At 63.6% G+C, this 115,343-nt stretch carries 96 protein-coding genes, 2 tRNA genes and 5 pseudogenes (2 of these 103 cut by a window edge); 37 read left to right on the plus strand and 66 right to left on the minus strand.

What is annotated here, in order from left to right; genetic code table 11:
• From AC1RWI_RS01835 to AC1RWI_RS01850, 4 genes are all read left to right on the plus strand, one after another.
• Positions 1–1,294 carry the 3' portion of an acetyl-CoA hydrolase/transferase family protein gene (locus AC1RWI_RS01835; protein ID WP_082055096.1) on the plus strand. The gene continues 8 nt to the left of window position 1, outside the view, so the window shows 1,294 of its 1,302 coding nt (coding positions 9–1,302); its start codon lies beyond the left edge, outside the window; the stop codon is at positions 1,292–1,294.
• 48 nt (positions 1,295–1,342) lie between these two features.
• Positions 1,343–2,551 (plus strand): acetyl-CoA C-acetyltransferase, encoded by a 1,209-nt coding sequence (locus tag AC1RWI_RS01840; RefSeq protein WP_492864204.1) that lies wholly within the window; start codon positions 1,343–1,345, stop codon positions 2,549–2,551.
• Positions 2,552–2,649: 98 nt separating this feature from the next.
• Entirely contained in the window at positions 2,650–3,807 is a 1,158-nt protein-coding gene (locus AC1RWI_RS01845; protein ID WP_043353917.1) for an acyl-CoA dehydrogenase family protein, read from the plus strand.
• Between the two features lie 160 nt (positions 3,808–3,967).
• Positions 3,968–5,500: a class I adenylate-forming enzyme family protein gene (locus AC1RWI_RS01850; RefSeq protein ID WP_492864206.1), complete on the plus strand. Its 1,533-nt coding sequence runs from the start codon at positions 3,968–3,970 to the stop codon at positions 5,498–5,500.
• A gap of 25 nt (positions 5,501–5,525) precedes the next feature.
• Here AC1RWI_RS01850 and AC1RWI_RS01855 read toward each other — a convergent pair whose 3' ends face one another.
• Positions 5,526–6,428: a LysR family transcriptional regulator gene (locus AC1RWI_RS01855; protein ID WP_492864208.1), complete on the minus strand. Its 903-nt coding sequence runs from the start codon at positions 6,426–6,428 to the stop codon at positions 5,526–5,528.
• 245 nt (positions 6,429–6,673) lie between these two features.
• Here AC1RWI_RS01855 and AC1RWI_RS01860 point away from each other — a divergent pair, with 245 nt between their 5' ends.
• Positions 6,674–7,321 carry a TetR/AcrR family transcriptional regulator gene (locus tag AC1RWI_RS01860; protein ID WP_492864210.1) on the plus strand — a complete coding sequence of 216 codons (648 nt, stop codon included), beginning with the start codon at positions 6,674–6,676 and terminating at the stop codon, positions 7,319–7,321.
• A 94-nt stretch (positions 7,322–7,415) separates the two neighbouring features.
• On the opposite strand, the gene AC1RWI_RS01865 is transcribed toward AC1RWI_RS01860, so the two are convergent.
• From AC1RWI_RS01865 to AC1RWI_RS01890, 6 genes and pseudogenes are all read right to left on the minus strand, one after another.
• Positions 7,416–8,381, minus strand: coding sequence for a tripartite tricarboxylate transporter substrate binding protein (locus AC1RWI_RS01865; protein WP_492864212.1), 966 nt, complete (start codon positions 8,379–8,381; stop codon positions 7,416–7,418).
• A 38-nt stretch (positions 8,382–8,419) separates the two neighbouring features.
• Positions 8,420–9,664 (minus strand): CaiB/BaiF CoA transferase family protein, encoded by a 1,245-nt coding sequence (locus AC1RWI_RS01870; protein WP_043353910.1) that lies wholly within the window; start codon positions 9,662–9,664, stop codon positions 8,420–8,422.
• A gap of 229 nt (positions 9,665–9,893) precedes the next feature.
• A complete protein-coding gene (locus AC1RWI_RS01875) occupies positions 9,894–11,078 on the minus strand; it encodes a CaiB/BaiF CoA transferase family protein (protein WP_492864214.1) in 1,185 nt (394 codons plus the stop codon).
• Positions 11,079–11,248: 170 nt separating this feature from the next.
• Entirely contained in the window at positions 11,249–11,821 is a 573-nt protein-coding gene (locus AC1RWI_RS01880; protein WP_492864216.1) for an AraC family transcriptional regulator, read from the minus strand.
• A gap of 221 nt (positions 11,822–12,042) precedes the next feature.
• Positions 12,043–12,228, minus strand: a pseudogene (locus tag AC1RWI_RS01885) (helix-turn-helix domain-containing protein); the annotation flags it as partial.
• Between the two features lie 2 nt (positions 12,229–12,230).
• Entirely contained in the window at positions 12,231–13,787 is a 1,557-nt protein-coding gene (locus AC1RWI_RS01890) for an MFS transporter (RefSeq protein ID WP_052494947.1), read from the minus strand.
• A gap of 615 nt (positions 13,788–14,402) precedes the next feature.
• On the opposite strand from AC1RWI_RS01890, the gene AC1RWI_RS01895 reads away from it, so the two are divergent.
• From AC1RWI_RS01895 to AC1RWI_RS01910, 4 genes are all read left to right on the plus strand, one after another.
• Entirely contained in the window at positions 14,403–15,320 is a 918-nt protein-coding gene (locus AC1RWI_RS01895; RefSeq protein ID WP_043353904.1) for an alpha/beta hydrolase, read from the plus strand.
• Positions 15,321–15,422: 102 nt separating this feature from the next.
• Positions 15,423–16,358, plus strand: coding sequence for an alpha/beta hydrolase (locus tag AC1RWI_RS01900; RefSeq protein WP_043353902.1), 936 nt, complete (start codon positions 15,423–15,425; stop codon positions 16,356–16,358).
• A gap of 95 nt (positions 16,359–16,453) precedes the next feature.
• Positions 16,454–17,092, plus strand: a complete 639-nt coding sequence (locus tag AC1RWI_RS01905; RefSeq protein ID WP_492864219.1) for an SDR family oxidoreductase — start codon at positions 16,454–16,456, stop codon at positions 17,090–17,092.
• A gap of 23 nt (positions 17,093–17,115) precedes the next feature.
• Positions 17,116–17,265, plus strand: coding sequence for a hypothetical protein (locus tag AC1RWI_RS01910; protein ID WP_158408310.1), 150 nt, complete (start codon positions 17,116–17,118; stop codon positions 17,263–17,265).
• An 89-nt stretch (positions 17,266–17,354) separates the two neighbouring features.
• Here AC1RWI_RS01910 and AC1RWI_RS01915 read toward each other — a convergent pair whose 3' ends face one another.
• The 8 genes from AC1RWI_RS01915 to AC1RWI_RS01950 all read right to left on the minus strand — a co-directional run bounded on the left by AC1RWI_RS01915 (position 17,355) and on the right by AC1RWI_RS01950 (position 25,983).
• Entirely contained in the window at positions 17,355–18,185 is an 831-nt protein-coding gene (locus tag AC1RWI_RS01915) for an enoyl-CoA hydratase/isomerase family protein (protein WP_043353899.1), read from the minus strand.
• Positions 18,186–18,273: 88 nt separating this feature from the next.
• Entirely contained in the window at positions 18,274–20,214 is a 1,941-nt protein-coding gene (locus tag AC1RWI_RS01920) for an AMP-binding protein (RefSeq protein ID WP_492864222.1), read from the minus strand.
• A gap of 334 nt (positions 20,215–20,548) precedes the next feature.
• Complete coding sequence (locus tag AC1RWI_RS01925; protein ID WP_492864224.1) at positions 20,549–21,328, minus strand: IclR family transcriptional regulator; 780 nt, start codon at positions 21,326–21,328, stop codon at positions 20,549–20,551.
• Positions 21,329–21,366: 38 nt separating this feature from the next.
• Positions 21,367–21,606: a hypothetical protein gene (locus tag AC1RWI_RS01930; RefSeq protein ID WP_492864226.1), complete on the minus strand. Its 240-nt coding sequence runs from the start codon at positions 21,604–21,606 to the stop codon at positions 21,367–21,369.
• Between the two features lie 28 nt (positions 21,607–21,634).
• A complete protein-coding gene (locus AC1RWI_RS01935; protein ID WP_492864228.1) occupies positions 21,635–22,381 on the minus strand; it encodes an IclR family transcriptional regulator in 747 nt (248 codons plus the stop codon).
• A 509-nt stretch (positions 22,382–22,890) separates the two neighbouring features.
• Positions 22,891–24,054, minus strand: a complete 1,164-nt coding sequence (locus tag AC1RWI_RS01940; protein WP_492864230.1) for a porin — start codon at positions 24,052–24,054, stop codon at positions 22,891–22,893.
• Positions 24,055–24,906: 852 nt separating this feature from the next.
• Entirely contained in the window at positions 24,907–25,125 is a 219-nt protein-coding gene (locus tag AC1RWI_RS01945) for a CoA transferase (RefSeq protein ID WP_492864232.1), read from the minus strand.
• A gap of 417 nt (positions 25,126–25,542) precedes the next feature.
• Complete coding sequence (locus AC1RWI_RS01950; RefSeq protein WP_492864349.1) at positions 25,543–25,983, minus strand: helix-turn-helix domain-containing protein; 441 nt, start codon at positions 25,981–25,983, stop codon at positions 25,543–25,545.
• A gap of 683 nt (positions 25,984–26,666) precedes the next feature.
• Here AC1RWI_RS01950 and AC1RWI_RS01955 point away from each other — a divergent pair.
• From AC1RWI_RS01955 to AC1RWI_RS01980, 6 genes are all read left to right on the plus strand, one after another.
• On the plus strand, positions 26,667–27,995 hold the full coding sequence (locus AC1RWI_RS01955) for an MFS transporter (protein WP_043353891.1): 1,329 nt from the start codon (positions 26,667–26,669) through the stop codon (positions 27,993–27,995).
• A 32-nt stretch (positions 27,996–28,027) separates the two neighbouring features.
• Complete coding sequence (locus AC1RWI_RS01960) at positions 28,028–28,948, plus strand: alpha/beta hydrolase (protein ID WP_492864234.1); 921 nt, start codon at positions 28,028–28,030, stop codon at positions 28,946–28,948.
• Entirely contained in the window at positions 28,948–30,003 is a 1,056-nt protein-coding gene (locus tag AC1RWI_RS01965; protein WP_492864236.1) for a zinc-dependent alcohol dehydrogenase family protein, read from the plus strand. Before AC1RWI_RS01960 ends, AC1RWI_RS01965 begins: the two co-directional genes overlap by 1 nt.
• A 51-nt stretch (positions 30,004–30,054) precedes the next feature.
• Positions 30,055–31,515, plus strand: a complete 1,461-nt coding sequence (locus AC1RWI_RS01970) for an aldehyde dehydrogenase (RefSeq protein WP_492864238.1) — start codon at positions 30,055–30,057, stop codon at positions 31,513–31,515.
• A 145-nt stretch (positions 31,516–31,660) separates the two neighbouring features.
• Complete coding sequence (locus AC1RWI_RS01975) at positions 31,661–32,923, plus strand: CaiB/BaiF CoA transferase family protein (protein ID WP_236702181.1); 1,263 nt, start codon at positions 31,661–31,663, stop codon at positions 32,921–32,923.
• Positions 32,924–32,957: 34 nt separating this feature from the next.
• The gene (locus AC1RWI_RS01980; protein ID WP_043353882.1) at positions 32,958–33,758 is read left to right on the plus strand and encodes an SDR family NAD(P)-dependent oxidoreductase; all 801 of its coding nucleotides are present in this window, start codon (positions 32,958–32,960) and stop codon (positions 33,756–33,758) included.
• 35 nt (positions 33,759–33,793) lie between these two features.
• Here the strand turns inward: AC1RWI_RS01980 and AC1RWI_RS01985 are convergent, their stop codons facing one another.
• The 10 genes from AC1RWI_RS01985 to AC1RWI_RS02030 all read right to left on the minus strand — a co-directional run bounded on the left by AC1RWI_RS01985 (position 33,794) and on the right by AC1RWI_RS02030 (position 44,155).
• A complete protein-coding gene (locus tag AC1RWI_RS01985; protein WP_043353879.1) occupies positions 33,794–34,948 on the minus strand; it encodes a CaiB/BaiF CoA transferase family protein in 1,155 nt (384 codons plus the stop codon).
• Between the two features lie 129 nt (positions 34,949–35,077).
• On the minus strand, positions 35,078–36,283 hold the full coding sequence (locus AC1RWI_RS01990; RefSeq protein WP_492864241.1) for a CaiB/BaiF CoA transferase family protein: 1,206 nt from the start codon (positions 36,281–36,283) through the stop codon (positions 35,078–35,080).
• A gap of 6 nt (positions 36,284–36,289) precedes the next feature.
• Positions 36,290–37,309 carry a Bug family tripartite tricarboxylate transporter substrate binding protein gene (locus tag AC1RWI_RS01995; RefSeq protein ID WP_043353873.1) on the minus strand — a complete coding sequence of 340 codons (1,020 nt, stop codon included), beginning with the start codon at positions 37,307–37,309 and terminating at the stop codon, positions 36,290–36,292.
• Positions 37,310–37,368: 59 nt separating this feature from the next.
• Positions 37,369–37,776 carry a Zn-ribbon domain-containing OB-fold protein gene (locus AC1RWI_RS02000; RefSeq protein WP_043353869.1) on the minus strand — a complete coding sequence of 136 codons (408 nt, stop codon included), beginning with the start codon at positions 37,774–37,776 and terminating at the stop codon, positions 37,369–37,371.
• A 13-nt stretch (positions 37,777–37,789) separates the two neighbouring features.
• Positions 37,790–39,004, minus strand: a complete 1,215-nt coding sequence (locus AC1RWI_RS02005; RefSeq protein ID WP_043357848.1) for a thiolase family protein — start codon at positions 39,002–39,004, stop codon at positions 37,790–37,792.
• 10 nt (positions 39,005–39,014) lie between these two features.
• Positions 39,015–39,530, minus strand: coding sequence for a MaoC family dehydratase (locus tag AC1RWI_RS02010; protein WP_043353866.1), 516 nt, complete (start codon positions 39,528–39,530; stop codon positions 39,015–39,017).
• Positions 39,531–39,558: 28 nt separating this feature from the next.
• On the minus strand, positions 39,559–40,707 hold the full coding sequence (locus AC1RWI_RS02015; RefSeq protein ID WP_043353863.1) for an acyl-CoA dehydrogenase family protein: 1,149 nt from the start codon (positions 40,705–40,707) through the stop codon (positions 39,559–39,561).
• Positions 40,708–40,881: 174 nt separating this feature from the next.
• Positions 40,882–41,823: a LysR family transcriptional regulator gene (locus AC1RWI_RS02020; RefSeq protein WP_043353862.1), complete on the minus strand. Its 942-nt coding sequence runs from the start codon at positions 41,821–41,823 to the stop codon at positions 40,882–40,884.
• A 689-nt stretch (positions 41,824–42,512) separates the two neighbouring features.
• Complete coding sequence (locus AC1RWI_RS02025) at positions 42,513–43,160, minus strand: SDR family oxidoreductase (RefSeq protein ID WP_492864245.1); 648 nt, start codon at positions 43,158–43,160, stop codon at positions 42,513–42,515.
• Between the two features lie 74 nt (positions 43,161–43,234).
• Positions 43,235–44,155, minus strand: a complete 921-nt coding sequence (locus AC1RWI_RS02030) for an alpha/beta hydrolase (RefSeq protein WP_492864247.1) — start codon at positions 44,153–44,155, stop codon at positions 43,235–43,237.
• Positions 44,156–44,315: 160 nt separating this feature from the next.
• Here AC1RWI_RS02030 and AC1RWI_RS02035 point away from each other — a divergent pair, with 160 nt between their 5' ends.
• The 4 genes and pseudogenes from AC1RWI_RS02035 to AC1RWI_RS02050 all read left to right on the plus strand — a co-directional run.
• A complete protein-coding gene (locus AC1RWI_RS02035) occupies positions 44,316–45,266 on the plus strand; it encodes a LysR family transcriptional regulator (protein ID WP_043353853.1) in 951 nt (316 codons plus the stop codon).
• Between the two features lie 142 nt (positions 45,267–45,408).
• Complete coding sequence (locus AC1RWI_RS02040) at positions 45,409–46,569, plus strand: NADH-dependent flavin oxidoreductase (protein WP_043353850.1); 1,161 nt, start codon at positions 45,409–45,411, stop codon at positions 46,567–46,569.
• A gap of 25 nt (positions 46,570–46,594) precedes the next feature.
• The gene (locus AC1RWI_RS02045) at positions 46,595–47,338 is read left to right on the plus strand and encodes an aminotransferase class V-fold PLP-dependent enzyme (protein WP_492864250.1); all 744 of its coding nucleotides are present in this window, start codon (positions 46,595–46,597) and stop codon (positions 47,336–47,338) included.
• A 154-nt stretch (positions 47,339–47,492) separates the two neighbouring features.
• A pseudogene (locus tag AC1RWI_RS02050) lies at positions 47,493–47,714 on the plus strand (tyrosine-type recombinase/integrase); the annotation flags it as partial.
• 263 nt (positions 47,715–47,977) lie between these two features.
• On the opposite strand, the gene AC1RWI_RS02055 reads toward AC1RWI_RS02050, so the two are convergent.
• Together AC1RWI_RS02055 and AC1RWI_RS02060 are read right to left on the minus strand one after the other, a co-directional pair.
• Positions 47,978–48,331, minus strand: coding sequence for a GMC oxidoreductase (locus tag AC1RWI_RS02055; RefSeq protein ID WP_492864351.1), 354 nt, complete (start codon positions 48,329–48,331; stop codon positions 47,978–47,980).
• A 172-nt stretch (positions 48,332–48,503) separates the two neighbouring features.
• On the minus strand, positions 48,504–51,926 hold the full coding sequence (locus tag AC1RWI_RS02060; RefSeq protein WP_492864252.1) for an adenylate/guanylate cyclase domain-containing protein: 3,423 nt from the start codon (positions 51,924–51,926) through the stop codon (positions 48,504–48,506).
• 143 nt (positions 51,927–52,069) lie between these two features.
• Between AC1RWI_RS02060 and AC1RWI_RS02065 the strand changes: the two genes are divergently transcribed.
• Positions 52,070–52,411 carry a hypothetical protein gene (locus AC1RWI_RS02065; RefSeq protein ID WP_492864254.1) on the plus strand — a complete coding sequence of 114 codons (342 nt, stop codon included), beginning with the start codon at positions 52,070–52,072 and terminating at the stop codon, positions 52,409–52,411.
• Between the two features lie 251 nt (positions 52,412–52,662).
• Here the strand turns inward: AC1RWI_RS02065 and AC1RWI_RS02070 are convergent, their stop codons facing one another.
• Positions 52,663–53,304, minus strand: a complete 642-nt coding sequence (locus AC1RWI_RS02070; protein WP_492864256.1) for a TetR/AcrR family transcriptional regulator — start codon at positions 53,302–53,304, stop codon at positions 52,663–52,665.
• Between the two features lie 99 nt (positions 53,305–53,403).
• On the opposite strand from AC1RWI_RS02070, the gene AC1RWI_RS02075 reads away from it, so the two are divergent.
• A complete protein-coding gene (locus AC1RWI_RS02075; RefSeq protein ID WP_043353840.1) occupies positions 53,404–54,099 on the plus strand; it encodes a DAPG hydrolase family protein in 696 nt (231 codons plus the stop codon).
• Between the two features lie 929 nt (positions 54,100–55,028).
• On the plus strand, positions 55,029–56,120 hold the full coding sequence (locus tag AC1RWI_RS02080) for a porin (protein ID WP_043357845.1): 1,092 nt from the start codon (positions 55,029–55,031) through the stop codon (positions 56,118–56,120).
• Between the two features lie 438 nt (positions 56,121–56,558).
• Here AC1RWI_RS02080 and AC1RWI_RS02085 read toward each other — a convergent pair whose 3' ends face one another.
• From AC1RWI_RS02085 to AC1RWI_RS02095, 3 genes are all read right to left on the minus strand, one after another.
• Positions 56,559–56,993, minus strand: coding sequence for a YybH family protein (locus tag AC1RWI_RS02085; protein ID WP_043353838.1), 435 nt, complete (start codon positions 56,991–56,993; stop codon positions 56,559–56,561).
• Between the two features lie 471 nt (positions 56,994–57,464).
• Positions 57,465–58,091, minus strand: a complete 627-nt coding sequence (locus tag AC1RWI_RS02090) for a hypothetical protein (RefSeq protein ID WP_043353836.1) — start codon at positions 58,089–58,091, stop codon at positions 57,465–57,467.
• Positions 58,092–58,292: 201 nt separating this feature from the next.
• Complete coding sequence (locus tag AC1RWI_RS02095) at positions 58,293–58,634, minus strand: hypothetical protein (RefSeq protein WP_492864259.1); 342 nt, start codon at positions 58,632–58,634, stop codon at positions 58,293–58,295.
• Between the two features lie 469 nt (positions 58,635–59,103).
• On the opposite strand from AC1RWI_RS02095, the gene AC1RWI_RS02100 reads away from it, so the two are divergent.
• From AC1RWI_RS02100 to AC1RWI_RS02130, 7 genes and pseudogenes are all read left to right on the plus strand, one after another.
• Entirely contained in the window at positions 59,104–60,630 is a 1,527-nt protein-coding gene (locus AC1RWI_RS02100; RefSeq protein ID WP_492864261.1) for a flavin-containing monooxygenase, read from the plus strand.
• Positions 60,631–60,632: 2 nt separating this feature from the next.
• Entirely contained in the window at positions 60,633–61,589 is a 957-nt protein-coding gene (locus AC1RWI_RS02105; RefSeq protein WP_043353831.1) for an alpha/beta fold hydrolase, read from the plus strand.
• A 108-nt stretch (positions 61,590–61,697) separates the two neighbouring features.
• Positions 61,698–63,119, plus strand: coding sequence for a coniferyl aldehyde dehydrogenase (locus tag AC1RWI_RS02110; protein ID WP_043353829.1), 1,422 nt, complete (start codon positions 61,698–61,700; stop codon positions 63,117–63,119).
• A gap of 30 nt (positions 63,120–63,149) precedes the next feature.
• On the plus strand, positions 63,150–64,832 hold the full coding sequence (locus tag AC1RWI_RS02115) for a GMC family oxidoreductase (protein WP_492864263.1): 1,683 nt from the start codon (positions 63,150–63,152) through the stop codon (positions 64,830–64,832).
• A gap of 23 nt (positions 64,833–64,855) precedes the next feature.
• Entirely contained in the window at positions 64,856–65,572 is a 717-nt protein-coding gene (locus AC1RWI_RS02120; RefSeq protein WP_492864265.1) for a hypothetical protein, read from the plus strand.
• A 62-nt stretch (positions 65,573–65,634) separates the two neighbouring features.
• Positions 65,635–65,913, plus strand: a pseudogene (locus tag AC1RWI_RS02125) (AMP-binding enzyme); the annotation flags it as partial.
• A 41-nt stretch (positions 65,914–65,954) separates the two neighbouring features.
• The gene (locus AC1RWI_RS02130) at positions 65,955–66,227 is read left to right on the plus strand and encodes a hypothetical protein (protein ID WP_492864267.1); all 273 of its coding nucleotides are present in this window, start codon (positions 65,955–65,957) and stop codon (positions 66,225–66,227) included.
• 39 nt (positions 66,228–66,266) lie between these two features.
• On the opposite strand, the gene AC1RWI_RS02135 is transcribed toward AC1RWI_RS02130, so the two are convergent.
• Both AC1RWI_RS02135 and AC1RWI_RS02140 read right to left on the minus strand, forming a co-directional pair.
• The gene (locus AC1RWI_RS02135) at positions 66,267–66,818 is read right to left on the minus strand and encodes a hypothetical protein (RefSeq protein ID WP_492864269.1); all 552 of its coding nucleotides are present in this window, start codon (positions 66,816–66,818) and stop codon (positions 66,267–66,269) included.
• A gap of 42 nt (positions 66,819–66,860) precedes the next feature.
• Positions 66,861–68,273 carry an efflux transporter outer membrane subunit gene (locus tag AC1RWI_RS02140; protein WP_492864271.1) on the minus strand — a complete coding sequence of 471 codons (1,413 nt, stop codon included), beginning with the start codon at positions 68,271–68,273 and terminating at the stop codon, positions 66,861–66,863.
• Between the two features lie 80 nt (positions 68,274–68,353).
• Between AC1RWI_RS02140 and AC1RWI_RS02145 the strand changes: the two genes are divergently transcribed.
• The 3 genes from AC1RWI_RS02145 to AC1RWI_RS02155 are packed head-to-tail and all read left to right on the plus strand — an operon-like array spanning position 68,354 to position 73,194.
• Positions 68,354–68,911 (plus strand): TetR/AcrR family transcriptional regulator, encoded by a 558-nt coding sequence (locus tag AC1RWI_RS02145; RefSeq protein ID WP_043353821.1) that lies wholly within the window; start codon positions 68,354–68,356, stop codon positions 68,909–68,911.
• Between the two features lie 36 nt (positions 68,912–68,947).
• Positions 68,948–70,090 (plus strand): efflux RND transporter periplasmic adaptor subunit, encoded by a 1,143-nt coding sequence (locus tag AC1RWI_RS02150; protein ID WP_492864273.1) that lies wholly within the window; start codon positions 68,948–68,950, stop codon positions 70,088–70,090.
• Positions 70,087–73,194: an efflux RND transporter permease subunit gene (locus tag AC1RWI_RS02155; RefSeq protein ID WP_492864275.1), complete on the plus strand. Its 3,108-nt coding sequence runs from the start codon at positions 70,087–70,089 to the stop codon at positions 73,192–73,194. Before AC1RWI_RS02150 ends, AC1RWI_RS02155 begins: the two co-directional genes overlap by 4 nt.
• Positions 73,195–73,399: 205 nt before the next feature.
• On the opposite strand, the gene AC1RWI_RS02160 is transcribed toward AC1RWI_RS02155, so the two are convergent.
• From AC1RWI_RS02160 to AC1RWI_RS02210, 11 genes are all read right to left on the minus strand, one after another.
• Positions 73,400–74,101, minus strand: coding sequence for a TetR/AcrR family transcriptional regulator (locus AC1RWI_RS02160; protein ID WP_492864277.1), 702 nt, complete (start codon positions 74,099–74,101; stop codon positions 73,400–73,402).
• Between the two features lie 73 nt (positions 74,102–74,174).
• Positions 74,175–74,864: a hypothetical protein gene (locus AC1RWI_RS02165; RefSeq protein ID WP_492864279.1), complete on the minus strand. Its 690-nt coding sequence runs from the start codon at positions 74,862–74,864 to the stop codon at positions 74,175–74,177.
• 245 nt (positions 74,865–75,109) lie between these two features.
• On the minus strand, positions 75,110–75,790 hold the full coding sequence (locus tag AC1RWI_RS02170; RefSeq protein ID WP_492864281.1) for a c-type cytochrome: 681 nt from the start codon (positions 75,788–75,790) through the stop codon (positions 75,110–75,112).
• The gene (locus tag AC1RWI_RS02175) at positions 75,790–77,286 is read right to left on the minus strand and encodes a flavin monoamine oxidase family protein (RefSeq protein WP_492864283.1); all 1,497 of its coding nucleotides are present in this window, start codon (positions 77,284–77,286) and stop codon (positions 75,790–75,792) included. Before AC1RWI_RS02175 ends, AC1RWI_RS02170 begins: the two co-directional genes overlap by 1 nt.
• A gap of 34 nt (positions 77,287–77,320) precedes the next feature.
• Entirely contained in the window at positions 77,321–78,010 is a 690-nt protein-coding gene (locus tag AC1RWI_RS02180; protein ID WP_082055092.1) for a c-type cytochrome, read from the minus strand.
• Positions 78,007–79,503, minus strand: coding sequence for a flavin monoamine oxidase family protein (locus AC1RWI_RS02185; RefSeq protein WP_492864285.1), 1,497 nt, complete (start codon positions 79,501–79,503; stop codon positions 78,007–78,009). The genes AC1RWI_RS02180 and AC1RWI_RS02185 overlap by 4 nt, the downstream gene beginning before the upstream one ends.
• A 35-nt stretch (positions 79,504–79,538) precedes the next feature.
• Entirely contained in the window at positions 79,539–80,222 is a 684-nt protein-coding gene (locus AC1RWI_RS02190; RefSeq protein ID WP_052494937.1) for a c-type cytochrome, read from the minus strand.
• Positions 80,219–81,715 (minus strand): flavin monoamine oxidase family protein, encoded by a 1,497-nt coding sequence (locus AC1RWI_RS02195; RefSeq protein ID WP_492864353.1) that lies wholly within the window; start codon positions 81,713–81,715, stop codon positions 80,219–80,221. The genes AC1RWI_RS02190 and AC1RWI_RS02195 overlap by 4 nt, the downstream gene beginning before the upstream one ends.
• 196 nt (positions 81,716–81,911) lie before the next feature.
• Positions 81,912–82,790 (minus strand): phytanoyl-CoA dioxygenase family protein, encoded by an 879-nt coding sequence (locus AC1RWI_RS02200; protein WP_492864287.1) that lies wholly within the window; start codon positions 82,788–82,790, stop codon positions 81,912–81,914.
• The gene (locus AC1RWI_RS02205; RefSeq protein WP_492864289.1) at positions 82,715–82,972 is read right to left on the minus strand and encodes an SDR family oxidoreductase; all 258 of its coding nucleotides are present in this window, start codon (positions 82,970–82,972) and stop codon (positions 82,715–82,717) included. The genes AC1RWI_RS02200 and AC1RWI_RS02205 overlap by 76 nt, the downstream gene beginning before the upstream one ends.
• Positions 82,973–82,987: 15 nt before the next feature.
• Positions 82,988–84,478: an NAD(P)/FAD-dependent oxidoreductase gene (locus AC1RWI_RS02210; protein ID WP_492864291.1), complete on the minus strand. Its 1,491-nt coding sequence runs from the start codon at positions 84,476–84,478 to the stop codon at positions 82,988–82,990.
• A gap of 698 nt (positions 84,479–85,176) precedes the next feature.
• Here AC1RWI_RS02210 and AC1RWI_RS02215 point away from each other — a divergent pair.
• On the plus strand, positions 85,177–86,610 hold the full coding sequence (locus AC1RWI_RS02215; protein WP_492864292.1) for a TetR/AcrR family transcriptional regulator: 1,434 nt from the start codon (positions 85,177–85,179) through the stop codon (positions 86,608–86,610).
• 333 nt (positions 86,611–86,943) lie between these two features.
• Here AC1RWI_RS02215 and AC1RWI_RS02220 read toward each other — a convergent pair whose 3' ends face one another.
• The 10 genes from AC1RWI_RS02220 to AC1RWI_RS02265 all read right to left on the minus strand — a co-directional run bounded on the left by AC1RWI_RS02220 (position 86,944) and on the right by AC1RWI_RS02265 (position 101,046).
• Positions 86,944–87,774 carry a phytanoyl-CoA dioxygenase family protein gene (locus AC1RWI_RS02220; protein WP_043353799.1) on the minus strand — a complete coding sequence of 277 codons (831 nt, stop codon included), beginning with the start codon at positions 87,772–87,774 and terminating at the stop codon, positions 86,944–86,946.
• Between the two features lie 57 nt (positions 87,775–87,831).
• Complete coding sequence (locus AC1RWI_RS02225; protein ID WP_043353798.1) at positions 87,832–88,803, minus strand: WD40/YVTN/BNR-like repeat-containing protein; 972 nt, start codon at positions 88,801–88,803, stop codon at positions 87,832–87,834.
• A gap of 13 nt (positions 88,804–88,816) precedes the next feature.
• A complete protein-coding gene (locus AC1RWI_RS02230; protein ID WP_492864295.1) occupies positions 88,817–91,177 on the minus strand; it encodes an efflux RND transporter permease subunit in 2,361 nt (786 codons plus the stop codon).
• Positions 91,178–91,240: 63 nt separating this feature from the next.
• Positions 91,241–93,076 (minus strand): DUF1302 domain-containing protein, encoded by a 1,836-nt coding sequence (locus AC1RWI_RS02235; protein WP_492864297.1) that lies wholly within the window; start codon positions 93,074–93,076, stop codon positions 91,241–91,243.
• Between the two features lie 77 nt (positions 93,077–93,153).
• Positions 93,154–94,521 (minus strand): DUF1329 domain-containing protein, encoded by a 1,368-nt coding sequence (locus AC1RWI_RS02240; protein WP_492864299.1) that lies wholly within the window; start codon positions 94,519–94,521, stop codon positions 93,154–93,156.
• Between the two features lie 56 nt (positions 94,522–94,577).
• Positions 94,578–94,991: a RidA family protein gene (locus AC1RWI_RS02245; protein ID WP_043353792.1), complete on the minus strand. Its 414-nt coding sequence runs from the start codon at positions 94,989–94,991 to the stop codon at positions 94,578–94,580.
• Positions 94,992–95,705: 714 nt separating this feature from the next.
• Positions 95,706–96,527 (minus strand): alpha/beta hydrolase, encoded by an 822-nt coding sequence (locus tag AC1RWI_RS02250; RefSeq protein WP_492864301.1) that lies wholly within the window; start codon positions 96,525–96,527, stop codon positions 95,706–95,708.
• A 169-nt stretch (positions 96,528–96,696) separates the two neighbouring features.
• Positions 96,697–98,160, minus strand: coding sequence for a flavin-containing monooxygenase (locus tag AC1RWI_RS02255; protein WP_492864303.1), 1,464 nt, complete (start codon positions 98,158–98,160; stop codon positions 96,697–96,699).
• A gap of 196 nt (positions 98,161–98,356) precedes the next feature.
• On the minus strand, positions 98,357–99,526 hold the full coding sequence (locus AC1RWI_RS02260) for an iron-containing alcohol dehydrogenase (protein WP_492864355.1): 1,170 nt from the start codon (positions 99,524–99,526) through the stop codon (positions 98,357–98,359).
• Between the two features lie 35 nt (positions 99,527–99,561).
• Complete coding sequence (locus tag AC1RWI_RS02265) at positions 99,562–101,046, minus strand: NAD-dependent succinate-semialdehyde dehydrogenase (protein ID WP_043353786.1); 1,485 nt, start codon at positions 101,044–101,046, stop codon at positions 99,562–99,564.
• Positions 101,047–101,863: 817 nt separating this feature from the next.
• Here AC1RWI_RS02265 and AC1RWI_RS02270 point away from each other — a divergent pair.
• Positions 101,864–102,136 (plus strand): annotated as a pseudogene (locus tag AC1RWI_RS02270) (IS110 family transposase); the annotation flags it as partial.
• A 19-nt stretch (positions 102,137–102,155) separates the two neighbouring features.
• Here the strand turns inward: AC1RWI_RS02270 and AC1RWI_RS02275 are convergent.
• On the minus strand, positions 102,156–102,326 hold the full coding sequence (locus tag AC1RWI_RS02275) for a hypothetical protein (RefSeq protein ID WP_236702269.1): 171 nt from the start codon (positions 102,324–102,326) through the stop codon (positions 102,156–102,158).
• A gap of 404 nt (positions 102,327–102,730) precedes the next feature.
• Here AC1RWI_RS02275 and AC1RWI_RS02280 point away from each other — a divergent pair, with 404 nt between their 5' ends.
• The gene (locus AC1RWI_RS02280; RefSeq protein WP_492864305.1) at positions 102,731–104,401 is read left to right on the plus strand and encodes an MFS transporter; all 1,671 of its coding nucleotides are present in this window, start codon (positions 102,731–102,733) and stop codon (positions 104,399–104,401) included.
• Between the two features lie 560 nt (positions 104,402–104,961).
• Positions 104,962–105,396, plus strand: a pseudogene (locus tag AC1RWI_RS02285) (putative Ig domain-containing protein); the annotation flags it as partial.
• Between the two features lie 189 nt (positions 105,397–105,585).
• Here AC1RWI_RS02285 and AC1RWI_RS02290 read toward each other — a convergent pair.
• From AC1RWI_RS02290 to paaA, 9 genes are all read right to left on the minus strand, one after another.
• Positions 105,586–105,661 (minus strand) — tRNA-Gly (locus AC1RWI_RS02290).
• A gap of 5 nt (positions 105,662–105,666) precedes the next feature.
• Positions 105,667–105,742 (minus strand) — tRNA-Asn (locus tag AC1RWI_RS02295).
• Between the two features lie 140 nt (positions 105,743–105,882).
• Positions 105,883–107,208: a phenylacetate--CoA ligase PaaK gene (paaK, locus tag AC1RWI_RS02300; protein WP_492864307.1), complete on the minus strand. Its 1,326-nt coding sequence runs from the start codon at positions 107,206–107,208 to the stop codon at positions 105,883–105,885.
• 170 nt (positions 107,209–107,378) lie between these two features.
• Positions 107,379–109,061, minus strand: coding sequence for a phenylacetic acid degradation protein PaaN (gene paaN, locus AC1RWI_RS02305; RefSeq protein WP_043353529.1), 1,683 nt, complete (start codon positions 109,059–109,061; stop codon positions 107,379–107,381).
• Positions 109,062–109,127: 66 nt separating this feature from the next.
• Entirely contained in the window at positions 109,128–110,216 is a 1,089-nt protein-coding gene (paaE, locus tag AC1RWI_RS02310; RefSeq protein ID WP_492864309.1) for a 1,2-phenylacetyl-CoA epoxidase subunit PaaE, read from the minus strand.
• 26 nt (positions 110,217–110,242) lie between these two features.
• Entirely contained in the window at positions 110,243–110,800 is a 558-nt protein-coding gene (gene paaD / locus AC1RWI_RS02315) for a 1,2-phenylacetyl-CoA epoxidase subunit PaaD (RefSeq protein WP_492864311.1), read from the minus strand.
• Positions 110,801–110,806: 6 nt separating this feature from the next.
• A complete protein-coding gene (gene paaC, locus AC1RWI_RS02320) occupies positions 110,807–111,607 on the minus strand; it encodes a 1,2-phenylacetyl-CoA epoxidase subunit PaaC (RefSeq protein ID WP_492864313.1) in 801 nt (266 codons plus the stop codon).
• 15 nt (positions 111,608–111,622) lie between these two features.
• A complete protein-coding gene (paaB, locus tag AC1RWI_RS02325) occupies positions 111,623–111,907 on the minus strand; it encodes a 1,2-phenylacetyl-CoA epoxidase subunit PaaB (RefSeq protein ID WP_006156041.1) in 285 nt (94 codons plus the stop codon).
• 13 nt (positions 111,908–111,920) lie between these two features.
• On the minus strand, positions 111,921–112,925 hold the full coding sequence (gene paaA / locus AC1RWI_RS02330) for a 1,2-phenylacetyl-CoA epoxidase subunit PaaA (protein ID WP_043353524.1): 1,005 nt from the start codon (positions 112,923–112,925) through the stop codon (positions 111,921–111,923).
• Between the two features lie 243 nt (positions 112,926–113,168).
• On the opposite strand from paaA, the gene AC1RWI_RS02335 reads away from it, so the two are divergent.
• Complete coding sequence (locus tag AC1RWI_RS02335) at positions 113,169–114,068, plus strand: hypothetical protein (RefSeq protein WP_492864315.1); 900 nt, start codon at positions 113,169–113,171, stop codon at positions 114,066–114,068.
• Positions 114,069–114,274: 206 nt separating this feature from the next.
• Here AC1RWI_RS02335 and AC1RWI_RS02340 read toward each other — a convergent pair whose 3' ends face one another.
• Together AC1RWI_RS02340 and AC1RWI_RS02345 are read right to left on the minus strand one after the other, a co-directional pair.
• Positions 114,275–114,598 carry a hypothetical protein gene (locus AC1RWI_RS02340; RefSeq protein ID WP_043353520.1) on the minus strand — a complete coding sequence of 108 codons (324 nt, stop codon included), beginning with the start codon at positions 114,596–114,598 and terminating at the stop codon, positions 114,275–114,277.
• A 216-nt stretch (positions 114,599–114,814) separates the two neighbouring features.
• Positions 114,815–115,343, minus strand: the 3' portion of a protein-coding gene (locus AC1RWI_RS02345; protein ID WP_492864317.1) for an enoyl-CoA hydratase. It continues 275 nt past the right edge of the window; only the last 529 of its 804 coding nucleotides appear in the window; its start codon lies beyond the right edge, outside the window; it ends in the stop codon at positions 114,815–114,817.

Here is a 115,343-nt window from a genome sequence, read left to right on the forward strand (position 1 = left end):
GAATTCCCTCGCCGCCGGGCTGCAGGCGCTGCTGCGCCCCGGCGACCACATCTGGTGGGGCCAGGCCACCGCCGAGCCGCTGACCCTGACGCGCGCACTGGTCAAGCATCGCCACGCGCTTGCCCGGCACGGGCGGCTCAGCGTCTTTGTCGGCATCGGCCAGTCCGACACGCTGCAGCCGGCTCAGGCCGACGTGCTCGACTTCTTCGGCTACGCCGCCAGCGGCCCGCACCGTGCTCTGGCCAGGGCCGGCGTGCTCGACATCGTACCCAGCCACTATTCGCACCTGCCCGGGCTGATACGGCAGGGTACGCTGCGTGCCGACGTGGTACTGGTGCAGGTGTCGCCGCCCGACAAGGAAGGCCGCTACAGCATGGGGCTGGTGCATGAGTACATTCCCGCCGCGCTGGACCGGGCCCGCGTGATCATCGCCGAGGTGAACCCGGAGGTGCCGTGGACCTATGGCAGCCGCCATCTGACCGTGGACGAGATCGACCTGCTGGTCGATGCCGCGCATGCGCCGATCAGCCTGGAGCGCAGCGCCCCCGGCCCGGCGGAACTGGCGATCGCCGGCCACATCGCCGGCTGGGTCGAGGATGGCGCCACCCTGCAGATGGGCATCGGCAACCTGCCCGAGGCCGTGGTGGCGGCGCTGCACGACCGTCGCGACCTGGGCCTGCACAGCGGCGCGGTCGGCGACGGCATTGCGGCGCTGGCCGAAGCCGGCGTGCTGACCAATGCGCGCAAGAACATCGATACGGGCGTTGGCATCGGCGGCATCCTGATGGGCAGCGAGCGCCTGCGGCGCTGGGCGCACCGGAATCCGCAGCTGCAACTGCGCGAAACCAGCTATACCCATCACCCCGAGGTGCTCGCCAGCATCCACAAGCTGACCGCCATCAACTCCGCCATCGAGGTCGATCTGACCGGCCAGGTGAACGCCGAAGTCGCCGCCGGCGTCTATGTCGGCGCCGTTGGCGGTGCCGTGGATTTCTTGCGTGGCGCGGCGCGCAGCCGCGGCGGCCTGCCCATCGTTGCCCTGCCGGCGACCGCCAAGGACGCAAGCCGCATCGTGGCGCAGCTGTCCGGCCCGGTAAGCACGCCCCGCTCCGATGCCGGCCTGATCGTCACCGAGCACGGCGTGGCCGACTTGCGCGGGCAGACGCTGTCGCAGCGCGTGCGCCGCATGCTGGACATCGCCGCCCCCGAACACCGCGAGGACCTGGAGCGCCAGGCCCACGCCCTGCTGTGCCAGTGCGGCGCCGCTTTCGTGGCCGTTGCGGGCACTGCCTGACCGACTGCCATCTTCATCTACCCAAGAGAGATTTCCAAGGAGACTTCCATGCGCCGAGCCGCTATTGTCACTCCCCTCCGTACCCCCGTCGGGACCTTCGGCGGCAGCCTGCGCCCCGTGTCCGTCGAGGAACTGGCCGCCACCACCGTGCGTGCCGTCGTGCAACGCAGCGGCATCGACCCCGCGCGTATCGACGACGTGGTCTTTGCCCAGTCCTACGCCAGCAGCGAGGTGCCTTGCGTAGGCCGCTGGGCCGCGCTGCAGGCCGGCCTGCCGGTAGAGGTGCCGGGCATGCAGCTGGACCGCCGTTGCGGCGGCGGCCTCCAGGCCATCGTCACGGCCTCGATGATGGTGCAGAGCGGTGCCGCCGACGTGGTGATCGCCGGCGGCGTCGAGAGCATGAGCAATATCGAGTACTACACCACCGACATGCGCTGGGGCTCGCGCTCGGGCAACGTGAAGTTCTACGACCGCCTCGACCGCGGCCGCGAGCGCTCGCAGCCGGTCGAGCGCTTCGGCAAGATTTCCGGGATGATCGAGACCGCCGAGAACCTGGCCCGCGACTATGGTATTACCCGCGAGCAGGCCGATGCCTTCTCTGTGCGCAGCCACGAACGCGCTGCGGCCGCATGGGAATCCGGCCGCTTCGATGCCGAAATCGTTCCAGTGCAGGTGCCGCAGCGCAAGGGCGATCCGGTGACGTTCGCGCGCGATGAAGGCTTGCGCCCCGGCACCACAATGGAAAGCCTGGGCAAGCTGCGCGCGCTGATGCCGAACGGCACCGTCACCGCCGGCAACGCCAGCCAGCAGAACGATGCCTCGGCCGCCTGCCTGATCGTGGCCGAGGACAAGCTGGCCGAACTGGGCCTGACCCCGATGGCGTCGCTGGTCGGCTGGGCTGCGGCAGGCTGCGAGCCGTCCCATATGGGCATCGGCCCGGTGCCCGCGGTGAAGAAACTGCTCAAGCGCCTGAACCTGAAGCTCGACCAGATGGACCTCGTGGAACTGAACGAAGCCTTTGCCTGCCAGGTGCTGGCAGTACTCAAGGGCTGGGACTGGAACGACCAGGACGCGATCGAGCAAAAGCTCAATGTGAACGGCTCGGGCATCTCGCTGGGCCACCCGATCGGCGCCACGGGCGTGCGCATCCTGGCCACGCTGCTGCACGAACTGCAGCGCCGCGGCGGCCGCTATGGACTGGAGACCATGTGCATCGGCGGCGGCCAGGGCATTGCCGCGGTCTTTGAACGCTACTGAAGCGACCCCATTACGCCTGGCCAAGGCACGGCCCTGTTCACAGAGTGACGAAGACGGCCGGTCTGCGCCTGCCGTCCCGCCATCTAGGAAGACCTGAAATGATCCGTGATAACGACACCCTCGAAGCCCTGCTTGACAGCGTACGCCGCTTTGTGCGCGAACGCCTGGTGCCCGCCGAGGCACTGGTAGCCGAAACCGATGAGATCCCGCAGGACATCGTGCAGGACATGCGCGACATGGGCCTGTTCGGCATGACCATCCCCGAGCGCTTCGGCGGCCTGGAACTGACCATGGAAGAGGAAGTGCGCGTGGTCATGGAGTTGTGCCAGACCTCGCCGGCGTTCCGCTCGCTGCTGGGCACCACCGTGGGCATCGGCTCGCAGGGCATCCTCATGGATGGCACTCCCGAACAGCAGGCCGCCTGGCTGCCGCGCCTGGCCACCGGCGAGATCCTGGCCTCGTTTGCGCTGACCGAACCCGATGCCGGCTCGGACGCCGGCTCGCTGCGCACTAGCGCAATCAAGGATGGCGACCACTATGTGGTCAACGGCACCAAGCGCTTTATCACCAACGCGCCGCAAGCCGGCATGTTTACGCTGATGGCGCGTACCAATCCTGACATCAAGGGATCGGCCGGGGTTTCGGCATTCATCGTCGACGCCAAGACGCCGGGCATCAGCTTCGGCAAGCGCGACGTGAAGATGGGCCAGAAAGGCGCGCACACCTGCGACGTCATCTTCGAGAACGTGCGCGTGCCCGCAGCTAACCTGATCGGCCTGAAGGAAGGCCAGGGCTTCAAGACCGCGATGAAGGTGCTGGACAAGGGGCGCCTGCACATCGCCGCCGTCAGCGTCGGCGTGGCCAGGCGCGTGCTGCGCGACGCCCTGAACTATGCGCTGGAGCGCAAGCAGTTCGGCCAGCCCATCAGCGAGTTCCAGCTGATCCAGGCCATGCTGGCCGACAGCCAGGCCGAACTCTATGCGGCCGAATGCATGGTGATCGACGCCGCTCGCCGTCGCGACGAGGGCCGGAACGTTTCCACCGAAGCCTCGTGCTGCAAGATGTTCGCCACGGAGATGGTGGGCCGCGTGGCGGATCGCGCAGTACAGATTCTCGGCGGTTCCGGCTACATCTCCGAATACGGCATCGAGCGTTTCTACCGCGACGTGCGCCTGTTCCGCCTTTACGAGGGGACCACGCAGATCCAGCAGATCATCATTGCCCGCAACATGATCCGCGAGGCGCGCGACGCCTGAAGGTCGCCCGTAGCCGGCCCGGAGCAACGGGACGCCTCGCGTGTCAGGCGTGGTGTACCGCCGGGATTGCACCCCACTTCCGGCGCACATCCACTGGCGTCGTTCTGCTTGCGCTACGCCCTGCGGAACGGCTTTCCACCCGCACAAGGATTTCCGCCAGATGCCACCGGACCGAGAACCTGCACAACGGATCAGCGAAATCCCGCGCCACTGGGCCATCCAGGCACCCGGGCATGTGGCGGTCTTCGAGGATGGCCGCACCACCACTTTCTCGCAGCTGTGGGCGGGTATCGAGGATGCGCAGCGCTATCTGCAGGCGCAGGGCGTCGGCACCGGCGACCGGGTGCTGATCGCGGCCGAGAACTGCCTGGCCGTGATCACACTAGTGTTCGCCTTGTCGGAACTGGGGGCGTGGCCAGTCGTCGTCAATGCCCGCATGACAGAACGGGAAATCGAGGTGATCCGGGCGCACTGCCGGCCACGCCTGATGTTGTTCACCCACGCTGCGTCGCCGGATGCGTTGCGGCACGGCGTGCGCTATCGGGCCCGGGAGATTGCCCCGGCCGGTCTGGGCCCGCTGATGGCGAGCGCCGTCGACGAAACCAGCGAGCGCGAGCCTGAAGCACTCGCGCGCGATGTCGCCGCGCTGATCTATACCTCCGGCACGACGGGGCAGCCCAAGGGCGCGATGGTCACGCACCGGGGCCTGCTGCACTTTTCGCGCGTCACGGTCGATTCCCGCCGCATGCAGGCCGACGACTGCGCCTACGCGGTCATGCCCATGTCGCATGTCTTCGGGCTGGGGACGCTGCTGCTATCGACGTTACATGCCGGCGCCAGCCTGTACCTGTGCGCGCGCTTCAATGCGGCGGATGTCACCGCGGCAATCCGACAGGGTGCAATCACGCTGCTACAGGGCGTACCGATGATGTTCAGCCGTATCGTCGCCCACGTGCGTGCGAGCGACTTGCCGTTGCTGCCCTCGCCGCGGCTGCGCTATCTCTACACGGGCGGCGGGCCGCTCGATCCGACGCTCAAGCAAGAGGTCGAGACGATGTTCGGCCAACCGCTGCACCATGGCTACGGGATGACCGAGTATGCGGGTTCGCTGTTCGTGACACGCATGGACCGGCCGCGCACCGATTGCTCGGCGGGCGAGATCGTCGAAGGCGCGGAGCTGCAGGTGGTCGGGCCGAACGGCAAGCCGGTGCCGGAGGGTGAACCGGGCGAGCTATGGGTAAGAGGTCCCGGTGTCATGCGCGGCTACTACCATGCACCGGACCTGACCGCGGACGCCTTGCTCCCCGGCGGCTGGCTCAACACCGGCGATATCGGCCGGCTGGGTCCCGACGGCGCGTTGTTCATCGTCGGCCGCACCGGGGAGCTGATCATCCGCTCCGGCTTCAACGTCTACCCGAATGAAGTCGAATCGGTCATCAACACGCATCCGTCCGTACGCCGGTCTGCCGTGGTCGGGCAGCCCGCCGCGGACGGCAACGAGGAAGTGGTCGCCTTTGTTGAAATCAAGGATGGAGAGAGGTTCGATGCGGGGGCTCTGCACGCCTACCTGATCAATCGCCTGTCGCCATACAAGCGCCCCGGAAAGATCCTGCGCGTGACCGCGATTCCGACGACGGCCAGCGGCAAGCTGCTCAAGCACCAGCTCCGGCAGATGGTCGCCGCGCAGAAGTAGCAGAATCAGGGTTTCGTGGGCGCCTTCAGTCCTGGCGACCGAGGCCATCCTCGACCAGAAGGTCCACCAGCTTGCGCGCAAACAGCGGCAATGCGCCGAGATCCGCAACGCATATCTGCAGCTTGCGCTCAGCCCATTCATCGTTGAGCTGGACGATCCGCAGCGCCATCGTACTTGCATGGCGGCGGGCGGTGGTTTCCGGCAGCACGCCAACACCGAGATTCGCCTCGATCATCCGGCAGGCTGTCTCGAAGTTGCTGACCTGGACGCGCCAGCGCAACGCGCGCTGCAAATCCGCCGCCGCCCGCTTGAGGAAATTGTGGATCGCACTCGCTTCCGGCAAGCCGATGAAGTCGTAATCCAGCGTATCGACGAAATCCACGCTGCTGCGCTCGGCCAGCGGATGGCTCAGCGCAGCGGCTAGTACCAGGCGGTCGTTCCGGTATGGCATGACTTCGAGCCCTTCGGTACGCACGTTGCCGGCGACGATGCCGATGTCCACGATCCCGTCCTGCACCGCGCGCACGATGTCCGGGCTCAGCCGTTCGTGCATGTCGATGGTCACGTCCTGATGGTTGACAAGATAGGTGCGCAGCACGGCTGGCAGGAACTCGCTCATCGCCGTGGTGTTGGCGAAGACGCGCACATGGCCTTTCACGCCCGCCGCATACTCCTGGAGATCGCCGCTCAGCTGCTCCAGCTGGCGGAGTACGCGGCGCGCGTGGGCGAGCAACGTCTCCCCCGCACCGGTCACCTTCACGCCCTGGCTGCTGCGGCTCAGCAGCTTGACGCCGACGTGTTCCTCCAGGTTCTTGATGCGGGTGCTGGCCGCGGCCAGGGACAGATGCGAGCGTTGCGCACCGCCGGTCAGGCTCTGGGCCTCCGCGATATGCGTGAACAGTTTCAGATCGACCAGATCAAAGCGCATCACATCCTTCCCAAACTTTGTACCGGATTATCTCCCAGGGCAGCGCGCAGTACGCCAGAGCAGTGCCAATTCCCGACCCGCCGGGCGTGAATTGCCGCCCGCTTACAGGCCTGACCGTTTTCCAGTCCGCCCGCGCGGGCGTAACCCCACAAACGTTAGGTAGATTTTGTGCGCCCGATGCAGTAACTTCCATGGGGAGTATCTCCACAACCCTGTCAGGAACCCGGCTCAGGCCCTCATAAGTCATGACAAAACGCCAGGCAAACGCCACCACTGTGGACACCCGCGAGAACCTGATGCGCCTGGCGGCGCGCGCCTTTGGCACGCAAGGCTATGCCGCCACGACCATGCGCGGGATTGCCGACCAGGCCGGCATCGAAGCGGCCAGCATCTACTACCACTTCTCCTCGAAGGAAGAACTGCTCGACGCGGTGATGGAACACGGCGCCCAAAGCATCTTTGCGCACACGCAGGCGCGCATCGCGGCGCTCCCGCCAGGCGCCGACTCCGAGCTGCGCTTCCGCGCCGGCCTGCTCGGCCTCTTCAGCGCAATGATCAAGTACGGCGACTACACCCTGGCGCATGGGCGCCAACTGGCCGAGTTGCCGGACAAGGTGCGCGAGCGCCATCTCAAGCGACGCGCCCAGCATCAGACATTCTGGAGCGGCATGCTGGAAGACCTGCGCACCGAAGGGCACCTGCGCGAAGACGTCGACATCGCCCTGTGCCGCGTGTTCGTCCTGAGCACGATGACTTCCGTGCAGACCTGGTTCAACCCGAAGAAGGGTTCGCCCGAAAAGGTGATCGACGAGCTCTGCGCGATCCTATTTGAAGGCGTCCGGCCTAAGCAGGTGCGCAAGCCGGCACGGCGGGAGCAGGCTGTGGCTTCGTGAGCCAATACAGCAGCAGCACCTCCCGATCGCGGACAGGGTTCCCCCTCTTCGGCATGCGGGGGAGGGGGGGAATGCCCCCAGCATGCCGGCATGGTTATCCTGCCTTCGCCTGAGACAGCGCCACCAGATGCTTCCAGCGCTCAAGTTCGGCTGGCGCATTGGCGCGGGCTCTGGCAGCGTCTTGGATGTCGACCTCCAGCCCCTGGCTGATGCAGAACGCCTTGAAGGCCGGCGCCGCGGCGGCTCTAGTCATGGCGTCGGACAACTGAGTGACGATTGCCTGCGGCGTGCCGCGGCGGGCAAACGCCCAGATCGGGGTGACCAGTTCATAGCCCTTCAGGCCGGCCTCGTCCAGGGTGGGCGCGTCGGGAAAATAGCCCGACCGCTGCTTGCTGGTCACGGCCAGCACCCGCAAGCGCCCCGCCTTTACCAGCGGCAACGACGTGGCCACGCCGCCGAAGCCGGCATCCAGCTGTCCGCCCGCCACATCGATTGCGACCTGCGCCGGCGCCTTGTATGCAACGTGGTTCATCCGGATCCCGGCCATATTGCTCATCAGCGCCGCAGCCATCTGCGGCGTGGTGCCATTGCCGGGTGAGCCATACGACAGCTCGTCTGGCTTGCGTTTCGCGGCGGTAATGAGATCCCGCACTGTGTGCAACGGTGAGTTCGCCGCGGTGACCAGCACCATCGCCGAGGTCGCCAGGCGGGCGATTGGCTCGAAGTCGCCGACCGCGTCATACGGCGTCCTCTCCACGAACTGGTTCGAGTAGTGCGCCGCGTAGTTGAACAGGATCGTATAGCCGTCGGCGGGCGCCTTTGCTACCAGATCTGTGCCGATGATCCCGCTGGCGCCCATGCGGTTCTCGACGACGAACGCCCCGCCCATCGTCTTCGTCAACTCCGCGCTCATGTAGCGCGCAACGACGTCTGTACCGGAGCCCGGGCTCAGAGGCACGATAAAGCGGACCGGGCGCGACGGGTAGGCCTGCGCAAGTACAGACAGCGGAAGCGTTGCCAGCGCGGGTAGCAACTGCAGGCAGGTACGGCGTGAAATCATTGCGTTATCTCCTGTTGTATCAGCCGGCGGGGCCATGGTTAGACAATCCCCGTTTCGCGCAATGCCTGGATCTCTTTGGGGCTGAGCTTGAGCAGCCTGCCGTAGATCTCCTCGTTGGCACCGCCCAACTCCATAGCAGGCTGGTCGAACTGCGAAGGCGTCGCCGAGAACCGGATCGGCAGGCCCATGCCCACCGCGTCCACCGGGCCGAACTCGGGGTGGGCCAGGTTCATCAGCGCGCCGCTGTCATGCAGACGCTGGTCGTGCAGCACCTCGTTGGGCTTGCGCACCGGCGCGCAGGGCACGCCGCGGTTGTCCAGCAGTTCGCGCACCACCTCGGCCGAGCTGCGCTGCTTCGTCCAGCCCGCGATTACCTCATTGAGTGCCGCGGCATTGCGCATGCGCGGCCCGCGGCCGCTGAAACGGGGGTCCTCGAGCAGCTCGGGCTGACCGATCGATTCCAGCAGCCCGCGCATCCAGTCCGGCTGGAACGCGACAATTGCCACGTGCCCGTCCAGCGTCGGGTAGACCCCGAACGGTGCGAGCCGGTCATGGTAGTTGCCAGTGCGCGAAGGATAGCCTTCCCGTCCCATGACGTCGAAGTGCTCTTCAGCCACCCACGATGCCAGGCAATCCAGCATCGACACCTGCACACGCTGGCCCTCGCCGGTGCGGCCCCGATGGATCAGCGCGGCCAGGATGCCGTTGACGACATACATCGGCGCGACCAGGTCCGCGATTGGCAGGCCGCAGCGCGTCGGCGGGCCATCGGCGTAGCCAGTGACCTCCATCAGGCCGCTGAGCGCCTGGACGATGATATCCATGCCCTTGAGCCCTGGGAACGCACTTGGCTCGCCCATCGCCTTGACCGACGCATAGACAATACGCGGATTTCGCTGCTTCACCTGCTCGTAGTCCACGCCGAGCTTGGCGGTGGTGCCCTCGCTGAAGTTCTCGAGCACCACGTCGCATTGCTCGGCCAGCCGCATAAATAGCTCGCGGCCCTGCTCCGATTTCAGGTCCAGCGTGATGCTCTTCTTGTTGCGGGCCCGGTTCAGGACCGTCAGAGATACCTCGCCGTCTTCACGCTGGCCAAAGTGGATGCCGTGGCCGCCCACGAACGGCGGGTTGGTTCGTGCGATGTCCCCACCACCGGGCGCTTCCACGCGGATCACCTCCGCGCCCATTCCGCCAAGCAGCAGCGAGCCATACGGCCCGGCAAGCGCCACGGTCAGGTCCAGTACGCGGATGCCTTCGAGTGGCCGCGATTGATTTGCTTGCACTGCTGTCTCCTTTCTTGTCGGTCCGGCGTCATGCGGCCGGGCCATTTCGACTTCCATTGCCTTGCAACTGTTAGCTACGCGAGGGCATCGTGCTTTCCGGGCCTTTGGCCCGGGACAGGTCCCGGTAGCCCTTATTCGATGCTAGTGGAACCGGGCGGTTGCGCTCAAGTAGTCACTGGCGAACCACCAGTTCGCATTGTGCGAATTGCTCGTGGTGCGGATCGCGCTGTCAGACGATGCCGGCCTTGCGCATGGTTTGCACCTGCGAGCGGTCGTAGCCCACCTCAGCCAGCACCTCTTCAGTGTGTTCGCCAACCGTGGGCGGCCGCCGCGCGACATCGGGCGGCGTACGCGACAGGACTGCCGGCGGCGCCACGATCGGTGCCTTGCGCGGCAATCCAGGGTAGTCGAGCCAGATGTAGGCGCCGGACTCCTGGATCGACGCATCATCCAGCGCCTCGCGCGGGGAATAGATCGGCGCCGCCGGGATCTTGGCCTTCTCCAATTCCCGCAGCGCGTCATCGCGAGTGCGGGTAGCGCACCATTTGCTCATCAGGTCACTCAGGAACTCACCGTGCTCGCCGCGCCGCAGGTCGTCGCTAAAGCGAGGATCGTCCACCAGTTCCGGCGCATCGATCAGATTGGCCCAGCGCCGGAACAGCGGCTGCCCGATCACCTGCGCGATGATCCAGCCGTCGGCCACGCGGAAGATGTCCGAGGGTCCATAGGAGGGGCTGCGATTGCCCATCGCCTGCCGGTCGATGGCAAGCGCCGCTTCCTCGATCAGCGCCCCGCTGGACAGGTTCAGCGCCGTCTGCAGCAGCGACGCCTCGACGCATTGCCCGCGTCCGCTGTTGCGCCGCTCGTACAGCGCCATCATTGTGCCTAGCGCACACGACAGGGCGGTCGAGAAATCGACCACCGGCACCATCGCCTTGGTCGGGCTGTCCGGTGTGCCCGACATGTAGACTGCGCCGCTCATCGCCTGCCCCACCCCGTCGAAGCCGACCCGGTGGCCAGCGCCTTCATGTGAGCCGAAGGCCGTCGAAGCGGTCAGGATGATGCGGGGGTTGATCGCGCTCAGCGTCGCGTAATCCAGCCCCAGGTTCGCCAGCGTTTTCGGCGGCATGTTCGCCACCACCACGTCAGCCGTCTCGACCAGGCGGCGCACCACCTCACGGCCCTCCTCGCTGTCGATATCCAGCGTGATCGAGCGCTTGTTGCGGTTGCACTGCAGGAACAGCGCCCCTTCCCCCGAGTCCGTGACCGGCACGATGAACCGGTCTTCGCTGCCACCGACCCGGTCGATCCGGATGACGTCGGCACCGTAATCGGCGAGCAACGCTGCGCAGAACGGGCCGGCAATGAAGCGCCCGAAATCGAGGACGCGGATACCTTCAAGCACCTTGGACATATTCTTTAGCTTCCATCTCACTGGCTGCCTCGTCTGGGTGAGACGACGGCTGATGGAATCGATCCTGACGGCCGGCCCTTCGCCGGTCAATCAAGGCTCACAAGACGTTCCGTGCATCGAAATGGTTTGGCCGGGTCGGCACCCGGAACTGGCGTGCCACGTCGCCCGGCTCAGGCGACCGAGAGCCGCCGGCCCGACGAGCGGCCGGTCGCAAGCCGCCTTGCCGCATCCATCGACAAGCCGAAGCGGTCGTAGAAAGCGGAGTCGAGGTCACTGGTGACAGGCCAGCCGGCGAAGCGCCCCAGAGCGGACACCGCAACATCGCCCGTCATCGCTTCGAACAGCACCCGCATCAGCCGTTGCGTGCGGCAAAGATCGGTCAGGGCCGTCCCCTGCGCGAACAGCGTGCGGCGAACCTGCGCAGTCGACAGATTCAGCCGCTCAGCGATAAAGGCGGCGCTCCACGCGTACTGTGGCTGCAGGAAAACACGTTTGCAGATACGGTGATGCAGCGAAGCGTGCGGCGCCGCCGGCACCATATCCCGGATCTCGAGGACGCAGGCGGCTGGCTGCACGCTGCTGCCGTCCAGATGCAGGTCGATGGCATCGAACGGCTCGATGGTGACCTCCTGCCCGGGCAGCAGCATGCGTTCATACCCGCGCCGCCTGATCACCAGCCTCCCGTGCGTGGCGGCGACAGACAGCGGGAAGGCCAGCAACTGCCGACGCAGACTGACGTGCATGTGGGACTGCAGATGAACGCGCATGGAGGCTCGGAAAACGGTCAGGGACGATGAATATCATCGCCGCCAGGCCGGTTTCCCGCCTATGCAATTTCCGAACACCCCGTTTACCGCGACGGCAGGGCGTCGCTATTCGTCGGCACTGCCGACGGCGTCCGGCAAGGCGCGCACCTTTGCCCGCATCAGCCGACGCGCAGGCGTTAGCGCATAGATCCTGGATGGCGGGTGGTTCTCTCCAGCAGCCTGATGCCAAGCTGTTGCTCAAGCCGCGTCACCGATGCGCTGACAGAAGATTTGGGCAGCCCAGCCCGAGTGCCGGCGGCCGTGAAACTGCCGGCCTCCACGACCCTGCAAAAATTGTCCCAGTCGCGCCAGTCGCAGGCGTCGTCGGCTTCTTCGGGTGCCATCTTCAGTCTATCCGCTTTTGCCACATCGCAAAGATGCCGCCGCAGATGGCAACCCACGTCAAAAAATAGAGGCCATCCAGCGTGCTCAGGAAGCTTGCCTGCTGCGTGACCATACGGCCAATTTCATGCAGAGCCAGGCTGGCGGCTTCATTGTTGGTGTGGCCCATGCTCTCGAAGGCATGGACCATCCGATCGCGCGTCGCCTGGTAGGTCGGGTTGAACGGGTTCACGAACTCAGCAAGACGAGCTTCATGAAGAGCGAACCGGTGCTGGTCCAGGATGATCATGGTCGCGGTCGCAAACGAGTAAGTCAGTTGCTTGACGATGTTCTTGAAGCGGTAGCCATGGTTGAACTCTTCTACCGCGAAGATCCGGAAGGTGACGTTGGCCACAGGCAAGGCCACGAACAACAACAGCAGGCCGCGCAGCACCATTGGCACCACCAGCCACGACATGCTGGCGCCGGGCGGCATGCGGGTCATCCAGGCGCCGAAAAGCACCGCCAGCAGGAAGCCGGGGACGATCATCCATTTCTTGTGCCGGACCAGCGATGCGTACCGGAAGTACGCGAATGCCAGAGTCAGCGACACCAGCGAGGTGATGCCGACGAGTTGCCCCGCGTTCTCCACCGGGTACCCAAGGCCGCCCTCCAGGAAGCGCGAAACCAGGTAACCCATTGAGTGACTCAGATAGTAAAAGAGTACGTACAGCACGAGCCCGACCTGGAACGTCTTTTCACGCAAGGCATGGAGGCGAACGAGCGGCCGCGGGTGATGCCATTGGTGCCAGACGAACCACGCCAGCGCCAGCAGGCCGGCCACGGTCAGGAACACGAGTGCGGGCGAGGCGCTGAACACCTCAAAGCGCACCTGCTGCATCACTATCAGCAGCGCACCCAGTCCGGAGGCAAACAGGATATACGGCCAGAAATGCGCGTCGCCGCGCGCTTCGGGGTGCACCTGGCCGGAATGCGGCACGGCCAGCCAGGCAAACAGCGCCAAAGCGGCACCGCCGAGCGCCGTGCCGGCGAACAGCGCGCGCCAGCCGAAGTGTGCGATCAGATAGCCGCCGGACAGTGGCGCGAGCGCGCTCGCCAGCAAGATCATCACCAGGAACACCTGCATGGCAGCCGGGCGCTGCTGCGGGTTGAAACTGACCTGCAACTGGATACGGCACGCGCTCATCATCGGGCCGATAAAGTACCCCTGCAGCCCGCGAGCCACTGCCAGTTCCTTCGACGATTCGGACAGTGCGGTCGCCACCGAGCCGGCGGCAAACAACAGCAGGCTGGCGCTGACATAGCGCCGGTAGCCGATGCGCTCGACCCACCACTGCTGCTGCAAAATGCCGAGCACCGAAGTCATGGCATATGCCGTCGATGCCCAGACCAGCTCATCAGGCGACGCATTGATGCCGCCCGCGATGTGTCGCGTGAAAAAGCCGAACATCGCATTGTCGAAATAATCCAGCCCGGTGGCAAGGGCAATCGCCCAGGCGAACACATTCATGCGCGGCTGCTTCCCGTCGATCTTCTGCAACCCGGCCGATATGATATTCATCCCTTTGCTTCCTGCTTACCTTGGTGCCCCGGACTCCGCCCCCCCCCCGCGCCTGCACCCATTGCAGCGCTTCTTCCGCCAGGTACCGGATCGACCGTTCCTCCAGCAGGTGCAGCACACGCGTCGCGGTCTCTATGTCCGCCTCGGGAATGTCGCCAAGGAGCTTCACGCGCAGCGCCGACGCGGCCTTCTCCAGACGCTCGGCAACTTCCTTGCCCTTACGTGTCGGCTTCACGACCTTGATGCGCCGGTCCGTGGGGGCCAGGCACCTAGGATTAACGCGGCGTTGCACGGAGGTCAACGCCGGAGCCTTCAGTGTTCCGTACTTCAACTTGCCGGGCGCGGATTTCGATGCTCGGAACGCTGCCATGGTGTTTATTGATAGGTGCCAGTAACTGGATCAGCATCAATGTCGCAAACGCCGGTACCCAGCCAAGGAACGCAGTGTCGGCGTCACGCGACCCGCAGCAGGTCGGAGGGGTGCGCACCGCACTGCACATTGTTAAGCGAGGCTTAACTCTGATGTCTTCATCACCCCGTTTATCTTTCGCAATCCAGTTCCTATCATTGCCTCATCCACACGCCCATCACCGTTCACACACGGAGTGACCCATCATGCAAACAGTCAATATCAAGAACCTGAACGGCCAGGGCATCACCATCGCCGCAGTCATCCACTTCCCGGCGGGCTTTGAGCAGGGCGGGAAATATCCGGCCGTCGTCGTGACCCACCCCGGCGGCGGCGTGAAGGAGCAGACCGCCGGCCTGTACGCGAAGAAGCTGGCCGAAAACGGGCTGGTCGCCATCGCGTTCGACGCCTCGTACCAGGGCGAAAGCACCGGCGAGCCGCGCCAGCTCGAGAACCCGTACGTCCGCACGGAGGACATCAGCGCGGTGGTCGACTACCTGACGACGCTGCCATACGTCGACGTGGAAAGGATCGGCGCCATGGGCATCTGTGCGGGCGCCGGCTACACGGCCAACGCGGCCATCAATGATCGGCGCATCAAGGCGGTCGGCACGGTCAGCGCGGTGAACATCGGCCAGATGTTCCGCAACGGCTGGGAAAACACGATCCGCGACGCCGACGCCATTCCCGTGCTGGAACTCGGCTCAAAGGCCCGCACCAGCGACGCCGGCAAGGCGGAACTGGCCACGTTCCCGTTGGCCCCGATGCGCAAGGAAGACGCGCCGAACAAGGAGCTGGAAGAAGCGTGGGAGTACTATCACACGCCGCGCTGCGAGCATCCGAACGCGCCCGGCTTCATGACGACGCGCAGCCTCAACCAGATCATCACCTACGACGCCTACAACAAGGCCGAGGCGTTCCTGACGCAGCCGCTCCAGATCGTAGCCGGCAGCGTGGCCGGCAGCAAGTGGATGAGCGACGACCTGTTCAACCGCGCCGCCAGCAAGGACAAGAGCTTCCACGTGGTCGAGGGCGCCAACCACATGTCAATGTACGACGTCACCAAGTACGTCGACGAGGCCGTGTCGGTGCTCGTGCCGTTCTTCCAGCGCACGCTGAAGTAACCACGCCTCGCCCCCCCTCCCGTCGCCAGGGACTGCGCGCATCGCGCTCCCCCGCGCCGGGCCGGCTGTACTCAAAACCGTTTTATCGACAGGAGAGCCATCATGACTTCGAGCGTCATCAGGCACGTTACTTACCAGAACCTGGGCTGGGAATCCGCGGCCGACATCTATCTGCCGCAGGACTTCGACGAAAGCAGGAAGTATCCGGCCATCGTCAGCACGCACCCGATCGGCAGCTGCAAGGAGCAGACCTCCGGCAACGTCTACGCCGCGGCACTGGCGAAGGAAGGCTTCGTTGTCATTGCCTTCGATGCGAGCTTCCAGGGTGCCAGCGGCGGTTCGCCCCGCTTCATCGAGGATCCGGCGATCCGCGTATCGGATATCCGGTTTGCCATCGACTACCTGGTCACGCTGCCGTATGTCGACGAGAAGCGCATCGGTGCCATCGGCGTGTGCGGCGGCGGAGCCTACACCATCCACGCCGCGATGACCGACCATCGCATCAAGGCGCTGACTTCGATCACCGGCGTCAACTTCGGCCGCCTGATCCGCGAAGGTTTCAGCAACTTCGACCCCGTCAGCGCACTGGAAGCCATGGGCAAGCAGCGCACCGCGGAGGCCCAGGGCGGAGCGCGCAACGTCATCAATTACCTTCCAGCGTCGGTGGAGGAAGGCAAGAAGAACGGCGTCACGGACATCGACGTGCTGGAGGCCACCGAGTACTACAAGACACCTCGCGGCCAGAAGCCGAATGGCGCCACCAGCGGGCTTTTCTCCTTCAACAGCGCCGCCATGGGCTGGGATGCGTTCCTGCATGCTGAAGTGCTGCTGACCCAGCCGCTGATGATCGTGATCGGCGACAAGCCGGGCGGATTCGGCGCGTACCGCGATGGCTGGGAGATCTACGGCCGCGCGGCATCAAAAGACAAGCACATCGTGATCGCGGAAGGCTGGTCGCACTACGACCTGTATGACAAGCCGGAGCCGGTGGCCCTGGCACTGGCCAGGGCCGTGCCGTTCTTCAAGGAACACCTGTAACCCATGCCAGATGAGCCGCGTCGTTGCCCACGGCGAGCCCGCCCTGGACGACCGGCTCATGCCTGGCGCCCTCCCGCTTATCTAAGGAACAAAGCATGAACAATGTCCTGGTTCTTGGCGCCAGCGGCCAGATCGCGCAATGGGTGATCCAGGCGCTGGCCAACCGCAGCGACACCGCGCTAACGCTGCTCCTGCGCAATCCGAAAAGACTCTCAGGCAACGAGCCCTCGAACTCGAAGATCGTCATTGGCGATGTTCTGGACAGGAAGCTGCTCACGCAAGCCATGGCCGGCCAGGACATCGCCTATGCCAACCTGACCGGCGAGAACCTCGACGTACAGGCGGGAAGTGTCATCGCGGCGATGCGGGCGTCGGGGGTCAAGCGCCTGGTCTTCGTGCTATCGCTGGGCATCTACGACGAAGTGCCGGGCAAGTTCGGCCAGTGGAACGACGCCACGATCGGCGAAGACCTGAAACCTTTCCGCCGCGCGGCCAATGTCATCGAAGCCTCGGGGCTCGACTACACCATCATCCGCCCGGCGTGGCTGACCGATGAGGACGAAGTCGACTATGAGCTGACGGGGCGCCACGATCCCTTCAAGGGCACCGTCGTGTCGCGCAGGAGCGTGGCCGATCTTATCGTCAAGGTCATTGAGTCGCCGCAACTGCACGCCGGCGCAAGTCTTGGCGTGAACAAGCCGAATACCGACAGCGACAAGCCGTATTTCATGTAAGCCGGAACTGATCGGATCGGGGAATGGCGAGAACGACCATGCCGATCATGCAATGGCTCGTTGCTGCGTTGGGACCGGCTCTCGTCGCTGTAACTGGCGCCCTGCTCTCCGTCAACTGGATCGAGAGCAATGGCGACCTGGTCAGTGCCAGTGCGACGGCAGCGCCCGGCTAAGCGACCCTGTTACTCACAAGGACGCCGGCTGGCTGGTCCGCCACTGAATGATCCGCCGCGGTGACGTGCCGCGGCGGTCAGGCGCAAACTCAGGCGGTGGTCGTACGCGGGAAGACCGGACCGCGCTTCTCACGGAACGAGGCCACTCCCTCCTTGACCTCGGGGCCGCCGAAGCCAAACATCTCCAGCGCCAGCGAGGCGTCGAAGGTCGGGCCTGCCTGGCGCAGCCAATTGTTCAGCGCATACTTGGTCCAGCGGATCGCCGACGGTGCACCATTGGCAAGACGGGTGGCGATCGAGACCGCCGTGTCCTGCAGATCCGCCTCATCCACGGCCAGCGACACGAGGCCCATCTGCTCCGCCTTCTCGCCGCTCACCGGCTCGCACAGCAGCAGGTGGTACTTGGCCTTGGCCATGCCGCACAGCAACGGCCACACGATCGCTGCGTGGTCGCCGGCGGCAACGCCGAGACGCGTATGGCCGTCCACCAGTCGGGCGGTGCGAGCCGCCACCGAGATATCCGCCAGCAGCGCAGCGACCAGTCCCGCACCGACTGCGGAGCCATGGATGGCCGAAACGATCGGCTTGGAGCAATTGATGATGTTGTAGACCAGGTCCTTTGACTCGCGCCAGACGCGGGCGCGCGCATCGAAGGAATCGATCATCTCCTCGACCATTTCGAAGTCGCCTCCGGCCGAGAAGGCCTTGCCCGCGCCGCACAGCACCACGGCGCTCACGGTCGGGTCGGCGTCGATATCACGCCAAACGCGGGCGATCTCGTCGTGGCCACGTGCATCCAGCGCGTTCAGGCGCTCGGGACGGTTCAGCGTGATGCGCAGTACGCCCTCGCTAGGGCGGTCAAACGCCAGGCTCGAATACTGTTCGTAGGCCGCGCCCGGCGCGGCATTGCTTTTCGACATGGGATCTCCTGAATAAAAGTGCGGGGGAGTGTGCAGCGAACAATGAAATACACATGCCCCCGTTAATCGATGCGGCGTCAATACGCCATCAATGCGCTGCGGCAGCACGAATCTCATCAAGCGCCGGCGGATTGTCCAGCGCGGACAGGTCGCCGGCAGGCACGCCGGTGTAGACACTGCGGATGACGCGCCGCATGATCTTCGAGCTGCGCGTCTTCGGCAGCTGCGCCACTACGTGGACCACGGACGGGCGGAACGGGCGGCCCAGGCGGCCATCGACATGCTTGCTGACAACGGACGCCAACGCTTCCTGCGACAGCGCCATGGCGGCAGATGGCACCAGGAAGACCACCAGTTTCTGTCCCTTGACCGGATCCTCGACGCCAATCGCGGCGGCCTCGGCGATCTCCGGCAGTTCCAGCAGCACGTCCTCGATCTCGGCGGGCCCGAGCCGCTTGCCTGCCAGCTTGATGGTGTCATCGGAGCGCCCCATCATGAACCAGGTGCCATCGTCGCGGCGCAGCGCCAGGTCGCCGTGCACCCAGATGCCCGGCACCGTGCGCCAGTAGGCGTCCAGGTAGCGCTCGTCGTCCTGCCAGAACGACTGCGTCATGCCGACGAAGGGCCGGCGGATCGCAAGTTCGCCCACGGTGTTGGTCAGCGATTTGCCATCGGCATCCACCACGTCGGCCGCCACTGATGGCGATGCTGTGTTGAACCCGGCCGGGCTGATCGGCTTGACGATCACGCTGGACAGCAGCGCACCGGAAACCTCGGTGCCACCGGTGTAGTTGATGACGGGACTGCGGCCACTGCCGAACGCCTTCTGGAACCACAGGAAGTGCTCGGGATCGATCCCCTCCCCTGCCGTGATCAGCAACCTGACCGTCGACACATCGCCTTGCGTGGCGATAGGCTCGTTGGCGGCCAGGCCCCGGATCAGCGTGGGCGCGGAGCCGAAGTGAGTCACGCCATAGCGCTCGACGATGCGCGACATGCGCGACCAGTCCGGGAAATCCGGGGCGCCGTCATAGCAGACCAGCGTCGCGCCGCGCAGCAGCGCGCACGACATCACCAGCGTGCCGGCCACCCAGCCCATGTCCGCGGGCCAGCAGAACACATCCTTCCCGCTGACATTGAAATGGACGGCGGAATCGTGCGCGATCTTCATCGGAAAGCTGCCGTGGGTATGCACGGTGCCCTTGGGCTTCCCGGTGGTGCCCGAGGTATAGATGATCATGAAGGGATCGTCCGGCGACATCCGCGCCGGTGCTGCGTCGGGCTGCGAGGCGGCAACCTGCTGCCAGTCCAGCACCTTGCCGCTGAAGTCGATTGCCTCGCCAGCATGCTTCCAGACGACGGTGCCGAGGTCCGGCAGGCGCGACAGGCCCTCGTCGACCAGGCTGCGCGTATCGACCCACTTGCCGCGGCGCGAGAAGCCGGTGGTGGCTACCAGCGCGCTGGCCGAGCATGACGACAGCCGCGACACGATCGCATCGACGCCGAAGCCGCTGAACAGCGGCACCGTCACCGCGCCGATCCAGGCAATGGCCAGCGAGGTCACCGTCGCCTCGACGCCGTTTTCCATCAACAAGCCAACGCGGTCGCCGCGCTTCACACCCAGGGCCTTCAGCCCGCCGGCGAAGGCGGCGACCTTTTGCGCCAGCTCGGCATAGCTCAGGCGCTGGGCGGAGCCGTCCTCGCGCTCGGCGACTACCGCGGCATGCGATGCCATCGCGGGATCATCTGCCCACTTGAGCGCGGACTTGACCCAGTTGAGCTGCCCACCCGGGAACCATTTCGGGAACGGCTGTCCTTTCGACGCATCCACGTACTTCTCGTAGGGAACGTCCCAGACCATGCCGCAGAAGTCGATCACGGCATCCCAATAGGCATCGGGCTTCTCGTTCGAGAAGGCCAGCAGTTCATCGTAGTCCTTCAGGCCCAGGCGCGCGACCAGCGCCGACACGTTCGCCGTGGCGATATCGTCTCCCGTAGGGATCCAGTCATTGTGCAGAGAGTCACTCATTGAAAATCCAGCGTATTGGTTGCACGGTTACTGCGGCGCGATGTGGGCAAGGCAGGCCCCATGCAGCATCGGGAGCTCCACGCCGCGCCATCTCCATCGCATGGAACCAGCGTGCGCGACGCGCCTGCGCGAGTCAATCATCCCGGCGGGGTTGTGCCGTACTTTGGAATGCCGCGGCGCGGCATGCATCCGGGCGTTGACGGAGGTTACCCCGCACGGGCGCCGCCGTAGTTGAATCCGTTGCCCCAATTTTCATTTCCGAAGTACGGAACACAATCCAGGCCTACGCTGACGAATGATGCGGGACGGATACACGATCCCCGCTACCAGCGCACTAAGCCTCGGTACCGACATCGCGCAGCAGCACCATCAGTTCCACCGCAGCAGCCTTGAGTTCCGGCACCATGCTCGCCCGTATCGACTCGACGTCCGGCCGAAGTTCGACCGCGCCGCAGTTCAGCGCCATCAGCATGCCGGCGCGGCCCACGGTTAGCGGCAATGCAATGCCGTATGCGTTGCGCTGGTACTCGCCGACCGACATGCAGACGCCGGTCTCGCGCAAGTCATCGAATGCGGCTTCTATGTTCTTCCTGATGTCTCCCGCCTGCGGACCCGCGGCCTCGATCACGGATGCCACGTAGTCAGCCCGTGCGTCCTTGGGCAACCCCCACAGCCAGGCGCGCCCGATCGCCGTCAACCCCATCGGCAGCAGCGACCCCACGCCCAGCCGCAGCGTGGCGATGCGCGTGCTGGTCCGATAGGCAATGTAGAGCATGTCAAGCTGGTTAGGCACCGCGAGTGCAACGGACGCGTTGAGCCGGTCGGCCAGTTGCTGCATGAACGGATGGGCGAGCCGTGTCACCGCGTTGGTTTCCAGGTACGCGTGCCCGATGCCAAGCGGACCGCCGGCCAGCTCGAATTGCGGCCCGCCCGCCACCCTGCGCAAGAAGCCCAGGCCGACCAGCGTCATCGTCAGCCGGGACACCGTGGACTTTGAGAGCCCCGTTCGGCGCACCAACTCACTGTTGGTCAGGGGCACCCGCTCCGCGCGAAAGGCGCGCAGCACCTTGAGGCCACGCTCCAGCGTCAAGGTGACCGGTGAGGATTGAGTCATTGCCACTCTGTGCGCCTTACAAGGTAGGAAACGCGCCATCAGGCCGGGGGACGCGCCCGAGTGCAGGATTGGACATCCACGGCCACATGAGCCTTACGATTGACAATATCGTCCAAGTCTCGGAAACGCTTGATTGCAGGCTTGATTGCAGTCGACGCGGCAACGTTCTCGCGGATTGCGGCGCGCCCGATCTGCTGTTGTTCGATGGCGGAAAGGAACGGCCGCAGCGTGAGACGATCGACTTGGCGGATGACGTGGAGGCGGTTGAATTTCGTCATGGATTTCGGTGCGGCTATCTGGCTCGCGTTACTCACGTGCCGTAAGCCGCTCCTGCAGCAATTGTGCCGTGGCGACCAGCCGCGGCCCGAGCTCCCGCTCGACTCGGGCACGCTGCATGCGGGCGGTACGGCCAATGCAGGCCAATGCCAGGGGCGGTTGGTCCGGCACGCAGACTGGCACGGCGACTGTGGCCAACTCCGGCTCCCACTCGCCGAGCGACATACAGAAGCCCCGTTCCTGGACCTGAGAGATCTTCTCGGCCATGCGCCGCCGTAGCGTCGGCCACTCGCGGCCGGCCTTGCGCTCCACGTTGCCCTGCAGGTAGCAGCGTTCCAGTTCCGGGATCGCGGCCAGCAAGGCCGATCCCATCAGGGAAGACGCAATGTGCAGTCGCGTACCCGGCGTCAGGCGCAGGTCCAGCACTACCTGGCTGCCTACACGGCTGTCGAGAACGATCACATCGAGCCGGTCCCGTGTGCCGAGCACCACGTAGGTATCGGTAGCTTCGGCGAACTTCCGCATTTCGACGCTGGCCTCCCGCCGAACCGCGGGGTCGGCGATGGCTGCGTAACCGAGCGACAAGGAGGCCGCCGTAAGGCGGTACTTGCGGCGCCCTTCGTCCTGGTGCAGGTAGCCCAGCGCGACCAGCGACTGCATCAGGCGGGAGACCGTCGGCGCGGGGATGCCGGTTTCGAGGGAAACGTCCTGATTGCCCAACCACACCTGCTCCGGGCCGAAGGCTGCCAGCACGGCCAGGCCGCGGGCCAGCGGCATGACCCTCACCTGGCCTTCCGCGGTAGCTGATCGGCCCGGACTTTGAAAGATTGTGCCGATATCGTACTGGTGATCCCGCAACCTTGCGCCGGCTGGCTGCAACATGGGCGTCTCCGTGTGCATGAGGTGTCGTCCCGTCCGAGGAAAATCCACATCCGGATTCGAAATTACCTTACAAACGTTAGGTGTAGTTTGAACGGTGAATCGCATGAGTGCCATGGGGGTTAACCCACTTCATGAGCGCCTCACCCTCACCGTCAGGCCAACGGTGCTGCGCGCTGCATCCCGCGGGAACCCGCGAGATGCGAAAGCTACACACCCGCCGCAGCTTGCCATTACGCATCTGCGGAATGCGGGCAAGCGCTGCGATTGCATGTGATTCCATGGAAGCCGTTAGGCCCGAGCGAATTTCCCGCGCCACCTGCATCGCGTCGCCCTGGTGGTTAGTGAAGACAGCCGCGATCCGCCTGGCAAGGCAACGTGGCCCGCCAGGCAGATATCGAACGACTTTAGAACTTGTGGCGCAGGCCGACAGCCACGCCCAGCATCGAACTCCCCCCACTTGGCAGTACGTAGCTGGAGCCAAGGGAAAGGCTGGTGAGGTAGCCGGTCGCCAACGAATCAAGTGTCAGGCCGGCATTCTTGGAGTATGCGGTGGTCAGATAGACATCAGTGCGCTTCGAGAAGGCATACGTCGAAATAAATGCGATCTGCCAGGGATTGGCTGCATTCGTATTGCCGTAAAGGTTCTTCAGATTGTCGTACGAATACTCAAGCGTGAAACCCAGGGCAGACGTTGCCTGATAATTGGCGCCAATCCAGTAGTAATCGTCGCGCAACATCACGACGTCCGTTGCATTCTTGCTCTGCCCCCAACGGTAGCCCCCCATGATCTTAGCCGGGCCAACGGTATAGCTCGCAGCAACCGACGCTTTTTTGACTGATCCGCTGGCGATGCCAATCGACGGATTCCACTGGTCGTAGCCGATGGTCCCGGCAAACGGACCCACCGCATACATCGCGGCTGCACCATACGCGCTGTCGCGGCGGAACTGCCCGGGAACCTCTCCGTTGCCGCCGACTGCAGGCACTCCCGCGGCAACCTGAGGCTGAGTCAACCCGACACCGAAGGACCAGTGAGCCCATGCCGACAGAGGACCAAATTGCCCCGTGTACTTGATGGTATTGTCCTCCCGGTAGTTGCCACCGTTTTGCAACACCGTCGGCTCGTAGAGCGTCGCGTAGGAAGCCGGGGCGAAGTTGGCCAGCGCGTCGAACATCGAGGTGTACTGACGACCAAAAGTCAGCTGCCCGAGGCCGGCGCTTTGCAGGCCGACGAAAGCCTGACGACCAAACATCCGGCCACTTTGCTGGCCGACACCCGTATCCGCGGCATAGCCGCTTTCGAGTACGAAGACTGACTTCAGCCCCCCTCCCAGGTCTTCTGTGCCACGAATACCCCAGCGCGATCCGGACAGGCCACCCGAGCCCATGCGGTAAGCACTATTGGCGGTCCCAGGGTTGAAACCGTTTGTTGCCTGAGGCACCGCGCCAACATGATTGACATACTCGACGTTGGCATCGACCACGCCATAGAGCGTCACATTTGTCTGCGCAAATGCGCTTCCCGCACCAGCGAGCATTGATACCGCAGCAATGCACTTCAACTTCATAATCGCCTCCTCCTTCTTTCTGGTTTGGACGTGGATTTCCCGTCCGGTTTGGTAACGACTTTGCTACTCATCTTCTTTTCTTTGACACTAGCAAGTCACTGAAACGCACTCGAGAAAGGGATTCGAATGACGTCCCAATTCTTGACTTGCTGCAGCCATGTAGCCGATATGACCGGCCGCTTTCTCGGAGAGCTTGTGGCGGAGCGTTCGATGAGTGGAGGTACCTGTTCGCGCCCTTAAAAGAATGTGACGCCGCAGTTCGTACAACAGCGATGGCATGAACCGTGTGCCAGCGGCGCCCACCGAGTGATCAAAGGCAATGGTGCAACCGTCTAGGCTCAGCCGCCCCTCCATTTCGTCAATGGAGTTGTCCCACCCTTTCACATAAGCGAGCGCTTGGCATGCCAAGGTGCATTGAGTACCACCAGATCCATCAGATCGAAACGCCGTCCAGTTTGTTGCGACAGCTTCTCGACCGTCGCTCGTTCCGTGGTCCCACTCCCTGCGTTTACTTGTTATGGATCGGCTTCGATTGTCTCCTTGTCGCGCGGATGAGAAAACAGGCTTCGGCGACTAAGCATAGAAATGGACGTCGGTAAGTTCAACGCAGGAGCCTTGGATGTCCCGTACAGTGGAAGAAAGGGCGATGGTGAGCTGCTGCGAAAAGCTGAACCGGGAGCAGCTTCCTCCTGGTGGTGACAGCTGAACAACGGCATTCTTCACGCCCGCCAGATTGCAAATCGAGATCGCGCTGGGAGCGGTGCGGGGGACGGCAAATGACGCAAGCGTCGGGCCATGCGTGATGTTGAACTCGCCTGTTGGAGCGTGGCAAGATCATCGGGATCCTTGATGTCAAGGCTGATGAAGCGCTTGCCGCAGTTGATGGCATGGAAGGCCGCGCCGCCGCCCTTCCACTTGCTCGGCCCCCAAGCCGCGCGCCGAATCGCCCGTGGGTCGCTCGATCTTCCAGACGTCTGCGCCGAGCGCCGCAAGGATCTGGCCGGCGAACGGCGCCGAAGCGCTGTCACTCCGCTCGACCACCACCACACCGTCAAGAGGAAAGTCATGCATTGCTGATACGCTCCTTCGCTGGATATGCGTTGCGTTGCATCTGCTTGGACCGGACGCATGCGCGAAGCGTAGAGGTGCGCCACCGTCTCTCCAACTGGCCTTCTTCGAAACGGCGATTCCGAGGGATTGAAGTGGCGAGTCGCCGTGGACTACGCAGACGGCAACTACGCGCTCACGACAACGGATGCGCCACAGCCGTGCGCAGCTTCAGGTAGAACATGAAATAGGTGATCTTGCGCGCCGGTGGCCAATTTGCGCGACGCATGCGGGGGCAATACACGCAGTCCTTCGCGCCATGTGCCCTTTCAAAGTACGGAATGGCTTCGGCCCGTACGTTGACGGCCGCTTAGCGGCCACTGGATCCTCACATTGCGGGACATACCGCAATTCCAGGAGCCATGACCATGAACAGTCCCGTCAGAACGGAGACAGCCATCGCCCACGGGCCCGACGCAACCAGCCCGATGTCGCGGGCAATCTGTGCCGCTTCGATCGGCACCATCTTTGAGTGGTACGAATTTGCCCTGTACGGCGCGCTGGCCTCGGTACTGGCGGATAAGTTCTCGCCCGGCTCCCCACGCGGCTGTCGAGCACGATCACATCGAGCCGGTCCCCCGTGCCGAGCACCACGTAGGTATCGGTCGCCTCGGCAACTCTGCGCATCTCGACGCTGGCCTCGCGCTGCACGGCCGAATCGGCAATAGCCGCGTAGCCGAGCGCCAGCGAGGCCGCCGCCAGCCGGTATTTGCGCCTCACCTCGTCATGGTGCAGGTAACCCAGCGCCACCAGCGACTGCAGCAGCCGCGTCACCGTCGATGCGGGGATACCGGTTTCGTGCGAAATTTCCTGGTTGCCCAGCCACGTCTGCTCCGGGGCCGAAGGCGGCCAGCACTGCCAGGCCGCGGGCCAATGGCATCACCCTGATCCGGCTTTCCGCCGCAGTTGGATCGGGCGCGGGCCACGCCAGCCGGGTGCGTGGCTGGCTGCTCGAGGGCCTCGCAGTCGTGTGCCGCAACATGGACTCCTCCGTGCCTGATCGCGCGTCCGGCGCCCGAACCATCACTCAGATACGGTGATGGCTTCCAAAATCCATCTGACAAACGTTGGGTAGATCTGGGAAGGAGAGCTGCGATGATTCCATGGAGTATGCCCCCATGGCGAACGCTCACGCCACGCCATGCGCACGCCGCATCCGCTACATACGACCAGCCCGCCTGCCGGTTCACCCCGCGCACTGCTTCCACATCGCCCCTCCGCATCGCCCCTCCGCATCGCCCCTCTCGTGCCAACAGGCTTTCGGGTGGGCCGCCATGAACCAAGCGTAGGGCCTCCCGCTGCGCGCGCCAACTGGCCATTTCCGAAGCGCCGGTTCACGCGTCGCCCCCCCCGACAGTTTCGTCTCGGCCGAATCGGCGCTTCGAGAAAGGCCAATTGGTTCGGCACTGGCACGACACTACCCTTCCGGTGGCGCGGTCACTACCCGACGCACACCGCACCCTGCATGGCGGCGGAACTTACAACAAGGACATCCAGGAGACAATGTGCAACAAGCAACACTGCCGGCTCGCAACAGCCTATTCGTGGTCATCTTGTGCTTTCTGACGATCGTGGCGGACGGCTACGATCTCATCGTCTACGGGGCCACCCTCCCGCGCCTGCTGGAAGAGCCGGGCTGGGGCCTGACGCCAGCGGCGGCCGGCATGATCGGGAGCTGGACGCTCGCCGGCCTGATGGTCGGCATGGGTGCGGCCGGCCCGCTCTCCGACCGGGTGGGCAGGCGCAACCTCATCATGGCCGGCGTGCTGTGGTTCTCCATCGGCTCCATCCTCTGCGCACTCGCCCCCTCGCCGTTCTCACTGGGTGCCGCGCGCTTTTTCACTGGCATCGGGCTGGGCGGCGTGGTGCCGTCCGCCGTGGCGCTGACGGTCGAGTACGCGCCTGCGAACCGGCGTCAGTTGTACAATGCGCTGACCTTGACGGGCTATTCCGTTGGTGGCGTCATCTGCGCGCTGCTGGCGATCACGCTGCTGCAGGAACACGGATGGCGCATGCTCTATGCGCTCGGCGCGCTCTACGCGCTGATCCTGCCGGGGATGTACCTGTGGCTCCCCGAGTCGGTGAGCTTCCTCGTCGAGCACGGTCGCATGGAAGAGGCGCGCATCCTGGCCGCCCGGCATTCGCTTGACCTGGAACGGATCATACGGGAGCAACGAGGCCAGGCCGTGCACGCGGCCGCCTCCGGCGCGCGCGGCTACCGGCTGCTGGCGACGGACGCAATGCGCACCTCGGCGCTGCTCTTCGCGCTGGTGAGTTTCTGCGTCCAGTTGATCGTCTATGGCCTGAACGCCTGGCTGCCGCAACTGATGCGCAAGGCGGGCTATCCGCTAGGGTCGTCGCTGCAGTTCCTGCTGGTGATGCAGTTCGGCGCCGTGGTGGGCATGATCGGCGGCGCGTTGCTGGCGGACCGGCTGGGCTCCAAACGAGTGATCATTCCGTTCTTCATGATCGGCGGACTGTCGCTGCTCGCGCTGAGCCAGAAGCTGGATCTCGGCTGGCTGATGCTCGCGGTGTTCGGCGCGGGTATCGGCTCCATCGGCACCACGACGCTGATCTACGGCTACATCGCCACGCACTTTCCGGCTTCGTGCCGCGGCTCGGCGCTCGGGGCGTCGCAGGCGTTCGGGCGGTTCGGCTCCATCCTCGGCCCGCTGATCGGCGGGTGGATCGTCGGCTCGAACCTCGCGCTGCACTGGAACTTCTACGCGTTCGTCGTACCCGCCGTCGTCGCGATCATGCTCGTGCCGCTGATCCCGAAGCCGGCACTGGAGCCCGACGCCACACCCGTTGCGGATTACCGTACCGCGGACTGAGTCCGCCATCTTCTTCGTCATGAGGTGAAACCATGAAAACCGTCAGCATCAAGCATCAGTGCTGGAATATCGCCGCCGATCTCCACTTCCCGCCGGACTTCGACGAGAGGAAGAAATATCCCGCCATCATCAGCGCCCATCCGATCGGTAGCTGCAAGGAGCAGACCTCGGGAAGCGTCTACGGCACCGCGCTCGCCGAGGCCGGCTTCGTTGTCATCGCGTTCGATGCCAGCTTCCAGGGCGCCAGCGGCGGCGAGCCGCGCTACATCGAGGATCCGACGCTACGCGTGGAGGACTTCCGCGTGGTCGCCGACTATCTCGTGACGCTCGACTACGTGGACGACCGCCGCATCGGCGTACTCGGCATCTGCGGCGGTGGTGGCTACTCCATCAATGCCGCCATGACAGAGCGCCGCATCCGCGCGGTGGGTACCATCACGGGGGTCAACTACGGCCGGCTGATGCGCGAGGGCTTCAGCGGCTACGATCCGATCGGCGCGCTCGAAGCGATGGCGCAGCAGCGCACCGCCGAGGCACGTGGTGCCACACTGCGCGTGGATGACCTGCTGCCGCCGTCGCCCGAGCAAGCGAAGCGGCGTGGCCTGACAGAGATCGACGTCCATGAGGCCACCGAGTACTACCGGACGCCGCGGGGGCAGAAGCCACACGGCGCCAACCGCTCGCTCTTTTCCCACCAGGGCGCCGCGACCGGATGGGATGCCTTCCATCTCGCCGAGGTCCTGCTGACGCAGCCGCTGATGGTGGTGGTCGGCGACAAGGTCGGTGCTTTCGGCGCCTACCGCGACGGCTGCGAGATCGTGGGCCGCGCACGCTCGGCGAAGAAGGAACTCGTCGTACTGGATGGCTGGTCGCACTACGACCTGTATGACAAGCCCGAGCCCGTGCGCAAGGCGCTCGACAAGCTGATCCCGTTCTACCGGGAACAGCTCTGATGCGCGGAATGATCTTCCGGGGCGCCCGCGAGGTCGAGCTGGCGCACTTCGACGATCCCACGCCCGGCCCCGGCGAGGCCGTGATCGAGATGAAGGCGTCGGGCATGTGCGGCACCGACCTCCACTACTACCGGCATGGCATGGCGGCATCGCTGGAGATGCTTGGCCTGAAGGACCGCATTGCGTCCGATCGGATTATCGGGGGGCACGAGCCTTGCGGCGTGGTGGCTGCGCTCGGCCCAGGCGTGGACGGAAAAGCGTTCCGCGTGGGCGACCGCGTGATGGTCTTCCACTACGAGGGCTGCCGCCACTGCGACCACTGCCGCACCGGCTGGACGCAACTCTGCGACCACGGCGCGCGCATCCATGGCGTGCTGGCGCATGGTGGCCATGCCGACTACATGAAGGTGCCGGTGTCGTCGCTGGTGCACTTGCCACAGGAAATGTCGTTCGCGGGCGACGCCGCCGTGGCGTGCGGCACCGGCACCGCCTATGGCGCCTTGCTGCGGCTTGACATCAGTGCCCGCGACACGCTGGCCGTCTACGGCCTCGGCCCGGTCGGCCTGTCGGTGGCCCAGCTTGCCGCGGCGATGGGCGTCGAGGTGTTCGGCGTCGACATCAATGCGGCGCGCGTGGCCCGCGCGAAAGACTTCGGCGTGTCCCACGCGATCGACGCCACGCAGTTCGACCCCGTCTCCGAGATCCTGAAGCTGACCGGGGGCAAGGGCGCGTCGTGCGCGGTGGAGTGTGCCGGTGGCGAGCTGCCGCGCGCTCAGGCCGTACGCAGCACCAGGGTGTGGGGCCGCGTCGCGCTGGTCGCCGTGGGCGGCAACCTGGTGCTCGACGCGATGAAGGACGTGATCGGCAAGCAGCGGCTGTTGCTCGGCTCGTTCACATTCTCCGAAGTTGAGATGAAGGCTTGCGCCGGCTTTATCGCCAAACGCGGCATCGAGGTGGACCGGCTGTTTACCGATACCTGGCCGCTCGACCAGGCCGCGCAGGCCTATGCCCACTTCGACAGGCAGGCGGGCGGCAAGGGCGTGTTCCTGTTCTGACCCTGCCGTCCCTTTCACGGTTGCCGCTGGCCGGCAACGGAGATCCAACCCATGACGAACCGAACCATTGAACTCAAGCACCCGCGTCAGCTTTACATCGACGGCGAATGGGTCGAACCCTTTACCAGCGGCGTCTTCGACGTGCTGGACTGCTCAACGGAGCAGGTCGTCGCGACGGTTGCCCGCGCCGAGTCGTCCGACATGCAGCGCGCCGTCGCCGCCGCGCGCAGGGCATTCGACGATGGCCCGTGGCCACGCATGACGCCGATGGAGCGCGCCGCCTTCCTCGATAGGATTGCCACGCGGCTCGAAGCCCTGAACGACGAGTTCGCCCGTATCTGGTCGCTGGAAACCGGCATTGTCTACCAGGTCGCGCAGCCGCGGATCGGGCTGTTCATCAGCGGCGCCTTCCGGCAGTACGCGGCGATGGCATCGACCTTCCCTTTCACGCAGCCGTGCCAGTCGGTCACTGGCAACGACGCATATCGCGTCTACGAGCCGGTGGGCGTGGTCGCAGAGATCATTCCCTGGAACGGTCCCGCAGGGTTGCTCGCCTACAAGACGGCGCCGGCGCTGCTGGCTGGCTGCACGCTGGTCATCAAGTCGCCGCCCGAGGCGCCATGCTCGGGCTACCTGTTCGCGCAGGTTTGCGAGGAAGTCGGGTTGCCCCCGGGCGTCGTCAACGTCATTACGGCCGAACGCGACGTGTCCGAGGCGCTGGTGCGCAGCCAGGACGTCGACAAGATCACCTTCACCGGTTCGACCGCGGCCGGCCGCCGCATCGCGTCCATCGCCGGCGACCGCGTGGCGCGCGTGACACTGGAACTCGGCGGCAAGTCGCCTGCCGTCGTCCTGGACGACTACGACGTCGAAACTGCCGCCGCCACGCTTGGCAACTCCTACTTCGGCTACAACGCCGGGCAGATCTGCCACAGCCTGACCCGCATCATCGTGCCGCGCGCGAAGCACGGCACGATGGTGGAGGCGCTGTCCGCCATCGCGCGGCAGATCGTGCTCGGTGACCCGCTCGCGGCGGAGACCACCTCCGGCCCGCTCGCCAGTGCCCGCCAGCGCGACACCGTCGAGCGCTTCGTCGCCATGGGGGTGGAGGAAGGCGCGGTGCTCGCGGCCGGCGGCAAGCGGCCGCCACATCTGGCGCGCGGCTTCTTCTTCGAGCCGACGGTGTTCGGCAATGTCGATAACCGATCGAGCATCGCACAACAGGAGATCTTCGGCCCCGTGCTGAGCGTGATTCCGGCCGACGACGAGGCCAGCGCCATCCGCATGGCGAACGACACGCCGTTCGGCCTGAACGCCGCCGTCTTCACCAACGACCGTGACCGTGCGCTCGCGGTGGCGCGGCAGATCCGCGCGGGCACCGTGGGCCACAATGGCCCGCGCACCGACTTCTCCATCGGCTTCGGCGGCTTCAAGCAGTCGGGCATCGGCCGCGAGGGCGGCGTTGAAGGACTGACCGCCTTCATGGAGTCAAAGACCATCGTGCTGGCCTGACGGTGGCGGCCAGCCGGAGCGGGCGAATGTCCACCGCCCGCTTCGGGCCGTCCGAATCGCAGCTTCGAAAATGGCAAGTTGGACGCGCGCCCCGAGCGCTCTACCCTTGCATCAAACCCATCCGGAAGATGCAAAGGAGACAGCCTTGAACACCGAAACCGGCCGCGCCACGGCGGCCACGCAGGACCAATGCCCCACCCCCGACCGCCCGCTCCAAGGCGTGCGCGTGCTGGCCGTGGAGAACTTCGTCGCAGGACCGTTCGCGTCGATGTGGCTCGCCGACGCGGGCGCCGAGGTCATCAAGGTCGAAGCGCCGGCCGGCGGCGACTTCGCGCGCAGCACCAGCCCCGTCAGGACGGCAGCGGATGGCAGCCCGCATGCGTTGTCGTTCCTGCGCACCAACCGCAACAAGAAAAGCCTGACGCTGGACCTCAAGCAGCCTGAGGGCAAGCGGCTGTTCCTAGAACTGGCCGCCGGCGCCGACATCGTGCTCGAGAACCTGCGCCCAGGCGTGATGGACCGCCTCGGCGTCGGCTACGACACCCTGCGCGCGCGCAACCCGCGCCTGATCTACGTTGCCATTTCCGGCTTTGGCCACACCGATGTGAAGCCGAGCCCTTACACCGACCACCCGGCGCTCGACATCGTCGGCCAGGCGCTCAGCGGCCTGATGTACCGTCCCGAGCGGCAGGACGACCGGCCGACCTATCTCGGCTTCTCGATGACCGACCTGCAGGGCGGCATTCTCGCCGCGCAGGGCGCGCTGCTGGCCCTGTACCAGCGCGAGCGCACCGGGCGGGGCAAGAAGGTGGACATTTCGCTGTACGACGCCTCGCTGGTCCAGAACGAGATCTCGGTCACCATGTACTCGGCCCTGCACAAGCCGCTGCCGCCGGGCGTACCCGCGGTGACGGCACCGTTCGGGCCGTTCCGCGCCAGCGACGGCCATATCGTCATCGCGGTGCTCGGCGAGCACATTTGGCGCCGCTTCTGCGAGGTGATCGGCAAGCCGGACCTGGTGGACGACCCGCGCTTCGCCGACGGCATTGCCCGCCGCAAGCACAGTGCCGGCCTTGATCCGCATATTGACGCCTGGCTCGCCACTCGCACGCGCGCGCAAGCCGTGGACCTGCTGCGCGCGGGCGGCGTGCCGGCGTCAGTGGTCAACGACGTGGCCGACCTGTTCGACTGCCCGCATGTGGCGGCACGCGAGATGCTGATGACGGTCCACGACCCAGTGTGGGGCCAGGTGCAGGTCGTCGGCAACCCGATCAAGATGTCGGACGTGCCCGAGCCCGAGGCTGGGGTGCCGCCGCGGCTCGGGGAACATACCGACGCCGTGCTGCGCGACTGGCTGCACCTCGATGCGCGGCAGGTCGAGGCGCTGCGCGCCGACGGCATCGTCTGACCGGAAGACAGCGAAACCCAGCAAGGAAACAGCAATGAAAAGTCTTGAAGGCAAAGTGGCAATCGTGACTGGCGGCACCGGTGGGATCGGCCGGGGCGTGGCACTGCAGCTCGCGGCGCGCGGGGCGCTGGTTGTCATCAGCGGCAGGAGCGCGTCAAAGGCCGACGCGGTGCTCGCCGAACTGCGCGAGGCCGGCGGCCAGGGCGACTTCATCGCCGGCGACGTCCGCGTGAAGGCCGACATGGATGCGCTCGCCGCCGAGGCCGCGCGCCGGCACGGCGGCATCGACATCGTGGTCGCCAATGCCGGCGGCAACGACGACGAGGCACGCCGCCCGGACGTGCGCGGCCCGTTTGGCGACATCGATCTCGCGCGCGTCTGCGCCGTGGTGGCGGAGAACACCGCCGCGAAGCTGCTGCCGGTGCAGTCGGCCCTGCCCTTCATGCGCAAGTGTGGTGGCGGCGCGGTGGTCTTCGTGACCTCGGAGGGCGGCCGCGTGCCGACGCCGACGCAGACCGCGGTGGCCACCTTTGCCGGCGGCCTGATCAGCGCAAGCAAGGTCCTGTCGAAGGAGCTGGCGCGCGACCTGATCCGCGTGAACTGCGTGTGCGTGACGGTGGTGCGCGACAGTCCGTCGTGGAAGGCCGCCTTCGAGCGCACCGATGGCGTGTCGGACCGGCACCGCAAGCAGTATGAGAAGATCATTGCCAGCAGCCCGCTCGGCGTGGCGAGCCCGGAGGATATCGGCCAGGTGGTGGCCTTCCTCGCCTCCGACGAGTCGCGCTACCTGACCGGGGCGACCGTCAGCCCGACCGGCGGACTGACGATTCACTGACGATACGCGGACGACTGGCCGCGCGGCCCGCCGCCTCACACGATGGCGCCGGCCGCGCGCAAGGCCGCGATGTCCTGCGAGCCGAAGCCCCAGTCGCCCAGCACCGCGTCGGTATGCTCGCCGGGGCGTGTGGGGGAATTCTGGATCGCGCCCGGCGTGCGGCTGAAGCGCGGGGCGGGCGCGGGTTGCACGACACCGTCCCGCTCGACGAAGGTCCCGCGCGCCCGCAGATGCGGATGACCGGGCGCCTCGGCCAGCGACATGACCGGCGCGAAGCAGGCCTCCCGTCCTTCGGCCAGCGCGCACCATTCGTCGCGCGTGCGCGTGCGGAAAATTTCCGCGAACCTCGCCCGCACCTCCGGCCAGCACGAACGGTCGTGCTGGTCCGGCATCTGCGCCTCATCCAGCCCGAGCACTTCCAGCGTATGGCGCCAGAAGCGCGCCTCATTGGAGCCGACGCTGATCCAGCGGCCGTCCCGCGTCTCGTAGACGTTGTACCAAGGCGCCCCCGAATCGAGCCGGTTGCTGCCGCGCTCGTCCTTCCAGTAGCCACTGGCGAACATGCCGTAGAAGAGCGTCATGAGCGAGGCGGAGCCGTCGACCATCGCAGCATCCACCACCTGCCCCTTGCCCGACCGCCGGCTTTCGAGGATGGCCGATACGACGCCGAGCGCCAGGTAGAGCGAACCGCCGCCGAAGTCCCCCGCCAGATTGAGCGGGATCACCGGTGGGCCGCCGCAGGTGCCGACCGCATGCAGCACGCCGGTCAGCGAGATGTAGTTGATGTCATGACCGGGCGCGTGCGCGAGCGGCCCGTCCTGGCCCCAGCCCGTCATGCGGCCGTAGACCAGCGCGGGGTTCGCCGCGAGGCAGTCTTCCGGGCCGAGGCCCAGCTTCTCGGCGACCCCCGGCCGGAATCCCTCGACTAGCGCGTCGGCCTGGCCGACGAGCTTCAGCACCGCATCCTTCGCTTCGGCTTTCTCCAGGTCGAGTACGGCGCTGCGCCGGCCGCGATTGAGCAGGTTGAAGCGCGGATCGCCGGGCTGACCGCCGTCGTGGCCGGGCGGACGGTCGATGCGGACGATGTCCGCGCCGAGGTCCGCGAGCAGCATGCAGCAGAACGGCACAGGCCCTATACCGCCCAGCTCAACGAGCCTGACACCCGCGAGCGGGCCCTGGGTTTTGCGCATCGTTTTGGTCTCCTCAAACGTTGAAACCCGGCTCGCTGGGACGAGCCGGGCCTGCATCGCGCGCCGCGCCGCCCCTTCGGGTGGCCGCGGTCACGCATTCGACGGTCATGGCGGTCATGACCGCCACTTCTACTGAGCTGCCCCCGCGTCGAACACTGCCTCGCCGCCCGACGACTGCGCCTCGCGCCGGCCGCGCCGCGACGCCATCAGCCTGTCGAGGTCCGCATTGTCCTCGCCAACGTCGCGCGCAGCCGACAGTGGTCCCGGCCGCCTGCCATTGAACAGCAGCGGCAGTCCGACCAGCGCCAGATCGTCCCCGGACGGCTTGCCGATGATGCCCAGCGCTCGCGTCTGTTCGTGATTGACCAGTTCGCTGGTAGTCTGCACAGGCGCACACGGCAGGCCGGCGGCGCCGAGCACTTCCTGCCAGTGCGCGCGGGAATACTCGGCAAGCCGCCCCCCGATCAGGGCATCGATCTGCGCCCGGTGGCGCAGACGCCCGTCATTGGTGGCAAAGCGCGGGTCGGTGGCCCACTCCGGCCGGTCCAGCGCGGCGCACAGGCGCGCGAAGAGCCGGTCGTTGGCGCAACTGACCACCAGATGGCCATCGGCCGTGTCGTACGCGCGGTGCGGCACGATGAAGCCGACGCCCGAACCATGCCGGCCGCCCGTATCGCCATCGGCGTTGTAGTTGGCGATGCCGACCGTCATCCAGGCGATGGCCGTCTCCAGCAGCGAGCTGTTGACGGTGGCGCCCACGTGCTTGCGCTGCCGCCGGCACAGCGCGGCGAGGATGCCGATGACCGCCCACATGCCGGCGCCGAAGTCGACGATCGACACGCCTGCGCGCACCGGCGCCTGCCCTTCCTCGCCGGTGATGCTCATGATGCCTGCAAAGGCCTGCATCAACGGGTCGTAGCCGGGCGCCTGGTTCAGCGGACCGACATTGCCGAACGCGCCTACCTCGCAGCAAACCAGTTCGGGCTTGGTCACGCGCAGGCTGTCGGGGTCCAGTCCGTATTGCGCGGCCGAGCCCGGGCGCAGGTTGTGGAAGAAGACGTCGGCGTGCTCGCCGATGAGCCGATGCAGCGTGCCAAGGTCGTCTGGGTCCTTGATGTCGAGGCTGATGAAGCGCTTGCCCTGGTTGATCGCATGGAAGGCGGCACCGCTGCCCTTCCACTTGCTCGGCCCCCAGCCGCGCGCCGAATCGCCCGTGGGGCGTTCGATCTTCCACACATCGGCGCCCAGCGCCGCAAGGATCTGGCCGGCGAACGGCGCCGAGGCGCTGTCGCTCAGTTCCACGACCACCACGCCATCTAGAGGAAGGTCACGCATGGCTGCTTACTCCGGCTTGTAGTTGAGTTCGGCGAAGAGGCCTTTCCATACCGAGACCTCTTCGTTCAGTTGCTGGGCGAACATGCCCGGCGACGAAGCCACCATGCTGCCGCTCAAGCGCGACTCCACCAGGCTCCTGAACTGCGCGTCCGCCGTCAGCGCGCGAAGATCGCGCGCGATCCGGTCCACCAGGGCCGGCGGCGTGGACTTCGGCACGAAGATGCCGGCCCACAGCAGCGGCAGGTAGCCCTTGTAGCCCACGGCCTCCGACAACGTCGGCACGTTGGGCAGGTCCGCATACCGCTCGGCGCTGATGGCGGCCATGGGCCGCAGCTTGCCAGCCTCCATCTGAGACTTCATCGAGCTTGGCGTGTTCACGAGAAATTGTGCATCATCGCGCATCACGGCCATGTTCATTGCCGTCACGCTGTTGAAGTCGATCGGTGCATATTTCATGCCGAGCGACTTGTTCAGCAGCGCCATCGTCAGGTTGAAGATCGACGTGCGTCCGGTGCCCGCGAAGAACAGGCCATCCGGATCACGCCGACTCAGGTCGACCAGTCCGCGCATGGTCTTCGCCCTGCCCGCGGTGCCGTCGTTGGCGGCCACCACAAGCTGGTAATTGATGACCTTGTACACCGGGACCAGGTCGGCAGTCGGGTCGAACTTCAGGTTCTTCGTGGTGAACTTCGGCAGGATCGAGCTTTGCGTGCCCAGCAGCAGCGTGTGCCCGTCAGTGGCGTTCACCACGTATTCGGTGCCGATCACACCGCCCGCGCCGGGCCGGTTCTCCACGATCACCGGCTGCTTCCAAATGCCTTCGAGCCGTTGCGCCAGCAGGCGCGCGAGCAAGTCGCCGCTGGAGCCGGCCGCCAGCGGAATAACGATGCGCACCGGGCGCGTCGGCCACAGCTCGGCCGCCGATGCCAGCCGGGGCAGCAGCATCGCCGCACAGCCGGCCACGCAGGCGACACCCGCCTTGCGTAGCCAGCGCCGCCGGTGATCCCGTTCACGGGGGTCTCTCATGGGTCTCCTCCTTATGTCTCTTTATGGATGTCTTGCCAGATGCCTTGCGCGGCGCAGCGTCAGGCTGCGGCAAAGACCGGCAGGCGTTGCCCGCCCCGCTCGATCAACCGCGCCGTCATGCGCGCGCCAATGCGCAACGTCTCGGGCGCTCCCTCGATCTGCGCGAACAGGTGGTAGCCCTCGTCCATCTCCACGAAACCCACCGTGTAGGGGGCAATCGACGAGAAGGCCGGCGTGGGCCCACGCATCACCGTGCTGAACGAATACAGCGTGCCGGTGCCCTTCGCCGCCTGCCACACAAGCTCATCGGCATCGCAATGCGGGCAGAACGAATGCGCCGGCCAGACCGCTTCACCGCAGCCGGTGCACCGCTGGTACTTCAACTGTCCCGCCGCCAGCCCTTCCCAGTAGGGTTGAGCGTCGAGCAACGCGTATGGCTGTGGCCAGCCGTCTTTGGTCTGGATCATCACGTGCTCCCGTTCAGGTTGTCGAAGACAGCAGCATCACGCAGCCGGCCGCCAGCATGCCGCCCGCGCCCTGCACGAGCACGGTCTTCGGCCTGCGCTTCGGCGCCGCGCCCAGCGGCTGGCCGCGCAACTGCCGCACGGCCTCGACGAGGCTGTCCATGTTGCAGGAGATGCCCGGCTGGCCGAACGACAGCCAGCCGCCGTTGGTATCGGTCGGCAGGTCGCCGTCGACGCCGGTGCGGCCCTCGCGGTACAAGTCGATCCCCCGGCCCTTCTTCGCAAAGCCCAGGTCCTCCACGACGATGGGCCCCATGTGCGCGAAGTTCACAGAAATCTGCGCCATGTCGATATCCCCGCGCGACAGCCCCGACATGTCGAATGCCTGGTTCGCCGCCGCGGCCGTGGCCGTATGCGTCAGGTTGGGCATGGGGCCGAGCTCGGGGAAGCGGCACGCACGCATGTTCATGCGATCCGTCAGGTATTCATGCGTCGTGGCGGACCCGTAGCCGAGCAGGTAGACCGGATCGGCGTGCATCGCCCGCGCCCGTTCCGGCGATGTGACTACCAGCGCGCCGCCAGTGCCGCCGCCCCACGTCGAGCACATCCAGCGCCGCAGCGGACTGGCGACGTAGGGCGACGCCAGCACCGTCTCGCGATCCACCTCCCCAAAGCGCGCCTTGGCCGCGTGCGGATGGTGAACGCCCCAGCGCTGGTTCGACACCGCCACGTCGGCGAGGTCGGCCTCGGTCAGATCGTACTCGTGCAGATACCGGCAGGCAGCCTGCCCGTACAGTGCCGGGATGATGGGGCCGTAGGGCACCTCGAACTGCGGGTCGGCGTCGGCTTCGGCTCCCATGGCGACGGCGTCGACGAACAACTCCGTCGCATCGCTCTGCAGGCACAACACGTACTCGGCTTGTCCGGCCGCGATCATCTCCGCGGCCACCGCCAGCGTCGCCGTGAGGCCGGCGCCGTGCATCGTGATCTCGGTCGTGCGCTTCACCGGCATCTGCATGTGCGAGATGAAGATGTTGCTCCACTGCGAGCGCTTGTCGGCCCAGGGCGAGCGGCCCGTGTAGACCGCATCGACCTGCTCCTTGCGGATGCCCGCGTCACGCAGCGCGCGCCGCGTGGCTTCGGCCGCAAGCTGAAGGGGGTCCTTGCGATCCTGCCGGGAGGCGTAGGCATCCCCCATCCCGACAATCGCGGCAACTGGCTTCGTCGACATCATGTCGCCCTCAAGCCGCCTTCAGTTCGGGCAGCGACGACGCGATCAGCGCGTCGAGGTCATCGCGCTTGCGCAACATCAGCAGGCTCCACTCGCCCTGCTGGAGCAGGTCGCCATTCTGGTTGATCGCGCTGATGCGGAACTTGATCACGCCGTATTTCTCGTCCTTCTCCTTCTTGCCGATGACCTCGCATACCGCGTAGATGGTGTCGTTGATGTACACCGGGTTGCGAAAGCGCATGTTGTCGATGCCGTAGTTGGCCTGGATGCCGAGGCCGAACTGGATCAGGCCGGTGACGATGGAATACGTCAGCGAGCCCTGCACCAGGCGCTGGCCGAAGCGGGTCTTCGAGGCGTAGTGCGTGTTGGAGTGGATCTCGATCCAGTTGCCCGTCAGCGCGCAGTAGTTGACCACGTCGGCCTCAGTGACGGTGCGCCCGCCCGAGCGGAAGACCTGGCCGATCTGGAGTTCGTCAAAGGTCTGGTCGATGCGGTTGTTGATGATGCGCTTGCTCGTGTCGCTCATGTCTGTATCTCCTTGAAATTCGCCTGCTTCAGCCGAGCCGCATGGACTTGGCGATGATGGTCTTCTGGATCTGCGAGGTGCCGCCGCCGATAGTCGACTGCACGCTTTCGCGCAGGTAGCGCTCCATGTCGGCTTCGGGCAGGTTGGCGTAGCCGCCAAGCACCTGCATGCCGGTCAGCGCACAGTGCTTAAGCGTTTCCGAGCCGTACAGCTTGGCCATCGACACCTCGCGGCTGCACGGCACGTCGGCTGCTGCCATCTGCGCAGCGCGGTAGCACAGCAGGCGCGCGGCATCGACTTGAGTCTGGCAATCTGCCAGCATGTGCTTGAGCACCTGGAAGTCCCAAAGTTGCTTGCCGAACTGGATGCGCTCGTGGGCGTACTGCGTGGCCTTCGACACCGCCGTCTGCGCGTTGCCGACATAGGCAGCAGCCACGGCGCAGCGCTCCAGTTCGAGATGCTTGGTGATGATTTCCCAGCCCTGGCCTTCCTCGCCCAGCAGGGCCTCGGCAGGGACGCGCACTTCGTCGAGGAAGATCTCGGTGGTGCCGGTGGCGTGGCGCGACAGCGTCGGCAGCTTGTTGATGACCAGCCCCGGCGTGGAGTTGGGGATCAGCAACACCGAGAGGCCGCCGTGCTTGTTGTCGGCATCGGTGCGCACCAGCATGGCGATGACCGTGTCCTTCGCCGCCGCGCCGCTGCACCACAGCTTCTGGCCGGAGACGATCCAGTCGCCGTTCTCGGCGCGGCGGGCGCGGGTCTTGGTGTTGGAGGCGTCGGAGCCGGCGTCGGGCTCGGAGATCGACACAGAAAAGCGGATCCTGCCGTCGATGAACGGCTGGATGTACTTTTCCTTCTGCGCAGCGGTGCCGTACTTGGCAATGTTCATCGCCGTGAAGGTCGGCACCAGCACCGCGGCCGCGAAGTCGAAGCCGAATTTGCCGAGACCCTCGGCCATCAGCGTGTAGTCGAAGATGTCGCCGCCCGCGCCACCCTCTTCCTCGCTGAACAGCAGACCCAGCCAGCCCTGTTTGGCGATCTTGTCGTAAGCCTCGTAAGGATAGTCGCGATTCTGGTCGCACTTGCGCACGTATTCGACCGTGACCTCGTTGTCCATGAAGCGGTTCACGGTGTCGAGCCAGAGGGCCTGGGATTCGTTCAGGAAGTTGGGTTGCACTTCGTCTCTCCGTTGTTGGGTTGCGCCGGCTTGCATTAGTGCGGCGCGTGTTGGAAGAGTAGAGTCGTGCCACCGCGAGGCCAACTGGCCATTTCTGAAGCGGCGCTTCGGTGCGATCGAAATGAAAAAGGGCAGGCACGAATGCCCGCCCTGGCGGCGATCCGGAAAAAGCCGTCAGTCCTGTGCCTGCGCGGGCGTCTGTTCGCCGGGACGGTCGAGCAGTTGCTTCATCAGCGCGGCGGCGACGGGACTCAGCGCGCGGCCGCGTGGCGTGGCAATGTGGATGGTGCGTACGGCCCACGGTTCGTCCAGCGGAATGCAGCTCACGTCGCCGAACAGTTGATGACTTACCAGGCATTCAGGCTGCACCGTCACGCCGAGTCCTGCCTGCACGAGGCTGATCGCCGTGCCGGCGCTGCGGACACTGAACGCCGGCGCGAACTCCTTCCCAAGCCGCTTTGCGGCGACCCGAAAGGCACCGAGCATCGCGTCGACAGGAATCACGCGCTCGGGCAGCAGGTCGTCGAACGTGACGGTCTCGTGCGCGCCCAGCGCATGGGATCGGGGCACCACGGCCACCAACCGGTCGCGACGGTACGGCGTGACATCCACGCCGCCGAGTTCCAGCTCGTGGGCCATGGCGAACACGCCAATGTCGGCATCGCTGCGGGACACCGCTTCCAGGATCTGGGCGTTCTCCAGCTCGCGCACGGCCAGCTCCACCATCGGGAAATCGCGGGCAAAGTCGCCCAGCTCCCGGGCCAGGAACGGGGCGATGATCGAGCGCGCCGAGGCCACCACGACCTTGCCGCGCATCCCTTCGGTGAAAGCCGATATCTCGGAGCCCATGTCCTCCACGTTCTCGAAGATGCGGCGCGCGTAGTGGACCAGCACAGCGCCGGCAGGACTGGGCACCACGCCCTTCGGGCCGCGTTCGAGCAGCTTGACGCCCGCGATGTCCTCAAGGTCCTGAATGCGCTTGGTCGCCGTCGAGGCGGCGATGTTTTCCCGCAGTGCAGCACGCTGAATCTGCTGCTCTTCGACAGCGGACAGGAATAGGCGCAGCGTGAACAGGTCGATCTGGCGGATCAGGTGCAGGCGGTTGAAAGTGCCCATTTTTGTGCCAAATTGTCGGGGGTTGGGAACCGTGTGATGAAGTCGATATTACGCCTCGCCGCGGCGCGCCGTGCGGCATTCACCAGCCTCGGTCCGATTTCGTTTGCGATGCGGGTGCGTCCCATCCGCGCCTCCTGTCCGATGCATGGGAGCGCCGGCGGCGGGCGGGAACACTAACCGGCACGGCGATCGAGACCGGTTCCCGGTGCCATTCGCGCCGCGTCACGCGGAAGCCGGCGGCGCTGACCTGTGAGACGCCCTCTGCCATGCCACGCCTCGGCGCCAGCCAGGCGGGGGGAGGCGCCATGAGGCCAAAGCGTAGGGCGCATGACCGGACAGGCCAACTGGCCTTTTCCGAAGCGACGGTTCGTTGCGGTCGAAGCGGCTTTGGGCCGGCGCTCGCCGAACGTCGTGCAGCCCGAAGCCGAGGTGCTCTGCCTGGTTCCGTTCGGGTCGATGGAATGGTCGCCTCCCGCCCTCGGCGGAACACATACCGTGGCTTGCAGCGCAAGCCTCCTACAAGCTGAGGGTGAATGCGCCACATCGTCGCAATTTGCCAAGGCGGATCCACATGGAACCGACCACAGTAGTAGCCATCGACCTGGCCGAGTACATCTTTCAGGTTCCTTTTGTCGAGCCGGAGACTGGTGCCATCCGCGGCAAGCCAATCCGCATAGGACTCTTTCCGCTTAAACGAAAGCGGGCTTGTCGCCGTCGGTATTGGGCTTGTTCACACCCACGTTCGCACGCACCAGCCGGTCGGGGTTCACCACCAGTTCGGCCACCAGCGCGGCTACGCTCTTGCGCGAGACTTCGGTGCCCTTGAAGGGCTCGTCCCGGCGGGTGATCTCGTAGTCCACTTCGTCCTCATCCTGCAGCCAGGCGGCGCGCAGAATCGTGTAGTCGGCGTCGGATGCCTCGATCAGATCCGCCGACTTGCGGTAAGGCGGCAGGTACTGCCCGATCTCATTGCGGTTCCACTCGCCGAATTTCCCCGGCACCTCGTCATAAATGCCGAGCGAGTTCACGAAGATCAGGCGCTTGACGCCCTTGGTCTTCATCGCCGTGAGGATGTGCGCGGTTTGCTTGTCCACGTCGCCCGCCAGATTGGCATAGACCACATCCTGCCCCTCCATAAGCTCGGGCAGCAGCTTCTTGTCCATCACGTCGCCGATGGTGATCCTGGCGTTGGCTGGTTCGGTGCTGGCCAGCTTCTTGGGATCGCGCACGAGCAGGGTCTGCTCGACATCCTGGCGCTCACCCAGCATCTGTATGGCCCGGCGGGCAATCTGTCCGCTGGCGCCCAGAATCAGTACCTTGGTGGTGGTTTTGGTCATTGTGTTGTTCTCCAAATGGATCGGCCCCACCGTTTCTGGCCGGGCCGGTGGCGGATTTGGTTCTGAGCCTGGCCTTACAGGTTCTCTTGATAGAAGGGAATCAGCTTGGCCAGCGCCTGGCCGACCGGCTCCGGCTGGTCGTACAGCTCGTAGTGCGACCAGCCTTCGACGACCACCAGTTCCTTCTTCTTCGAGGCCGCGCGGCCGATGACTTCGCAGCCGTCGCGGTAGGCGCCAAAGGCCCCCACCTGATCGCCCACCACCACCATCAGGGGCTGCGTCAGCAAGGTCTCACACAGGTGGAAGGCATCCCAGCCGATGGCGGCGGCCTGGTGCGAGAACAGCGCGCGGTTCAGGCCATTGGGGGCACGGCCGCGGTCGGTGCGGTAGTAGTCGGTGGCGCCCAATACGTCGATTTCCTTGATGCCTGCTTCCTTGGCCGCCTCGGGCGATGGTGGCAGCAGGTCATCCACGCGCAGCGCGGCACCCCGGGCTTCGGCCGTGCGCTGCTTGGCCATTGCCTCCAGCGCGCCGATCGGATCGAAGCCGCTGAAGCCTTCGCGCATCAGGCGACCATAGTTGGCGCCGGTGATAGTGCCCACCGCCTTGATGCGGCGCTCGGTCATGGCCGCGTTGATGGCGTAGCCGCCCCCGCCGCAGATGCCCAGCACGCCAATGCGTTCTTCATCCACAGAGGGCAGCGTTACGAGGTAGTCGCACACCACGCGGAAGTCCTCGACGCGCAGCGTCGGGTCTTCGGTGAAGCGTGGCTCACCGCCGCTGGCGCCCTGGAAGCTGGCGTCGAAGGCGATGACGACAAAGCCTGCCTTGGCCAGCGCCTCGCCGTAGACATTGCCTGAAGTCTGCTCTTTGCAGCTTCCGATGGGGTGGGCGCTGATGATGGCAGGGTACTTCTTGTTGTCGTTGAAGTTCGGCGGGAAGTACAGGTCCGCCGCGATGTCCCAGTACGTGTGTTTGATCTTGACACTTTGCATGATGTGCTCCTTATGGCTGCTGAATGGAAATGGCAGGGCCACATTCCTTTAACGGGATGGCAGCCGACCACCGATGGATGCACTGTAGGCTGAATATTTGATCCATCATAGGTATCAATCTGCGCTACAGTAGTATCTTTAAATTGACAATGATTGCCACATGGACCCGTCACTGCTTCCTTCCCTGGCCTGGTTCGCCCATGTGGCCCACCACCGCAGCTTCACCAAGGCGGCGGCGGAGATGGGAGTTTCCCGAGCCAATCTGTCGCAGAACGTGAAGGCGCTGGAACGCCGCTTGAACGTCAAGCTGCTGTACCGCACGACGCGGGACATGTCGCTGACCGAAGAAGGCCAGCGGCTCTATGACGTGTGGTACCCGGCGCTCACGGCGGTGGAGCGCGCCGTGCATGAGATGCACGATGGGCGCGACGAGCCTTCAGGCTTGGTGCGTGTCAATACCTCGCGGGTGGCCGCCAGGACACTGGTGGAGCCGCATCTGGAGGAGTTTGGCGCGCGCTACCCCAAGCTGCAATTTGAACTGGTCATGGACGATGCGTTGGCCAACATCGTGGCCGACGGGTGCGACGCGGGCATCCGCGTGGGCGAGAGCCTGGCCGAGCACATGGTGGCGGTGCCGATCACGCCGGCGCTGGAGATGGCGGTGGTGGGCACGCCTGCGTACTTCCAGCGCCATGGGCAACCCGCCACCCCCGCCGATCTGGCGCAGCACAATTGCCTGCGGTTCCGATTGCCGGGCGGCGCGATCCTGCCGTGGGAATTTACCTCGCCCGAGGCTGGCGGGCACACCTTCACCGTGGAGCCGCAGGGCCGCATCATTACCAACGACGACGATGGAATGACCCGTGCCGCTTTACAAGGCGCAGGCCTCATGCAGCATATCGACATTGCCGTGCAGCAGCACCTGGAATCCGGCGCGCTGGTGCGCGTGCTGCAACCCTGGTGCAAGCCTTTCGCGGGCTTTTATATCTATGCCCCGACCCGAGCGCAAATGCCCGCCAAGGTGCGGGCATTGATTGATTTTCTGGTCGAGAAGCGCGAGGCCATGGCGCCCCTGCGGCAGCCGTCTTCCAGGAAGAAGCGGGGGTCCTGAGCAGCCTTCTCATGCGCCATTGTCAATTTGAACTGAATACTGTTGTGTAGTTTGGAAATCTTGCCGCGCTGGCGCTCCGGCCTCAGCTTGGAAGTCTTGCGACTTTGACTTCCAGGCGCCCGCCTCGCGCCAAGCCTTCTACATGACTTCTGAACACACCACCCTGTTTCACCCCATCGCCTTCCGTAACGGCCTGACGCTGCGCAACCGCGTGGTGATGGCGCCCATGACCACCTGGTCGGCCAATCCCGATGGAAGCATCTCGGATGCGGAGTTGGACTACTACCGCCGCCGCGTCCAGGGCGTGGGCATGGTCATCACGGGCTGCACGCATGTAACGGAGAACGGCATTGGCTTCACCGATGAGTTCGCCGCCTATGACGACCGTTTCATTCCCAGCCTGCGCCGATTGGCCGACGCCGCCAAGAGCGGCGGCGCTCCGGCGGTTCTGCAAATCTTCCACGCAGGCAACAAGGCCGTGGTGGACGCGGTGCCTGAAGGCGAGTTGGTGAGCGCCAGCGCCGTCAATGCGCTGGGAGGTCCTTTCAACCGGGGCGACGTGACGCCGCGGGCTTTATCGCAAGACGAGATCCTGGCGATGGTGCACGCCTTCGGCGAGGCGACGCGCCGGGCCATTGGGGCAGGTTTCGACGGCGTGGAACTACACGGCGCGCACGGCTTCCTGCTGCAGAACTTCTTCTCGCCACGCTACAACCAGCGCGATGACGAATGGGGCGGCTCGCAAGATAACCGCATGCGCTTTGCGCTGGCCGTGGTGCGGGAGGCCAAGCGGGTGATTGCGGCGCATGCCAAACGGCCGTTTTTGCTGGGCTATCGCATCTCGCCCGAGGAGCGCGAGGATGGCGGTTACCGCGTGCCGGACATCTGCGCTCTGGGGGATGGACTGATCGCCGAAGGCATTGACTACCTGCATGTCTCGCTCAACGACGTTCTCGGTGCGCGCCCGCTGGGGACCGACACCCGCCTCACCGTGGAGCAAGTGATTACGCATGTAGCCAACCGCGTGCCAGTACTGGCGGCAGGCATGCTTCGCACGCCGGAGCAGGCCCAGGCAGCCCTGGATTTGGGCTTGTCGCTGGTGGCCGTGGGCAAGGGGCTGGTGATGAATCCCGACTGGGTGGGGCTGGCCGAGTCGGGCTGCGGTGCGCAAATTCGCCAGGAACTGGATCCGGCTGAGCGCGCCGAGTGGTCAATTCCCGATGGTCTTTGGCGGGCGGTCGAAGCGGCGCCGGGGTGGATTCCGGTGCGCCAAGCAGAAACCGTTGCTTGCGCTTTAGGGTGAATCCGCGCGGGGATAGGTGGCCTACATGCGCACATCAGGCCGTGAAGCCGATCTCACCGCGCTATGGGCGAGCCGCAACAACCTACTGGGCGCGCGTGGTGGCTTCGCCGGCATCCATCGTGCCGGAATGGTAGCCGCGCTGCGGCACTACGGCCATGACGGGCTCGCGATCGTCGTCTCGGAGCGCGGCCACTACTCGTTGCGAAAAGCGGCCGATGTCCTTGGCATCGGGCGCGACAATCTTGTACCGGTCGCGGTCGATGCGGACGGGCGCATGCGCATCGACCTGCTGCGCGACACCCTGCGTGACCTGCAGCGGCGCAACATCCGGCCGATGGCAATCGTCGGCATAGCGGGGACGACGGAGACGGGCGCGGTCGATCCGCTCGACGCGATCGCGGATGTGGCCCAGGAGGCCGGCTGCCATTTCCACGTGGATGCCGCTTGGGGCGGCGCAACGCTCCTGTCGGAGCGCGAACGCTGGCGCTTCGCGGGCATCGAGCGTGCCGATTCCGTCGTCATCGATGCGCACAAGCAGTTCTACGTGCCGATGGGCGCCGGCATGGTGCTGTTCCGGAGCCCGGCGTGGACGCAGGAAATCATCCAGCATGCAAACTATATTGTGCGCAAGGGCTCGGTGGACCTGGGGCGCCATACGCTCGAGGGATCGCGGGGCGCTGCGGCAGTCATGCTCTACGCAAACCTGCACCTGCTCGGTCGCAAGGGGTTGGCGCAGTTGATCGATCGCAGCATCGATAACGCCCGCTAACATCCTCGACGAACAGCGCGCGCTGGCGGCGGCCAGCCCATGCATGGCGCCGCTGATGGCGCTGGTGGCGGTGCCGGACGCAGCATGAAGCATTTGCAGCTGGCGGGCGCCATTCGGCGCAAGACCGTGTCTCGCTGGTAACGGACCACCAACGGCGCGCGGGCCCGAGTGGCAGGCGCAGGCCGAGGTACTCGCCAGCGAGTCGGCGCACTGGCTGCGGCATACAGCCGGCTCGCACATCGGCGACCGCCCGGTGGACTTGCGCCATGTGCGCGACAACTTCGGTCACGCCTCCATCGCCACGACCAGCATCTGCCTGCACACCGAAGTCGATGTGAAACATGAGGCAACCCAGGAGCGGCATCGGATTGGCTGAACGCACAAGGCGTAGGGCCCGCCAGCTTTGTCTCGACGACGGCAAGCCAGCCGGAAGCCCGCATTTTTAATTTCACGATGGTGAAATTTTCATCCGAGTCTGCGATCACATCAACGCGACGGGACATCGCGGACGGCGCCCTCGCCTGCGAGCTTCGTGGTCGGCTGGCTTTTTCTCTTGGCGATTAATACTTCCGCGGCGCCCCGCAGGCGAAGCCCAATCCAACGTGTCGGTTGCGCCACGATGATTCGACGGATATTCCACTACCCCACTACCTGAACGCGTGGCCGAGCGGCGTCCTGCAGGATCATGTCCGCCGCCTTCTCGCCGATCCTGATCGTTGATGCATTGGTGGGACCCGAAATCGGTGCCGGCACGATCGACGCGTCGACGACCGCTTGCGAATCGCTGTCCGGACCCATCCGCGCGGTGCCATTGCGATGATTCACGGTGCCCCCGCGCTGCTGCGCAACGTCAAGGATCTCGTCGTCGGTGCGGATATCGTTCCCGGGGAACACCTCGTCGACGTTGTGCGCGGCGAACGGGCGCGCCTGAAGCACCGCGCGTGCCATCTTGACGACGGCTACGATCGCTCGCTGATCCGATTCGGTAGCCAGATTGCTAGGCGCTCACTATCACGAAGAAATTCACTCGCATCACCGCCCGCCATGGCGCGAACATCCACGCTATCGAGTCAGTGACTTGCCCTGCCACTCACCGGGGTCTGGTATCGACTTGGAAAGAATGCTGCGGCATTGTGAAATCCGATCCTTCCGGCTCGCCCCGCTCTTACGAAAGATCCTCGAGCAGTGTTTTTGCCTGACGCGCATCCACGGTATCAAATCCTTCCGTGAAGGAATTGTAAGTCTCGGTCAGAATTTTCCGTGCTGCCTCGTTTTTGCCTTGGCGGTGCCAAAGCCGCGCAAGACTCAGTACCCCTTGCAACTCGATGGACTTGGCCCCTTGGTGACGGGCGAGCGTGATCGCAGTCTGGAAACATACCTGCGCGTCGTCGGCCTTGACGGACGCATTGCGATTCTCACTTGGCAACTGCAGCGTCAACTCTCCCTGGAGGCGATTCAGCGTCGCTTCATCGAAGCACTCGCCCGTGTTGCTCACCAGCACCAGCGTGTCACCCAGCACGCGCAGCCCGGCTTCAAGCTGCCCGGCCCGTCCATAGGCATCGGCGAGCAGTCCCAAGAGGGATGGTCGTCCCAGTGCGGCCCCGGTCGCTTCGTGGGCGCGAAGTCCCTGGTGTATCAGTGCGATTCCCTCCTCGCTGTTACCTTGCCTGGCGAGCGCCCAGCCGCGCAGGATCGTTGCCCACGCAAGGTAATGCGGGAACCCCTGTTCGCTCGAAAGTGCGAGCGCGGCATTTGCGTACTCCAGCGCCGGCTCCAGCTCGCACCGGCGCTGATGCAGTTCGGCCGCGAAGATCAGGCTCAGGGCAAGGGCGAACGGATCGGAAGCCTTCCTGGCCAGCGCCAGTGCCTCTTCGCAGCGGTTTAGGGACTGATCCGGCAAGCCCAGGTACCAGAGGATCCAACTCAGGGTGCTCCGCATGTGGACAGCTGGATTTCGCGCATAGCGTAGAAAATGACCGTATGACTGGCGGTCGGGGCGGTGCAATGCCAGTGCCTGCTCCATATGAGAACGGGCCTGGCTGATCTGGCCCAGCCGGAACACGGTCGCGCCGAGCACACGATGCGCCTCGGCGAGCTGTTCCGGGTCTTGCGCGTCCTGCGCGAGGCAGAGCAGCCGTTCCGCCACGGCTTGCGCCGTTCTGAGTTGGGAGCGCAACAAATAAAATGACCATAGGCCAAGTTGTGCGGAGAAGCATTGCGGGGTGTCGCCGCCCTGTTCGCTCAACGCCGACGCCCGTGTGTAGGTCGCCTCCACCTCCGGCGCCCCATAGCCTCGCGCGGCCATCCATGCCGGACCGAGGACCAGCAGCAGCGAGAGTTCCTCGCGCAGGCGTTCCGGGGTCTCGGGCAGCGTCTTGAGCAATTCAAGGGCCGCACTGAGATGCCCGATCGCCTCGAGCTGAGCGGAACGCTGCAAGGCTTGCTTTCCAGCCAGCTGCAGGTATTCGACCGCCTTCGGAACATTGCCGCTCTGGCTGTAGTGGTGCGCGAGCTCGCTGCAATACTCCTTCAGCCTCTCCGGAAACAATGCCTCGATGGCCTGGGCCGTGCGCTCGTGCAGGATGCTACGCTGCCCCGACAGCAGGGAATTGCCCGCCACCTCCTGCGTGAGCGCGTGCTTGAACGCGTACTCCACCTCGGGAAAGGCGGGACGCTCATAGATGAAATCCCCTGCCTGGAGGTCTGCCAACAGTGGGTGCAGCGTATCGTCGGGCTGTCCCGTGACATGACGGACCAGGCTCGCCGGGAAGTCTGTGCCGATCACCGCCAGCGTCTGCAGCAGTTCCTTCTGCGGCACCGGCAAGCGGTCGATACGGGCCGCGAGCACGCCCTGTACGGTCGTGGGAATATGCAGGGCGAGCGGCGGCTTCTCGATCCGGTAGCCGCCAGGCTGGCCAAGCAATGCGTTCTCCTCGGCCAGGGTCTGGACCACTTCCTCCATGAAGAACGGGTTCCCCTCGGTCTTGGACATGATCAGCTGCTTTAGCGGCACCAGGGAGGCATCGTCGCCCAGCAGGGCCGACAGCAGACCTTCGGCTTCGGCCTGGCCGAGCGGTTCCAGCTGCAACTGGGTATAGCAGGAGAAGCGGTCCCAGTCATGCCGATACTCGGGACGATAGTTGACGAGCAGAAGGATCCGGGCGCCCGGCACAGCGTCGATGAGAACATTGAGGAACGCTTCCGTTTCACTGTCGAGCCATTGCAGGTCTTCGAACAGCACCATCAGCGTCTGATTCTGGCTCTCGCGCACCAGCAGCCGGACCATCGCCTCAAACGTGCGCTGGCGCCGGATGGCCGGGTCCATCGTGGGCAGCGCCGAACCGGGTTCGATAAAGCCGAGCAGGTACAGCAGGTAAGGCAAATGCACCTCGAGGGTGCGATCCAGGATCAGCAGCCGACCGGTCGCCTTCTCGCGATAGCGGCGTTCGTCATCCTGCGCCGTGATCTGGAAATAGTTCCGCAGCAGGTCGATCAGCGGCAAGTAGGGGAATGCCGTGCCATGCGACACCGAGAAGGTTTCAAGCACCATGCAGCCTTGCTGCGCGCGAGCCTTGAACTCGTGGAACAGGCGCGATTTGCCAACGCCCGCCTCGCCCACCACGCCGACGATCTGCCCATGCCCGCCCCTAGCCAGGGTCAGCGCCTCCCCGAGGCGCTCGAGTTCGGCCTCGCGGCCGACAAATCGGGCCAGGCCCCGGTGCGCGCCCACCTGCAAGCGCGTGCGGAGTGCCCCCAGGCCGAGCACCTCATACACTGCGAGCGGTTCGCGCAGCCCCTTGATCTGCGTTCTTCCCAAGGGCTTGAATTCGAAGTACCCCTCGGCCAGCCGATGGGTCGATTCGCTGACCAGGATAGAGGACGGCGTCGCGACGCCCTCCATGCGGGCGGCGATGTGGATCGTGTGGCCGACCGGATCATAGTCGGTGCGCAAGTCGTCCTTGCGGATCGAACGGACCACCACTTCCCCGGTATGCACGCCGACCCGGATCTGCAGCGGGATGCCCTGCTCCAGGCGCACCTTGTCACTGTGCGCACGCATGGCTTGTTGCATCCGCAGGGCCGCAAAGAGGGCGCGCAGCGCATGGTCCTCGTGGGCGATCGGTGCGCCGAACAGCGCCAGGATGCCGTCGCCGAGCGACTTGGCCACGTAGCCCTCGTAGTGATGCACGGCTTCCATCATCAGCGCGACCACCGGGTCGATCAGGTTGCGGGCTTCCTCGGGATCCAGGTCCTGGATCAACGCCGTCGAGCCGGCCATGTCCGCAAATAGCGCCGTGATGGTCTTGCGCTCGCCGGCGGCGTCCGCGCCCTTTACCTCCATGGCGGCCCGCTCGGCACGGATCCGGTCGGCCAGGTGCGGTGGCGTGTAGAGGATTGGCGCAGGTAGCGGACGCGGCGGCGAGGCGGAAGCCGGGTTCGCCAGCAGCACGCCGCACGCCCCGCAGAATTTCGCGGCGGGGCTGGACGCGTGGCCGCATTGCGCGCAGATCAGTGCAAGCCTTTGCCCACACTCCTCACAGAACCTGGTGCCTGCGGGGTTCTCGAACTGGCAATTAGTGCAGCGCATCTCGTCACCTGACTGCCTTTGGCCGCCACGAACTCATTAGAGGCGCAATCCCTGCGCTTGGCAAGACTGCCGCAGTGCAGCATTTGGCACTGCCCTCCGCCAATGCCTAGTCAAACCAGTTCGCATGGGAGAATGCCGGCGCGATGGAGCGGCTCGTGCGCATGGTGCCGGGATCGGTCAACCATGAATGGCAGGACTATCATTTCCCGCGCCACACCCCGCAAGGCAAGCAGATCGGTGGTGGTCCCGTGATACGCACGATCCGCGAAGCCATCTCCGTGGTTTGCACAAAGCAGGGCCTGCTCATGCTGACCAAACGGGCCGCCAGCTACTACGCGACCCCTCAGATGGCCTTTGTCGAGATCGACCTTCCAGCCATGCCCTCGGCCTTGGTACGGCGTGTGGACGACCACCGGCCGATCCTGCAAGAGATGGACGCGCTGCTCCTGCGCATTGCCTGCCGATACGACGTAGCGCCCGCGTGAGCAGGCTTCAGGATAACCCGGACACCGCAGGCGCCTCTACAGTTTAAACCACCGTTCTGCTCATTGCTTTGTGACGCGCAAGTAGCAGTAGCGACGAGATAGCGGCCGTCTGTATCTCCGGAAAAGCCGATGAACCGCCTTTCAGCTTGGGAGGGCGGAAGATCCGGACTCGCCGTTTTTGGGACTACCTGAATATCCTTGGGGTCGGAGCTTCCCCCCGGCAGCGGACAATTTCCGACCCCAAGCCCCCATCACCTTTTCCGTTGGATTAGCGGCAATATCAAGGAAAGGCAACCGTCGAGATGGGCCTTAACGCTGCCAACCGGCAGCGGCGGTTGAACGCCGAGCGCGATCTGACGCAACGGCTCCGCAACTGCCATCGAAAGTAGTAGCTCTGCCAGCATGACTGCGTCGGGCACATGTACTAGCCGCCTGTCGTGTTGCACCGCAAGCCAGTCCGCGAGCATCCTCCGACCGCGCTCGACACCATTGCGTTGATATTGGATGAGTAGCGAGTCCTTTCCAGGAAACTCAGTAGTCAGCAAGCGGAACATCCTCACCGCAGAGTCCGACAACACGTGCGCACAAATGCTCTCCAGGATGTCTCGCAGCACTCGAGGTACGTCCTGCACCGAGTCCGGTCGGATGAATAGTGCTGGCGCGTACAAGTCTGTCCACTCGCGCACAGCCAGTCCAATCAACTCATCGCGATTTGCGCCGAATCGGTAGGCGGTCTTCTTCGCCACGCCTGCATGCGCAGCTATCGCTTCCATCGTCGTCGATTCGTACCCGACGTCCAACAATAGCTGCATCGCGCTTCGAACCACAAGCTGCCGAATTTCCTCGTCTCGTTGCGCAGGCCGACCTCGCCCGCGTCGCGCTTCGACGGTCATCTTTACCCCTCAAAAAACGATAGCCGAGAGTATGCATCACAGTTGGAAACGGTGAACGTTTCTTATATACTCACCCTACCCTGTCTATGGAGTACACACATGGATTCGAAACGAAGCGCTACCCCTTGGCTCGATCATTCTGCACTTCTTGACCCGTCGCCGATGATGATTGAAACAGGTGTTCAACGTTTAGAGAGCGGTGCACTAATGGTTGCCGTGCGAACAGATTTACACGGCTGCAAAGGGCGTATGTTCGACTGGTGGTTCAAGTTCTTCGAGACGACCCAACACATTAAATGGTGGCATCCGGTTGACCACGTCGAACACCGTGGGTGGGACGACAAGTGGCGCAAGGGCGAAAACTATTACGGCGCGAGCATTCACGCGGTTGAATCGCTCGCAGAGATTCCTCCGGTGTCCGCGAAGCTGAAGTTCCATGATCCCGCAACCATCTTTAACCAAATAACATTGAAGCAAGCACTGAGCGACGCGCACGTATCGGCGGTGGTTGCGGCCAGAATTGGCTTTGGCGAGCACGTGCAGCTTGATGATTCGGGTGACCCTCTCAATGGTCAAATGCTTCATGTTGCTCGCGACACCGATTGGGGATGCGTATTGCGCAGTCGTTTCGTGTTGGGCCTTGACGACCAATCCACGGGCAGTGGCCCGACGGACGCCATGGGCCTTGCGCTAATGCGTCATTGCTATACGGAGTTCACCTTTCTTTCGCGCTTTCTGCCATCGCTCTATTTTGGGGAGCGTGCCAACGGAGAAGTGGTGCCTTTGCCGTGGTAGCCTGAAAAGGTACGCGAGATTGTCGATCTCCCTGTCCATCGCGGCACGCATGTCCTGCCCGACGCACAGCACTCGTCCGATCGAGAGCTGCGGGTTGGCGCCGGGATCATCAGCATAGCTATCACGATAATCTCCGAGACAAGCCTCGGGTGCGATGCGTCGTATGGATATCTTCATCCAGGTGTCGCGTTTTTCCTCGCTAGTTGGTTCCCATCGTATCGCCGTGCTCGTGTCATGAGTCTGTTCTTTCTCGGGGCAGCTCTCTTTGGCGTGATAGGTGGCCCCTTTCTGGCTGGATCTTGATTCACTTCCATAAGATCAGCGGTCTCTATGGGTGGCAGTGGCTATTTCTGCTCGAAGCGGTCCCCACGTCGTACTCGGATTCATGACTTTCTTGTACTCGCGAACTCGCCCAACGAGGCGAAATTGCTTTCGCAGAGGGAGATGGAGATCGTGGCAGGCATATTAGCCACCGACGCCGCCGAAAGCGGACATAGCACCTTCCGCCTTGTGGATTGACTAAAGGATGTGAGGGTGTTGTTGCTGGCAATTTTTTTTCGATTTCGTCATTCTCCTCTGCATCTATGCAATCAGTTTCTGGATAGCGACGCTCATTCGAAATTCCGGCTTACAGGATACCTATCCTTTTCAATAACGGAATCATCGGCGTTGTGATGCACCTTACTGGTCGTGCGGCAGTGGCAATGAGGGCGTTCTGAGCAATTCTCCTCATTGGAGCCCGCCCTCGCGTTCACCTTGTCCGCAAAGCGGGTTAATCGTTAAGCAACAAGCGGGATGACGTGGCTTCCAGCCAATCTGCGTCAACCTGTGGAGCAGGTCATATCAATACTATGACTATGGCTTCTTTAAGCCTCAACGACGACGTAGATCGTCAGCGAAATATAAATATCAACAAGGAGGAGAAGACGATGAGTTATCGAAGACTGGCTGCAGCATTGTTTGCCACAGCCCCCATGCTTGCCTGGTCCCAGTCCGTCACAATATATGGCGTGATCGACACTGGTGTCGAATATGTGAATAACGTCGGTCCAGCCGGTGATAGTCTGGTGCGCATGCCTGCACTCACTGCAATGGTGCCTTCGCGGTGGGGTCTACGAGGTTCCGAGGATTTGGGTGGCGGTCTGAAGAGCATCTTTGTCCTCGAGTCGGGTTTTGCTCCGGATTCTGGTACCGCTAATCAAGGTGGGCGACTCTTCGGCAGGCAGGCGCTGGTGGGATTATCCGGGCAGTGGGGACAACTATCGCTCGGAAGACAATACACGATGATGTTCTGGGCGAACCTGGATTCTGACATTCTTGGCCCCAATATCTATGGCACCGGCGCGCTGGACAGCTACATTCCCAATACTCGTGCGGACAACGCATTGGCATACAAGGGAAAATTTGGGGGACTGACCGTCGGTGCAACCTACAGCTTCGGCCGTGACACAGTCAATGCTGGTCCAAGCCCGGCCGGCACGAACTGCGCGGGTGAGGCTGCTGCCAGCAAGTCGGCTTGCCGCGAGTGGTCGACTCTGATTCAGTACGAGTCCAGTTGGTGGGGCGTCGCTGCCAGCTATGATTCTCTGCGCGGTGGTCCCGGGGCATTTGCCGGCCTTACTAGCAAGAATTTGACTGACGACCGCCTCCTGGTCAGCGGATATGTCCTTCTATCGCAAGCCAAGCTCGGGGTGGGGGTGATTCGCCGCGACAATGACGGCAGCACTACGCCACGCAGTGAACTATGGTATGCCGGCGCCGCCTACGATGTCACACCGGCACTCACGCTGGCGGGGCAGGTCTACTATCTCAAGTTCCACAACAGTGGTGACAAGGCAATCCTGTACGCGTTGCGTGGGTCCTACGCGCTTTCCAAGCGCTCTTCTGTTTATGTCACAGTAGGCCATATTAAAAATGAAGGGCAGCTTGCCACGTCTGTCAGCACCGGTGCACCAAACTCCAGCCCTAAGCCGGGTGGGTCCCAGTTTGGCAGCATGGTCGGAATCAAACATATCTTCTAACGTAAATGTTTGATATGAAAAATTATCCTAAATGCGTAACGGTAAGGGCCTTACCCAAAGGGCTGTTCCACTTCCTTGCAGCCGGAAGTGGAACAAAAGGGAAAAGGACTCAAGGGAAATGGAAGGGCCTAACGGTAGGGCGAACTTCAAAGGGGATATATCAGCCTCCAGGTACTTTCTTTTAGGTAGACATCCGCGAGCGATGCCAATTTCCCCCGGAGATATTGACTCATCCATCTGAAATTTGATCCGGTCTGAAGACGATGTCAACGACCGTGGCCGACCGTCTCGGTCGTTGGGAGATGCCAGGCCGAATGTCCGCGTCGGCCGAAAAAGCCAACGTCCAACCACGGGGTGGACGGCCGCACCAATGGCGGACACGCGATCCGCCAGCAAGCAGACAACCCCGTGCGTCGTGGAAGTAACTTCGCTGCTCGATCAAGGACTCCGGACGTCTCTCAAGACAGCTTCTCCCGTGCGAGGATTCGTCAGAGTGACATTCTCGAGCGCCTTGATTCGCCACTCGTCAACCTGTCGCGTCAGCACGGCAAGGATCAGCGTGTCGACAGCGTGCGGGCCCGCCGGATGAGCCGCACCGACCGTAAGGCGGCTCCAGAAGTGAATGACCGCCGCATCGTTGCCGATGGGGATCACGTCAATCAGCTCGTTATCCAGCGTGGAATCGCCGTAGATAGTTGCGTGGATGGGCGCATGCAGCTTGACAATCGCCTCGACGCCCCGCACGTAGTGCCCGAACCGGTTCACAAATGTCGCATTCTCATGGAACAATGCGCCGAGGGACTGCATGTCGTGGCTGTTCCAAGCGGTCTGAAACGCGTGGAGCACGTCTTCGGGTTGACTCATTTGATTCATGGTGGATTCTCGCGAGAGTTGACGTTGCGACGCCCGACGTCCACACCGAACGGTTGTTGTCGAGCGGTCAAAGCGAATTCTGCCTTACCATGGAATGTCGGCTCATGGCCGGCTTGCGACGGCCGCGATTGAGGGGCGGTCGGCCGTAGCCGCAACCCACAACGGCCTTTCGCCGTTCCCGTTAGCGGACGGCCACGGCGGCCCCGTCCGAGTTCCACCGGTCTCGTAATGAGAGTACAAGCTGAAATAGTTCACGCGTGACAGGTGGATGGCGGCTGCAACCCGTATTACGTGGTGCGATCAATTCCACGCGGTGCGGGCCGCGCCCTGCGCTCGGCAGGATGCGTGGATATCGGTGGAGGCGTGGAGCCGATTGTCCGCATTGATTGCTATTTTCCCGCGATGGCTAGATCGGCCCGCAGATCAGGTGATCCGCGCCTTGACGCTCCAGTTGCCGCGCCTGGTCGCCTGTCACAATTCGTACCAAGGCTCGGAGTCACGCAATGTGAGCACAGCCAATCGCATCTCTAGCGGCATGTAGAATTCATCGTCCGGCCAGCATTGATGCCAGCCGCCGACGACGACATCCACATCGCCTCGGTAGATTGGGGAACGCGCCGCGTAGGCGTCGAAGTAACCTACGGCTTCCGGCTCGGACGCAGCCTTTTCATATTCGTGCCGTTCCAGCCCGAGATTTTTCAGCCAAGCAGCGACACATTCTCCGCCATAGAGGCAGACCGCCTCAAATGGCGGGAAAGACTTGCCTTCGGCGGCATGAAGTCGAAGTCCGTCGCATTGCAGGTCTGAAATGGGAACGTCGGCTTCAAAGAAGCGGTAGCCGGTGTCGCCGCGTGCCGACTCGACTTCGGCAAAACCGATGGTGGACGAACGTACGCGGAGACCCGCCCTTTCGAGCAGGCCAGTGTCTATTGGCATGATGTGCCTGATCGAACGCAACTCCGTTGCTTCCGGCGGTACCGCATTCGGCCGGTCCGCACGCTCGCCCTGCCAATAGCCAACGACTTCGCCCTCGACGTTGAGCCGGAAGCACGGGCGGCACAGACGCTCGCCTTCCGCAAGCAATTCATCGACAATCATTCTGTAGTCTCCTTGGGGGCGTGTTTCGACATTATGCGGGCGCTAGGTACATCAGCGCCGCCGCAGTCCCCAGGCTTATCGCCGATGACGGCTTTTTTGATTAGATTTTCGGTTCGACTCAAAACCGGGAGTCTATCTCGACTGACTGCTACTTGCCGTACGCGGCAAGGGATGGCAACCACCGAGACGGCCCCGACGTGGTCAGTGGTCTCCAACTGGCCATCGAAACAAGGACTGACCTAATGCTTGCTCGACCTTCGCTGTCGCGGTCAAGTCAACTTCGAAGCAGCGGACACACTCGGCGACGATCTTCGCAAGGTACTCACCACTGGTTGTACTGCTAAGTAGTTCGGGGGTAAGCGGGTCGCCGACAGCCGCGCGCAACACCTCTTGAAAATCGTGCGGCGATGCATCTTCAAAGCCGGGTTCGTCTGATAGTGCGTCGCAGAATGACTCACCGACTGCGATTAGGAATGCCAGATGATCTTGACCGTCCATACGGTTGAGTCTGCGGATCGCCGCCACCACCACGGGGCGGCCCATCTCCTAGCTCGTGACCACGTTCAGCCGATCGACCTCCTCCAGCCATGCCGCTCGCACAGTGAGCACGATTTTGGCGCCCTGCGGATCAGTTCCTGAACACGTGGCAAAGGCAGCGACCAGGATGGACTTACGGGTGGGGTTGGATTCTGCGGCATGGCGGCGCCTTTCACCGGCGCGTGTCCTGCCGCACACGGAGTGGACGGCATGCACATCGTTTACGCCCGATCGGCTGGGTGTTTTCCCTACCCTGCGCCGCCTTGTATTTAGGCCGCAACAACGCTAATATTTGGCCATCAAAACGTTAACTGTAGGCCGAGAATACGTACTTCGGATGCCGTTTTTGGGCAGGAGCGGCGTATGGCAGCGACGCGGGGTCCGGAGTGCAGCCCGAAAACCGGGGTCGGACCACAGCGCTGCCAACCAAAACTCCCCACCCCCTGGGCACCTCGATCCAATCTGGAGACACGCTGTGACCGTACATCACCTTCCGCCCACAGAGCATGTGGATATCCTGATCGTTGGCGCCGGCCTGTCTGGCATCGGTGTTGCGCGTTACCTGGAAACGGAGCGCCCGAACACGTCCTACGTCATTCTGGAATCGCGCGCGGTCACCGGCGGCACGTGGGACTTGTTCCGCTATCCCGGCATCCGGTCCGACTCGGACATGCACACCTACGGCTACGCGTTCAAGCCATGGCCGTACAAAAAGTCGATTGCCGGGGCGGCCGATATCTTGTCCTACCTGCGCGAGACTGCCGCGGAGTACGGGATCAATCGCCACATCCGCCTGAACCACAAGGTGATTCAAGCATCGTGGTCCGGCGCTCAAGCCCTGTGGACGGTCGAGGTCGAGCGCACGGATACGGGCGAACGCAAAACGATCCTGGCCAAATGGCTGTTCAGCGCCGCCGGCTACTTCCACCACGATCAAGGCTTCACCCCGCAGCTGGAAGGTATCGAACGCTTCCAGGGCCGCACCGTGCATCCGCAGCATTGGCCGGAAGACCTCGACTACACTGGCAAGCGTGTCGTGGTGATCGGCAGCGGCGCCACCGCCGTCACGCTATTGCCGGCCATGGCGGACAAGGCCAAGCATGTGACGATGCTCCAGCGCACGCCCACCTATGTCGTGAGCCTTCCCTCGGAAGACGTCATCGCCAACACGCTGCGCAAGGTGATGCCGCACGCGTGGGCCTACGCGCTCGTGCGCCGCAAGAACATCGCCATTTCGCGCGGCATCTGGTACCTGTGCAAGAAGCGGCCAAAATTCGCGCGGCGTCTCATCCGCTTCCTCAACAAGCGCCAGTTGCCCAAGGGCTATCCGATCGACGTGCACTTCAACCCGCCCTACGACCCGTGGGATCAGCGTTTGTGCGCGGTGCCCGATGGCGATCTGTTCAAGGCCATCCGCCAAGGCCAGGCGTCCGTGGTGACGGACCGCATCAAGACATTCACGGAGACCGGCATCCTGCTGGAGTCGGGGCAGGAGTTGCCCGCCGATATCGTTGTGACGGCCACCGGGCTCAACATTCGCTTATTCGGCGGCATCCAGCTGACGGTCGACGGCGAGCCCGTCGATCTGCACAGCACGGTGACCTTCAAGGGCATGATGCTCAGCGGCGTGCCGAACTACGTCTTCTCTATCGGCTACACGAACTCGTCGTGGACACTCAAGCTGGGGCTGCTGGCGCAACACTTCTGCCGCATGCTCGACCATATGGATCGCACCGGCTCCGCGATCTGCGTGCCCGAGGCTCCCGACGCTGACATGCCCAAGCTTCCGCTGCTCAATCTCGGCGCCGGCTACGTCAAGCGCGCCGTCCAGAGCATGCCTTGCCAGGGCCTGGAAACGCCCTGGGTCATGTCGGAGGACTACAACCTCGACGTCGCCAACCTGCGGAACAGCCCGGTCGAAAACCCGTTCCTGCGTTTCGGGCATGCCCACCAAGCGAGCAGCACGGCGCGCTCGCAGGCCCGGCAAGCGGTGGGAGCCTGATCATGTCGATCCACGCCATGGATGAAGCGCGCGATCTGTTCTGCGACGTGCCGACCGGTGTCCGCCTGTGCTATCGCACGTACGGCCTCGAGAGCGCAGAACCCCTGCTGCTGATCGCGGGCCTGAGCCTGCAACTGACGTCGTGGCCCGCCAACCTGATCGACGGCCTGGTACAACACGGCTTTCGCGTCATCGTCTTCGACAACCGCGACGCCGGCCGCTCCTCGCGCATCCCGCAGAAGCCTCCCGGCTTGCTGCGGCAATTCCTGTGGTTACCGAAGCCTTCGGCCTATGACCTCGAAGACATGGCCGCCGATACGGTTGGCCTGCTCGATCATCTGCGTGTGGCGCGCGCCCATATCGTGGGGATGTCGATGGGCGGCATGATCGCGCAGATCATCGCCGGCACCCATCCGCAGCGCACGCTGTCGCTCACCTCGATCTTCTCCAGCACCGGCTCGCGAAAAGTCGGCCAACTGGCCATGTCCAGCATGCTGATGCTGATCAAGCCGCCCGCACGCACGCGCGACGAAGCCGTGCAGCGTTACAGTGCGGCCATGGCCCACATCGGCACGCAGACGTACCCCGTGAACGACGACGCGCGACGCGCTTACGCCGCCGACGCGTGGGACCGCGGCGAGCAGGCGAAGGATGCCGAAGGCATGGCACGCCAGCTCGAGGCCATCATGAAGTCGGGCGACAGGACGGCAGACGTCTGCCGTATCCGGGTGCCGACGCTGGTGGTACACGGCGATCGGGATCTGATGGTGGCAACCAGCGGCGGCACCGCGACTGCGGCTGCCATCCCCGATGCGGAGATGGTCACCATCCGCGGCATGGGCCACGACATCTCGGAAGGTGTCGTACCGCTGCTGGTCGACCTGATCGCCGGACATGCAAGACGCAACACGGCAGGTTCCGCAGCCGAACAGATGAACGCCAGCAGGCATTCCGCCTGAGTACGTTTCGGCGTGCCATGACCACCTCGTCGGCATGCAATCCACGCACAACCAAAACAAGAACAGCCGTTGCTGCAATCTCTCAATCGAGAGCGCATAGGAGACACCATGCTGCAAGGCTCCCCAACCGAGCTTGTCGCCAGCTTTGAACGCCAGCGCCAGGCTTTCGCGCTGGACCCCGACCCGACGCTGGCCACGCGCCTGTCGCGTCTCGATCGGCTCGCGACCTGGCTCGACTCGCACGAGCCCGACATCGTGCGTGCCATCGACGCCGACTTTCAAGGCCGCTCGGCACACGAAACCCGACTTGCCGAGGTGTTTGTCGTGCGCGCAGGCATCCGTCATGCGCGGCGCCACCTGAAGCAGTGGATGCGCACGCAACGCGTGCCGACCGCATTGCATTTCCGCCCCGGCTACAACCGGCTCATGCCACAGCCGCTGGGCGTGGTGGGCATCATTGCGCCGTGGAACTATCCGTTGCAGCTGTCGTTGGGGCCTGCGCTTGCCGCGCTTGCGGCCGGCAACCGGGTGTTGATCAAGCCGTCGGAGCTCACGCCCCGGTTGTCTGCGTTGCTCGCCTCGATGGCGCGCGAGATATTCAACCCGGATGAGCTCGATGTCGCCATCGGCGATGTTGAACTCGGCAAGGCCTTTGCCAGCCTGCCGTTCGATCACCTGTTCTTCACAGGCTCAACCCAGGTTGGGCGTGACGTGGCGCAAGCGGCGGCGGCCAACCTGACGCCGGTGACACTGGAACTCGGCGGCAAATCGCCGGCTATTCTCGATGTGTCATGCAATGTCGCAGTTGCGGCGCAACGCATCGCGTTCGGAAAGCTGCTGAACGCAGGTCAAACCTGCGTCGCGCCGGATTATCTGCTCGTACCAGCGGGCACCGCTGAAAAGATTGCCTCGCATTTGATGCAGGCCATCGCAAAGCTGTATCCGAGGCTCGCTGCCAACCCAGACTACACCGCCGTCATCAGCGAACGTCATCGCGCGCGCCTGGCGGACATGGTCGGCGAAGCGCGCGCAGCAGGCGCCCGCGTGATTGAAGTTAACCCGGCTGGCGAAGCGTTCAATGCGGCATCACGCAAGTTCCCGCCCACGCTCGTGATTGGCGCACCCGCCAACACGCGGCTCATGCGTGAAGAGATCTTTGGCCCCGTGCTGCCCATTGTCGAATATGCAAATCTCGACGACGCGCTGGCGTACGTCCAGCGCAACGCACGCCCGCTCGCGCTGTACTGGTTTGGTGACGACGCATCGCACTGCAACCGCGCACTGCGCGAAACCGTATCGGGTGGTGTGACGATCAACGACTGCCTGTGGCATCTGGTGCAAGAGAGCCAGCCGTTCGGCGGCGTCGGCCCCAGCGGCATGGGCGCCTACCACGGCAAGTGGGGCTTCGATACCTTCAGCAAACTCAAGCCAGTCTTTCATCAGACCCGCTGGAATGGCACCGTGCTGTTCCACCCACCCTATGGCCATACCTTCAACTGGCTGCTGCGCGTGCTGTCGCGCATTGCCTGATCCCGTCCGTTGCTTGTCGAGAGAAACCTCATGAATCAACAGTTTGATTACATCATCGTCGGCGGCGGTTCGGGCGGCTGCGTGGTCGCGGGCCGTCTATCCGAAGACCCGAACCTCTCGGTCTGCGTGCTCGAGGCAGGCGGCCATGGCGACGGCATGGTGGTCAAGGTGCCGGCGGGCGCGGTCGCCATGATGCCGACCCGCCTCAACAACTGGGCATTCGATACCGTGCCGCAGGCCGGGCTTGGCGGGCGCATCGGCTACCAGCCTCGCGGCAAGATGTTGGGAGGTTCCTCCGCCATCAACGCGATGGTCTACATCCGCGGCCACCGCAGCGATTACGATCGCTGGGCGTCGCTGGGCAACAGCGGTTGGTCGTATGACGACGTACTGCCCTACTTCCGCCTCAGCGAGCACAACGAGCGCTTCGACAACGCCTGGCACGGCCGCAACGGCCCGCTCAATGTCAGCGACCTGCGCACCGACAACCCCTTCCAGGCACGCTATCTGGAAGCCGCCCGCCAGGCCGGCCTGCCGCTCACCGACGACTTTAACGGCGCGCAACAGGAAGGCATCGGCATCTACCAGGTCACGCAGAAGCAGGGGGAACGGTGGAGCGCAGCGCGCGCGTATCTGCACCCGCACATCGGCCGACGCGCCAACCTTACAGTCGAAACCCACGCGCAAGTCCGCCGCATCCTGTTCGAGGGCAAGCGCGCCGTTGGCGTGGAGGTGCTGCAGCACGGCGTGATCCGCACACTGCGCGCGCGGCGCGAAGTGGTGCTGGCTGCAGGTGCGCTCCAGACGCCGCAGTTGCTGATGCTGTCCGGCGTGGGGCCGGCACAGGAGCTTGCACGCGTGGGCATCCAGACCGTGCAGCATCTGCCAGGCGTGGGACGCAATCTGCAGGACCATCCCGACTTCGTCTTCGGCTACCGCACCGGCAGTCTCGACACGATGGGCGTCTCGCTACTCGGCAGCGTGCGCATGCTGAGCGAGATCCTGCGCTTCCGCCGAGAGCGGCGCGGCATGCTGACGACGAATTTCGCCGAAGGCGGCGGCTTCCTGAAGACGCGCCCCGAGCTTGAGGCACCCGACATCCAGCTGCATTTCGTGGTGGCGATGGTCGACAACCACGCGCGCCGCATGCGCCTGGGCCATGGGTTCTCGTGCCACGTCTGCCTCCTGCGTCCGCGCAGCACGGGCTCGGTCACGCTGCACAGCAACGATCCGCTCACTGCACCGCTCATCGACCCGGCCTTCTTCGATGACCCGCTGGATGTCGAAGACATGGTGGCCGGCTTCAAGATCACGCGCAGGCTCATGCAGACACCCGCACTTGCCAAGTGGGCCACGCGCGACCTCTTCACCTCACACGTGAAGACCGACGACGACATCCGCGCAGTCCTGCGACAGCGCACCGATACCGTCTATCACCCCGTCGGCACCTGCCGCATGGGCCAGGACGAGATGGCCGTGGTCGACCCGCAGCTGCGCGTGCACGGCCTGGACGGACTGCGTGTTGTCGATGCGTCGATCATGCCGACGCTGATCGGCGGCAACACCAACGCACCCACCATCATGATCGGTGAGAAGGCCGTCGATCTGATCCGCGGTGTCAGCCGTGTCACGTCCGACGTGCGCGCGCAGGCGGAAGCCGCCGCCGCGCAGTCCGCGTCACATCACCAAAAAACCAGTCATGTAACCACCTGAGGCGCCCCCGGAGATTGATGCATATGAACTCGTATAACGTAGCCAGGTTCACGGCCTGGAACGCCATCTTTGGCGGTCTCGCGGCTTGCGCCACCCTCGGCCTTTCGGTGGTCGTCACGGGCGGAGACATCGAAATGGTGCCCCACGGCCCGGCAATGCTGGCGTTGTCCGCCGAAGGGCGTAACCTGTTCCGCTGGTGGATGCTGGCCGACGTGCTGGGCTTCTATCTGCCGTTCGTGGCCATCGGAGGCTACTTCCTGCACACGTTCCGTGAAGAGCTTGGGGCGCTCCGCGAGATGATCGCCATTGCTGTCGCGGTCTATATCGTCTGCGGGGTCGCCGGGGCGGTGCTCCAGTTGTCGACCCTCCATCCGCTCGCGCATGTGTATGCCAGCGGGGACGAAGGTGCGAAGGTTGCAGCGGCAGCCGTGTGGACCGCCATCGCCAATGCCACGCAAAACGGGTTCTGGTGGGTGGAAGGCCCGCTCGTGTTCTTCTGGACATCGATTGCCGCCAGACTGCTCAAACAGTCGGGCTGGCGCGGATCGTTCCTTCTCCATATCGTCGGCTGGGGCTTCGGCGTCTTTTTCGTCTGCGGCTTCTTCCCTAGCCTTGCTGCAGTCACGGATGCGGGCGAAACCATCGGCGTCCTGGCCCTGCCGCTCTGGATGCTGGTGTTTGGCTGGCAGTTGCTGCGTCGCGCGCCGACGCTTGCGGTGCCGAATGTCATTCGGGCTTAACCCCTCGTCTACCACCCACGTGAAGTCTGGAGTCGAAACATGCCCACGGCAACCTCTCCGCACTGTATTACCACCCAGCGATTCAGGAGGTCTGCGTGATTGCCGCGCGCGACACGCATCGCGGCGAGACGGTGAAGGCGTTCGTCGTGCGCAATGCACAGCATGCGCAAGCCGTGACCGAGGACGACATCATCACGTGGGCCCGCGAGAACATCGCGGTGTACAAAGCACCGCGCATTGTTGAATTTGTCGAGTCACTGCCTAAATCGGGCACCGGCAAAATCATGTGGCGCGAGCTTCAGGATCACGAAGCCGCGAAGGCCGCAGGAGCCGCAAGTTGATCCGATCACCGCAGCCCGCATCCCTCTCTGGAGATTCCCCCGTGTTCACCCTCCCCAGCAAGTTGCTGCTGCTCATTGTGTATGGCGTCGCAGTCTGCAGTTACCTGACGGCGCTGCCACTATCGCCGGACGTCATCCACTGGGTGCGCATCATGGCGGCGGTGCTGCTGGGCGTGCATTTGCTTGAGGTATTGGTCTGCTTCAGAAAGGTGGCACTGCATAAGGGGCCGCTGTTCGATAGCGTGCTGCTGACGCTGCTCTTCGGTGTCCTGCACTGGAAGCCGATGGCCGATGCTGCGCGCCGCCCGCGTTGATCGCGAAGTGCCCCCGGGCCGCAAACATCGCTCGGTGGCTCAGATAGTGGCCTCAAAGAACGACAGCCCCGCCATGACAACCCCTACCACCAGCAGTATGGTCGGCGTACGCGTGTTGGCATCGAAGCCAGGGTGCCGTGCCACACGCGCCTCCAGCGCCTGATTCACAGACTGGAGGATCTGACGCTCGTTCGCGTCGACCTTGTCGAAGATGTTCGTCAACGCGTTGTCCGTATCCGGGAAAGGATCGCGCAAGAGCTGTGCCGCATCGGCACTAGCACGCTGCAGGCTTGCGGCGGACAGCAGCGCCGATACCACCATGGAAGCAAGCGCGGCCATCGCAAAGCCCACGCGCACCATGCTGCCAGGCGCATGAAGGTCGACGGCGCCAAAGCGCAGGATCGACGCGTACAGCGTGATCAACCCCGCTAGTGCCCCGAGCGACAGCGTGAACATCATGCGCAGATGGCTCGTGAGCAGCAGTCTTGCGCCCTCAATATGTTCCAGGTGGATCTTTACGAACGTATCGATCGCGAAGCGGCATGCCTCGAAACGTAGTTGCCGGTCTTCCGACGCTTGTGCCTGGCTCATGCGCAGTCTCCTGAATGGCGAAGTAGCTGTCTCATATTCATGTCAAACCGCGCCGGCAAACACGCGACGCAGGCCCACTGCAGCCGCCCAACGCGCGCCTTCTGCTTGACTGACGGCATCCTGCGCACGCAGGTAGCTGCGCCGCGCATCCAGTACCGAGCTCACATCTGTCAGGCCGGCATCGAACAGGCGTTCCGCGCGCAGTGCCGCAGTCTCGCCCGCAGCTTGCGCCTGCTGCCACTTGCTCAAAGAGGCCTCCGAGGTGGACCACTGTGCCAAGGCCACCTCGGCGTCCGACAATGCGGCCAGCATGGCTTTTTCATACTCGGCCATCGCTTCGTTGGCCCTGGCCTCGTTGACCGCGATGTTGGCACGGATACGCCCGCCATCCAGGATCGGCAACGTCAACGAGACGCCGTAGCCCAATACAACCTGCGGAGACGCGGATTGGCCAACGATCGCCGTCCGTTCACGCGTGTTAGCCCACTCGATCTGCAGCCGGGGATAGACCTCACGACGTGCCACGCCCACACGTGCCAGGGCAGCATCCAGCGCGCGAGCTTGGCGCAAAACATCCGGGCGGCGCTCCAGCAGTTCGCCAGGTAGCAAGGTGGCCGGCGGCTGCGGTGTACTGGCGGTCGCCTGCAAATTCAGCACTGGTGCTTCGCTCACGCCCAGCAACACGGCCAGTTGTCGATGACGCACCCGCAGGGAACCATCCAGCTGCTCCGTAACGGCCTGCTCCTGCGCCAGCTCTGCCTGCCAGCGCTCCACATCCACCGAAGTGGCCTGCCCAGCTTCAAACTTGCGGCGAACCACTTCGACCTGGCGCTGTGCAAGGGCAATCGCCTGGCGGTTCAACACCACTCGGTGCAAAAGTGTCTGCAGCTCGAAGTAGGCGGTTGCCACATCAGCCGCGAGCGCGATCTGCGTTGCCCGCAACGCCTGAGTAGCCGCTTGTGCATCCGCCTGAGCCGCGTCGACAGCCAGAGCACCCCGCCCGAAGACATCGACTTCCCAGCTCGCGCGTAGGCCACCGAAGCTGCGCTCGGCGCGTGGATCGATCCCCGTCTCCCGGCCACGCTGCGCACCTGCCACGGCACCCAACTGAGGCAGGCGCTCGGCCTGCGCACCATCCGTCAGTGCGCGAGCCTGGGCCAAGCGGGCCGCTGCGATCTTCAGGTCTCGGTTCGACTTCAGCGCTGTATCAATCAGCGCATCCAGTTCATTGCTACCGAAGTCACGCCACCACTCGGCGGCCACGACGCCTTTGGTGGCGATTGCGCTTTCGCTCCATTGGCTAGGCACGTTGACGGTGGTTGCCGCCGGTGCGGAGCCGGCCGGGGCCGTGGCGCAGCCGGCCAACCCAATCAGAATGAACACCGCTGCGCCAAGCAGCGTCTGGCAGGTGGAGCGGCGGAATACGGGGGCAGCGGAAGAAATCAGAGGGTACATGCAATAGCTCCGGGCATTGACGAGTCGATTTCTTCAACTATACTATACGTATGGTAAAGTTCCAACAAGCAGGAGATCCCATGGCAGCACCTACTGAGTCCTCCAACTCTCGCGACAAGATTCTCGATGCCGCGGCAGATCTAATGGCCAAGCGCGGTGTGACGCAATTGACCATCCAGGCTACGGCAGATGCCGTCGGCATCACCAAAGCCGGGCTGATCTATCACTTCAAGACACGTGATGATCTGCTCACCGCCCTTGTCGAGCGCATGGTGGCCGAGCTGGACGCACAAGTCGGCGTACCAGCGCCGAACGATGCTGAACCAGTCTCGCCACGGGCAAAGATGGCCGAGCTGACAAGTTTCACCTTCGATATGCCCGCCAGCCAGAAGCAGCTCATGACCAATATGCTGGCGGCGGCCTCGGCTCACCCTCACCTGCTACCGCCGGTCCAAGCGCTGTTTGCCCGCAGCTATGAAGCCTTGGACCGCGGCCCCAAGGCAGGTCTGGCGCAACTGCTGTCAGTTGCGCTGGACGGCCTGCTGCTGCTCGAACTGCTCCAACTGCACGAGTTCACCCCTGATCAGCGCGCGGCCATGCGCAAGACGGTGGAAAAACTGGCACGCGATCTGCCCTAACCCCTTGCCTCACCGCTTCGATTAGAAGGTTATCCCATGCGTACCCATTCCCAGCCCACCGCTGGTTTTATAGCCCTCGCGGCCGTGGCGTCAGCACTCGCCTTGAGCGCTTGCACCCAATCTGCCACGCAGGTGGCCGCACCTCCCAAGCCCGTCAAGACTGAGGTGGTGGGGGCATCCAGAGCCCGTGCATCGGCCGACAGCTTCGTTGGTACGCTGCGCGCGCGCCAGCGCAGCGACCTGGGCTTCGAGGCCGCCGGCCGGGTGGTGGCCATCTCCGTCGAGGTCGGTGACCGGGTGCGTGCGGGGCAGGTGCTCGCACGGCTGGACGAGTCTCCAGCCCGCTGGCGCCTGAACAAGGCAGAAGCCGACCGTGCCGCCGCCGCAGCAACCGTGGTGGAGCGCCGCACCCAATTGCAGCAGCAAGAGGCGCTGGCACGCGACAAGATCATTTCGCAGACGGCGCTGGAATCTGCACGGGCCGCCCACCAGCTTGCGCAAAGTCAGCTAGCAGCAGCCGATGCAGCACTCGCTACGGCCCGCCGGGATCTGGCGCTCACCCACATCACCGCCCCGTTTGACGGCGAAGTCGTGGCACGCCTGACGCAGCCCTTCTCTGATGTTGCGCCGGGCCAGGCCATCCTGCAGATTCAAGCCGGCAACGCACTGGAGGTGGTTGCCATGCTGCCCGACAGCGTCGCCGCCCCCCTCTCTTCCGGAGACAGCGCCCAAGGCAAGAGCGACACCGAGTCGTTTCCGCTTACGCTGGAACGGTTGTCCGCCCGCAGCGACAACGGCTCGCTGGTGCAGGCGATCTTCCGCGTGCCGCAAAGTGCGGCTGGCTCGAAACATCTGCGCAGCGGCGGCGTCGTGTCGGTCGAGCTACCTAACCGCAACGCGCCCAATGCTGTCACCGTGCCGGCGCCTGCCGTCATGTGGGGCGACAAGCCGGGCCATGCAACCGTCTTTGTACTGGACCAAGCCGGCAAGCTGCAGCGCCGCCCCGTGCAAGCGGGCACCGCCGTGCAGCGAGAGGGCCGCGTCACGGTTTCCGAAGGTCTGACGGCCGGCGACCGTGTGGTCGTGGCAGGCACTGCCTTCCTGCATGAGGGCCAGCTCGCCCAAGCGCAGCCGATGCAGACCCTGCTTCAAGGTACAGCGGAAGGGGCCGCGCAATGAAGCTCACCGAAAGCGCGCTTAACAGTACCCGCCTGACTTTCTTCGCCGCGCTGCTGATTCTGGTGTCGGGCGTCTTCGCCTTCCTAGGCTTTCCATCGCAAGAGGAACCCTCTACCACCGTCCGTGACGCGATCGTCATCGTGGCCAACCCAGGTTTGCCTGCAGAGCGCATGGAGCAGTTGGTAGCACGTCCGCTGGAAGGGCGGCTACGACAGTTGCCCGAGCTCAAGCACGTGACGAGCACGGTGCGCCCCGGCACCGTCATCCTGCAGGTCAACCTGCGCGATGAACTCCGCGATCTGATGCCGGTCTGGCAGCGCATGCGCGCCAAGATCGAAGAGGCTCGCCCACTTTTCCCTGCCGGCACGCTGCCGCCGCAGATCAACGACGACTTTGGCCGCGTGGCCATCGCCTCGATCGCGGTCACCGCACCGGGTTTCTCGATGAGCGAGATGCGCGAGCCGCTCAAGCGCCTGCGTGAGGGCATCTACGCCATCAAGGGCGTACAGGGCGTGACCTTCCACGGGCTGCAGGACGAACGGGTTTATATCGAATTCGACCGCACGCGCCTCGCCGGCCTGGGCCTGGGTGCCGACGCTGTGCTGCGGCAACTGCACCAGCAGAACGTAGTGCTCTCGGGCGGGCAGGTCGTGCTCTCGGGCCTGAACAGTGCTGTGGTCGCCTCAGGTGAGATCCGCTCGCTGGAGGCGTTGCGCGATTTCGTGCTGGCCGTGCCCGCCAGCGCTGGCACGGCGCCGGCCACCGTCCGCCTGGGTGACATCGCCCGGATACGCGTGCTGCCGGCGGACCCACCGGAGTCTGCAGCCATCTATCGCGGCGATAACGCCGTGGTGCTGGGTGTGTCGATGCGCCCCGGCCAAAACATCAAGATGCTGGGCCAGGAACTCAAGGAGCGCGTGGCTCAGCTGGAGCAGCAGTTGCCCGCCGGTTTCTCGCTGGACTTCGTGACCTTCCAGGCCGACGTGGTCGAGCGCGAGATGGGCAACATGAACCGCGTGATGGAAGAGACCATCATCATCGTGATGACGGTGGTGGTGCTGTTCCTGGGCTGGCGAGCCGGCATCATCGTCGGCAGCATCGTGCCGCTGACGATTCTCGCCACGCTGCTGGTGATGCGCGCCTTGAGCATCGAGCTGCATATTGTCTCAATGGCGGCCATCATCATTGCGCTGGGCCTGCTAGTGGACAACGGCATCGTGATTGCCGAAGACGTGGAAAGACGCTTGGCCATGGGCGAAGACCGCAGAACGGCCTGCATCCGCGCTGGCCAAACGCTGGGGATTCCGCTGCTGACCTCTTCGCTGGTCATCATCTTCGCCTTTTCGCCATTCTTCTTCGGCAACACCACGGTCAATGAATACCTGCGGCCGCTGGTGATCGTGGTGGCGCTGTCGCTGCTGAGTTCCTGGCTGCTGTGCCTGACGGTGACACCACTGCTGTGCTACTACTTCCTGAAGCCCGGCCACCACAACGCCGACGAACCGCCGAAAGAAACCGGCTTCTACGCAGGCTATGCCCGCGTGATCCGCAAGGTGCTCGACCACAAGGGCACGATGCTGACCGCGATGACGGTGCTGTTTATCGGCTCGATGTTGCTGCTCTCGCGCGTGCCGGCCGGGTTCCTGCCCCCGTCGGAACGCCCGCAGTACCAGGTTGCAATCGAGCTGCAGCCAGGCAGCGATGCACGACGCACGCAAGCTGTGGTGCGCGACCTGAGCCACTGGCTGAGCGACAAGAAAGCGAACCCCGAAGTCACGACCAGCATCGGTTACGTGGCAGATGGCGGCCCTCGCGTCGTGCTGGTGCTCAATCCGCCGTTGCCAGCCTCGCACGTGGGCTACTTCACGGTGAGCGTGCAGAGTGCGAAGGATGTTGCTCCCATGATCCAGCGCACACGCCAGTGGATGGCGCAGCGCTATCCCGATGTGCGCGTGGATGCCAAGCGCTTCTCACGCAGTACGAACGATGCAGGCATGGTGGCCTACCGGATCAGCGGCCCAGACGAAACCGTACTGCGTGACATTGGCAGCAAGATCGAAGGCGTACTGCGCCCGCTGCCGGGGATGGTGCAGGTGCGCAACGATTGGGGCCCCCGCGTACCGCTTGTGGACGTGCAGATCGACCAGCGCAAGGCACGCCGCCTGGGCATCAGCAGTGAAGATATCGCCACCTCGCTGAGCGCCCGCTATACCGGCGTGGAGGTGTCCGTCCTGCGCGACGGCGACACGCTCGTGCCGCTGGTGGTGCGTGGCAGCGATGCTGAACGCGCTCGCCCCGAAGACCTGGCGAACACGCTAATCCACCCGGCCAGCGGTGCGGCACCCGTGCCCCTGTCTGCACTGGCGAGTGTGTCGCTGTCTTCTGAGCCGTCGGCCATTCGTCGCCGCGACTTGGTGCGTACGCTGACCGTGGAAGGCCGCAGTACGCAGGCCACTGCGCAACAGACCGTCGACCGCGCTGCCCCTGGCATCGCAAAGATCACGCTGCCCCCGGGCTACCGTATCGAAATGGGTGCGGAGATCGAGGAAGCCGCCGATTCCAACGCATCCCTCGAGACCTACCTGCCGCTCGCGGTGGTGGCCATGCTGCTGTTGTTCGTCTGGCAGTTCAACTCGTTCCGCAAGCTGACGCTGATCGTGGGCATCATCCCGTTTGCGATGATCGGTGTGGCGCCTGCACTGCTGCTCGGCGGCGAGCCGCTGGGCTTCATGGCCAACTTCGGCATCCTGTCGCTGGCCGGCATCATCGTGAACAACGCGGTGCTGCTGCTGGAGCGCATCGAGGCCGAACTGGCCGCCGGCAAGCCCCGGCGCGAAGCCGTAGTGTCTGCGGCCGTGGCTCGGCTGCGCCCCATCGTGATGACCAAGCTGACGTGCGTGGCGGGTCTGATCCCCCTGCTGCTGTTTGGCGGCAGCCTGTGGGCGGGCATGGCGCTCACCATCATCGGCGGGCTCCTGCTGGGCACACTGATCACGCTGGGTCTGGTGCCGGTGCTTTACGAACTGCTATTCGGCGGCCGGCTGGCGCGCTGGCTGGAACAACGCCGCAGCGGCGAGTCCTCCGGATCTGTCGCGCACTCCTGATGCAACGCAGGTCTTGATGCAGGACCTGCACTGCGTCGATCTCTTAAAGCCAACGGGGTGGTCTGGAAGACCACCCCGTTGGCTTTTGGGGAGCTGGTTGCAACGCTCTCTCCCAAACAAAACTGCAATGCTGGCGTGTGGCAACTTGCAGCTTTCCACACTCGATTCGAATAAGCCTCGGATACAGCATGCGGAAACTTCGCCGCTAGATGCCCCAGGGCTGAGCCGTAATTGGTGGAGGCGCGGGAAGTACTGTACCCGGAGCGGGATCGCGTAGCAGGCCGTGCAACACCAGCGATACCAAATGTGTGATGAACACCTTCGGCTCCAGCGCCTTGGATGCACATATACCGAAGGAGTGCTTCCACATCTTCAGAAACAGCATCGGTGCGACCAGTGCCAGCGTGGTCTGATGCACGTCGGTTTCTCGAAAATCGCCCCGCGCCACGCCGCGTGCCAGGATGGATGCAAACAGCCGGTCATAGCACTCTATGACTTCCACGCTGTAGTACTGCACGAGATCGGGGAAGTTGCCCGATTCGGCGATCAACAGTTTGGTCAGCCCCGAGGCAGGGGATTCACCAATTCGCTCCCACCAGCCCATCAGAATCTCGTGCAGCAGCGCCTCGCTGGTGCCTTCGAAGGTATCAATGAAGGCCTCGCCTTCAGCCAGCACAGGCAACAGACTTTCCTGGATCACTGCCTTGAACAGCGCTTCCTTGCTGGCGAAATACAGGTAGACCGTGCCCTTGGATACCCCGGCAGCAGAGGCGACATCTTCCAGCCGCGTGGCCGCATAGCCGCGTGCAACGAACAGGACCAACGCAGCGGAGACCAGCTCTTGCGGCCGGGTTTCCTTGCGTCGGACCCAGCGTTTAGCGGACGGCACGCAGCTTTGACGCTTCACGGCACTCACTCCAAAAGTGCATGCCCCACTCGTTCTGAGAGCCTTTGAAGGAATCTCTACGAAAGCGGCGTGATCACCGCGAAATCTGCCCCAGGCCGCCGACGGCATAACCTCGATTCAGGTTCAGTTCCTTTTCCTGCGCGCGCTCCAAGGCGCAATAGGCGTAATACGCCGAAACAGACTGGTAAGACCAGGTAAGCAACGCGAAGATATAAAAGATCACGTGATTTTCATCACCAGGGATATGGTAGAAGTCATAGGTACTCGCAATAATCTGCCCAGATACCAGTGCCAGGGTCACACTCACGGCGTGAAACTTCTCTCCGACGCTGAGCAATTTCTTGACAACGTAAGCAAGGTAAGCCGAGAACAACGACCACATCACCAGATAGAAATAGGGCTTGACTTCGACCATGAAGTCAGCCCCCCACACAATGACGGTCAGCACCAACGCGCCCACCACATACAGGACATCAGCGAGAACCGATGGCTTGTATCGATGCGTCACCGCCATCATGCCCGCAATGGCGATAATGGGTATGCCGGCGGCCCTGGAAAATGCATCGCAAAAAAGAGCGATGCTATAAAAGACGTTTTCTCCAGTTAAGGCATTGAGCATGATATTCGACGCCGAAAACGTCACAACCAGCCACTCGAGCCCGAGGAGGAAGTTGCGCTTCTTGAGAAGCTTCACGCCATAGATGAGCGAAGTCGTGATCAGTGCAAGATCAGCGAGGCAATAAAGATAAAATTTGAGTTCCATGATGCATTCCAATGGTCATTTTGAATTTGAATCACCATTACGCTTGCTCACATCAACATCAATCCTGGTATCACCCCGACGCGAGATGACACTGCCGATCCATGTGGGCTTCGTTCAGGTATGTCAGGCGGCCGGCGCTATCTCCGTGCCAACGAAGGCTGGTGCGCGCTTGCGCAGCAAGCTAATGCCGAAGAGACACAACCACGTGGGATGAATCACGCGTTGTGTCATGGCCTGTCTCCTTCTTATCGGCTGGCGATGAATTGCGCGAGGTCTTCGATATCCTGTTGCGACAATGGGCCGGCCATCGTCGCCATTACCCCGGTGGATTCGTGGCGCTTACCGGTCTTGAAGTTCGTGAGCTGATCGACCAAGTAGTCGTAGCCCTGCCCGGCCAATCGCGGATACGCGTCCTTGCCTTCCAGTTGCTGCCCGTGGCAGGCGGCGCAATTCTTGGCCTTGGCCAGCCCTTCGCCTCGTGCCACGCGGGCCGCATCGGCATGGAAGCTCGTGTTCGGTAGCGGCGTCATCTGCGAGAAATGCGTCACCATCGACTCGAACTCGTGCTCCGACAGGCTGAGCGCAAATGGCGTCATGGTCGGGTCGCTACGCTCGCCACTAGCGAATGCCTTGAGTTGCTTCCTGAGATACGCCTCTTTCTGCCCCGCCAGGCGCGGATAGGCCTGGGTAACGGCGTTGCCTTCGAAGCCGTGGCAGTAAGCACAGGAGTCGCTGGCACGAGGCCAAGGGCCGTTCACACGTGCGTTGTCCTCCGAGATCTTGTCGACCTCATTGCTTACACGCAGCAAGCCATAGACTTCCGGTCCGTAGACGATGCCGGCGACCACGACGGCGGCCAAGACCAGCCAGCCCGACAGGATAAGCATCCGCCTGCCACGGCTGCGTGGTTTCGTTGTGGTATTCATCAAGCCTCCCGCCCGGCTACGGCCTGCAGCGCCTGCAACGCTGCCTTGTGGCCGGAACGCACCGCACCATCCATGTAACCCGCCCAGATTTCCGCCGTTTCCGTGCCCGACCAGATCAGCTTGCCAACAGACGGATGCAGGGCTTCACCGTACGTGGTGAGAAAGCCGGGCGGCATCGGCGACACGCAGCTCAGCGTCCATTTATCTGCCTTGAGCCAATCACGCTGATGGAACGCGATGGGGTGCAGCGCTTCGTCGCCAAACGCCTGGGCATAGATCTGCGAGAGTTGGGCCTCGGCCTCCTTCGGATCGGCCGGCAGCATGCTGATGTGCACGAACGCGTTGATCACGCCGAACGAGACATCCTCCGGCGAGTTGTCGTACGCCCAAAGTACCGCCCCCCCCGGTTGAAAAATCCAGCCATTCAAGCCCTTGTCGCGCCAGAACGCTTTCTTGTAGACATGCGTCGTCTTGCGTCCGGGCGCAAACGCCGGCCAGCGGCGCTGCATTTCGTGGCGTTTCTCCGGCAGCGGCGGGTCGAAGGCAATCTGGTTGCACAGCATCGGCGCGAGCGCGACGATCACGTTGCGCGCACGAACCACACCGTTCGCGGTATGAATGGCGACCGGTCCGTTCTGCCAGTTCTCGACGCGCAGCACGGGGGTCGACAGCCTCACCTTGTCACCCAGCGCCTGCGCCATCTTGATCGACAGGATCTGCGAACCGCCGGAGATGCGGGTCTGTTGCGCGCCGCCCTTGACCGCTTCGAGCCGGTCGTAATTGCATTCGGCTGAATTGACCATCGACAACCAGTGCAGCAGCGACAGTCGCGCCGGCGAGGCGCCACCCGTGATCGCCAAGCCGGTCGACCAACCGATCTGGTCTGCGTTTGCGATGTTCTTTTTCACCAGCCAGTCGCCGACCGACATCGCGTCGAACTCGGCGGCGCGCGGCGATTTCCACGGCGCGCCGCACGGCACGCTCTTGGCCAGCTCCTCGAGTTCATGCGCAATCTTCGGATCCGTGCCGAACCCGCCCTCGGTATCGACTGCGGCATGAGCGTCACCGGCCAGCATCATGGTCTTACCCTGCCAGTAGGTGGGAAATGTGCCGACGCCCAGCTCGCGTGCCAGATCAGCAACCGCGGTCTGACCCGGCCCGATCCATTGGCCGCCCGATTCCGAGAAGTAGCCGTTGCCGAGGTCGTGGTTGAGGGTACGTCCGCCGACGCGGTCGCGCGCCTCCAGCACCACGAAGGACTCGCATCCGGCACGCTTCAAGTCACGGGCCGCGGTCAGGCCGGCCAGCCCAGCACCGATGATGACCACTTCGAGCACGTCGCGCTCATCGCTCGCGGCAATTGCGGCGCTCGCCACCTTCGGCAGTACGGCTACCGTCGCCGCGGCTGTCACGGATGCGGCCATACCGAGAAAGCCGCGACGCGTGAGTGCGGCCGCCTCTGGCGTCTCATCGCGCTTCGTTGGAATATCGTCCATGTTGTCTCCTGCCTAGCTTGAAAAATTGGGCGCTCTAGCGGCTTGCGATGTATTGCGCCAGGTCTTCAATATCCTGTTGCGACAGCACTCTGACGACCGCCGGCATCGCGCCGGTGGCATCGCGTCGCGCACCGCTCTTGAAGCGCGTCAACTGATCGATGAGGTAGTCATGGCCTTGCCCGGCCAATCGCGGATAGACGTCCTTCCCCTCCAACTGCTGCCCGTGACAGGCGGCGCAGTTGTTGGCCTTGATCAGTGCTTCGCCACGTGCCACGCGCGCTGCATCGGCACGGAAGGTCGTATTCGGCAGCGGCGCCGTCTTCGAGAAAAACGCCACCAGACCGTCCAGCTCGCGCGGCGACATGCTCAGCGCCATCGGCGTCATGTTTGGATCGCTGCGTTCGCCGCTGGCGAATGCCGCAAGCTGCTTCTTGAGATAAGGCTCCGGCTGCCCCGCCAAGTGCGGATAGATCTGGCTACCCGCATTGCCTCCGTAGCCATGACAGCCAATGCACGCTTCGCTCGGACGTGGCCAGGTACCACCGGCATGCGTGTCATCCTGCGAGATCTGGTTGACCTGATGACCCAGTTGCAGCAGCCTGTAAAGTTCCGGCCCGTACATGATGCCGGCGATCACGGCGACAGCTAACAGCAGCCAGCCCGAGAGGATGAGCATCCGCTTGCCGCGGCTGCGTGGTTTCGTTTTCGTCGTCGTATTCATCATGCCCTCTTCGCTGCCGAGGCTTGCAGCGCCTGCAATGCTGCCTTGTGGCCGGAACGCACTGCGCCATCCATGTAGCCCGCCCAGATGTCTGCTGTTTCCGTGCCCGACCAGATCAGCCTGCCAACCGACGGATGCAAGGCTTCACCGTACTGGGTGAGAAAGCCGGGTGGCATCGGCGAGACGCAGGTCAGCGTCCATGGATCTGCCTTGCCCCAGTCGCGGTCGTGATAGGCCACGGGATGCAGCGCCTCGTCACCGAGCGCCTCGGCATAGATGCGCGTCAATTCGGCCTCGGCCACCTTCGGATCGGATGGCAGTAAGCCGGTGTGCACAAACGCGTTGATCACACCGAACGAGAGATCCTCCGGCGAGTTGTCATAGGCCCATAGCACCGGCCCCTTGATTTGAGCGATCCAGCCGCTCAGCCCCTTGTCGCGCCAGAACGGCTTCTTGTAGACATGGGCTGTCTTGCGCATCGGCGCATAGGCGGGCCAGCGCCGCTGCATCTCGTGGCGTTTTTCCGGCAGCGGCGGATCGAAGGCGATCTGGTTGCACAGCGGCGGCGAGAGCGCGACGATCACGTTGCGCGCACGGATCACGCCATTCGGGGTGTGGATGGCAACCGGCCCGTTCTGCCAGTTTTCAATGCGCAACACGGGGGTCGACAATCGGACCTTGTCGCCCAGTGCCTGTGCCATCTTGATTGACAGGATCTGCGAACCGCCCGAGAGACGGGCCTGCTGCGCACCACCACTGGTGCCTTCGAGCCGCTCGTACTTGCAATCGGCCGAGTTGATCATCGACAGGTAGTACAGGAGCGATAGTTTCGTCGGCGAGGTGCCGCTCGTCAGTCGCAAGCTGGATGCCCAATCGATCTGGTTCTCCGGCGCGATGTTCTTTTTCGCCAGCCAGTCGCCGACCGACATCACATCCCATTCGGCGGCATGCGGCGACTTCCACGGCGCCCCCGACGGCACGCTCTTGGCCATCGCCTCGAGTTCGCGCTGAAACTTCGGATCCGTACCGGGTACGCCTCCGATATCGATCGCGGCGCGTGCATCGCCGGCCAGCATCATGGACTTGCCTTGCCAGTAGGTGAGGAACGTACCGACGCCGAGCTCGCGCGCCAGATCGGCGACTGCGGTCTGGCCTGGCCCAATCCATTGGCCGCCTGCTTCCGAGAAGTAGCCGTTGCCGAGATCGTGGTTGAGGGTGCGTCCGCCGACGCGGGCGCGCGCCTCCAGCACAACGAAGGATTCGCATCCGGCACGTTTCAGGTCACGCGCCGCCGTCAGGCCTGCCAGCCCGGCGCCGATGATGGCCACCTCGAGCACGCCGCGCTCATCGCTTGCAGCACTCGCAGCGCTCGCCACCTTCGGCAGTACCGCCGCCGTTGCCACGGCCGTCACCGACGCGGCCATGCCGAGAAAGCCGCGACGCGTGAGCGCGGCCGCCTCCGGCGCCTCATCGCGTTTCTTTGCAATAACGTCCATCTTGTTTCCCGCCTAGCTTGAAAAATCTGCGTGGTCTATCGGCTTGCGATGTATTGCGCCAGGTCGTCGATATCCTGTTGCGACAGCGCTCTGGCGACTACCGGCATCGAGCCGGTGGCATCGCGGCGTGCGCCGCTCTTGAAGCTGGTCAGCTGATCGCGCAGATAGCCGTAACCCTGCCCGGCCAACCGCGGATACAGGTCCTTGCCCTCCAACTGCTGACCATGACAAGCGGCGCAGTTGTTGGCCTTGACCAGCGCCTCGCCGCGCGCCACGCGTGCCGGATCCGCCTGGAACGTCGTGTTCGGCAGCGGCGTCATCTTCGAGAAATGCGCCGCCAAGCCGTCAAGCTCGCGTTGCGACATGCTCACCGCCAGCGACGTCATGGTCGGATTGCTGCGCTCGCCGCTGGCGAAGGCGGTGAGCTGTTTCTTCAGGTAGGCCTCCGGCTGACCCGCCAAGCGCGGATAGGTCTGTGCACGTGCATTGCCCCCATAACCATGGCAAGACACGCACGCTTCGCTGGCGCGCGGCCATGGACCGCCGACACGCGTGTCCTCCTGCGTGATCTGATCGAGCTGCTTGCCAAACTGCAGCAGGCCATAGAGCTCCGGCCCGTACATGACGCCGCCGACCACCACTGCGGCCAACAGCAGCGCGCCCCCCAGCACCAGAATCCGCTTGCCGCGGCCGCGTGATTTCGTTTTCGTGTTCGTCATGCTTTCAGCTCTGCCACGGCCTGAAGCGCCTGCAATGCCGCCTTGTGGCCCGACCGTATGGCACCGTCCATGGTGGTAATCCAGATTTCCGCGGTTTCCGTACCTGCCCAGATCAGCCGGCCGATTGACGGATGCAGCACATCGCCGTACTTGGTGAGAAAGCCCGGAGGGATGGGCGATGTGCAGCTCAGTGACCAGTTGTCAGCCTTGCCCCAGTCGTGCTCGTGGTACGCGACAGGATGCAACGCCTCGTCGCCAAACGCCTGGGCATAGATGCGCGAGAGCTCGGCTTCGGCAGCCTTGGGGTCGGACGGCAGCACGCCGTTGTTCGCAAAGGCCGAGATCACGCCGAACGAGACATCTTCCGGCGAGTTGTCGAAGGCCCATTGGACCGGCCCCTTCAATTGCACGACCATGCCGTTCAAGCCCTTGTCGCGCCAGAACGCTTTCTTGTAGACATGCGCCGTCTTGCGCATCGGTGCATAGGCAGGCCAGCGGCGCTGCATTTCCCGGCGCTTTTCCGGCAGCGGCGGATCGAAGGTGATCTGATTGCACAGCGGCGGCGAGAGCGCGACGATCAAACTGCGCGCGCGGATCACGCCCTTCGCGGTGTGGAGGGTCACCGGTCCGTTCTGCCAGTTCTCGATGCGCAGCACCGGGGTCGACAGGCGCACCTTGTCGCCCAGCGCCTCGGCCATCTTGATCGACAGGATCTGCGAGCCACCCGCAATGCGGCTCTCCTGTGCACCGCCCTTGACTGCTTCGAGCTGCCGGTAATTGCATTCAGCCGAGTTGATCAGGGACAGATAGTGCAGCATCGATAGTTTTTCCGGTGCAGTACCCGTCGTCAGCTGCGCGGCGAGCGCCCAGCCGATTTGGTCTTCCGGTGTGAGGTGCTTGGTTGCCAGCCAGTCGGCTAGCGACATGGCGTCGAACTCGGCAGCACGCGGTGACGTCCACGGCGCGGCGGTCGGCACGCTCCTGGCCATCTCCTCGAGCTCGCGCCGCAGCTTCGGATCCGTGTCAAAGCCGCCATCGATTGCGATGGTCGCGCGTGCGTTGCCGGCAAGCATCACGGCCTTGCCCTCCCAGTACGTTAGGAAGGAGCCGACCCCCAGCTCGCGAGCCAGATCGGCAACCGCAGTCTGGCCGGGCCCGATCCATTGGCCACCCGCTTCCGAGAAGTAGCCGTTGCCGAGATCGTGGTTGAGGGTCCGTCCGCCGACGCGGTCGCGCGCTTCCAGCACAACGAAGGACTCGCACCCCGCACGCTTCAGGTCACGTGCCGCGGTCAGGCCGGCCAGCCCGGCGCCGATGATGGCCACTTCGAGCACGTCGCGCTCGTCACCGGCGGCACTCACAGCGCTCGCCACGTTCGGCAGTACTGCTACCGTCGCCACTGCCGTCACCGATGCGGCCATGCCGAGAAAGCCGCGCCGCGTGAGCGCAGCCGCCTCGGGCGCCTCATCGTGTTTCTTTGCAATGTCGTCCACCTTGACTCCCCGTGCCCAACTTGAAAAATCTGCGTGATCTATTGGCTTGCGATGTATCGCCCACAGCCGTCGATATACTGTTGCGACAGCGTGCTGACGCCCTCGGGCATCGCGCCAGTGGCATCCGGCCCGCACCGCTCTTGAAGCGATAGAGCCCCCGCCCATGCGATCCATGGGAGGGACGGATGCACTGGAGTCAGTCGAAGTGGCCGACCTCGACAAAGTCGTCCTGCTGGAGCAACGCCTGCGGGTCAGTCATCACCCCGTTGCGCTCGACAAATCCCGCATAGGTCGTGCTGCACGACCACCCAAGCAGCCGCTGCATTTCCTCAGGAAAGCGCTTGACGCGCTCGATCGGCAATGTCAGGTAGTGGTTCTCTTCCTGTCGCAAGATCGCGAGGTCATACGACATGGTCAGTCCCGTGCGCGGCGTATTGCTACGGTTCTGACCACCTCCGTGGTACGTCGAACCGATGAAGATCAGCGCATCGCCCGCGTCCATCGAGGTCGGGATCGCCTCTTCTTGCTTTGGCATGCGTTCGTCATCCCACTTGTGGCTGCCCGGGATGACCAAAGTCCCACCGTTCTCTTCAGAAAAATCGGTGATGGCGATCATGATCTGCACGCGAGCCTCTCGGTTGTAGCCGGGGTGCCGCCAAAGCCAGACCGAATCGTCACGGTGCAACGGTTGCACGCCTTGACCAGGGCGAATCTGAATGGCCTGCGTCACACCCACCTGAATATCGGGCGCCACCTCGACCTGGTTCTCTCCACTCCAGAGCTTGATCGGCTTCTGCAGGATGAGGCGTGCGGTTTCGAGATACAGCGGGTTCAGCGCGACGTCGACCATATGGTCGGTGCGTGCAAACAGACGTGACAGCCGCCGCGTTTGTGCACCGGCAAAGTACTCGTCCACCCCGTTCGGGGTCGCTTCGAGCATCGGAAGAAGTTCCTGCTTCAGGTTCTCGAGCAGGCTGGGGCTGAGGAAGCCCTTCACGATCACACCGCCGTCCGCTTCAATGGCGGACGCGAGTTCAGAGGGCGCGGCTGAATTGGGGAAACGCTTAACGGACATGGTGTTACCTCACGATGATATTGAAGACTGAACAACTGCGAACCCGCTTCGATCGCTTCCCCGTTGATAAAGCTGACCTCACTGGAGGCAAGGAACGCATAGACGTTTGCGATTTCATTTGGCGAGCCCAGGCGGCGCTGCCAGCAGTTGGAGCGGAATCCTTCGAGTACCTTGTCAGGCATCGATTTCTGGAACCTTCAGGCTGAAGCGTCGCGCACCTTGCGGTTCACCCAATCGTCCATCGCGTTCGCGCCGACCAGTAGCCCATTGATGAAGCACCACCGGAACGGCTCGGGCGGCAGCGAGGGCGTGTCGTGGTGCAACGCAGTCAGCAGCGGCGGCTCGGTGCCGCGAATGTGCTGGGCAATCATGTGCCCCACCATGGATTGACTGGCTACACCATGCCCAGAACACCCTGCGGTGTAGTAAATGTTCTGGTTCGCGCCGCTTCTGCCGACCACGGGAAGTGCGTCGCCGGCGGCGCTGATATAGCCGCTCCAGCAGTGCCGCAATGCGACGTCCTTCAAAATCGGCAAGCGCTCATGGAGGTTCGTCCTCAATTCACGATACTGATCGTAGGCGGGCACATTCGGCGTCTTTGAGCCGTATGGATAGTGGATGCGCTTGACGGTGGAGATGATCGTGTTGCGTGCCGTCAGGCGGAAGCTTTCCATGGCGTAGTGGCCGGTGATGATGCCTTCGCGCCTTGGCCAACCCAGCGACGCCAGTTGCGCTTTGGACAGCGGCTCGGTCTCGATTGCCGAGATCCGCAATGGCACCACCTTGTTTGCAAGCAAGCCGAGCTGCGGGGTGTAGGCATTGGTGGCAAACATCAGCACCGGGGCGCTGACGCTACCGCCCGGGGTCTTCACCTGGATGACGGGGCCTTCCGTGTAAGACAGCAGCGGCGTGTTCTCGTAAAGCTTCACGCCGGCCCGCAGTGCCGCACGCCGCAGCCCCATCACGTATTTGCCGGGGTGGAGCGTGCCGCCAGTCGGTGTGTATTCGCCAAACAGGAACGCGGGGGGGATCCCGCGCGCGCGCATCTGCGCCTGATCCAGAAACTCCGACTTATGGCCGTGTTCGGCACCGATCTGCATCTCCTCGCGGATCTTCTTTTCCTGCGATGGATGCACGCCCACACGGATCCATCCGGACTGCACGTACTCGCAGTCGATATCGTGTTCCTTGAGCTTGCCTTCGACGAAGCCGACTGCGTCGTCGTAGTAGCGGACGATCTGCGTCGCCTGCTCCTTGCTGATATCCCGGAGCATCAGATCGTATTCGAGCCCCATGGCGCCGGCCAGATAGCCCGCGTTGCGGCCGCTTGCGCCAAAGCCGGGAAACTCACGCTCAATGACAACCACTTTCGCGCCCTGCTTGGCGAGCTCCACTGCCGCGGAAAGGCCTGCGAAACCGGCGCCGGCGATCACCACATCCGCGCTGACATCGCCTTCGAGCGCAGGTTGCATGTCGTCGGGCTTTTCAACCCATCCCCCAAGCGCCCGATACTTTTCGAGGTCGGCTCGCTCTTTGCCGTCTTCCACCGGTTCCGTGCGCGCACTTTGCATCGCCGCCACGGCAGGCACGACAACGGCCGCGGCTGCCGCACCTTTCACGAAATTGCGCCGGGTCATTCCCGCACGCTCAGCTGGCTCTTCCTGCTTTGACTCGACAACCGTGCTCATTTCAGACTCCCTCAATCCTTGCTCAAAATGTGGACAACCTGTGCCGCCTCTTCGATGCCCTGACCCTGGCGCATACCGGCCTCGCCACGCAGTGGTGTAACCGGCTCATAGAGCTGGCCGGTGCCGGCGTGAATGGATGCGCGACGGTGCACTGCACATCCGTTGAAGCCGGCTCTCATGTCCGGGGGAAAGAGAAGCGACGCCGCCCTTCTCCTGTTTCACCACCAAGTTGGGAAGGCGTGCAGCACCTCTCGGAACCCGCATGCAAAGCAGCACTGCGATGACTGAAATCCACCGGCTCCTCCGCATTTGATACCAATCAAGCATGAACGTATCTTCAGCCCTAGAATTACGTTATGACGGCCTAATATTAACGTCGCTACGGCCTACAATCAAGGACGAAGACGCTAGGGAAAACACCGACCAAGCGCGACGCAAACGGTGTCATGCCGACTCAACTTCGCACGCTGCAAGGTGCTGCGTAGCGCAGCAGACCAACTAAGGGGCTTCGCAGTGCAAGGTTGGCGCGGACAGTCGTCCGCTACGTGCTTGAGTTAAAGACGTAGGCGAGCGCCCGGCGCACGCAAGCAGTCATCTCTTATGCACAAAGGCAGCGGAGAAAGAAGCGGCGTTTTTCCTCTTCCGTCGGATAGGCCTATAATCTGCAGAAGTCTTGTACAAGCCATGGGAGAGTCGACGTGCAAAATAGCGCGATCAAGCGAGGAGCCCCTGACCATTCGGAGGGAGCCAAGTCCGAGGTGCGGCCGTCAACGCGGCGCAATCGGGAACAGCGCATTCGGGAGATCATTGATACCGCCCGCCAGGTCTTTCAGGATGACGGCTATGCCGGGTTCGCAATACGTCGTGTAGCGGATCGCATGGGCATCACCCATGGAAATCTCCAGTACTACTTTCGAACGACAGAAGAATTGCTGCGCACCGCGGTCCCGGCCTATATGAGCCAGGTCATGGAGGACTACACAGCGATTGCGAATCGTCCGGGCACGGGGGCAGCACAACGTTGCTCCGTGCTGATCAATCGCATCTTCCAGAACATCAACGAGACCGATCTGCCGAAATTCATGGTGGAGATCTGGGCATTCGCCTCGCATGACGCCTTTGTCGCGGAACTGCTGGACGATATGCAGGCGCGTTTTCGAGGCATCTTTGCGAAGTTACTGTCGGAGCTTCACCCCACGTTGAACAGCGAAGAATGTCTGGTGCGTGCCGCCGTCATCGGCGCCCAGATGGACGGCATGACGCTATTTGCATCGCACGGCGATTACCCGGGAAGAGACTATGTCGAACTCGCTCGTGTTGCGAAGCGCGCCGTAAAGATGGTCGTGAGTGCTTCAGCAGCGACGCTGAAAAACGAGGTGCCCCTTCGTCGTCCACGCACGCTTCACGACGGTAGCGATCTCCGTGTCAGCGTTTTTGGATCTGACGGGTATCTACAACCGGCCCTACTGGAATTGCGCGTGCGTCAGTCGGCTCAAGACACCTTCCACTATCGGCCGACAGCCCAGGGGAAGCGTAGAGAGATCAAGATTAACGAGATCATCTCCATCGCCGCCAACCTGCTGGCGACGGAAGGCTATGCAAACTTCACCTTGGCACGGGTGGCAAGAGAACTTGGCGTCCTGCCATCAGTGCTTCAGAACTATTTCCCGACCCATGACGACTTGCTTCGCTCGACGATGGAGGCGGTGGGGCAGGCTTATCTGGACCGCTACTCGGAGATCGGCAAACCAAGCGACAAGCCGACACAGGAGCGCATGCTCGAAATTGCCGCAGAAAACTTCAACGAATCCTGTGTTCCTGCGGTACAGCAACTCTGGTCGGAGATGTGGGCGCTGGCCCAGCATTCAGAGATCACGCGTGAGTATGTGAGAAACGGCTATGCCGCCTATCGGGTGATCTGGGCCGATCTCATCCGCGAACTCGACGCGTCGGCAACCGCGCGGGAATGCCTTGCTCGCGCGACACTCATCACAGCACTGCTGGACGGTGTAACGATGCTGCGGTTTGACGCTCAGCATCAATCCGTGAGCGAGGACCGCGCATTCGAACTGGTGATGGTGATGACAGCACTTATCGCGCAGGGACGCATCGCTACCAACGACGTTCCATAAAGCAAGAGCATCAACAAGCCGCACGGATACGCCCATTGGCTGGCTGCCCGGAAGCAACCCGGACTCGAGATCGCGGCTGTATGTCCGACCGCCGACGCGGTCGCGCGCCAGATTCAAGAAGAATCCGACCCGCTTAGGAAAAAAGATGCCGTGCTGCCACGGCATCGAAAGACCCCAGAGGAGACCGAACCTAGGATCCAGGAGACGTCACCAGCGCACACATTCAATTGCACCGAATCGCTGTGCACTGTTCTAAAGAACCTCGGCGTCGTTGTGGTCAGACGCGACCCCAGCCAGGTGCTACGCCACCGCTGCCGAGGCACTTCTCATGCGTCAACGCAACTGCGTGAAATATGGGGGCCGGTACGGTTCGCCCGGCGTCAGCGACGAATCATTGAGCTCGCTAATGTCATAACCGAAGTTGCATCCCCCAGTCGGCAGGGGCCGGTAGAACAGCTTGTCGCCGTGGAACCGGTAGACCAGCGTATGGCGATCCGGGCAATCCGGGGTCACGGGAGCACCACCGTGCAGGGAGCCGGAGTGGAACACCAGCGCATCGCCCGGCTCAAGATCCCAGGAAAGGACATCCCACGACACAGGATCCTTCATGCGCTCAGCCTCAATGTTGGGCAGTTGGGGCCAATCGGTATTGGCCCACAACGGCTTGGTATGATTGTTCGGGTCGTCGTAGGAGGTACCGTTGTACTGAATGCCGAGGTGGGAGCCTCGCACGATTTCGAGCGCATTCTTGCGGGGAATCCTCTCGAAACAGGTCCAGATATTGAGCATCTGCGGCCCGCTCATTGGATAGTACGAAGTGTCCTGGTGCCACGGCGACCGGCCAGCCTTGCCGCCCTTCTTGATGAAGATTTCCTCACCGATCAACCACACATGCTCGGTGTCCCAGAGCGACGCCACAAGTGCATCGAGTTCCAACGCCTTGACCGTCGCAACGTGCACATCGCGGTTGTCAAAGTTGCCGTAGTCGTTGAAATGCTCGTCCGGCGTGCCTTCGAACGCGTAGCCGTGCTGTGCGCTCGGATGGGCGACCCCGTAGTCGAACGCCTCGCGCATTTGCTTGAGTCGCTCCGAGCGAAACAAGCCTCGGACGACGGTCGCACCATCACTAGCCAATTCCAGCTTCATCTGCGCAGTCACTTGCATGTCAATCTCCTCTTGCCTCGTTAAACCGATGTGTGCGAAACAGCATCACAAACGCGCTCAAAGCCCAGCGAGCACGCCATCCTTCGAAAACAGAATCGGCCTGCCGCCCGTATCGATCACCGCTGCCGTGACCGCTGCTCGGTCGGGGCGCTGAGCTACGTCGAACGGCGCACCGTCCTCGCGCTGCTTCATCACCAACCCATCCAGCCCAACCGCAAGGAGCCCCTTGCCCGATGCCACAAGACCGGTGATCGAACTCTTGGTCTCAGCCTTCAATGGTTGCCAGGTCGATCCGCCATCGCTGCTTTGGAACAGGCTGCCGAGCAGACCACCCACCACAATCCGCCCATCGGGCATGGCTACACCCGACCACAGCGAGCCCTTGCCGCCCGTTGCCAGGTAGTCCCAAGTGGCACCGCCATCGGCCGACTTGAGCACCGTCCCTTGCTCGGCCGAGATGTAGAGCGCGCCCTTACCATCCGCAAACACGTGGTACAGATTGCGGTCGGCCTTGCCACCCCCGGGTGGTTTTAGCAACGTCGTTTTGGTCCACGTCTTGCCACCATCATGAGTCTGCAGCATCAAAGACCACAGCCCAACCGCAATGCCGTCGTGGTCGTTCGTAAATAGCACAGAGAACAGCGGCTGATCGACGGCCGTGTCCATCCGTTGCTTTTGCCATGTCTCACCGCCATCGCTCGTCGCGAGAATCACACCCCACTGCCCGCCTGCCCAGCCGTGTTTTTCATCGGCAAAGGAGACAGCGGATAGCGTGGCGGACACCGGCACCGTGCGCGCCTGCCGATACGTGTTGCCTTCATCGTCGGAGAGCAGAACGATGCCGTGCTCGCCCACGGCGACGATGCGTTTTCCGGCGCGCGTGGCGTCCAGCAGCATCCTGTTGGTCGGCACTGGCCACGTATGCGCGGGCTTGGCGCTCCAGGTCGCGACCGTGCCTTCGGAGGGTGCTTGTGCAAGGACCACAGAAGCCGCGCACAGTGCAATGCTGGTAAAGATGGTTTTCATCATGGTTGCCTCCGGATCAGTGGTTCAACAGGCCCGGTGCACGCGCCGGCTTGCGCCGCGGGAACCAGCGCTCCAGCACCGAGGCCAGCGCTGGAAGTGCGGTCATCGCCATCACCAAGTTCACGATGAACATGAAAGCCAGCAGCTTGCCCATGTCCGCCTGGAACTTCAGGGCCGAGAAGCTCCATGTCGCCACACCGACGGCCAGCGTGATGGCAGTAAAGATCGTCGCCACACATTCGAACTCCAGCGCACGCTCCATCGCGCGCTCGATCGGGTCGCCCTCGGCCAGGTGCCGCTGCAGGCGGTTGTAGATGTACAGCGCGTAGTCCACGCCGATGCCCACCGCCAGCACCATCACCGGCAAGGTCGCCACCGTCAGGCCGATCTTGAGTTCCTTCATGAACCAGTAACCAATGAAGGTGGCCACCGTCAGCGGCACGCAGCACGCCAGCATCGAGCGCCAGTCGCGGTAGGCCAGGAACACCAGGATCACGATGGCTGCGTAGACGTACAGCATCATCGGCAGCTCGCTGTGTTCCACCTCGTCATTGGTGGCGGCCAGCACGCCGGCATTACCCGCTGCGAGGCGGATCTTGATACCCGGGAACGGATGCGATGCGCGGTACTGCTTGATGTCATCCAGGATCCGGTTGATCGTCGTCGCCTTGTGATCGGTCAGGTAAAGATGGACAGCCGTCATGCTGCAATCCGCCGTCATGAAGCCCTTCAGGCGTGCCACATCGACCGACACAGCCCCATAGTTCTCGGGGTCGATCGGCACGACGTTCATCTTTGGATAGTCTTCGTTGTAGCCCGCGTTGTAGGTGCGCAGCATCCCCGAGTACGACTGGGCGGACACTACGCCCGGCTCGGTGCGCATGGCGGCGGTGAACTCGTCCTCATACAGGCCGGCCGCCGGGTTGTCACAAGCCTTGCCGCTCGACTCGATCGCCACCGACAACCAGTCGAGGCCCATGTCGTAGTTGCCGGCAATCGACGCCGCATCCCGGTTGAAACGCGCTTCCTCGCGCAGCTCCGGCGCGCCCGGCTGCAGCGTGCCGATCACACGGTCGCGGCTCTGCCAGACCGCGAGCCCAAACACCACCAACGTGATCAACAGCGTGACGCCGGCGTACTTCGGCTGGGCGACCTTTGACAGAGGACGCAGGACCGCCGAGCGCCAAGCCGCACGCTTTAGTGCGCTCTGCGCATAAGCCTGCGTGAAGTTGAAGCACGAGGCAGCCACCGGCAACAGGATCAAGTTCGTCACGATCTTGTAGGCCACACCCAGCGATGCCGTGATCGCCAGCTCCCGCACCATGGGAATCGGGATTAGCAGCAGCGTGATGAAGGATACGAACGCGGTAACGAGGGCCAGCACACCGGGGATCAGCAAGCCGCTGAAGCTGTGGCGGGCGGCGTCGTAGGAACTATTGCCGCGGGCAATCTCGCGCACGATGAAGTTCACTTGCTGCACGCCGTGCGACACCCCGATGGCGAACACCAGGAACGGCACGAGCACCGCCAGCGGATCAAGCCCGAAGCCCAGCAGCCGCAGCGTGCCGAACTGCCAAACCAGCGACGACAGCGAGCACACAATCAGCAGCACCGTGAAGCGCACCGAATGGCAGTACCAGTACACCGAAAGGGCCGTCAGTAGCAGCGCGATCGCGCAGAAGACGAGCACACCCTTGGCGCCATCCGCAATGTCCCCAATTTGCTTGGCGAAGCCGATGATCTGGACCTCGTATCCCGCATCTTCGAACGGCTTGCGGATCTTGTCTTCGAGCGTGTGGTTGAACGCCACGTAGTCGAGCACCTTGCCGGCGCTATCGCGCTCGTTCAACTCAGCGGTGATCATCGCGCTGTCTTCGTTGTGCGAGACAAGCGTGCCGACATAGCCGCCGAGCGTAGTCGCGCGACGAATGCTCGCAACGACCTCAGGCGTCAGTTGATCCGGCGTGATGTTGCCCGAGATGATCGGCTCGGCGCGGAAGCCTTCTTCGGTGATCTCGTTGACGAACGCGTTGGGCGTCCACAGCGAGCGCACACCGATGCGATCCACGTTCGGCAGGTAAATGACGGCCTGGGTCACGTTGTACAGACGTGTGAGCCCCTCCGGCGTCCAGATGGAACCCTTTTTCGCGCGTACCACCACCGTGATGCGATTGGCCCCAAGCAGATCGTTCCGGTACTTCTGGAACGTCTGGATGTATTCATGGCCGATCGGCATCTGCTTCTCAAAGCCCGCATCCATGCGCAGTTGCACGGCGAAGACTGCCATCCCTGCGGTGAACAGACCGATCACCACGAGCACGATCGCGCGGTGGCCGAAGAAGGCTTTTTCCAGCCCCGCAACAAGACGATTCAACACGACACTACCCCTTCAAGTATTTCTGGCTGCGCACCGCGTGCGCCGCTGCCCAACACGAACGCGTCAGAAGTTGCGCGTGACGAATGCGCCGATGAAGTTGCGATCCGAGTACGGATTGCCGACCGTGTTGTGGCCACCCCAGAACGCCGTGAAGTTGATGCCCGCTTGCCACACCGTCGGGTTCTGGTTGAACAGCACGTAGAAGTTGGCCGACTTCGCGCCCTGCATGTAGTTCGCGTTGAAGGTGGGCGTATAGCCGTACAGGCCCGCGTTGAACGTCACACCCGGCGTGACCTGCCAGCCCGGGATCAGCGTGCCGTCATAAGTCCAGTTGAAGTCGACTGTCACGCCGCCCGAGGCGGCCGTACCCTGGCGCATGCCGATGGGGTAGCCCGCGCCCGAGTTGTTGTTCAGCCACGTTAAGTAGCCAGCCTGGGGTGCCTGCATGACCTGCACGCTGTTTACGGTGCGTGTCACGCTGCCACCCAGGCCTGGGTAGTAGACCATCGTGGCCTCGGCGGTCAGCGTGGCCGACTGCGCTCCGATCATCTTGAGGAACGGATACTCGCTGCGGGTGAGCGCCAGAATGCCGTTGATGCCGAACTGCAGCTTCTTGCGATCAACCCACTGCTGGCAGTCGACACCGGCCGGGTTCACGTTCAGGTCCATCGGTCCGCCTGCGCCGTAGCAGCCCGAGAGCGCCACCGCGTCACGCGGGCGATACGACAGTTCCGTCCCCACTGCCCACGGCCCAACCGGGAAGTTCGCGCTGATACCAAACAGCTGACGATTCTGCTGATACGACCACTGCGCTGTGTTGTTCGCGAACGAGGTCAACACGGGCGACTTGTCGGTGTAGTTCTCGTAATAGAAGGCGAAGTTCGCGTCGATGGAGGTCGGCACGTAGTTGAACTTCACACCGAACTGCGGCTTGTACTTCGAAGGCTGCTTGTTGGAGACCGGCAGCCCGATCGAGAACGATGGGGCCCCGGCGAAGTCACCATTGACCAGGCCGTTGTTGATTGCCGCAATAGTGCCCGGGTCATGGCTGTTCAAACCGTTCTGGCCTGCGACCGTGCCCGCGCTCGGGCCATTCGCGTTGAAATTGGTCGTGTTCACGGTGAACGGCTCAGCACCACGGCCCACAACGTTGGACGCCGACCAGAAGGAGCCAACCGGCGGCATGCGGTTGCCGTTCTGGATGAACTGGTAGTAGGCCTCGGTGCTGAAGCCATGTGAGAGATTCGTGGCAAAGCTCACCATCGGCGCGGGTAGCAGCGCCTGCTTGAGCTGCGAGCCCGGAATCAGCAACTTCTGGATATCAAGCGAGTTGGTGGCATTGATGCCGCCCATGGCAAACATGCTCTCGCCCCAGTTGATGACCTGGTTGCCGATACGGACGTGGGCGTTCTGATCCGCCACGGTAAAGTCCTTTTGCGCCCATAGATCAAGCACGCGCGCGTCGTAAACCACCTGCGCCCTCGCATCACTCGACAGTGGCGTGCGCTCGGTGTTCTTGGCCATGAAGTCGTACATGCCGGTGCCGCGCGCCATGAACTTCAGGCCCTCGCTGGGCATCGTCAGCAGCAGCTCGCTGGTCGCGCTCAGGTACGTGCTGTAGGGCTTCCATCGGCGATAGTTCAAATCGCCGTTGTCGCCCGCGCCCCACTGGTCGGTGTTGGCCGCCGCACCGCAGCCGTTTGCGTTCGGATCGCCCGTGAGTGCGCAGCTCGGGCTTTTTGTCCGCGTTGCCACACCGGCTGTGATGTTGCTTACCAGTGATCCCTTGACCGCGTCGTCCCCGCCAAAGGTGAAATCGTAGGCATATGCGCTTGACGCAGTGGCCCCCAGAACGGCGAGCGAGATCGCGCTCCGCCGAAACATCGTCGTTGTTTTCATCGTGATTCCTCCAACCCGTTTTGATACCGGCACGCCCCTCCTCAAGTGCGTGCCGGTCCCCGCTCATGCGGCCACGTTCAGCGCTCGCTCACCGCGCGCAGGGTTTCGGCCGTGAAGAAGTCCGTCTTGAAGCGCGGATCATTGATCTGCTCGTACCAATGGATGTCTTTGCCCTGCCCGAACGTCGTTTGATCCATCACGTAACGGCCATTGCTGAGGTCGTACATCGCGAAGGGCATGTTGTCGCACGTGCCGCCCAACTCCCACACCGGAATCGGGTAGCTCTCGCGCACCTTCCACAACTTGCCTTGGGCGTCATAGTCTTCGCCGATGAGGGCTAGCCAGCTGTCTTCATCGAGGTAGAAGGCCTTCTTGGATGCAACGTGGCGCGCGCTCGGTTTGAGCGTGGCCTCAACCACCCAGACGCGGTGCATCTCGTAGCGACGGTTGGCCGAAGCAATGCCATCGGGCGTGGCAACGTCGTGCAGGTTGGTTTTGAACTTGTACATGCCGAACGCGTTGTACGGCACCAGCAGTTCCTTCTTGCCGACGAGCTTCCAGTTGAACCGGTCGATGGTGCCGTAGAACATGTTGGCCTCATCGATCAGGTACTGGTTCTCCATGCCAATGACCGGCGCATCGTGCGTATAGGCCGGCATGCGACGAACACGTCGCTGGCCCGGGAAGTAGTAGAACGTCTCCGAAGGCTTGTTGAAATACTGACGTTGCACGAACGCCTGCCCAGCGAGCGCCGGTGGCGATTCCATCTTGAAGAAGGCCGCACTGCTCAGTTGATCAACATCCTGCGGCGTCGTCTTGCCCGGCTTGCCCCAGGGGAAGAAGGCATGCTGCGGAGAGATCACGTCGATCCATTCGTTGCTGCCCGGGCGCGGGGAAATGGAGGTGACCATCTTCGGCCATTCCAGACCCTCACCGTGGTAGCGATACATATAGTTCAGGATCGCCTCTGCGCCGTTCTTGGGCTGGGGGAACGCAACACCAGGAAGGGTCGCGGTCTGCATCTGCTCTCCCGTCGAATCGAGCTTCGCTCCCGTCGCGTTCGCCTTAGAGTTCTGCGCAACGAAGTCAGGCACCTGGCATTCGCGATGCGACGGATACACATCCATGCGATAGCCCTTCTTCTGCTTGAGGAGCTGGATCTGGCCGGGCGTCAGCTTGTCTGCGTACTTGTCGATGTTCGATGCATCGATCGAGTACAGCGGCTTCTCGTTCTTGTGCTTCCAGAAATCGCCGCGGTACTTGCCCCACTCCCATCCGGCTTCGGGGGATTGCTTGCCAGCGTAGGCCGAGACGCTACCGTCCTTGCTGGCAGAGCGATCAGCGCCCTCGGGTGTGAGGTCTTCCGCCATGGCGGCGGTGCCGATCACACAACATACTGCGGCCGCGATAGCGGATACGACTCCAATGCGTTGCTTCTTCATCATGGGCTCCTTCCAATATCTCTCGCCTTGCAGCCAGCATGTCCGGCCGCCTCAAGCGCTCATTCCTCTCCGGATCCGGCCACGGCCATTGCGCGAATCTCGATAAGCAATCCATGCAAGGCCAACTGCGTCACCCCCACCGCTGACCACGACGGATAGCGGCTCGGAAAGTACTGGTCCTTGACGGCGACAAATGCATCGATGTCGCCATGCAGGTCCGTGTGAAACGTCGTGAGCTCAACAACATCGGCCAGGCTTGCGCCCGCCTCTTCGAGAACGCGCTTCAGGCATTCGAATGCGATCTGCGCCTGCGCTTGCATCCCCTGCGCAGGCTTCATGTCGGCGTCCACCCCAACCTGGCCAGACACCCACACCATGTCGCCCACACGCGTTGCCGGCGAGAAGTGATACGCGTCGTAGTGCCCTTGGAAAGGGGCCGGGACGATCGATTGACGCCTATTGCTCGCTGCCATGGCTTGAGCCTCCCTGCATAGATGCGTTGATGGAAACAGGTGCGCGGAGTGGAAGAAAACGCCAATAGCGCTGTTGCCCCGGCATGTGTTTTCGGGCTGCCATTTGAAGATCGCCTCGCCGCCAAGAAAGCCAGCACGGGCGCGTGACGCGCGGTGCGGTACCGACCTGGGCGACACCCAACTGAGCATCGCCTTACGAGTACGTATTGACGGCCTACACATAGCGTTTGTATGGCCTAATATTAGCGTTGCACTGGCCTATCTGCAAGGTGGGAAAAGCTAGGGAAAATACCAACCAAGCGGGACGCAAACGATGTCCAACCGGTTCATTACGCGTGCTGGTGTGGATTCGGCGGTTCGATCGCCGCAGCGCAACGCTTCAGCACGCGCGAGTGTCGCGTTGCCATCGGAGGGAGGGCCGGAACTGGAGCGACTGAGGGAGGCGCACTCGCGACAACGCCGGCTCCATCGCCAGGAGCGTCGAGAATTCCGTGTTCAAGGGGGCTGAGATTCACGCGGGCGGTCGACCGAACCGATCCGCGCATGGTAAGGCGAATGGGGTCATGCCTTGCACGCCTGGCAAATTGCCGAAGTGCGAGTCAAGACCGGCAGGATCGGCGCGGCATGCCTGGCGCAGCGATCAGCACACGCGCTAGCTCGCGTGCCACACGTCAGGAGAAGGCGACCTCATCGTCACCCATCAGAAGCAACGCTTCACGAATGCGAAGAAAGTCGGCGAATGAATAAGCCCGCACGCTCTAGCAGATTCTGCGCAGTGCTGATGCGCCCTGCCGCCGTGAAGATGCCGTGCATGTGACGAGGCAGGTGGTGATGCTCCAGCAAGCCACCTGCCCGCGCCGCCATTGCCGCGTATTCAATGCCTTCGTCGCAGAGTGGGTCCAGGCCAACCGTGGTGATAAACATCGGAGGCTGACGGCGGCCCTCTGCGTGTAGCAGCGGCGACAAGGCAGGCTGGTCAAGCGGTGTGCCTGCGGGCACGTACAGATCACGGAACCATTGCATCGATTCTGCGACGAGCGGCAGTCCGCCCTGGAAGCGGCCATAGGACGGCCGGCTTGCTGTAAGGTCCGTCACCGGATAGAGCAGCACCTGGCCTACGACCTGGTACGCCCCTGTAGCCGGCGCGTTGCTGATGATGGTCGCCATACTGCCGCCCGCGCTATCGCCAGCCAGCACCACGCGGCTGGCGTCAATGGACAACGCAGCCGCATTGGCTACCAGATAGCCGAGTGCCTGCTCGCAGTCCCGTAGCGGCACGGGCCATTGATGTTCCGGGGCAAGGCGATATTCCACCGATGCAACGATGCAGCCACTTTGCCGCGCCAGCAGTCGGCAAATGCCGTCATGCGTGTCAATGCTGCCAATCACCCAGCCGCCGCCATGCAGGAACACGACCAACGGCCCCTTGCCGCCCGCGCACTCCGCCTCGTCGGGCTGGTACAGCCGCACCCGAATCTCACCGTCGGTCACTGGCACCATGATGTCGCGGTGGTCAACGCCGTCGATGTCTTTCAAGCCGTGCAGGCCGCAGGCCCGGGCAAAGTTCGCACGCGAAGGCTCCGGCGCCTGGCTGCCGTAGTGCAGGCCGCCCGCCTCGCGGAACGCCTGCACCATGGGCCGCGCATCCTCCGCCACCTCGCTTAGCGGCTGCCAGGAGAGTTCCGAAGACAAGTCCCTGCCCCCGTCAAACCTGCTCGAATGCGCCGAGATCCCAGCGCACCGCCGCGCGGTACTCGTCCACCGTGCCGGACCAGTTGTTGATGACCTTGCCCTGGGCGTTCTTGTACCAGCTTGAGCAGTCGGCGGAAAACGCCGAGCCGCCCATCGCCGCCTGCAGCGCACGGTTGTAGTCGTCGGATCGCGCCTTGCTGACCTGGCACGCACCAACGCCCGAAGCCTCGATGCCGCGAATCGCATCGATGATGTAGCGCTGCTGGATCTCCAGCATCGACAGGATGGAGTTGTGGTTCAGGTTGGTGTTCGGGCCATAGATCATGAACAGATTCGGGAAGCCCGGTACCGCCATGCCGAGGTAGGCTTCCGGGCCGTCGGCCCAGGCATCGGCGAGCGAACCGTCGAGGCCGCTGACCTGCAGGTCACCCTGAAATGCCTGGCTCTCAAAACCGGTGCCGAACACCACGACATCGAAAGCGTGCACGCGGCCATCCTTGGTCAGGATGCCCTCTTCGACAAACGCCTCGATTCCGGCCGTCTCGAGCGTGACGTTGTCGCGTGTCAGGGCCGGATAGTAGTCGTCGGAGCGCAGAATTCGCTTGCAGGCAAATTCATAGTCAGGCGTGAGCTTGGTACGCAGGGCCGGGTCGGCCACGCTGCGCTGCAAATGCTCCAGCGCCAGGCGCTTGCCTTCGCGCTGCGCATCGGTGCCGACGCGGGTGCGCTCGAAGCCTGACTCTCGGAATGCATGCAGCCTCTCGCGGCTCTTCTCGAACAGTACCGGATCGCGCTGAAATTCATCGAGCTGTTCCGTGGTGAAGACAATCTGATTGCGCGGCATGATCCAGTTGGCGCTGCGTTGGAACACGGTCAGATGGTTCACCACCGGCGCAATCTCGGGAACGTACTGCACCGCGCTGGCCGCGTTACCAATGCTGGCGACGCGCTTGCCACGCAGATCCACGTCATGGCGCCAGTCGGCGGAATGAAAGTATTCCCCCTTGAAGGTGATCAGTCCCGGCACCTTGGGAATCAACGGCCTGTTGAGCTGGCCCCAGGCCGGCACGAAAAAGCGTGAGGTCAGGCGCGAGCCGTCGGCCAGCTCGAAGCGCCAGAGGCGATCGGCCTTGTCCCAGACCGCGCTGCGGATTTCGCTGTTGAAGCGCAGGTGGGCATCGAGCCCGAAACGGGCTGCGAGCGATTCCATGTAGCCGAGCAGCTCGTCGCGGCCCGCGTACAGGGCACTCACGCGCAAATGCGGATGGAAACTGTAGCAGTAGAGGTGCGATTCGGTGTCACACGCCGCGCCGGGATAGGAGTTGTCGCGCCAAACGCCGCCGAGCGCCGGGCACTTTTCCAGCACGACGAAATCATCGATGCCCGCTTGCTTCAACTGGGCCGCCATGCCCAACCCGCCAAATCCGGCGCCGAGGATGACAACCTCGTAGTGACCGTTGGTTTCCACGTTACTCATGATGCGTCGCTTCCTGTACTGCGGGCCCCGCCCGACGACGGGTCCCTTTGCAATGGATTGGTAGATGCCAGCCTGCGCTGTGCCCGAGCGCATCGCAGGCGAAGGTCAGGCTTCGCGCCTGGCGTGGGCCAACACGCGTTTCTCCAGGCAGTGGCGCGCCGGTCTGCGCCGGTCCAGCGAGCGCCCCACTCTCTCCTCAGTACGCCTGTTCGTAGAGCCGCAGGGCGTCGGCATGCTGCACCTCGACCGGGTTGTTCTGCAGTAGGCGCTGCTGCTGCATGGCGTCCGCAGCAAGCATCGCCAGGCTTTCGCGCGTGACACCTGCATCGCGCAGCCGCCGCGGCGCACCGGACCGATCCATCAGATCCTCCATGAATCCAATAAAGGCCGCGGTGCGGGCTTCGTCATCGCCGTCTGCCTGACCGATGCCCAGCGCACCAGCCAGCTCTGCGTACTGCGCAGCCGCTGCTGCGGCGTTGAAGCGCAACACCGGCCCAAGCATCAGCGCGTTCGACAGACCGTGCGGGATATGGAAATGCCCACCCAGCGGATACGCTAACGCATGCACGGCTGCAACCGGCGCATTGGCAAAGGCTTGGCCGGCGAGCGTCGCGCCAAGCAGCATCGCCTCGCGCGCGCCCCGGTCGTTACCGTTCTCGCATGCAGGTAGCAGATTGGCCGACAGCAGGCGCAGCGCCTCACGCGCGAGCGCATCGGAAATGGCGTTCTTCTTGTGCTTGCTGGTGTAAGCCTCGATGGCGTGAACCATGGCGTCGATCCCCGTGGCCGCGGTGTGCTGCCGCGGCAGGCCGACGGTCAGCTCGGCGTCCAGGATCACTCGGTCTGCATAAAGCTGGGGCGCGACGATTCCCATCTTGGTCGTCTCGCCGACCGACACGATGGAGATATTGGTGACCTCCGAACCGGTACCGGCCGTGGTCGGCATCTGCACCAGCGGCACGCGTGCGCCCTTGACGTTTCCGATGCCGTACATCTCGGCCAGCGGCTGCCCGGAGACAACCAGCACGGCCGCCAGCTTTGCAATGTCCATCGACGAGCCGCCCCCCAGACCAACCACGAGATCGACACGGGCCGCGCGCGCCTGCTCGACGCAGCGCAGCAGCACCACCTCAGGCGGATCGGCCACTACCTCGTCGAACACGGTCACGCGGAAGCCGGCTGTCGCCAGCGATGCCTTGGCGCCCTCCAGCACCCCGGCCTTGTGCAGGCCACCATCGGTGACGACCAGCACACTGCGGCGCTCGGTCCATGCGGCCAGGATCTCTCCCAGGCGGCGCGCGGCGCCCCATTCCTGGAGGATGGAAGGGACCGTGTCGAAACGTACCGGCTGTTGGAATTGAGCCATTCTCTTGCTCTTTGGTGTTGTCGGTTGCGCCGTGGTCAGACCTGTGCGCACAGGTACTTGATTTCCAGGTATTCGTCGATGCCGTATCGCGAGCCTTCGCGGCCGAGGCCGGACTGCTTCACGCCGCCGAACGGGGCCACCTCGTTGGAAATCAGACCGGTGTTCAGGCCCACCATGCCGTACTCCAGCGCTTCACCAACGCGCCAGATGCGCGCGTTGTCGCGGGTGTAGAGATAGGCGGCAAGGCCGTACTCGGTGTCATTGGCCAGAGCAATCGCCTCGGCCTCATCGCGGAAGCGGAACACAGGAGCTACCGGACCGAACAGTTCCTCGCGAGCCACGCGCATGTCCGGCGTGGCGCCGGCGATCACGGTTGGCTCGAAGAACGTGCCACCCAATGCATGGCCCTTGCCGCCGACGACGACCTTCGCGCCCTTGCCGACGGCATCGTCGATCATGGCTTGCAGGTGTTCGCACGCGGACTTCTGAATCAACGGCCCCTGCTGCACGCCTGGCTCGACACCATTGCCGACCTTGAGCTCCGCCACGCGGCGCACCAGCGCCTCGACGAAGCGATCGTAGATGCCGTCCTGCACCAGGAAACGGTTGGCGCATACGCAGGTCTGCCCGCTGTTGCGGTACTTCGACGCCATCGCACCTTCGATGGCGGCATCGAGATCCGCATCGTCGAACACGATGAACGGCGCGTTGCCGCCCAGCTCGAGCGACAGCCGCTTGATCGTCGGCGACGACTGGCTCATCAGCACCCGGCCAACCTCGGTCGAGCCTGTGAAGGACAGTTTGCGCACGACCGGGCTGGCCGTCAGGACCGCGCCGATCTCGCGCGATGGGCCGCACACCATTTGAAGCACACCGGCGGGAATGCCGGCACGCTCGGCCAGCACTGCCAGCGCAAGTGCGGTCAGCGGCGTCAGGTCGGCCGGCCGCACGATAATCGAACAGCCCGCGGCAAGGGCTGGTGCCACCTTGCGGGTGATCATCGCTGCCGGGAAATTCCACGGCGTGATGGCCGCGCAAACGCCGACCGGCTGGCGAATGACGAGAATCCGCTTGTCGGTCTGCGGATGCGGTGCGACGTCACCGTAGATGCGCTTGGCTTCTTCCGCGAACCACTCAACAAACGACGCCGCGTAAAGGATCTCGCCGCGCGCTTCGGCCAGCGGTTTGCCCTGCTCCGAGGTCATGATCAGAGCCAGGTCGTCGGCATTGGCAATCATCAGATCGAACCAGGCACGCAGCAGCTTAGCCCGCTCGTGGCTGCTGCGGCGCTGCCACACGGCCTGCGCTTGTGCGGAGGCCGTGATCGCGGACTCAACCTCGGCACCGCTCAGGCTGGCCACGCGGGCCAGGATCTCGCCCGTGGCAGGATTGGTCACCGCAAACGAGCGTCCGCCGGATGCCTCTTGCCATCCCGAGGCCAACCAGGCGCGCGTTTCCAGCAGTGAAGGGTCGCGCAGGCGGGCTTGGAGCGCTGTAGTAACTTGCGTATCGTGGTTCATTACTTTGAACTGCATATGATGTGGATGACGCTTCGCAGAAAGCGGCTGGGCAAGCTATACAGAGGCCGGCGAACCAGATATCGGAACGCTTCGACCGCACGCCCACCCTGGTTGGAAGGCTCTGCTACACCTCCGCGGCGAGCCAATGTGCAGCGACCTTCGCAAACGCCGACGCCTTGGCATAGGTGCAAAGAGACAGTCAGGGCAGTGCAACCATGCAAGATGTCAGTCTCGACAAACTGCCTCGTAGTTGCGTATCACCGGCCTATAAACAACGTTGTCATGGCCAAATATTAGCGTCTTAATGGCCTAAATACAATGTGGCAGAAGCTAGGGAAAACACCAACCGGCTCAGGCGCAATTGATGTCGAGTCGAGTTAGTTGGGCGTGTTGCGGGACATGCAGTCGCGGCTGTTCAAGCGCAGTGTTTGCACGTGTGTGCACTCGCCATTCGAGGTAGACACCTCGTTGCCGTGTATGCGGGCTTGAATGACTGAAGGAGACGCAAGGCTTGTCGACGCCCACCAACGTGGACAACGGTTCGGAGTTCGCTAGTAAGGTGCTCGATGTGGGGCGTACGAAGCGGGTTGGCTTGACTTCCTCGCCTCCCGTTTCAACATAAAGCTTACCGTGAGCATCGATACCTCTACCCGCGTACAAGCTGCTACAGCGCTCTCCGTTGCTCCGCGTTGGCCCTATTTGGGGAATCGAATGGAAGGGACTTCCCCGTCCCGAGGCAGCGGCGGAAGCCGCAAGTCGGCATCGAGGTGCATGATGGCTTGTCGAAACGCCATCAAGACCACAGGAGGGGAAGTCCATGTCCATTGTTACCGTGGGGATCGATCTGGCCAAGACCATGTTTGCCGTTCATGGGGTCGATGCGGCAGGCAAACCACTTCTCGTCAAGCCGAGAGTTGCCCGTGATCAGTTGGCCATGCTCATTGCCGAGTTACCCCCTTGTCTGATTGGCATGGAGGCTTGCTCGGGCGCGCATCATTGAACTCGGCTGTTTCGCGTGCACGGACAGACCGTCAAGCTGATGGCGCCCAGGTTGGTTGCGCCATATCGCATGTCCGGCAAGCGTGGCAAGATCATCGGGATCCTTGATGTCAAGGCTGATGAAGCGCTTGCCGCAGTTGATGGCATGGAAGGCCGCGCCGCTGCCCTTCCACTTGCTCGGCCCCCAAGCCGAGCGCCGCAAGGATCTGGCCGGCGAACGGCGCCGAAGCGCTGTCACTCCGCTCGACCACCACCACGCCGTCAAGAGGAAAGTCATGCATTGCTGATACGCTCCTTCGCTGGATATGCGTTGCGTTGCATCTGCTTGGACCTGACGCATGCGCGAAGCGTAGAGGTGCGCCACCGTCTCTCCAACTGGCCTCCTTCGAAACGGCGATTCCGAGGGATTGAAGTGGCGAGTCGCCGTGGACTACGCAGACGGCAACTACGCGCTCACGACAACGGATGCGCCACAGCCATGCGCAACTTCAGGTAGAACATGAAATAGGTGATGTTGCGCGCCGGTGGGCAATTTGCGCGACGCACGCGGGGGCAATACACGCAGTCCTTCGCGCCATGTGCCCTTTCAAAGTACGGAATGGCTTCGGCCCGTACGTTGACGGCCGCTTGGCGGCCACTGGATCCTCACATTGCGGGACATACCGCAATTCCAGGAGCCATGACCATGAACAGTCCCGTCAGAACGGAGACAGCCATCGCCCACGGGCCCGACGCAACCAGCCCGATGTCGCGGGCAATCTGGGCCGCTTCGATCGGCACCATCTTTGAGTGGTACGAATTTGCCCTGTATGGCGCGCTGGCCTCGGTACTGGCGGATAAGTTCTTTGCTGGCGTGGATCCGTCCACGGCCTTCATCTTTGCGCTGCTGACGTTCGCGGTCGGCTTCATGATGCGTCCACTGGGCGCACTGGTGTTCGGACGCATCGGCGACATGATCGGCCGAAAGCGGACGTTCATGATCACTATCTGCATGATGGGCGGCGCGACGATCGGCGTCGGTTGCCTGCCCACCTATGCTTCGGCGGGCATCGTCTCGCCAATTGCGCTGCTCTGCCTGCGCATTCTGCAAGGATTTTCCGCGGGCGGTGAGTATACTGGCGCCCTGACCTACGTTGCCGAGTATTCCCCCGGTCGCCGCCGCGGGTTCAACATGTCATGGACCACAGCGTCGTCAACCGTCGGCCTGCTGTTGTCATTCCTCGTGATCCTGGCTTCGCGCACCATCGCCGGCGACAGCTTCGACGATTGGGGCTGGCGCCTGCCGTTCCTCGCCGCATCGGTGATGCTGCTGGTTTCACTGCTGCTGCGCGTTCGCATGGATGAATCGCCCGCGTTCCGCAAGCTGCGCAGCGCAAACAAGCTGTCGAAGGCGCCGTTGCGCGACGCATTGCTGGATCGCGCCAATCTCGGCCGCATCGTCATCGCCTTCGCGTTGTGCGCCGGGATGACGTCCATGTACTACATGGCTGCGCTCTATCCGACGTTCTTCCTCACCAAGTCCCTGAAAGTGGATCCCACCACGGTGAATACGGTCGTCCTGCTGGCTACCGCACTCTGCGTCCCCGTGTTTCCTCTGGCCGGATGGGCTTGTGACCGATTTGGCCGCAAGCCGGTATTGCTGGTGGGTTTTCTTACCAGCGCGCTGCTGGCGTTCCCGGTGTTCAAGGGACTCGTGATTTACGCCAATCCCGCCCTTGCCGCCGCACAGGCCAAGGCGCCTATCTCTATCGAAGTGGACCGTGCGGCCTGCTCGCTGATGTTCAATCCGCTGGGTAATCGCAAGTTCGCCTCGTCCTGCGACTTGGTCAAGCAAGCCCTGGCCAACGCGGGCGCCAGCTACCAGATCATCGACGCCGCCCCTGGCACGACCGCGAGGATCCGGATCGGCGATGACGTCCTGGACGCCTACGATGCAGGCGGCATGTCTGCGGATCAGGCAAAGGCACAATCAAGCCAGTTGTCGCAGGCGCTGCACGCGGCGCTGGAAAAGTACAGCTATCCCGGCAAGAGCGATCCGAAGGCCTTTAACGTAACGGTGGTGCTTCTCCTGCTGGCGCTCTTCTTCGCCAGCTCGATACTGACCGTGATGACGATCGGTCCCGCGCTGGTGGAGATGTTCCCGACCCGCATCCGCTACACCTCGATGGGTGTACCGTATAACCTCGCTACCGGCTGGGTAGGCGGGCTGTTGCCGACCTTCGTTTTCGCCATCGCGGCCCAGACTGGCAACAGTCTCTGCGGCCTGTGGTATCCCGTTGGCTGGACGATCCTGTCCCTGGTTGCGCTGTGCTTCTTCCGCGAGACCCGCGATATTGACATCGCCGCTGACGCCTGAGCTCCGAGCTCCGAGCTGGCGACATCGTGCGGCATTTACATCGTCGGCGGCCTGATGCCGGTCTTTTCGCGCTTCGGGTGCAGCGCGTGGTCGCCGGCGGCAACGCGGAGGCGCGTATGCCAGTCGACCAGACGCGCGGTGTGAGCCGCCACCGAAATAGATAGCCCCCAAGAGCGTGCAAGCAACTTGCGCTGACGTACTGCGAGTCAACGTCTCATCCGGCGTCTTAGGAGGTGGCGTGCCTCGAGCGCGTCGTCAGATACCATTGGCTCGTAAGCCCCGTCGATTTCTGCCACATCCGGCTCGTCGTTGAACGGTTCCAGATTGAGTTGCCCCCGAGTGCCAGACACGCGCTAAGAGGCGGCGAGAGGCTGGCCCTACTTAGATAAGACTGTTGCCTCTCCTACAATCAGCGACGCTGATTGTCTCGTCCCTCGCGGTTATCTGCGCGAGAATGTCACGGAAGATGCCGCGTGGATCTTCGTGCTGCCCGCTGACACATTTGCTGCGAGGGATGGCGGCGCCCTGAGTTTCAATGCGACGCTCGCCATGATGCCGCATTGCCTTCGTGGTTGACGTTCAATGCGGCGACGCGGACGTTCACTGGTATGCCGCTCAACGCAGATATCGGCAGCCTTGTTCTCAATGTGACCGCCACTGACGCGACAGGCGCGAGTGCGGCTACGACACCGGGCATCACCATTGCCAACACGAACGACGCGCCCACAGTCGGGGCGCAGATGGCTGCGCAGACTGTTGCGGGAGCGGTTCTGTGGAAGTACACGCTGCCTGATGGTCTGTTCGTCGACGTGGATGCGGGCGACAAGTTGACGTATAGCGCAACGCGCAGCGATGGCAGCGGTCTGCCGGCCTGGCTGAGCTTCGATGCGGCTACCCGCACGTTCAGCGGCAAAGCGAGCAGCGGCGATGCCGGGAATCCGGACTTAGAAGTCACCGCCACTGACCGTGCGGGGTCGAGCGCCGCTCAATCCTTGCATATCGTCGTGGCGGCCTCGATTGCAGGACAAAAGATCATCGGAACCGCAGGCAACGACTTCAGCCTGGACATACGAGTCTCAACACGACGATGTAGTGCCGTTGTGGCAGATGGAATGAAAAAAGGGGCCGAAGCCCCTTTTTTCAAAGACCAGCGGACTTCGATGGAAGTCCGTGGACATCATGTCTGGAGCGGGAGACGAGGCTCGAACTCGCGACCTCAACCTTGGCAAGGTTGCGCTCTACCAACTGAGCTACTCCCGCTTATTTGGCTCCCCGACCTGGGCTCGAACCAGGGACCTACGGATTAACAGTCCGGCGCTCTACCAACTGAGCTATCGGGGAACAAGTTCCGTCTCAATCGAAACGGAGGCCGGATTGTACAACAGCCTTTTACGTTTTTGAATAGTTTTTTTCGCCCAGCGTGAATCGGCTGCGATTGGCTTGCTTCTCGCTCACTTCTCGCGCCTCCTGCGGTTACCGCCTCAGGCGCTGAGGTGCCGCAGGTCGAGCACGCGCTGCGCCTTGCCCGTGGCGGTGGTCTTGATCTCGCCGGCATTCAGGACGCGCACGGCCGTGGAAACGCCGATCATCGTCTTCACCCGGTGTTGCAGCTCACGAGCCAGCTGCGCGCGCTCGCTCTCGGCCAGCGAGGCGCAGATCTCCGCGCGCGCCTCCACCGACACGGATAGCGAATCCATATGCCCGTCGCGCGTGATGCACAGCTGGTAGTTGCCGCTAAGCCGTGCAATGCCGAGAATCAACTCCTCGACCTGGCTCGGAAACACGTTGACGCCGCGAATGATCAGCATGTCGTCGGAGCGCCCCGTGATCTTCGCCAGCCTGCGCATCGAGCGCGCTGTCGGCGCCAGCAGCGCGGTCAGGTCGCGCGTGCGGTAACGGATCATCGGCATGGCTTCCTTGGAGAGCGACGTAAACACCAGTTCGCCCTGGCTGCCGTCGGGCAGCACTTCGCCGGTGACCGGATCGATGATCTCGGGGTAGAAATGGTCCTCCCAGACCACCGGGCCGTCCTTGCTTTCAATGCACTCGGACGCCACGCCCGGGCCCATGATTTCTGAGAGGCCGTAGATGTCGACGGCCTGGATGCCAGCCCGGGTCTCGATTTCGCTGCGCATGCCCTGGGTCCACGGCTCGGCGCCGAAGATGCCGATCTTCAGCGACGACTCCGCCGGGTTCATGCCCTGGCGTGCCATCTCGTCGATCAGGTTAAGCATGTAAGACGGCGTAACGAGAATGATCGACGGCTCGAAATCGCGGATGAGCTGTACCTGTTTCTCGGTCTGCCCGCCGGACATGGGCACGACCATGCAGCCGAGCCGCTCGGCGCCGTAATGAATGCCGAGGCCGCCGGTAAACAGGCCGTAGCCAAACGCGTTGTGCAGCGTGTCGCCACGCCGGCCGCCCGCTGCACGGATCGAGCGCGCCGTCACGTTGGCCCATGTGTCGATGTCCTTCGCGGTGTAGCCCACCACGGTCGGCTTGCCGGTGGTGCCGCTCGATGCGTGCACGCGCACCACCTCGTCCTTTGGCACGGCGAACAGCCCGAACGGATAGTTGTCGCGCAGGTCCTTCTTGGTCGTAGTGGGGAATTTCGCCAGGTCGGATAGCTGGCGCAGGTCGTCCGGATGCACCCCGGCGGCGTCGAAGGCGCGGCGATAGTGCGCCACATTGTCATAAGCATGCCGCAGCGACCATTTGAGGCGCGCCAGTTGCAGCGCCTGGAGTTCGTCGCGGCTGGCTAGTTCGATGGCATCGAGCTCACCCGGTTGAGGAATTGGCTGGACCACGGTTGTCTCCTGAGAATGACGCGGCAAAAGAGGAACGGACGGTGGCGGGAACGGGGGCGCCACGCGGCAACCTGCCAGCCTGGTCATGCGCGTCGACGGTCTTTGCCGTCGTGCCGCCCAGGTTGGCGAGGTGCCTGCTTACTGATCGGAAGTGCTGGATACGCGGCCGCTTAGGTACGCTGCGGCACATGCCGCCGGCTTTGCACGACGCGGAAGCGGTTGGCAACAAAGGCCGTATCGGCAAGACTCGCGTTGGCCGCGGGATTTGCGCCGGTGGCGTGGAAGTCCGAGAACGCAGCCGACTGGTTCACGAAGACGCCGCCCGTCAGGTTGACCGACAGCGCAACGCCGCCGGACACCGCAGCCTCGTCAGCGGCATCGAGCACCTGCTCGTCCGTGCTATAGACCGACAGCGTCAGCGCGCCGCGCGTGCGAGCGATGCGCGCGGCGAGTTCCAGCGAATGCCGGGTGGAATCAGTGGCAATCACAAACGCAATCGGGCCGAACCATTCCTGCGTAAACGTATCCTCGTCGCGCCGGGCGTCGAGCTTCAGCAGGACCGGCGTGCTGACGCTGGCTTCCGGGTAGGCCGGATGCACCAGGCGCTGGCTGGCAAGGAGCGGCACGCCCAGCTTGGTCACCTGCTCGATCCGGTCAAGCACGCCCTTGTTCTGGATCGCACCGATCAGCTCCACGGCCTTGGCCGGATCGCTGGTCAGCTTTTGCACGGCATCGGCGATGGACTGGGCCACTTCCTCGAACGGGACCGTGCCTTGCGCCGTCTTGATGCCATCGCGCGGCACGTAGATGTTCTGCGGCGCGGTGCACATCTGGCCCGAGTACAGCGCGAGCGAGAAGGCGATATTGCGCGACACCGCCTTCAGTTCGTCCGCCGAGTCGATCACGATCTGGTTGACGCCCGCCTTCTCGGTGTACACCTGCGCCTGCAGCGCGTGTGTCTCCAGCCAATCGCCGTTGGCGGTGCTGCCGGTGAAGTCGATCAGCCGGATTTCATCACGCGTGGCGAGCGCCTGCACCAGCGCGCCATCATTGGGTGCGGTGGCCATCAAGGTCACGACGTTCGGATCGAAGCCAGCCTCCTCCAGCACCTGCCGCGCGATACGCACGGTGATGGCCAGCGGCAGGATCGCGGCGGGATGTGGCTTGACGATGACGGCATTGCCGGTGGCAAGGTCCGCGAACAGGCCGGGATAGCTGTTCCAGGTAGGAAACGTGCAGCAGCCGATCACCAGGCCGATCCCGCGCGGCACGACGGTGAAGCGCTTTTCCATGGCGAGCGGCGGATTCTTGCCTTGCGGCTTTTCCCAGTAAGCCGTCTGCGGAATGTCGCGCATGGCATCCCACGCATAAGCGATCGCCTCTAGCGCGCGGTCCTGCGCGTGCGGGCCGCCGGCCTGGAAGGCCATCATGAACGCCTGCCCGGTGGTGTGCATGACGCTGTGCGCGATCTCGAAGCTCGCCTGGTTCAACCGCGCCAGGATCTCCAGGCTCACGCCGACCCAGGCCTTCGGGCCGGCCTTGCGGAATTGCAGCTGCGCCGCTTGCGCCGCCGCGATCAGCGCGTCCGGCTCGGCATTGGGATAGCCGATGTTCAGCGCGAAGCCGAATGGGGAATGTTCCGCGCCGACCGTGCCGCTGCTGCCGGCTTGCTCGAGCACGAAGGGCTGACCGAGTTGCGCCTTGAATGCCGCCTCGCCGTCGGCGGCGGCGGTTTCGCCGTAGGTGCGCGGGCTGGGCATCTCGTTGAAGGGGCTCCAGTAGCCTCGGGTCCGGATGGCGTCCAGGGCTTGGGCAAGTGTCTTCTCGTGTTTTTCAAACAGGGCGTGATTCATTGCGGGGGCCGTATTTCTTTAAAGGATTGCGGTACTGCACTTCGTGTGCGTCGATTTACCGTTTGTTTACCGTTCGTCGTAGCTGACGACAACCCGGTCGGAGACCGGATGGCATTGGCAGGTCAGCACGAAGCCATCGTCGATCTCGCGCTGCTCCAGCGTGTAGTTCTTTTCCATCTTGACTTCGCCTTCCAGGACCTTGGCCCGGCACGTGCAGCACACGCCGCCCTTGCAGGCATAGGGCAATGCAAGGCCCGCTTTCAGGCCGACGTCCAGCACGCTCACGCCCACGTACGGCAGCCGCAGCTTGCGCTTCTTGCCATCGATGATCAGCTCCAGATCCGCAGCCGGCGTATCGTCGGTGATCTCGATCGGTGGCACGCCCGCTTGCGGCAGCGGCGTGCCGAAGCGCTCCACGTGCACCTTCGCAGGCGCCACGCCGGCGGCCTTGAGCGCGGCCTCGGCGGCGTCCATCATCGGGCCGGGGCCACAGATGAAGGCTTCGTCGATCTCGGCGGCGGGCACGAGCGTGGCCAGGAAGGCCTCGCATTTCGCCTGATCCAGCACGCCGTTGAACAGTTCGACCTCCTGCAGATCATCGGACAGCACGTGATACAGCGAGAACCGGCTAATGAAGCGGTTCTTCAGGTCTTCGAGTTCCTCGGCAAACATGATCGCGTCAACGCTGCGGTTGCCGTACACCAGCGTGAAGCGGCTGGTCGGCTCCGTCTCCAGCGTGGTCTTGATGATCGCGAGCACTGGCGTGATGCCCGAGCCGCCCGCGAACGCCACGTAGGAGCGCGACAGATCGGCGTTCAGGTGGGTGAAGAAGCGCCCGTCGGGTGTCATCACCTCGATCTCGTGGCCGGGCTGCAGCGTGTCGAAGGCGAAATTGGAGAACCTGCCGCCGCGTACCCGCTTGATGCCGATGCGCAGTTCGCCATCGCGGTCATAGTCGGTGACGCCCACGCAGATCGAATACGAACGGCGGGTTTCCTCGCCATCAAGATGCGCCTTGAGCGTGACGAATTGCCCTTGCGTGAAACGGTACGCGTCGCGCAGGGCCTCCGGCACCTCGAACGAGACGGTCACCGCATCGGCGGTCTCGGGCCGTACCTCGCGGATACGCAGCGGATGAAATTGCGGTGTCGCCATGTTGTCGGTCCAGGTCGGTACGGTTGTCAGTACGGTTTGAAATAATCGAACGGCTCGCGGCAATCGAGGCAGCGGTACAGTGCCTTGCAGGCCGTCGAGCTGAACTGCGCCAGGCGTTCGGTGTGCACGGAGCCGCATTGCGGGCATGCGGGCCGGTCGTGCGTTGCGTGCGTTGCCGTGCGCGGCACGAAGCGGATGGTCTTCTCTTGCGGCGCGTGGCCGCTGCCGCAGTTGCCCATCGGCGGCGCGATGCCGTATTGCCGCAGCTTGTCGCGCGCTTCGCTGGTCATCCAGTCGGTGGTCCAGGCCGGGGCGAGCACGGTGACAACGCGATGGGGGCGGATCCCGGCGGCGTTCAAGGCCTGCCCGATGTCCTCGGCAATCTGCGACATGGCAGGGCAGCCCGAATAGGTTGGCGTGATGACGGCTTCGAGCACGCCGTCGGCGCCGCGGCGCACGTCCCGCAGGATGCCCAGTTCGCGAATCGACACCACCGGGATTTCCGGGTCGGGTACGGCTTCGAGCACGGTCCACGCGCGCGCCAGCGTGGCGTCGGACTCCATCAGCGTGTCAGCAGCGTTCATCTTGGTCTACCAGGTGGCGCCGGGATGCTGGCGCGCGAGGCTCTGCATTTCGGAAAGCAGGTAGCCCATGTGCTCCGAGTGCTCGCCGTGTTTGCCGGTGGTGATGTGTTTCGCCTCGGACGGCAACGTGAGCGTGGCCTGGGCCACCGTGGCGGCAACGTCAGCCTGCCAGGCGGGCTGAAGGTCCGCCATCAGGGGACCGATGCCGGCCGCTGCCACTGCGGTTTCCACCGCATCGGCCGCGAAGAACTCACGGGTGTACGGCATCAGGTAGTCCAGCGCCGCCTGCGCGCGCCGGTGCGACTCCTCGGTGCCGTCTCCAAAGCGGATCAGCCAGTCGGCGGCGTGGGTCAGGTGATAGCGGGTTTCCTTCAGCGACTTGGCGGCGATGGCTGCCAGATGCGTGTCGGTGGACGATTGCAACGCCGTCCACAGGTGGCCCATCAGCGCGGAATACAGGAAGTTGCGCGTGATCGTGACCGCATAGTCGCGCTCGGCGCGTGCCGTGCCGGCAAGCGGCCCGAAGTGGGGCAACTCCACCAAGGTGTAGTTGGCGAACTCGCGCTCGGCGCGGAAGTAGGCGTAGCTGTCTTCGGTTTTCCGTGTGCCGTTCAGTGCTTCGTCAAGGGTAGCCGCGTGTGAATACAGCAGGCGTGCCTGGCCAATCAGGTCCAGGCTGATGTTGGCCAGCGCTATGTCTTCCTCGAGCGCCGGGCCCTGGCTGCACCACTCGCTGTTGCGCTGGCCAAGGATAAGCGCGTTATCGGCCAGGCGCAGCACGTACGACAAATGTTGGGGCGTGGTCATGTTCTGGGTCCCGCCTTACATGTGGTCGACTTCGGGGGGCAGCACGAAAAACGTCGGGTGGCGATAGATCTTGTCGCCAGCCGGCTCGAAGAACGACTCCTTGTCCGCCGGGTCCGACGCCGTGATCATGGCCGAGGGCACCACCCAGATGCTCACGCCTTCCTGCCGGCGCGTGTAGACGTCGCGGGCCATGCGCAGCGCGCCGCTGGCGTCAGGCGCGTGCAGGCTGCCGCAATGCTTGTGGTCAAGGCCCTGCTTGCTACGCACGAACACTTCCCAGATTGGCCATTCCTTGTTCATCTTTGTCTCCTGTTCAAGCAGCTTGTTTGCGGGCGCGGGCGGCCTGTTTCTCGGCATGCGCCAGCGCGGCTTCGCGCACCCAGGCGCCATCGTTGTGCGCCTTCACCCGGGTGGCGAGGCGCTCCTTGTTGCAGGGCCCGTCGCCATTGACCACGCGCCAGAATTCTTCCCAGTCGATCGCGCCGTAGTCGTGCGCGCCGCGCGCCTCGTTCCACTTCAGGTCCGGATCGGGCAGCGTCACGCCGAGGATCTTGGCTTGCTCGACCGTTGCGTCGACAAACTTCTGCCGCAGGTCGTCGTTGGAGATGCGCTTGATGCCCCACTTGAACGACTGGCCGCTATGGATGGAATCCTTGTCGCTGGGACCAAACATCATCAGCACCGGCCACCACCAGCGGTTCACCGACTCCTGCACCATGTCCTTCTGGGCCTGCGTGCCCTTCATCATCGACAGCAGCGCATCGAAGCCCTGGCGCTGATGGAAGGACTCCTCCTTGCAGATGCGGATCATGGCGCGCGCGTACGGGCCGTAGGTGCAGCGGCACAGCGGGATCTGGTTCATGATCGCCGCGCCATCCACCAGCCAGCCGATCACGCCCACGTCCGCCCAGGTGGGCGTGGGGTAATTGAAGATGCTCGAATACTTGGCCTTGCCGGCGTGCAAGGCATCGACCAGCTGGTCGCGCGACACGCCCATCGTTTCGGCCGCGCTGTACAGGTACAGGCCATGGCCGCCCTCGTCCTGCACCTTGGCGAGCAAGATGGCCTTGCGCTTGAGGCTCGGCGCCCGGCTGATCCAGTTGCCCTCGGGCTGCATGCCGATGATCTCGGAGTGCGCGTGCTGCGAGATCTGCCGGATCAAGGTCTTGCGGTATGCGTCCGGCATCCAGTCCTGCGCCTCGATCTTGCCGTCAGCGTCCATGACCGCGTCGAAATGCGCCTGTTCCGGCGAGACGTCGGCTTGCACCGTTTCGAGCGGCTGGGCGTTGCCCGGGATATCCAGTGATTGGGTGTACATGGCGTTTTCCTGTGGACCGATGCCGCAGTATATTTATAAACCGACCGTCCGGTTGATTTATTATTTAGATCGATTTATATATGTTGATAGCCACAAACCGTGGCCGTTGAAAAACTTGTCGGACGAAGGGAAAGGGACGTGACGAACGAGGCATACTCATTCCGGGATAGCCTCTACGCCGTGCAGCGTTAGGCAGGCCCGGCGCACGGCCGGCTCCCCTTGGCTGCGCACCCAGGCAGTAAAATGGCAATTTGCCCCCTGGGGAAGAAAGTGTGCGTTAAGCGCGAGCTTGCTGCGATTGGCATCGCCGCTGTACTGTCTGCCACCCAGGTGGTGGTGTGGGCCGCGAGCGACGCGCCGATTCCGCCTGAAAGACCGCTGCCGGCCGAGGCGCCGCCATCGGTGGGCAAGGCAAACTGCTGGGAAACGCTCTGGTCTCGTCCAAATGCGAAAGTGCGGATGGAGGCGGACGGCGCCATGCCGATGTCAATAATGACGGTCCAGGAGCTGCTGGAAAGCCCGCCGGCGGGATGCCAGGCGATCATCAATATTCACTCGAAGAGCGCGCTGGCAGCGCTGATGGGGCCGCCGGTCATTGCGGATCAGCGCGACCTGGTCAGCATCTCGCCGCTCGCTGCGCCGTCGGCGGTCCGCGTCGAAATCCACTCGGAGATCAACGCGAGAGCACGCTATGCCCGGCTCTATGGCACGTCGACAAGCATAGGCGAAGGTGTGGTCAACTATGCAGGAGCAGATCTGCGCGAGGGCGCGATACTTGGCGGCGAGACGGTCAGCTCCAGCGTGACGCTCAAGATCTATGCGCGCGGAACGGATGATGAGGTGGGCGAGCTGCGCGCTGCGCACGCCACGATCACCATCAGCTCGCGCCACGTCGGACGGCGCCGCGTAATTGATACCGCGCTGGGCCGCAAGGATTGCATACCGATCACTTACGAAAAGCATTCCTCGCTTGGGCCAACGCAGCTCGTCGATACGTTGATCATGACGACGCCTTCGGTCATGCAGATCACGGATTGGTATTGCCCGAGCGAGCGCTTCGTGCTCCGTACGGAAGTACGCGAGCAGGGCAAGGTCCAGCGCATCGATACCACGGCAATCATGCCGGTCGGCGAGGCACCCTGACTCCCGCTCGGGGAGCTCGGGGAACAGGCAGGCAAACCAGGCAGGACGGGCACGACGCGCAGCGGCGCAGCCTTGCCCTGGGCTGCGTCATCGCCATGGCCCGCGGCGCCGGGGACAAGCCAACCCGGTTCGCCGAATGAAAAAAACCCGCCGGTTTGGCGGGTTTTTCCAGGCGCAAGGCGTCAACCGCCGCGCGGCGAGACGGCTCAGGCCCCGGCGGCGGATGCCGGCGCAGCCTTCTTGGTCTGCTTTTTATGCGACTTCTTTGCCTTCTTCGCCTTCGAATCCGTCAGGTTGGCACGCGAGCTCTTGTTTGCGCCCTGGGTATACGGGTCAAACTTGTCGCCAGCCTTGGCCCCGTCGGTATAGGGGTCGGCCTTGCCAGCCTTGGCGCCATCGGTGTACGGGTCTGCTTTGCCAGCCTTGGCGCCCTGGGTGTAGGGATCAACCTTGCCGGTGCCTTGCGCCTGAGCGGCGATGGATGCTGCGCCAAGGCACAGCGCAAAAGCGGTAGCGACAATCTTCTTCATGACATTTCCTTGGAAGGCCACCGTCCGGGCAGCCGTGAACACGCGAACATTGAGCCAGCCTGACCGGCCAGCTCTCTGCTAAACGCATCGTATTAAGCGTCCGTTGACTTGGCATTCAAACTTCTTTTCCCCAAAATGGTGCAATTGCCGGGTGGACGTGGAACCCTTTTGCGGCTTTGGCGGATCGAGATTTCGGCATCGATGCCCACATGCCGTCTAGCGGTGCCGGAACACCGCCGCCCTTCTCTCCAAAAACGCATTCATCCCCTCCTTCAGATCCTCCGTGGCAAACAGCGCATGCAACTGCCGCCGCTCGAACAGCATGCCCTCGGACAGCGATGACTCGCAAGCGCGGTTGATCGCCTCCTTGACCGCCATCATCGACGGCAGCGAAAAGCCGGCAATCGTCTGCGCCACCGCCATCGCTTCATCCATCAACCGCGCGGCGGCCACCACCCGCGATACCAGCCCGCTGCGCTCCGCTTCATCCGCATCCATGTTGCGCGCCGTCATGCACATGTCCATGGCTTTCGCCTTGGAGATGGCGCGCGGCAGGCGCTGCGTGCCGCCCGCGCCTGGGATGACCGCGAGCTTCAGTTCGGGCAGGCCGAACACCGCGTTGTCCGCCGCGATGAGAATGTCGCAGGCCATGGCCAGCTCGCAGCCGCCGCCAAGCGCGTAGCCCGCGACCGCGGCGATCACTGGCTTGCGCACATTGCGCAGCGTCTCCCAGTTGCGCGTGATG

Source organism: Cupriavidus sp. MPR-AND1C, assembly GCF_058809705.1.

Bases quoted from the DNA above. Each gene is read 5' to 3' on its own strand.
- AC1RWI_RS02210 (WP_492864291.1), bottom strand. From the start codon at position 84,478: ATGAGCACGGTTGTCGAGTCAAAGCAGGAAGAGCCAGCTGAGCGTGCG.
- AC1RWI_RS02185 (WP_492864285.1), bottom strand. From the start codon at position 79,503: ATGGACGTTATTGCAAAGAAACGCGATGAGGCGCCGGAGGCGGCCGCG.
- AC1RWI_RS02035 (WP_043353853.1), top strand. From the start codon at position 44,316: ATGGACCCGTCACTGCTTCCTTCCCTGGCCTGGTTCGCCCATGTGGCC.
- AC1RWI_RS02060 (WP_492864252.1), bottom strand. From the start codon at position 51,926: ATGCGCTGCACTAATTGCCAGTTCGAGAACCCCGCAGGCACCAGGTTC.
- AC1RWI_RS02150 (WP_492864273.1), top strand. From the start codon at position 68,948: ATGCGTACCCATTCCCAGCCCACCGCTGGTTTTATAGCCCTCGCGGCC.
- AC1RWI_RS02030 (WP_492864247.1), bottom strand. From the start codon at position 44,155: ATGCAAAGTGTCAAGATCAAACACACGTACTGGGACATCGCGGCGGAC.
- AC1RWI_RS02020 (WP_043353862.1), bottom strand. From the start codon at position 41,823: ATGGGCACTTTCAACCGCCTGCACCTGATCCGCCAGATCGACCTGTTC.
- AC1RWI_RS01935 (WP_492864228.1), bottom strand. From the start codon at position 22,381: ATGCCGCTGGCCCGCGGCCTGGCCGTGCTGGCAGCCTTCGGCCCGGAG.
- AC1RWI_RS02340 (WP_043353520.1), bottom strand. From the start codon at position 114,598: ATGAAGAAGATTGTCGCTACCGCTTTTGCGCTGTGCCTTGGCGCAGCA.
- AC1RWI_RS01995 (WP_043353873.1), bottom strand. From the start codon at position 37,309: ATGAGAGACCCCCGTGAACGGGATCACCGGCGGCGCTGGCTACGCAAG.
- AC1RWI_RS02000 (WP_043353869.1), bottom strand. From the start codon at position 37,776: ATGATCCAGACCAAAGACGGCTGGCCACAGCCATACGCGTTGCTCGAC.
- AC1RWI_RS02085 (WP_043353838.1), bottom strand. From the start codon at position 56,993: ATGAATCAAATGAGTCAACCCGAAGACGTGCTCCACGCGTTTCAGACC.
- AC1RWI_RS02180 (WP_082055092.1), bottom strand. From the start codon at position 78,010: ATGATGAATACGACGACGAAAACGAAACCACGCAGCCGCGGCAAGCGG.
- AC1RWI_RS02190 (WP_052494937.1), bottom strand. From the start codon at position 80,222: ATGACGAACACGAAAACGAAATCACGCGGCCGCGGCAAGCGGATTCTG.
- AC1RWI_RS02255 (WP_492864303.1), bottom strand. From the start codon at position 98,160: ATGAGTAACGTGGAAACCAACGGTCACTACGAGGTTGTCATCCTCGGC.
- paaD (WP_492864311.1), bottom strand. From the start codon at position 110,800: ATGAACGCTGCTGACACGCTGATGGAGTCCGACGCCACGCTGGCGCGC.
- AC1RWI_RS02335 (WP_492864315.1), top strand. From the start codon at position 113,169: ATGGCAATTTGCCCCCTGGGGAAGAAAGTGTGCGTTAAGCGCGAGCTT.
- AC1RWI_RS01915 (WP_043353899.1), bottom strand. From the start codon at position 18,185: ATGTCGAAAAGCAATGCCGCGCCGGGCGCGGCCTACGAACAGTATTCG.
- AC1RWI_RS01850 (WP_492864206.1), top strand. From the start codon at position 3,968: ATGCCACCGGACCGAGAACCTGCACAACGGATCAGCGAAATCCCGCGC.
- AC1RWI_RS02200 (WP_492864287.1), bottom strand. From the start codon at position 82,790: ATGTCCGTTAAGCGTTTCCCCAATTCAGCCGCGCCCTCTGAACTCGCG.
- AC1RWI_RS02280 (WP_492864305.1), top strand. From the start codon at position 102,731: ATGAACAGTCCCGTCAGAACGGAGACAGCCATCGCCCACGGGCCCGAC.
- AC1RWI_RS02145 (WP_043353821.1), top strand. From the start codon at position 68,354: ATGGCAGCACCTACTGAGTCCTCCAACTCTCGCGACAAGATTCTCGAT.
- AC1RWI_RS02120 (WP_492864265.1), top strand. From the start codon at position 64,856: ATGAACTCGTATAACGTAGCCAGGTTCACGGCCTGGAACGCCATCTTT.
- AC1RWI_RS02205 (WP_492864289.1), bottom strand. From the start codon at position 82,972: ATGCCTGACAAGGTACTCGAAGGATTCCGCTCCAACTGCTGGCAGCGC.
- AC1RWI_RS01970 (WP_492864238.1), top strand. From the start codon at position 30,055: ATGACGAACCGAACCATTGAACTCAAGCACCCGCGTCAGCTTTACATC.
- AC1RWI_RS02170 (WP_492864281.1), bottom strand. From the start codon at position 75,790: ATGAATACCACAACGAAACCACGCAGCCGTGGCAGGCGGATGCTTATC.
- AC1RWI_RS01875 (WP_492864214.1), bottom strand. From the start codon at position 11,078: ATGTCCAAGGTGCTTGAAGGTATCCGCGTCCTCGATTTCGGGCGCTTC.
- AC1RWI_RS02140 (WP_492864271.1), bottom strand. From the start codon at position 68,273: ATGTACCCTCTGATTTCTTCCGCTGCCCCCGTATTCCGCCGCTCCACC.
- AC1RWI_RS02155 (WP_492864275.1), top strand. From the start codon at position 70,087: ATGAAGCTCACCGAAAGCGCGCTTAACAGTACCCGCCTGACTTTCTTC.
- AC1RWI_RS01905 (WP_492864219.1), top strand. From the start codon at position 16,454: ATGAACAATGTCCTGGTTCTTGGCGCCAGCGGCCAGATCGCGCAATGG.
- AC1RWI_RS02070 (WP_492864256.1), bottom strand. From the start codon at position 53,304: ATGACCGTCGAAGCGCGACGCGGGCGAGGTCGGCCTGCGCAACGAGAC.
- AC1RWI_RS02090 (WP_043353836.1), bottom strand. From the start codon at position 58,091: ATGATTGTCGATGAATTGCTTGCGGAAGGCGAGCGTCTGTGCCGCCCG.
- AC1RWI_RS01920 (WP_492864222.1), bottom strand. From the start codon at position 20,214: ATGAGTGACTCTCTGCACAATGACTGGATCCCTACGGGAGACGATATC.
- AC1RWI_RS02105 (WP_043353831.1), top strand. From the start codon at position 60,633: ATGTCGATCCACGCCATGGATGAAGCGCGCGATCTGTTCTGCGACGTG.
- AC1RWI_RS02065 (WP_492864254.1), top strand. From the start codon at position 52,070: ATGGAGCGGCTCGTGCGCATGGTGCCGGGATCGGTCAACCATGAATGG.
- AC1RWI_RS02095 (WP_492864259.1), bottom strand. From the start codon at position 58,634: ATGGGCCGCCCCGTGGTGGTGGCGGCGATCCGCAGACTCAACCGTATG.
- AC1RWI_RS02265 (WP_043353786.1), bottom strand. From the start codon at position 101,046: ATGAACCACGATACGCAAGTTACTACAGCGCTCCAAGCCCGCCTGCGC.
- AC1RWI_RS01895 (WP_043353904.1), top strand. From the start codon at position 14,403: ATGCAAACAGTCAATATCAAGAACCTGAACGGCCAGGGCATCACCATC.
- paaE (WP_492864309.1), bottom strand. From the start codon at position 110,216: ATGGCGACACCGCAATTTCATCCGCTGCGTATCCGCGAGGTACGGCCC.
- AC1RWI_RS01985 (WP_043353879.1), bottom strand. From the start codon at position 34,948: ATGCGCAAAACCCAGGGCCCGCTCGCGGGTGTCAGGCTCGTTGAGCTG.
- AC1RWI_RS01840 (WP_492864204.1), top strand. From the start codon at position 1,343: ATGCGCCGAGCCGCTATTGTCACTCCCCTCCGTACCCCCGTCGGGACC.
- AC1RWI_RS01855 (WP_492864208.1), bottom strand. From the start codon at position 6,428: ATGCGCTTTGATCTGGTCGATCTGAAACTGTTCACGCATATCGCGGAG.
- AC1RWI_RS02275 (WP_236702269.1), bottom strand. From the start codon at position 102,326: ATGCATGACTTTCCTCTTGACGGCGTGGTGGTGGTCGAGCGGAGTGAC.
- AC1RWI_RS02165 (WP_492864279.1), bottom strand. From the start codon at position 74,864: ATGGAACTCAAATTTTATCTTTATTGCCTCGCTGATCTTGCACTGATC.
- AC1RWI_RS02245 (WP_043353792.1), bottom strand. From the start codon at position 94,991: ATGGCAGCGAGCAATAGGCGTCAATCGATCGTCCCGGCCCCTTTCCAA.
- AC1RWI_RS02040 (WP_043353850.1), top strand. From the start codon at position 45,409: ATGACTTCTGAACACACCACCCTGTTTCACCCCATCGCCTTCCGTAAC.
- AC1RWI_RS01960 (WP_492864234.1), top strand. From the start codon at position 28,028: ATGAAAACCGTCAGCATCAAGCATCAGTGCTGGAATATCGCCGCCGAT.
- AC1RWI_RS02110 (WP_043353829.1), top strand. From the start codon at position 61,698: ATGCTGCAAGGCTCCCCAACCGAGCTTGTCGCCAGCTTTGAACGCCAG.
- AC1RWI_RS01910 (WP_158408310.1), top strand. From the start codon at position 17,116: ATGGCGAGAACGACCATGCCGATCATGCAATGGCTCGTTGCTGCGTTG.
- AC1RWI_RS02005 (WP_043357848.1), bottom strand. From the start codon at position 39,004: ATGTCGACGAAGCCAGTTGCCGCGATTGTCGGGATGGGGGATGCCTAC.
- AC1RWI_RS02220 (WP_043353799.1), bottom strand. From the start codon at position 87,774: ATGCAAGTGACTGCGCAGATGAAGCTGGAATTGGCTAGTGATGGTGCG.
- AC1RWI_RS01980 (WP_043353882.1), top strand. From the start codon at position 32,958: ATGAAAAGTCTTGAAGGCAAAGTGGCAATCGTGACTGGCGGCACCGGT.
- AC1RWI_RS02235 (WP_492864297.1), bottom strand. From the start codon at position 93,076: ATGAAAACAACGACGATGTTTCGGCGGAGCGCGATCTCGCTCGCCGTT.
- AC1RWI_RS01900 (WP_043353902.1), top strand. From the start codon at position 15,423: ATGACTTCGAGCGTCATCAGGCACGTTACTTACCAGAACCTGGGCTGG.
- AC1RWI_RS02075 (WP_043353840.1), top strand. From the start codon at position 53,404: ATGGATTCGAAACGAAGCGCTACCCCTTGGCTCGATCATTCTGCACTT.
- AC1RWI_RS02080 (WP_043357845.1), top strand. From the start codon at position 55,029: ATGAGTTATCGAAGACTGGCTGCAGCATTGTTTGCCACAGCCCCCATG.
- AC1RWI_RS02225 (WP_043353798.1), bottom strand. From the start codon at position 88,803: ATGATGAAAACCATCTTTACCAGCATTGCACTGTGCGCGGCTTCTGTG.
- AC1RWI_RS01890 (WP_052494947.1), bottom strand. From the start codon at position 13,787: ATGAATATCATATCGGCCGGGTTGCAGAAGATCGACGGGAAGCAGCCG.
- AC1RWI_RS01945 (WP_492864232.1), bottom strand. From the start codon at position 25,125: ATGCATGACTTTCCTCTTGACGGTGTGGTGGTGGTCGAGCGGAGTGAC.
- AC1RWI_RS01865 (WP_492864212.1), bottom strand. From the start codon at position 8,381: ATGATTTCACGCCGTACCTGCCTGCAGTTGCTACCCGCGCTGGCAACG.
- AC1RWI_RS01965 (WP_492864236.1), top strand. From the start codon at position 28,948: ATGCGCGGAATGATCTTCCGGGGCGCCCGCGAGGTCGAGCTGGCGCAC.
- AC1RWI_RS02115 (WP_492864263.1), top strand. From the start codon at position 63,150: ATGAATCAACAGTTTGATTACATCATCGTCGGCGGCGGTTCGGGCGGC.
- AC1RWI_RS02175 (WP_492864283.1), bottom strand. From the start codon at position 77,286: ATGGACGATATTCCAACGAAGCGCGATGAGACGCCAGAGGCGGCCGCA.
- paaC (WP_492864313.1), bottom strand. From the start codon at position 111,607: ATGACCACGCCCCAACATTTGTCGTACGTGCTGCGCCTGGCCGATAAC.
- AC1RWI_RS01940 (WP_492864230.1), bottom strand. From the start codon at position 24,054: ATGAAGTTGAAGTGCATTGCTGCGGTATCAATGCTCGCTGGTGCGGGA.
- AC1RWI_RS01925 (WP_492864224.1), bottom strand. From the start codon at position 21,328: ATGACTCAATCCTCACCGGTCACCTTGACGCTGGAGCGTGGCCTCAAG.
- AC1RWI_RS01845 (WP_043353917.1), top strand. From the start codon at position 2,650: ATGATCCGTGATAACGACACCCTCGAAGCCCTGCTTGACAGCGTACGC.
- AC1RWI_RS01860 (WP_492864210.1), top strand. From the start codon at position 6,674: ATGACAAAACGCCAGGCAAACGCCACCACTGTGGACACCCGCGAGAAC.
- paaB (WP_006156041.1), bottom strand. From the start codon at position 111,907: ATGAACAAGGAATGGCCAATCTGGGAAGTGTTCGTGCGTAGCAAGCAG.
- AC1RWI_RS02010 (WP_043353866.1), bottom strand. From the start codon at position 39,530: ATGAGCGACACGAGCAAGCGCATCATCAACAACCGCATCGACCAGACC.
- paaN (WP_043353529.1), bottom strand. From the start codon at position 109,061: ATGAATCACGCCCTGTTTGAAAAACACGAGAAGACACTTGCCCAAGCC.
- AC1RWI_RS02025 (WP_492864245.1), bottom strand. From the start codon at position 43,160: ATGACCAAAACCACCACCAAGGTACTGATTCTGGGCGCCAGCGGACAG.
- AC1RWI_RS02240 (WP_492864299.1), bottom strand. From the start codon at position 94,521: ATGATGAAGAAGCAACGCATTGGAGTCGTATCCGCTATCGCGGCCGCA.
- AC1RWI_RS01880 (WP_492864216.1), bottom strand. From the start codon at position 11,821: ATGCACGTCAGTCTGCGTCGGCAGTTGCTGGCCTTCCCGCTGTCTGTC.
- AC1RWI_RS02135 (WP_492864269.1), bottom strand. From the start codon at position 66,818: ATGAGCCAGGCACAAGCGTCGGAAGACCGGCAACTACGTTTCGAGGCA.
- paaA (WP_043353524.1), bottom strand. From the start codon at position 112,925: ATGTACACCCAATCACTGGATATCCCGGGCAACGCCCAGCCGCTCGAA.
- AC1RWI_RS02045 (WP_492864250.1), top strand. From the start codon at position 46,595: ATGCGCACATCAGGCCGTGAAGCCGATCTCACCGCGCTATGGGCGAGC.
- AC1RWI_RS01990 (WP_492864241.1), bottom strand. From the start codon at position 36,283: ATGCGTGACCTTCCTCTAGATGGCGTGGTGGTCGTGGAACTGAGCGAC.
- AC1RWI_RS01930 (WP_492864226.1), bottom strand. From the start codon at position 21,606: ATGACGAAATTCAACCGCCTCCACGTCATCCGCCAAGTCGATCGTCTC.
- AC1RWI_RS02260 (WP_492864355.1), bottom strand. From the start codon at position 99,526: ATGGCTCAATTCCAACAGCCGGTACGTTTCGACACGGTCCCTTCCATC.